The following is a 111524-nucleotide window of genomic DNA, read 5'->3' as shown; positions in this document are numbered from 1 at the left end:
TTCTTTGGCGCTGGCCCAGACAGTACAAGCACAAGAATTTGCAAAGGGAAAAGTTTTTCTAGATGTAAACAGAAATGGAAAACTAGATAAGAATGAGAAGGGGATACCATCTGTTTCGGTTAGTAACGGTCGCGAAGTTGTTGCCACAGATAAAGAAGGTAACTATAAATTACCAGTTGGAAATGATAATATCATTTTTGTTGTCAAACCTTCAGGATATGCAGTACCCGTAGATGAGAATAACCATCCAAAATTCTATTATATACACAAAGTCAATGGTAGCCCAGCATCAAAATATCCTGGTGTTACAGCAACGGGTAAAATCCCCGCCAGCGTGAACTTTGCTTTATATCAACAGGAAGAGCAAGCCAATTTTTCCGCTTTTGTCTTTGGTGACCCACAAGCATATACCGAGGAAGAACTGGGATTTTTAAGGATGGCATCATCAACGAGATTGCGGACAAATCTGTCGCTAAATTCGGAATCAGTCTCGGAGATTTGGTCGGTGATGATTTGTCTCTTCAGCCAAAATACAAGTCGGTCATTTCTACGATGGGACTACCTTGGTATAATGTCATGGGAAATCACGACATGAACTATGATGCCAAAACCGACAGCCTTTCGGATGAGTCTTTTGAGCGAACTTTTGGTCCCAACAATTATTCCTTTAATTATGGGAATGCACACTTCATTGTGTTGGACAATATTATCTATCCCAATCCACGTACCGGAAAAGGATATCTCGGTGGTTTTCGGAAAGATCAATTGGATTTTGTTGAGAATGACTTAAAGCAGGTAGCTAAAGACAAATTGATTATCCTTTCGTTCCATATCCCATTATATCATGAAAACTCGAATGTGTTTCGCAATGAAGACAGACAGCGTCTTTTTGATATTTTAGCCCCTTTTGAGCATACACTTTCGCTTTCGGCACATACACATTTTCAACGTCAATATTTTTATGGACAGAAAGATGGTTGGAAACAGGAGCATGCGCACCACGAATATAATGTCGGAACCACATCAGGAGATTGGTATTCAGGCGAGTTGAATGACAAGGGAATTCCGGTTTCTACCATGCGGGATGGTACACCAAAGGGTTATGCCGTTTTGAAAATTGAAGGTAATCAATATAGTTTCGATTATAAAGTGGTAGGTAAGCCGGCAAGCTATCAGATCGATATTTATGGTGCTTCCGTAGTACCCGAAAAGTATACGAAAAGATATCCGATTTATGCAAACTTCTTCATTGGTAGAGAAGGGGATAAAGTGGCTTATCGAATTAACCAAGGAGATTGGAAAGAGATGGAATATGTGAATGAGAATGATCCGGCTTTCTTAAAGTCCCTAGCGAAATACGATACCGCCGAAAAGCTGATGACAACTCGCCGCCCATCTAATCCGGAAAAATCCAGCCATCTGTGGGTAACGAATTTGCCGAAACTTAAAACAGGGAAATATCAGATCGAAATTAGGGCAATAGATATGTTCAACAGAGAACATTTCGCGACGAAAAGTATTGTGGTGGAATAATTGAGTATTTACTATTCCAGGAAAGGTAATCTTCGGATTGCCTTTTCTTTTGGAAACACCACAGTATCCCTATTGCGATAGGGGTAAGAAATTAATCGAAAACAATTCCAACAGGTTTGGCACACAATCTTATAGGGTTGGTTCAGTTGACGAACCAAAATTTATTTTAAGCGTATTGAAGTCTGATTTATTGGTAAAAGATGCGTATTAAATGATTTAAATAACTATTTGTCGAATTGTTTTAAGTTTAAAGTTAGCTTAAGATGGACTTAACATAGCAGTCCTATATTTGTGTAGAGTAATTTTTGATTCATAAAGAGTTAGGGTTAATGTGTAGATCTGTTGTGAAACACGTCTAAAAATTTAGTTTGTTTTTAAAGTGAAAAGGTAATCTCCCGGATTACCTTTCACTGTTTTTATGGATAGCGCTTGTTACTGGCACTAATTCAATACACTGATTTTTTGTGTTCTTATAAATTGTCTAAAATCATCCGAAGCGGGATTTTCAAATATTTCGAGGTCAAAATATTTTGTGGCGGCAAACAGATGGTCAAAAACATCAGATACAATACCTTCATAATATTCCCAGCGTATATCATTGACAAAGAAGTAAAGTTCGATCGGTACCCCATGTTCGGTCGATGCCAACTGCCGGACCATTAAGGGCATGGCTTTATGGATATGGGGATTTTGACGGAGGTAGGTAAGTGCATAGGCGCGAAACATACCCAAATTGGTCATTTTCCTGCCATTAATTGGATTGGAAGGGTCAATCTGATGAATGCTGTTAAATTCATCTATTGTTCTTGCACGGTCTTCGATATAGGGACGGAGTATCTGTATATTCTTTAATCCTTCGATCTCTTCATTAGCTAAAAAACGGATCGTGGAAATTTTAATATTTATAGCTCTTTTTAGGCGCCTTCCTCCAGATTGCTGCATGCCCCTATAATTCTTAAAGGAATCCGATAATAAGGTATGTGTTGGGATTGTTGTGATGGTCTTATCGAAGTTCTGCACTTTAACATTGTTGAGATTGATTTCCTTTACGGTCCCGTCGGCTCCGTATTTAGGCATTTCTATCCAGTCACCTACACGTATTGAATCATTGGCCGAGACCTGTATACTGGCGACAAAGCCTAAGATGGTGTCTTTGAAGACCAACATCAGGATCGCTGAGGCTGCGCCCAGTGATAAAAGAAATGACCAGGAGAACTACCTGTCAAGATCGAAAAACAGATGGTACCACCGATAAAGAGCATGATGATCTGGCAGACTTGTAAATAGCTTTCTAATGGTTTGTCCGCAAAGGATTTTTTTGTTCGTAATATATCCCGAATACTTTTTAACAAGGAGTGTACAATCAGTAAACTGACAACCGTAGTGGCAATCGCCAGCAATTTGTTGATGTTTTCTTTCCAATTCGGGAAACCCATGAAAATAACGGGTATGATATACTGTGCGACCAATATGGGGACAAAATGGGCAACCAGTTTTAACGTTTTATTCCGAATCAATAAGTCATCAAATCGGTTGGTGCTTCTTCGGATGGCTTTGATAGTTAATAATAAGAGTGTTTTTTGCTGAAATAATCAACAATGATCAAAAATAAGACAACCAACAACAATAAAATAATTGAGTTGATAAAATGATTGGTTTGGTTATCCAAACCAAGATTTTTAATCCATTGAAAAGTCCAGTTATAAATTTGGGATTGAGAATCCTTCAACAATTCTGTTGTTGTGTTTTGCATCCTGCAAATATACAAAAAGCCGCATTTGCGGCTTTTTGTTATTTTTAATTTTGCGATTCACGCTCATGTTTATGTCTAAAGAATACTGCGAAGAGAATTGCTATAATTAGCGTGTAGATGGCAAAGGCAAGCCAGATGTTATGCCAGTCTCTGAGCATCAAATTCTTACTTAATATCCCATCAGATAATAAGGAGATTTTTTCCCCTTCAAAAATGTAGAAAATGTACATCGTTGATATTCGTGTCCAGGTATTGGGCAAGATCTTGTCCACTCTGAAAGCTTTTGGTAAAATAATGATCGATAATCCACCCTGAAGCGTAACTGCCAAACACTGCACCAAAACCATTAGTCATCATCATAAATAAGCCCTGGGCAGAACTACGTATGCTTGAAGTCGTAGATGTCTCTACAAATAGGGAACCCGAGATATTGAAAAAGTCAAATGCCATTCCGTAGACGATACAAGAAAGTACAATCATCCATAAGCCTCCTGCCGGATCCCCGAACGAGAATAAGCCGAAGCGCAAGACCCAAGCAAACATAGAGATCAACATGACTTTCTTAATACCAAATCTTTTAAAAAGAATGGTATGGCCAAAATGAACAATGTTTCGGAGAATTGCGAGATGGACATAATGATTGTCGAACGTTTTACTACTATTGACTCAGCATATTTAGGGAAAAATTTAAATTCGTCCAAAAATACATCTCCATAGGCATTGGTTAATTGTAAAGCCGCACCTAAGAACATGGAGAAAACGAAGAACAATGCCATCTTATAGCTTTTAAATAATTTAAAAGCTTCTAGCCCCAGCAATTGCGTCCAAGAGGCATTTTCCTGCTGGAGTCTTTTAGGTGGGCATTTGGGTAAAGTCAGTGCATATAGACTTAAAGAGAGGGCGGCTGTTCCGGCAATATAAAATTGGTAGCCCGTCGCTTTATTGCCTGTAAGATTTGTAATCCACATGGCAACGATAAATCCGAGAGTCCCGAAAACACGGATCGGAGGGAATGCTTTGACCAGATCGTAGTTGTTTTCATTCAACGCCGTATAAGCGATTGAGTTGGATAGGGCCAATGTAGGCATGTAGAAACACATGGCCGCGAGCATCACATAAAAAAGGTGTTAGGATCATTTACCTGCGGTAAATAGAAAAGAACGGCAGCATAACATAAATGCAGTATGAAATATAGTTTTTCAGCATTTATCCAGCGGTCTGCAATGATCCCCATTAATGTTGGCATAAATAGCGAAGCTATTCCCATTGTCGCGAAGATAGCGCCGAATTGTGTGCCATCCCATTGCTTTGTGCCAAACCAATAGTTAGCTATTGTAATCAACCATGCTCCCCAGACAAAAAAACTGAAAGAAGCTCATAATGGTCAATCTTAATTTAATAGACATAAAACGATATTATTTAGAGTTTTTGTTTCGCTTTAGAGAGAGGAGTTATTTTCTTTTGGAAATTTCATCCCTAATCAACGCTGCTTGCTCGTAATTCTCTTCCGTTAATGCTTGGTTGAGTGCTTGCTCCAATTGTTCGTCTGTCAACGAAGAAAAAGGGTTGTTAGGGGATTTGGAAGGAGTCTTTTCTTCGACCTCAACCATATTGGGATCTTGTACTTTGTTGGCTTTGTCCAAATTTTCCAAAAATGCGAATTCATGTCCCTCAATAATGATTCCCGCAGATGACATGATAAATTCATAGGCGTAAATTGGGGCTTCAAATCGAACGGCCAGCGCAACGGCATCGGAGGTTCGTGCATCAATTTCAACCATCTTGTTGCCGTCAGAACAAATAATCTTCGCATAAAAATACCCTCAATCAAGTTATAGATAAGTACCTCAACGAGTTTAATACCAAAAGATTCCGCGAAAGATTGAAATAGGTCATGCGTAAGGGGCGGCTTGGAATCATTTTTTCTATCCGAATAGCAATAGCTTGGGCTTCATGGCTACCAATAATGATGGGCAATCTTCTGTTGCCCTCCACTTCTCCCAATACCAGGGCATAAGCCCCAGACTGTGTTTGACTATAGGATAAACCAACTATATCTAATCTGATTTTCTTCATTTTAATTCCAAAGCGGTGTACAAACTTAGATAAATTTGCTTTTATATGCAATTATAATTACGTTCTGTGTGAAACAAATTTATCGATTTCTCCTTAGTAATTAAGACCTTTTCGAATGTGGAGAGTGCAAATATTGAAAGGCAAAACGAAAACTCCCCATTCACTTTTTTATGAATGGGGAGGAAAATATGGTATAAAAAGCTTAACTACCTTTGTAAGCTTTTAATGCTTGTGTCAATTTGGGTACAATATCAAATGCATCACCAATAATACCATAATCAGCAACTTTGAAGAATGGCGCTTCGGGATCCTTGTTGATGACAACAATAGTTTTCGATGAGCTGACCCCAGCCAAGTGTTGGATAGCACCTGAGATACCAATTGCGATGTAGAGATTAGGACTCACAACAATGCCCGTTTGGCCAACGTGTTCAGAATGGGGCGCCATCCTGCATCAGAAACAGGTTTTGAACATGCTGTGGCGGCACCAAGGACATCTGCTAACTCTTCGATCATTCCCCAGTTTTCAGGACCCTTTAGTCCACGGCCTGCGGAGACAACGATTTCTGCCTCAGGTAATGAGACTTTATCTGTCGCACGTACAATCTCCTTGACGATTGTAGAGAAGTCTGCTTGGGCAATATTTGCCGTAAATGATTCAACTACAGCAGTGCCTCCGGTTTCCTTGGTCTCGTAAGCATTGGGACTAAGGGCAATGACCTTGGTTGCTGCGGTCAATTCTACTGTGGCAAATGCTTTATTCGAGAATGCGGTCTTTTTAATAGTTAATTTTTCGCCTTCGATAGTTGGTAAGGAAAGCGCGCCATCCGCAAGAGCAGCATGGAGTTTTGCAGCAATCCGGGGAGCAAGTCCTTTACCTGAGAATGAATTGGAAAGTACAAGCAGATTAGCTCCTATGCTTTTGACAGCCTCAGCGATAATGCTTGCATAAGCCTGATTGACGAAAGAGGAGAGTTGCTCATTATTGACGCTGAGTACTTTGGAAGCACCATAGTTGCCCAGTGCAGCAAGTTCATCCTGCGCAACATTACCAATGGAAATGGCAACAAGATCAGTGTTTGTATTATCAGCGATGGCTTTCGCATAAGAAACTACTTCAAAAGCGGACTTCTTGAATTTGCCATCGGTATTTTCTACATATACTAGTATTGACATAGTTTTTTCGGAATTTAATGATTAAATAACTTTGGCCTCATCATGTAATAGAGCAACCAATTTCTCAACTTCTGCAGCATCAACGAGTTTTACAGTGCCGCGTGGAGCTGGAGTCTCATAATTAACAATGTGGGAAAGTGTATCAACTGCGGATGGTTCCAGCACATCCAATGGTTTGGTACGTGCACTCATAATACCACGCATATTGGGTATTTTAGGCTCGGCTACTCCTTCCGCTGTGCCAATAACAATGGGAAGTTTAGACGTTACGACTTCTTTTCCACCTTCTATTTCACGTTCAATACTGACGGAATCAGCAGCGATATCAACCTTTTTGGCGATTGATACCGATGGTATATTCAGCAATTCGGCAACTATTGCACCGACCTGAGCACCATTATAATCGATGGATTCCCGTCCGGTTAAAATCAGATCAAAAGCATTGTCCTTTGCGTAATTTGCGATTTGATTAGCCACAAACCAGGCATCTCTGGGAATAGCATTAATACGTACTGCATTGTCTGCGCCTATAGCCAATGCTTTGCGAATGGTCGCATCGGTGGATGCATCTCCAACATTGATGACAGTCACTGTTCCTTTTCCTCCTTCAGCCAATTCAACTGCCTTCGAAAGGGCAATCTCATCATAAGGGTTTATAATAAACTGCACCCCAGCTGTATTAAAGGCAGTGTTGTCATTTGTAAAAGTGATCTTCGATGTAGTGTCAGGGACATTACTTATACAAACTAATATTTTCATATACGATTGGTTTTACCCAAACTTACCATATTTTCTATCAAATAAAAAGCCCCGACCCGCTTAAAATTTTGTCTCAGGGTTCACTTGCGCTGTTGTGTTATTTTTAATTTGTATTGCTTATGTCTTGTTATTTTTGCTGTATTTTGAATTTTTTGGCTTTTTTGTTTGTATTTGTTAAATTTTGACAGTTTCAGTATTCTTTTTTTTTAATGAAGATCATGCGTCAGTATAATGTCATTTTATATGCTAGCATAGTATTTTTGCTTCGACGAATTGCTCAGCCTATTGCATTTAATGTTCAAGTGCTTGGAGCAAATTAGCATGTAACATTGTTATTTGTTTGATGAAGTTGAAAAGTTAGCAGTTTTTATGATGGCCTTCATCGGGGTACTATTATGAGAGTATGAAGCAACTATGATTTAGATTTTATTGCTGGGATATAGCGGAAATTCGGAATACTAAATAGAATACATTTCACTCTCTCATTATGAGAGAAGCACGTCGAATGGGTTGGTTTACGGCACAGCAGCTAGGAGGGAATTAAAACAATTGTTTACAGATAAACGCAATTTTAGTTAAATTTGAAATAAAAAGATATGTCAACACGATTGGATCAACTCAACGAATTTTTGAAAGAGAGCCCCGAAGATCCTTTTTTAAAATATGCCATTGCAGCAGAGTATCTGAAGCTGAATGACGAGCAGGAAGCTTTGGCCAGATTTGAAAAGCTGATAGAAAACCATCCTGACTATGTGGGAACATATTATCATCTGGGAAAATTATATGAAAAACTGGACAAGCACGAGCCTGCAATTACAACCTATAAAAATGGAATTGAAATAGCACGCAAAAGCCGTAATTTCCATGCATTGGGAGAGTTACAGGAGCTTTGTCATTTTTAGTAGAGGATGACGATGATGATTTTTAATCCATTCTAAATTTTTGGTATCTAATTTGTTATGAATTTTAAGGGAGTAACTATTAGATGCTGATTTTTTTGAATTTGGAATGAGATGAAAAGGTTTATTTGGACAGTGGGATTGTTGGTAATGATTGTATTGGGGGATGTGATAATCCCAAACAGAGTGTGGCTGCCTATAAAGATAATTTGCAAGAATTAAAGGGAAGAGACAGAGCGGAAATCGTGATTGGAGAATATAAAGGGGTGATGCCCTGTGCCGACTGCGATGGCATTGAAACATTGATATCATTACACAAAGACAACTCCTATAAATATTCGTCCAAATATCTGAACAAAAGTGATGATGTTTTTGTGCGTGAAGGAAAATGGAAATTGGATGGAAACATTATTACACTGGACGGCGTTGATTACAAATTCAAATTAGGTAACCATTTCTTAAGCCAGTTGGATCTATCGGGTAATGATATTACAGGAGATATCTCCAAATACTATGTGCTGACGAAAACTGAAATTTATTGAACGATATAATACCTACATAGAAAAAAACCGAAGAGAATTCTCTTCGGTTTTTTTGTTTAGTAGTCCTTATTGCTATTTATTTTTGGTACAAAGTTCTTTTAAGGTTGACACGACAAAATCCACTTCTTCTTTTGTGTTGTTTTTGCAAAGGAGAATCTGACCGATGGACGGTCTGAATTTGTTTTAATAGCTCCCAATACGTGAGACCCAATATCTGTTCCTGAACTACAGGCGCTTCCTCCGGAACAGGATATGCCCGAAATGTCCAGATTGAATAGCAACATGTCAGCAAGGTCACTACAAGGGAAGGATACGTTTAGTACCGTATATAGTGATTTACTGGGCTCGATAACACCATTGAAATCAATATCTGGAATCGCTTTTTGCAGCTCTTCAATCATATACGATTTAAGTGCTTGGATATAAGCTTGATGTTCTTCCATATGCTCATAGGCAAGCTCTAAAGCTTTGGCTAGTCCCGCTATCCCATAAACATTCTCAGTTCCGCCACGCATATTCCGCTCCTGAGCTCCACCATAAATCAAAGGTTTAATTTTATTATTTGCATTGATATAGAGAAAACCTACACCTTTTGGTCCGTGAAACTTGTGCGCTGCACCTGTAATGAAATCGATTTTAAGATGACCTAAATCATGCGGATAATGGCCCATGGTCTGCACGGTATCCGAGTGAAATATCGCGTTGTATTGTTGGCATAATTCCGATATACGTTGGATATCATTCAGATTGCCAATTTCATTATTGGCGTGCATAATGGAAACAAAGGTACGGGGATTGCTACTTAAAAGCTCTTCCAGTTGATTCAGGTCCAGATTTCCCTTGTTGTCCACATGAAGTAGATCAAGATGAACTTTTCCCTGTTTTTCAAGCTCCTCCAACGTATGTAGAACGGCATGGTGCTCTATCGGTGAGGTAATTGCATGTGTGATGCCAAAGTCCGTGATCGAACGTACGATAGCCATATTATCGGCTTCGGTTCCACCCGAGGTAAAGAAAATTTCTGCCGGAGATACATGGAGTAGGTTGGCGATTGTTTTCCGGGCTTTTCTACTATTGTTTTTACTTGTCTTCCGTGACTATGGATAGAAGATGGATTTCCAAAATTGTTATCCATGACATCTACCATTACTTTTATAACTTCAGGATCTAAGGCTGTAGTCGCAGCATTGTCGAAATATACTTGCATGATGCAAAATTACAAATATCAAAAGTAAATCAAATGCATTAAATGACTTATTTTCATCATAATTTAGTCGTTTTTTTCCATTGGAGGGCTGAATGGGGATGGAGAGCTTTTCGATTGAAATCAGAAGACCTAAAAAGTAAAAGTGGATCCGTTGTGAATAGGATCTTTGCTATGGAATTGTTGGGGAATATGAGGGAATAGGGGCAAACTTGTTGTATCGAGGTTGAAGTGTACCCCAAAGGTTTTTGATTTAACTTTTGGGGTTCACCAACTATGCCAAAACAGACATTTGAGTAAAGGAACTAGCTGTTATAGTAAACGAGGATCGCGTTTGCGTACAATTATTATAAGAAATCCACCCAGAGCGATTGCTAGACCAAGATATGCAGCGATGTCACCTACTTTGGTGTATGTTGTAATCTCTTCGCTCAGATTGATCTCCTGATTCAATGCTGCTGGCTCCCACCATTTTGTCTGTTGTACGATATCACCACGTTGATTGATAAAACCAGAAATTCCGGTATTCGCCGATCGGGCAACCCAGCGTCGATTTTCGATGGCCCTTAATTTTGCATATTGCAGATGTTGGTCTTTTCCAGAAGTATTACCCCACCAGCCATCATTGGTGATAATCGCAATAAACTGTGCTCCTTTTTTAACATATTTCGCCACATAATCCCCCAGATTGATTCATAACAGATGACAGGAGCAGCGCCAATACCACTTTGTGCATAGAAAACCGAAGGTTCTGCTTGTTTTCCATAACCACCTGTCGTACCACCAAAAGCTTTAAACAAGGGTTTTAAAAAATTCATCGCAGCACCAAAGGGCATCTGTTCTACGCCAGGAACCAATTTAGATTTATGGTAAAATTGCAGCTTGGATGAGTAATCGATCAATGTTGCTGCATTAAAATTATCCTGGTAGATATTCGGGGCAATTTCACGTGCAGTTGCTGTCTTTGCATAATTGTATAATTGATAACTCTCTATACCCGATAAGACATTGCCATTTTTGTATTGATCCAAAATTTTAGAATCCGTTGATAGGAATACGTTTCTCGCAGGTTTTCTTCATCAAAATCACCATTTTGGGAAAGGGCAGTTTCAGGCCAGATAAAAATTCCGTATTGGGTTTGGCTACTGAACTCGACAGTGAAAACAAGGTGTTTAACTGCTCCTCGGGGCTGATCTGAAACTTGATGTAAGGGTTCACATTGGGCTGCACCACTACCACCTGGGCTGGGTTTTGGTGTTCCTCGTAATTGAAATAGCGAACCAATGAATAGACGGTTGGAACACATAAGACCAGCACTAGACAAAGAATGGGAACTATCCGATTTTTGAGTTGGTAGATACCTTTTCGATTGAGATAGAGCACAAAAACCAAGATATTGACCAACCAGATCCATATTGATCCACCGTATACACCAGTGATGTCGTACCATTGAATCAATTGATGAAAATTAGCAAAGCCGTTTCCTAAGGTCATCCATGGAAATGCAAGATCCCAGGTAGCATGAAGAAATTCATAACTGATCCAAAATCCCATTAATCCAAAAAGAGATAACAACAGCGAAGTCTTACGTCTTAATCGATAGTATAAGTTGAATGCAATGGCCATTAATGCCGCGCCCAGACAGAAAGGGATCAAACTGATCAAAATCGCGGCAAAAGGAGGCATAACTGCAGAGATGGAATTGTATACCCAATAAATGGATGCGGTGTTCCAGATGACTGCTGTCAGACCTGCCGTTAGAAAGATCTTTTTACCTTTCTTTTTAATTGTATCATTACGGATGATATTTTCCAGCGCAATCAATAAGGGTAAAAAGCCGATAAAAAGCAATACGCTGGAATAGGGGATGGGGGCCAAGCCAACCACAATAAAAAGGCACTTAAAAGTGCCAATAAATAGTTGTTCTTCACAATATCCACTTATTTTTATAAACTGGATAAAACTTCTCTTTTCTTTTGTTCGTATTCATCTTGTGTGATGAGTTGCTTGTCAAAGAGTGTTTTTAGTTTTTTTAGCTTTAAGGTAATTTCATCCTCCTCTTCTTCGACAACCGGAGTCACAGGGGCGGAAACAGGTGGCGCTGGTGGAACTACTGGTGCCGAGAAAACAGGTTGTGCTACTGGCGCAGGAGGTGTAACGACCGGTGCTGCTGTCGAAACTGGTGCCGGAGTCGGCTGATTGTCTTCAACCTTCTCAACGATAACCTCCCGAGGGCTGCTCGGGGTGATTACGATCTTCTCCTTTTCAGCGGCTAGCTCTGCTTTTTATAATTTTCAAGAGCAGCTTTAATATATTGGTAGAGTTTTCTGGCTTGAACTTTTGGAATGTAGTCAATACTTAAGTTTTCTCCAGTAAAAGGAATGACAGTGACCTTTGAACCAAAGATCTCTTCTTTGAAGGCAATATCTTTAATATCCTGCCATCCAAAAATCTCAAAATCAGTCGCTAAGCCCAATTTGGTGAATTCACACATAAAAATGCGCTTATTACTAATGGTGATACTGTCAGGTAAAATTGTCACCGCAGGCTTTTTCTGTACTGCGATATAATCTATTTTTTCTCCTGGAGTAAGCATGTCCTGGACTTTAGTAATCAATTTTTCAATGATTTTTATATCCTGTCCATCTTGTGCAAATTGTTCCATGTTCATGTCAAATACGTTTTATTAATCAAAGATTGTCAAAATTTATTCCAATCCACCTACACAAAATACAAATTCTCCTTTAATTGGATTGTTTTCAAAGTGTAATTTTAAATCAGTTAATGTTCCGCGAACATTTTCCTCATATAACTTGCTCAATTCTCTAGAAATTGAAGCTTGTCGCTCGGCACCGAAGACAGTAATAAACTCTTCGATTGTCTTGAGTATGCGGTGAGGTGATTCGTAGAAAATCATTGTTCTCTTTTCTTCAGCTAAAGCCTTGAGACGAGTTTGGCGTCCTTTTTAACAGGTAGAAATCCTTCAAAACAGAAACGGTCATTTGGTAAACCTGAGTTTACAAGGGCCGGTACAAAAGCGGTGGCGCCGGGTAGACATTGCACTTCCAATCCTTCTTTAAGAGCAGCCCGCACCAATAAAAAACCGGGATCAGAGATCGCTGGTGTCCCCGCATCTGAAATAAGGGCGATATTTTGTCCTTCTTTCAGAAACTTTATGATTTCGGAAACTGCTTTGTGCTCATTATGCTGATGATGTGCAAATACCTTTTATCGATGCCAAAATGCTTTAAAAGGGGAGCACTTGTTCTTGTATCCTCTGCTAAGATGATGTCTACTTCTTTCAGAATATTGACTGCACGAAAGGTCATGTCTTCCAGATTGCCAATAGGTGTTGGAACTAAATATAACATGGTCAAAGTTAAGTTTTTTTACTATATAATATGTGCTAAAACATTCTGTCTATTTTGGAGTTATTTTCTATATAAATGCAATAATAAATTATGCAATACATCGAAAAATACAGGCACATCTAGGTGCGGAATCAGATTATCTATTAGGGTTTGACAAACCAGCAGTTTCCAAAACGATGCTCCATCTTCCCGAATCTACTTTTATTGATCAGGTATATGGTGCGAGCGACCGCACACCGCAGGTATTGCGTAGCTTGGGACAACTTTTCGGAACGGGGCGGCTTGCCGATACCGGGTATCTGTCCATATTGCCGGTAGATCAGGGGATTGAACATAGTGCAGGTGCTTCTTTTGCTCCCAATCCCCAATATTTTGATCCGGAGAATATCGTGAAATTAGCACTGGAAGGAAACTGTAATGCCGTAGCCTCTACTTTTGGCGTTTTAGGGCAGTATCGCGAAAATATGCACACAAGATTCCTTTCCTAGTCAAGATCAATCACAACGAACTGTTAACCTATCCCAATCGTGCTGATCAAATTCTGTATGGAACGATACGCGAAGCCTGGAACATGGGCGCGGTAGCAGTTGGAGCGACTATTTATTTCGGTTCAGAAGAGTCCGATCGTCAGATTATCGAAGTAGCAAAAGCATTTGAAGAAGCACATTCACTTGGTATGGCTACGGTATTATGGTGTTATTTGCGGAATTCAGCATTTAAAACAGGAGACAAAGATTATCATTTAGCTGCGGATCTAACAGGACAGGCCAACCATCTCGGTGTAACCATAAAAGCAGATATTATTAAACAAAAACTTCCAGAATTGAACGGTGGTTTTAAGGCACTGAATATGGGTAAAAGTAGCTATGGTAAATTGGATGAACGGATGTATACCCAGTTATCATCGGACCATCCCATTGATCTTTGTCGCTACCAGGTACTCAATTGTTTCGCCGGTAGGGCAGGACTGATCAATTCAGGCGGAGCATCGGGACAAAACGATATACAGGAAGCTGTAAAAACTGCTGTAATCAATAAAAGAGCTGGCGGGACTGGCTTGATATCTGGTCGGAAAGCTTTTCAAAAACCGATGAATGAAGGGGTCGAATTGCTACATGCAATCCAAGATGTCTATTTATGTAAAGAAGTTACGGTAGCTTAGATGATCGTTTAAATCTGATTTAATATCAGGGTGTTGACAAAATATTCTTGTTGCCAATTCATTTTGCAGTAGTAAAATATAGCTTGAAACGTTCTTCGGAAAACAGTTTTTTCTGGAGGACGTTTTTATATTAATCGGATCGGAATGAAAATAGGTAAAGAACATCTCCTTCACTATTACTGAACGTACCACTACCTGATGATAAAACTGTGTTAACTCTGATCCTAATGAACTCATCCAAGGATGGCGCAAGCTATCATTAATACGCAGTATCTTCTGAGCATAACCAAGCCTTTCCATTCAATCAACCCGTGTATAATTCACAAAGTTGGCAAAGGAACCTATGCTAGTGAAAGGAGCATGAATGCGCTACAAACAGGTGTTATTGAATAAATTTGCTTGTATATGAAGGCAAATTTATCTAAGTTTGTTCACTATTTTTTAAATAATACATTTATATTATGTTGCAATTGAATTATATCCGTGAAAACAGGGATACGGTTATCGAAAGATTGGCTGTCAAGCATTTCAAGGAAATTGGATTGGTCGACGAAATCATCAGTTTAGATGAAGACCGCCGTAAGATCCAAGCGGAATCGGACGCCCTTTCGGGAGAAGCTAATGCGGCAGCAAAACAGATTGAGATCTGATGCGCCAAGGAAAAAAAGAAGAAGCTGAAGCCGTTAAATCACAATCGTCCGGATATAAAGAGCAAGTAAAGCAACTGTTGGATAAATTGGGAGCGGTTGAAATCGAGTTGAATGATAAGATTGTACAATTGCCTAATTTACCGCATCACTCTGTTCCAGTTGGTGTAAGCGCTGATGATAATGAAGTCGTATTAACAAATGGAGAGATTCCCGCATTATCAGAAGACGCGTTGCCACATTGGGAATTATTAAACAAATATGATATTGTGGATCTGGAGCTCGGCGTAAAAGTTGCGGGAGCCGGATTTCCAATTTATAAAGGCAAGGGGCAAAATTGCAACGTGCATTGATCAATTTCTTTTTGGATCAGGCGGCTGAGCAAGGATATGAAGAGGTACAGGTGCCGATCTTGGTGAATGAAGATTCAGCCTTTGCTACAGGGCAATTGCCAGATAAGGAAGGTCAGATGTATTATGTCAACAATGATAATCTATACTTGATCCCTACGGCAGAGGTTCCCGTAACCAATATTTACAGAGATGTGATTGTGAAGGAAGCGCAATTCCCGATTAAGCATTGTGCCTATACACCATGTTTCCGTCGCGAAGCGGGTCATATGGTGCTCATGTACGCGGTTTGAACCGTCTTCACCAGTTTGATAAAGTTGAAGCTGTACAGATTGTCCATCCGGAAAAATCGTATGAAGTGTTGGAGGAAATGAGCCTGTATGTACAAGGTCTGCTTAAAAATTGGAACTACCTTATCGCGTATTACGTTTATGTGGTGGCGATATGAGTTTTACCGCTGCATTGACTTATGATATGGAGGTATATAGTTCTGCCCAAAAACGCTGGTTGGAGGTTTCTTCCGTATCTAATTTTGAAACCTATCAGGCAAATCGTTTGAAAGTACGTTTCAAAAATTCTGAAGGAAAAATGCAATTAGCTCATACTTTAAATGGTTCAGCGTTAGCCTTACCACGTATTGTTGCGGCTATTTTAGAGAATAATCAAACAGATAAAGGTATTCGGATACCAGCTGTTTTGGTACCTTATACCAAATTCGAATATATTGATTAAGCGAACGAATTAAATAACAAATTTCTTAATCGGGATTTGTGATAGAAAGAGACTCTACCTGAACAGGTAAAGTCTCTTTTTTTTTGAAATAACTCGATTTATGTAAACTTTAGAATCGTTATAAATTACTCTTTTTTTTGTGACTAAAAATAAAGAAATACAAATGTTAACGTTTTCTTATGACATTGTTAATGTTTTGTTAAATATGTGTGATTCCGTATAAAATTCTGTTTTGAATTTGTTTGTTGAGTTTTTATTCTAAAATGAATCTCCCGTTTGAATTTGTAAGATACTGCTGTCTTTATTGCAGTATTTTTTGTTTTTGCTGGTGAATGTTAAAAAACTTGTAAAAGCAACTTTGGCTTTCTATATTTGGAACCGCTAATAAAAATCGCACTAACTATTATTTACTGTAAATGCTGAAAGGAGCAAATTTTACAGCTGAGTATTTTCAACAGATTGACTCTACATCTACCTAGGGTTGACTTTTTCAATAATATTTTCAACTGTTACCAACTGAATGGCGATATGCTGTTTTGCGTATTGCTATTTATTGTCTAAACAATGTCTGTTTAGACAGTTATGTTAACGGATATAATTTATATCAATATAAAGGACTAGAAAAATAATAAAATTAACTAACTAAAACATGAAACAAACATTACTAAGTTTTCTTGTTGGTGGAATGATCCTGACTTCGGTCGCATTCGCACAAGAAAAAAAAGATTAGTGGTCGTGTTACATCTGCTGATGGTAAGGGGTTACCAGGGGTAACAGTAGTAGTACAAGGAACTAATCAAGCGACACAAACAGATGCTAGTGGTAATTATTCATTAAATGTACCCGCAGGTAAAGTTGTCGTATTTCGTTCAGTTGGTTTTGACGATAAAACCATTATTGTTAATAACAATAGCACTGTATTCAATGTTTCTATGGAGAATCATGACAACGCTTTAGAAGAGGTTGTTGTGACTGCAATGGGACAATCGCGCCAAAAGCGTGCATTGAGTTATGCGACACAAGAAGTCAAAGGCGATAAATTGACTGAAGCTGCAAATAGCAACTTGGCTACAGCATTACAAGGTAAAGTGTCAGGGGTTCAGGTAACACCTTCTTCAGGTATGCCGGGAGCATCTGCGAATATTACGATTCGTGGAGCACGTTCATTTACAGGAAATAACTCACCGCTATACATTGTCGACGGATTGCCCATTTCTTCGACTTCAGATCAGTCTACAGGTAACTCTGTTTCTGGTGCAGATTATTCATCCAGAGGGCTGGACATCGATCCGAACGATATCGAAAGCATCAATATCCTAAAAGGACAGGCAGCATCGGCATTATACGGTATGCGAGCTTCTAATGGTGTAATTATTATTACCACAAAGAGCGGTAAAGGAAAACAAGGTAAGCCACAAATATCATACAGTTCCAATGTTTCCTTCGATAAAGTCTCCGTTCTTCCAGACTTTCAGACAAAATATGCGCAAGGAACAGGTGGAAAGTATTCACCGCTGTCTTCTATGTCCTGGGGACCTGCTATCGATCAATTGGCCAATGATGCGACTTATGGTGGAAATACCGATAATGAGTATACGAAACAATATGGAAAGCACCAAGGGCAGTATTATGTTCCACAACGTGCCAATGCAGGGTTAGATCCTTGGGCAACTCCGCAAGCATATAACAATGCGAAGGATTTCTTTAATGTTGGAAATACCTTTAATAACTCTTTTAATATTGTACAAGGATTTGAAAAAGGAAGTTACGCGTTGTCTTTAGGTTCGACCAATGCCAATGGTATTGTCCCTTCGACAGGAATGGACCGTTATACGGCTAAATTATCGGGTGAGGCGAAATTGTCTGATAAATGGACGACTGGTTTCACGGGTAACTATGTGAACTCCCATATCTCAAAACAAACAGGTGCAAATAATGGAATTGTTGCCACTGTTTATGGTGCTCCAGCTTCATATGATCTAAAAGGTATACCATCCTATTATTTGAATGCGCCTACAAGCCAAAATACTTACCGTGGTACCGCTGGATTTGATGGTGCTTATTGGGCAGTTGAGAACAACAAATTTACAGAGGATACACAACGTTTCTTTGGTAATGGCTTTGGACAATATGCGACTAACTTAGGCGAGAACCAAAATTAACGCTAAAGTATCAAGCAGGTGTTGACTCATATACAACAAACTACACTGATCTTTGGGGTTATGGTCATGCGAATGGTTTTGGTGAAGTCGAAAATTTCAACGTCTCTGTAACAGAGTGGAACTCCTTAGGAACAGCTGCTTACAATTGGAAGATTAATGATGATTTGGTCTTTGATGCCATGGTGGGTAACGAGATTGTAAACCGTGTCCGTAGAAGAGATTACGCTTATGGAATGAATTTTAACTTTCCTGGATGGAATCATATCAATAATGCTTCAAGTGTAACAGGTGAGCAAACTTTGCGTCACACACGTACTTTTGGTACTTTTGGTAGTTTAGCATTGGCGTACAAAAGCATGTTGTTTTTAAATGCCACTGGCCGTAATGACATCGTTTCTTCCATGCCTAGAAACAACCGTTCATTCTTCTACCCTTCTGTTTCGGCAGGTTTTGTCTTTACAGAATTGGAGAGTGTTAAAAATTCGGTATTGACCATGGGTAAATTGAGAGCTTCATACGCTGAAGTTGGTCAAGCAGGAGATTATTATGAGAGCTACTATGACAAACCAACATATGGTGGCGGTTTTCTCTAGTGGTACACCAATTATTTATCCAATCAACAGTGACGGTATAACTTCTTATACCCCATACTCCATTGTTTATGACCCGAATCTAAAACCGCAAAACACGCAAGCGATTGAAGTTGGTACTGATTTAACATTCTGGAATGGTTTAATTAATTTGAATTACACTTTCTCACGTCAGAACGTAAAAGACCAAATATTTGAAGTGCCATTAGCAGCTTCTACTGGTTACTCTAGCTTAGTTACAAATGGTGGTAGAATTCATACCAATGCACATGAGGTTACTTTAGCGGTTGCACCATATCGTAAGGGAGATTTTAAATGGGATTTTGCATTCAACTTTACCAAAATAGATAACTATGTCGATGAATTGGCAGAAGGTGTAAACAGTATCTTCATGGGAGGTTTTGTTACTCCGCAAGTTCGTGCAGGTATTGGATCTAAATTCCCAGTAATTTACGGGGTGTCTTATTTGAGAAATGACGCCGGACAGATTGTCGTTGATAAAAATGGCCTTCCTCAAGCGGGTGAAGAAAAAGTAATCGGTAGCGTTTCTCCAGATTTCAACCTAGGTTTCAATACCAACTTTGAATATAAAAAGTAAGACTTTCAGCGGTACTGGATTGGAAACAGGGTGGACAAATGTATCACGGTACTTCAAACACGTTAGATGTTTATGGTGTTACACAGAAAACAGTTGATTTTCGTGATGGAAATGGATTCTTATTTGAGCAACCTGCTGTAAAAGAAGTAGCTCCAGGTCAATATGAAACTAACGATATCCTGATTGATCCTTCAAAAGCATACGATTATTTCAATACTTTGAGCAATATTTCCGAAGCTGGTATTCGTGGAACTTCATTCGTGAAGTTACGTGAAATTGCTGTAGGGTATCCGGTATATCAAAATTCAAAAATCAAGGTTGATTTAAATGCCTTCGCACGTAACATCATTCTTTGGTCCGAATTAAAGGGTTTTGATCCTGAGGTTTCACAAGGAAATACAAATATGTCAGGTGCATTTGAGCGTTTCTCTCTACCGGGTACATCGAGTTATGGATTAGGTGTTAATGTTAAATTCTAAGATTAAGACAATGAAATTAAAATTAAATATAGTAGGATTATTGGCTATGGGCGTCTTGGCCGCTCCAGTAATTTTTACTTCTTGTTCAGAGGATGCGATGGACAAGATCAACGAAAATGTAAACAAACCTACAGATGTACAGGCTAAATTTTTGTTGACTGATGTCATCACAAGAACTGCTTTTTATAATGTCGGTGGGGACTTCAATACTTATCTTTCTACTTATGTGGAGCATGAGGTAGGGGTATTCAATCAGACATGGAATGCCGAGCATCGTACAAATGAACCATCGGCAGCATCAACGTTTAACAATACTTGGGGAATATGTATTTTGCCCTTCGTGATGCCCGTATTGTCATTGAGAAATGTTCAGAAGGTGGTCCACAAGCTGGCAACTATACTACATTGGGTATGGGGCAGGTTATGGCGGCTTACAACTTAGCTTTGTTGACCGATATGTTTGGTGACGTGCCATATTCTGAAGGGTTTAAACCTTTGGAAATTAAGAATCCCAAATTAGATAAACAGCAGGAATTATATAAACAAGTCATCGCTTATTTGGACGCGGCTATTGCTAATCTTCCTAAAGGAGATACGCATGCGTCGGGTGCTGCCGGGGACAAGATATACTATATAATGGTAACAGTGCTAAATGGCTGAAATTTGCATATGGGCTTAAAGCTCGTTACGGAATGCGTCTTTTGAATGTTTCTTCAAATAAGTCGGCTGTATTAACTGAGGTTATCGCGAATGTTGATAAGTCGTTCGCAAATGCTTCGGATGAAGCGAAATTTACGCAGTATAGCAAGACAAACTTAAATCCATTATTTGATTTTCAGTGGTCAAGAGATGGTTTAGCTGCAAGTAAAAGCCTAGCAGATAAGATGGTTGTACGTAAGGATCCACGTTTAGTGAGAGATTTCTTTACGCCGCAGAATTCAAAAACGGGTGTTTGGACACAAGTAAATGATATCGCGTCAAATGCAGCATCCTATAAGCTATTGGCTCCAAATGGAGAAAGCGAGCAAGTACAGTATCAGTACTTAACATCAACATTTGTGTTTTCTCAAACTGCTCCTACTCAGTTTTTGAGTTATCACGAGTTGTTATTTTTGAAAGCGGAGGCTATGCAACGTTTAGGACAGGGAGTGAATACGGTAGAAGCTGTGTTGAAGGATGCGGTAATAGCATCTATAGCTAATTCTGAAGTTTCTGTTAATGCAGCACTGGTTGCACCAACAGTAGCGGCAAACGGTACAATGGTTGAAACGTCGGATAAAATTACGAGTGCAGCTGCTTCGGATTATTTCAATAATAACGTAAAACCATTATTTCAAGCCAATGCATTGAAAGAGATTGCAAACCAAAAATATTTAGCCTTCTTTGGTGCTTCTGGCGAGTCAACTGAGATGTACAACGACATCCGCCGTTGGAAAGCAAATGGTGAAAACCTTATTGAATTGAAAAATCCTGGTAAATTCCCATTACGTTTACCATATGGTAACGATGATACAACAACGAATCCAAATGTTCAGGCAGCATACGGTAATGGACAATATGTCTACACTGAAAATGTTTGGTGGGCAGGCGGTACACGCTAGTCTATCAGTCTAAGGTTATAAATTGGAAAGCGGTCTCGAAAGAGACCGCTTTTTTTTGCTATCAACCTCAAAACTGAATCCTCGATTACTGGCACGTTAGGATTGTCTTGTTCGTAAACGTATGTCAACAGATCTATTAAATTTCAGAAAGACTCTTTTTATTACTGTAGCTTTATGTTTAATTAATATAAGTTATGTTTTATTATTGTTTCGTTTATTTTAAGAAATTAATGAATTTAAAATATTTTTTTATAGCAAAAAAAGCTTTGAAATACCTTTAGATACCTTTTATAACATAAATGATATTTTAAATACTCTCTAAGACGAAATTTTATTTATTGTTATGTTGTTGTAAATAAGTTGTTTTCTTGTTATAGAGTTGCGGTTTTAAAATTGTGTGTAATTGAAATCTGAAAATTTTGATTTAGCAAATGGTTTAGAGAATTGAAATTGTTTAATTTAATACTAGCGACATGTCTGCATTAGTTGTGAAGGAAGATTATTAACCTTAAGGTTCCCGTTATTGTTTTTTTGTAAATTAATCTCTTGTTAATCAATTGTTTGTGTGTTTTGATGTTACTAAATGATCTCATGGTTTTATGCATGCATTGTAAAAGATAAAAAAGTTATAAATTTGCTCTTAACATTTTTTAACAGGAGAAAATTTTGTTAAAAATACATTACTAACTAAATGACTTTTTAAGCGATAAATAGCCTGTGCTATTTGGCTTGCTAAGACTATAAACAAATTTTTATAAACACAAATTATATGAAACAGACATTACTCAGCTTTTTTGTGGGTAGTATGATCTTGACTTCTGTCGCATTTGCACAAGAAAAAAAGTCAGTGGTCGTGTTACGGGTGCCGATGGTAAGCCATTGGTCGGAGTAACTATTGCCGTACAAGGATCAAATGTGGCAACCTCCACAGATGCTAACGGAAACTATACTTTGACGGTACCAACCGGTAAAGTAATTGTTTTTCGCTCTGTAGGTTTTGCTGATAAAACTTTGATCGTAAAAGAAGGTCAGACATCCTTTAATATGGTACTGGACAACAAGGATAATGCTTTAGAAGAGGTCGTTGTGACGGCATTAGGAATTTCTAAAAGCTCTAGAGGTATAGGTTACTCTACATCTAAAGTAAGTGGAGATGATTTGGTAAAATCTGGTGAAGCAAACATTATCCAAGGTTTAGCAGCGAAGGCATCAGGTGTTCAAATCACTTCATCAGCGGGTACACCAGGAGCTTCTTCAAAAATTGTGTTGCGTGGTGCTGCCTCTTTTTCAGGAGATAACCAGCCACTTATCGTTGTTGATGGTGTTCCAATTGATAATGGTTTGAACAACACAAAGGCTGGCGACGATCCTTACAACCAGAGTCTTTCTGGTGTGCAGGTTGCTAATAGAGCGTTGGATATTAATCCTGATGATATTGAAACAGTGACTATTCTCAAAGGCCCAGCTGCGGCGGCTTTATATGGTCAGGCAGCAGGTAATGGGGCTGTTATTTACACCACAAAAAAGGTAAACTAGGTTCAGGTCTTGGCATTACTTTCTCTTCGAGTTATGAAATGCAGAAGGTAAATAAATTGCCCGAGTTTCAAAAAAAAATATGGTCAGGGAACGGATGGAGTATATACTAACGAGACGGCGGATAGCTGGGGTGAAAATTTAATAGCGGCAGGAAAGCCAATCTATAACAATGTGGATGAGTTTTTAAGAATGGAAACGTTTTTAATAATAACTTATCGATCACTTCCGGTGGGGAAAAAACCACTATGCGTTTTTCGGTGGGCTCCACAAATAATACCGGTATAATTCCGAACACAAGTTATAATCGCTATACTTCACGACTCAACGCAGAATCAAAATTGAATGACCGAATTACTGTAGGTGGAAATTTCAGTTTTACAAATGCAAATACGCGAGCGGCTCAAAATGGTAGCAATATTGCCGGCGTCATGCTTGCGCTCTTGCGCTCCCCGTGGATTTTAATCTGAAAGATTATCAAAATGAATTAGGTATACAAAAATATTTCGAAAGTTATGATAATCCCTATTGGTCAACCGAGCGTAATCCCTATAAAGAAGAAAATAATCGTTTTTTAGGCAACGTCTATGCAGATGTTAAATTAAATGATGTGTTCTCTGTTTCTTGGAAAACTGGACTTGATACCTACGCAACGAATGGGAATCAGATTTACGCCGTAGGGTCAAGTGGTGATGATGATTCAGCTGGATGGGGTGAAATCAAGCGGACAAATGTCAACTACCGTAATATTTATACCGATCTTTTATTGAAATTTAATAAGAAGATTTCGGACGATTTTTCCGTTTCTGGTTTATTAGGGGAAATTTTAATTATGTTCAAAGCATTGCTAATTTTGCGAGGGGAAAAAATCTAAGTATTCCAGATTATTATAATTTAAATAATGCAAAAATGCTCTACGCGAGTAATTCAGAAGAGTACAGAAATAGCAAAGCAATTTTCTTAGACGCAACATTTGATTATCGGAGTATTTTATTTTTGACATTGACTGGTCGTAACGAGTGGTCAACTACCTTTGGCCGAAATGCAAAAGGATTCTTCTATCCGAAAGCTGATATCTCTTACGTTTTCTCAGATTTGTTTAAAGAATCGGAAATTGTAAATTTTGGTAAAATTCGTTTGGCTTATTCAAATGTGGGCATATCACCAAAGCCTTATTCAAATAGAACGTATTTCACATCACCATTGATTGCAGACGGTATGACAAATGGTTATTCCTTTCCATACCAAGGACAGTTAGGTTTTGCTATTTCAAATGAATATGTCTCTGAAAACCTTAAACCAGAAAGAAACGTTGGTTATGAAGCAGGTTTGGAAATGAAATTTTTGAATAATCGTCTGGGCTTTGATTTTACCTACTATCAACAACGTGCATCTAATCTTTTGATTTCAATGCCTGTAGATCCAACCAGTGGATTCGCTTATTACTATAACAATTTCGGTAAAATGAAAAATAGCGGTATTGAATTGACGTTAAATGGTCACATTGTGAAGTCGGACAATTTTAACTGGAATGCTACTTTAAATTGGTCCAAAAATACCAACGAGGTAACGGAACTAGCGCCTGGCGTGGATAAATTATCTATTGGTGACGCTTTTTCAGCTCCGCAATCTTTTGCGATCGTAGGACAGCCATTTGGTGTAATCTATGCACAAAAATTTCAGCGGAATGCACAGGGACAGGTATTGATTGATCCAAATAGCGGTTTACCGATGTATGAATCTGATTTGGGTAGTGTAGGAAGTACCATACCGAAATGGTTAATGAATATCAATAATGAATTTTCCTATAAAAACTGGTCCTTCTCATTCTTATGGGATTTTAGAAAGGGCGGCAAACTATGGGGCGCTACGAATGCAGTATTGATCAATCGAGGAAAAGCGGCTATTACTGAAGATCGTGAACGTAAGTATGTCATTGATGGTGTCTACGGAGGTGGGGCTAATGAAGGACAAAAAAATACAACCGAATTGACAGCATTTAACTACTTTAAAAACTATTTAGAAATTCCTCATCGGAAGTGTCCATTCAGGATGGTACTTGGGCAAGGTTACGTTCTATTGATTTGAATTACCGTTTTACTAAAGTTTCTAAAGCGATCCAGTATATTCAAGTAGGCGTTAATCTTCGGAACCCGATCTTGATCACAAAATATAAAGGGATTGACCCAGAAACTAGTTTGACCGGATCGGATCAAAATTTCGCCGGATATGACTTCTTTAATAATCCTGGCACAAAATCTTATTCCCTTAATTTTAGAGTTGGTTTTTAATTAAACATTATTCATAACATGAAAAATAAAGTAAAATTACTATATGCCTTATGTTTTACAGCTATTGTCGGATGTAAAACAGGCGATGATCTATATATAAGTCCCAATAATCCACTTGATGGGAACTTGCCGTCCATGTTGACCGCTGCTGAGGTGAATACTTTTCAAAATGTGGAAGGGGACTTGTCCCGTATGAGCAGTATTTTGGTACAACACTCAGTAGGTCTAAATGCACAGTATTCAGATGTCCAAAATTACCGCATTACCCAAGGTGATTTTGATAATGTGTGGATCGGATTATACACGAATACGATGTATAATTTGAAACTAATGATCGATAAGGCGAAGATCACCGAAACCAAAAGCCCGTACTATGAGGGGATAGCGAAAGTTATGATGGCGCTTAATATCAGTTTAGCGACTGACCTATGGGGCGATGTGCCCTATTCTGAGGCTTTTCAATGGACAACTGGTAACAAAACACCTAAATTGGATTCCCAACAAGATGTTTACACAAGTATAGATAAACTTCTAGCTGATGCAATTACAGATTTATCTGTTGCCGAAGATGAAAACTATTACCTGCCAGCAGAAGATGACTTGATTTTCAAAGGAGATGTTGAAAAATGGATGAAGGCAGCTTACACGTTAAGAGCACGTTTTCTGAATCGGACGTCGAGTAAACAGGCAGGTACTGAGGCTAAAGTGCTTGACTATTTAAAGAAAGGAATTTCTTCTAATGATGAAAATATGATCGCACCACACGATGAAAATTCCCAAAATCAATGGGGGCTTTTCAGGCTGCGAGAAGAGGTTATTTGGGGCGAGCAATATATTTGTTGATAGATTGTCTGCAAAAATGATCCACGGTTAGCGTACTTTCTACGTCCTAATTCTAAGAAACAATTTATTGGAGGATATTACGAAGGAGTCTATTGTTCCTGATATCTCAGTGGTTGGTCCGTTTTTCGCAGCGGATCAGAATTTTCCAATTATTACCTATTATGAAGCAAAATTTATAGAAGCTGAAGTGAAACAAAGACAAGGCGGTAATGCGGCGGCAGAATTAAATGAGGCTATTAAGGCAAATGTAGCGTATGTGACAAATGGAAAAGAATCTGCTAGCAATGTTGCAAATTATGCTACAGCGACTAAAACAGATATTTTAATGGAGAAATGGGTTGCACTCTATAATCAAGGAATTGAACCTTATAATGATTATAGGAGAACTGGAATTCCTGCATTAAAACCAAGACCGCAAAGCGTGGGTGCGACCTTGCCCGTTATTCCAAAGCGGTATCCATTCCCGCAAACAACAACTTTATATAATCCAAATGCGAAGAACATTCCGATGGATGTCGCTGTTTGGTGGGAATGTAAAGAGATAGAACTTATTAAATAAGCTTGATTCAAAAGGCTATACTTGTTAAAACATGTATAGCCTTTTTTTGGTTATTATAATGATATGGTATTTTATTTTATTTCGATAAATAAAATATTTTTCTTTACAATCTTTGAAAAAAAAGTTATAAAATAATAATCTGATTATAAGCTATTTGTTATTTTTTCTTTACCATATTGTTATTGGGAAATTATGCATGCATTGCAAATGTTAAAAAAGTTATATTTTTGTATTTAACATTTTTAACAGACTCACCGTCTATATAAAGATGTATTGCTAACTAACAGACTTATTAAATTATTGAAAAGATAGAATACTAACCGAATTATCTCTAGAAAAATAAACATACTTATTTAAATAAACGTAAACATATGAAACACAAATTACTCAGTTTTTTCGTGGGTAGTATGATCCTGACTTCAGTAGCGTTCGCGCAAGAGAAGAAAGTAAGTGGTCGTGTAACTGGTGCAGATGGTAAGCCATTAGCTGGTGTTACCATCGTTGTACAGGGATCAACTACAGCTACCCAAACAGATGCGAATGGTAATTATTCATTATCTGTACCTACAGGTAAGGTAATCGTATTCCGTTCAGTTGGATTTGCCGACAAAACTATAATCGTTAAAGAAGGACAGTCTGCCTTTAATGTTACATTAAGCAATTCTGAAAATGCACTTGAAGAGGTAATTGTAACAGCGCAGGGTATCACACGTACGAATAAATCGTTGGGATACTCGACACAACAAGTTGGAGGTGAGGCGTTAGCCCAAAAGTCAGAAACAAATGTATTAAATGCTTTACAGGGTAAAGTTGCAGGTGTAAACATTTCAAGTTCTTCGGGTCAACCGGGGTCATCTACGAATATTAACATTCGTGGTATTACGTCTTTCGGTGGTAATAACCAGCCATTGATTGTTGTGGATGGAATTATATTCAGTAATGATACAGATAATAGCCAAAATAGTTTATTTGGTTCACAACCGTCGAACCGTTTAAATGATATACCACCTGATAATATTGAAACTATCAATATTTTGAAAGGACCTGCAGCATCTGCGCTTTATGGATCGAGAGCATCGGCTGGGGTTATCATGATTACGACAAAAAGTGGAAAGGGGTTAGGTGGAAAACCGAAGTAACCTTTAGTTCTTCAGCAAACTGGCAACGTGTAGGTTTTCTACCCGAGCTGCAGACCTCCTACGGTCAAGGATCTCAAAATATTTATAACAACCAAAGTACACTTTCTTGGGGGCCGAAATTTGGCTCTGTGCCTACAGTGATTCAAGGCGGTACAGGAAAAGAGGTTCCTTATCAAGCTTATCCTAATAATATTAAGGACTTCTTTAATACGGGATCGTTTTATCAAAACTCTTTAAATCTTGCGGGTGGAGATGAGATTAATAATTTTAATGCAGGAGTATCAAGTACGATCCAAAAAGGGGTTGTTCCGGAAAGTAAGTATAATAGACATACTGTAAACGTTGGCGGGAATTCCAAGCTGAAAAATGGAGTTAAACTTGGTGGAACGATTACCTATAGCAAAACTAATCAAAGAGGAGCAACTATGGGAAATGGAGGAAGTGCATTTGGACAACTTTCACGTATACCGATTAGTTATGATTTGATAGGAACACCAATTTTGAATGAAGCTGGACAAAGACAGTATTTTGTTCCTACTCAAAATTCTCCTTTATGGAGTGTTCAGAACGAATTCTTTACTTCAGATGTTGATCGTGTATATGGTAATTTAAGTATTGGTTACGACATTGCAGACTGGCTAAACGTAAGCTATCGGGTAACTGGGGATACTTATTTCGATTCAAGAAAGCAAGTTTTACGTATCGGTGCGGCGCGCGCACCTAAAGGTGGTATTGATGAAGATAACAGATTCAGATCTGAGCTTAATGGTGACTTAATGATTCGTGCAAACAAATCTGATATCTTTACGGAAGGTTTGAGTGCAAATCTTTTATTGGGCCAAAATATAAATCAGCGGGATTACAAGGAATCGGGAATTGTTTCCAGTGATCTTGTCATACCAGGATATGATAATGTGAACAACGCATCTGTTTTTACAGGATCTTACGCTAATAGAGAACGTAGAAGATTATTGGGTTATTATGCTCAATTGGGATTAAATTACAAAGATTATTTATTCTTGGAATTAACTGGTCGGGCAGATAAATCATCTACTTTACCGAAAGAAAATAACACTTATTTCTACCCTTCGGCTTCTTTAAGCTTCGTTCCAACACAAGTATGGGAATCAATGAAATCCGATGTGCTCTCATTTATGAAAATTAGAGCAAATATAGCTAAGGTGGGCCGGGATGCAGATCCTTATTTACTTAGGTCAGTATATACCGCTGGAGAATATGGAAACAATACAGCGAGTATTACTTTTCCGATATCAGTGGGCGGATCAAGCATCACAGGGTTCAAAATTAGCTCGCGAATTGGAAATCCTAATTTAAAGCCTGAGTTTGTTAAATCTTATGAACTTGGAGGACAATTTGGCTTCTTCAATAATAGAATCGATTTAGACTTTACTTACTTTAGTACTAAAAGTTCGAGCCAAATATTTAATGTAGCGGTGGCAAATTCATCAGGCTATGACACACAGACTTCAAATATCGGCGAGATGACTAATAAAGGTATAGAGGTGATGTTAAATGGCTATCCAATTAAAAATAATAATTTTAGTTGGAACGTTAATTTGAACTTCACAAGAATACGCAATAAAGTAGTTGCTATTTTTGGAGAAAAGCCAGTTGGTGGAGATGTACTAACAAGTACTGTAATTCCAGGAGTGAATTATTTCGGAGGTATCACCCCATCTATTGCTGAAGGATATCCATATGGAGTTATTGTTGGGAGTAAAAATGCTAGAAATGAGAATGGCGATTTGTTAATAAATCCTGCAACTGGTTTGTTTGCTAACCCAATTCCTAACCAAGTAATAGCTAATCCACAAAAAGATTACACTTTAGGAATTTCAAATACATTCAGATATAAGGGTATTTCTTTAAGTGCTTTGTTTGATATTAATAAAGGTGGACAAATTTTCTCAATGGGTCAAGTTGACTTGAGAAATGCGGGCGCCATTCTTGAGACTGGAATTGATCGGGACAAACCACGCATATTGCCTGGTGTAATTGCAAATGCAGATGGTACTTATAGACCTAATGATATCCAGATTTCAGCCCAAAGTTATTGGCAAGGATTAGGTGGAATTGCTTCTGAAGCGGCTGTTTTTGATGCAACATCTTATAGACTACGCGAGGTGGCAATCAATTATAGCCTTCCGCAAAATGTTCTCAAAAATTCTCCATTTGGACAGGTCTCTATTGGGGTTAGTGGAAGAAATCTGTGGATGTTTGCCCCAGGATTTCCTACTGATCCAGAAGTCAACACACAAGGTGCTGGAAACGTTCAAGGCTTGGATTTAAATGGTATTCCAACTACGAAAAATTTTGGTTTTAATATCCGCGCAACATTTTAATACAACACACAATGAAATCTATAAAACATAATATATATAAAATGTCTATTTTGGCCATTGGTTTATCCTTGGTCGGATGTAAGGATTTTTGGATGTCAATGATACCCCAAATAATCCATTGGAGGTGCCGGCATCAACATTATTGCCAACTGGGTTAGCAGGAACTGCATTTGCAAATTCAAACGAATTAAACCGATTCGCTTCTACGATCATGAGTGTTACAACGGGAGCCGCTGGCAGTCCACAGGATTATGATCGGTACATTATTGACGGTGATGACTTTGGAAATCAGTGGCGCTTTGAATTGTACGGAGGAGCATTAGTAAATTATAAAAAATTAATAGAAACTGCTGAAGCTAACAATGGACCCGCTTATGCAGGAATAGGTAAAATCATGTCGGCACTTAGTTTTGCTATGGCTACTGACGTTTGGGGAGACATCCCTTATTCTGAAGCGTTAACAGGAGATATTGGTGTGACGAGACCCAAACTGGATTCTCAAAAAGATATTTACCTTGGAAATGGTTCTAATATACAAAGCTTGTTTGATTTGACAAAAGCGGGCTTAGCGGATTTAGAAAAGGAGAGTCCAACAAAACCTGGAACTGATGATATTGTTTTTAAAGGAGATATTAATAAATGGAAAAGAGCGGGAAACTCTCTTTTATTAAAATTGGCAATGCAAATTAGCTTGGTTGAACCGAATCGTGCTAAGTCAGAGATCGAGGCCGTGTTAACAAAAAATCAATATATTAATAGTAATGATCAAAATCTTGCGATAAATTTTGGTGGACAAACAGGTAGTCAGGCCCCGATTTGGACATTATCCTATAACTCATTGTTTCAAAATGAATTGTTGATAAGTACGAGGTTCGTAAATTTGTTAAAAGGTACGAATGATCCTAGGCTACCGATATTTGTTACCCGCCCTAAAGGTGATTATGTCACAGCGGATAACGGGTTTGGAGGAACCTTTCCTCCCTTTGACGATCGTTCAAAATATAACGATTATGCAACTGGTGCTGAGGGGAGGGACCGACTCGTTTAGTTACATATGCTCAAACTTGTTTCAATATAGCAGAAGCAATCATTCGATTCGGAGTTGCCGGAAATGCCCAAACTTTTTATGAAGCAGGTATTAAAGCTTCAATGAATGATGCAAAGGTAACGTCGAGCGACATAAATAAATTTTTTGCTGATAATGCTACAACAGTTACGTTAAGCGGTAGTAATGAGAAAAAGATAGAACAAATTATTACACAAAAATATATTGCTCAATTTGCAAATGGTTTGGAACAATGGAATGATTGGAGAAGAACTGGATACCCAGTGTTAGCTCCACACCAAAATGCAGGCGGATAGACGGAACTAGACCAGTTAGAGCAGTCTATCTTAGTTCTGAAGTTCAACGTAATCCAAATTTTCCACAGGGCACAGCAATACCGCAATCGAATGTCAAAGTTTGGTGGGATGTTAATTAAATAAAAAGAAGATGAAAAAAATTTAATATACTTTATAGTAGCTGTAATGACATTCATGGTGTCATGCAACAAAGATTATACGGAATTCTATTCGGACAATCGACCTGAAATTCCAGTTACATATGAGGGGCCTTGACAGAAGGATTTAATCCTTACATTAAAGTCCCGTTGGCAACGAATACGTTCACATTGACTCTGACAATACCAGAGAGTTCTAGTAGAAAAATCAAGGAAATTTCGAAAGTATTAGCTGGAGGTACTTCAATTAATGCTGGTGGGGTTAGGGCGGGTACCTATATTACTAATCCCATTGCAGGAGCTGGTAATAAGGTTGTATTTAATACGTCTGTCTCGGAATTTAGGAGCAAGAGCGCGGCAAATGAAAAAATCATTAAAGATTTTGAAAATTCTACAACACTAAAAACACAAGAAATAGCATTTATGTTTTTAGTGACTCTTGATAACGGACAGGAAATTATTCCTGTGCAAGCGAGAGTATGGCTAACAAAATAAAATTTTGAAAGACTTTGCTAACAATGAAGGAACGTCTCATAAGTAATTATGAGACGTTTTTTCTGTCTTGAACTTTAAGATTTTAGATACTGGTACGAAATCTTCAGAAATTCCACGATATGGTACCGATAAATTAGCTAATTCATCATAGTTGTAGTTTATTACCAAATCATTAATTTTATGTATATAAATTAATAGTCTAACAATTTATTAACATTAACTTAATGTTGAGAATCTATTTTTACGGCGTTGAAAGAAGAGCGCTTATACGATTTAATGAAACCCTATAATGCGCTTAAAATTCATTCATTATATTAGAGATTATTTTATTCAAATGAAACTATTGAGCTTTATTCGAGCTAAACAACGAATTGAATAAAGCTGATAGCTCCATCACAGCTGAAAACAAACCAAGTGCAACAAGCTCATTTATATGGATGAGACTGGTCACTTGTAAATAAATTAAATAGATGAAAAAGGCACTTTTACTCGCAACTCTGATCGGTCCAGCAGTAGCCATGGCGCAAAATAATAATGCACCTTCAAGTTATGATCCACATGATATCAAAATCACAGGATACCTTCAGACGCAGTTTCAAAAGGCTCAATCGCCGGGAATAACCTCTTTCTCCGGTGGTGATTTTTCTAAGAATTCAGACAATCGTTTCATGATCCGACGTGGACGCCTCAAGATTGACCGTGTGGATACTTACTCAAGTATTGTATTCCAGCTCGATGCGACACAAGATGGTGTACAGTTAATGGACGCTTTTATTCAATTACGCCACCCTAGTCAGAAAGGCTTGAGTCTGACAGCAGGTCTCTTCAACAGACCATTCGGATATTCTATTGTTTATTCTTCTGGCTACCGTGATTTCCCCGAACGGGCGCGTGTTTTCCAGACGCTAATGCCGCGTGAACGTGACCTTGGGGGATGGTCAGTTACCACCCTGGAGCCAAAATGAAATTCCTGAACTTGGACTTGGCTCTGGTAAACGGAAGCGGCCACTCCGCCAAAGACTACGATTCTAAAAAGGATCTGATCGGTAACCTAGGATTTAAATTCGATAGCCTTGCAGATAAAAGATTGCAGCTCGGATTTGGTGGCTCTTTCTATAAAGGTTCTGTCCGCAACGACACCAAAACATACTACACTGCGATTGCTAATGGCTATACTGCGCATACCAGTGATGACAATGAAGGAAAAGCCATTGGTCGAAACTACTATGGTGCAAACTTTCAGATCGAACTGGATAATAGCTTTGGAAAATCTAGCTTCAAGACGGAATATGTAGCCGGTGATCAGCCTGGTGTCGCTGGAGGTGCGGATATTAAAGGTCCGTATGCGAGCAGAAGTTTTACGACACAGCCTGCTACAGATTTATACCAACGGAAATTTAACGGTTATTATCTTTGGTTTACACAAGAAATCGCAAAAACAGGTGTTACAGCTTTATTGGCTTACGATGTCTATGACCCTAATACAAAGGCAAGTGGCATGACCATAGGAATGCCTGATAATTTTACGGCGGATGGTGATGTCAAATTTAGCACATTGGGCTATGGTGTCGCTTATCAGATCAGTAATAGATTAAAACTTACGGTATATAATGAGCATGTGACCAATGAAAAAACGAGCTTGAAGAATTTTTCTGATGATCTGAAAGACAATGTTTTTACAACGCGATTGTTATACCGTTGGTAAAATGTACCAGGTCATTTTATTGAATGTTTAAAAATTAAAGCAAACTCTCCGACTTAGGCAGGATATTTGATCATGTGGTGAAATAAATGACTTGGGTTCTGAAAAGAGAAATTGCATGAGAATAACATTCCTATTTTTATTGTTCTTGTCTTTTGCTTCCTGTACAGGGAAAAAGACATTGGACAATTCGACAGCCGGACAGAGATGCTGGCTCATATCCGTAAGCTTTCCCCTCAGGATCGGGCGAATTTTTTTAAACAGCAGGTACAATTGATTGATACTGCCTAGCGAAGGTAAAAGAGCAAACCATTTATTTTAGCTTTTCAATGGGATTATCTTCAGGTGATCCCAAGGAAATTAATTGGGATACGGTAAACTGGAATCGGATGGATATCCAAAATAAGGCCTTTATTATTCCTAATCCTGATACACTGAAAGCTGCATTTGAAAGCTATGCCACTACACTCAAAGCGGTACAAAGTTTTGGTATTCCACATTCATCATTTGAGCTAGATGCTACCGATGATAAAATATCGGAAACAGGGCAGCTCTCAACCTCATTTAAACAGCTCTTTCAAGGAAATAACCGCCTTGATTCATCCGAAGTCGGCCTTTTGCCGGTTAGTCAGGCGCTCGTGGAAATAAAATATCAACTTCCACATGAGTTGGACTCATTGGTAATCGCTCCAAATGCCAAAACGGTGAAATATATGGGCTACGATTTAACGATCGATACCATTAGTCCACAGGGTATAGAACTCGATCTACCGCTGGATTTATATTACAATTATCTTGGTCACCGAGGAGAAACTCCAAATGATAAATTGGTGGAATCGAATTCTTATTCGGCGATGCCACTTTATGGACTACATCCAGAAATTCAGAAACAGGCGAAGTCGGCTGGACAGTTGTTTCAAAATTCCAAACCGCAGCGGTAGAGGATGCCATGCTTGACCGCTTCGAACCTCAGTTTACTGAAGCGATGTTTCAAGGTTTGAAAAAGTTGAATTACTATCAGTCAGCTATTGAGAAAGACCTTAAGGTATTGTTGGGCGATAACAAGAATGCAGATGTATTTGACGTTATCAAAAAGCTTAGAGCATATATTGAATCCAATGAGGAGTACCTAGGGCCTGTTGAACAGCGACTCTCCATCTCATTCCCTTATCCTGTAAAGCAATTTTTATTGTATTTTGGAAAATCAAATGAAACAATTAAAGCAGAACGCCAAATTCCTGTTTCACGTACTGCCTCCTATGGATATATGACCTATTTAGATCAGGAAGCAAAGAAATATGGTATTGTGGATTCCATGGGTAATGTAATTATTGAACCTCGTTTTAAAGAATTGACACGTAGCAGTCAAGATTACTTCTTTGATTCAAGTGATAGCATTGATTATTTCTTAAATGTGAAAGATAAAAAGCTGGAGCCTGTCAAAGCTGGTTACCGATTTGAGCGGAAGCTTAATGCGGATTTATCCGTATTTAAAAATAAAAAGGAAAATCTGGGTGTGCTTCGCAATGGACAAGAAGAAATAGTGCCTTTTAAATATACAGCTATAGAAAAACAGGGCAAGTTATTTGTTGCAAACTATACACTAAGGGGACGCGAGACTTTTGATCTCTATACATTAAAAGGAGATCTTATTGAAACCCCTTTATTAAGTACCGTTGATATGCTTGCTGATAGTAGCTTTATGGTACGTAGCAAGTTGCATAAATTCGGAGTTTTAAATACCAGCGGAAAACTGGTCATTCCTTTGGAATATGATAAAATTGAGGGATTAAAAACTGCGAATTGGGTGTACGTCACTAAAGGTCGGGAGACTTTTTGCTAGATTATCAGAATAAACGGGTTGATCTTCCCGCAAACCTGAGATATATAGATATCAGTCGGAGTGCCGAAGGGATGATTCCTTTCTCTGATTATGATGGCTACGGTTTTATTGATCTGAACGGAAAGATTGTTATTCAGCCTCAATATAGTAATATTACCGAATTCTACAGGGGTCATGCATTGGTTCGCACTGCAAAGGAGGAGTTGTTCCTGATAGATAAAAACAACAGGATCTTCAAAAAAATTGTATTACCTCCTTCTCCGGATGGTTCTCAACGCTTGATGTTGCCTTTTCAAAGGATGGCACAGGATATTTCACCATGGGAGAGATTGTTCTTGACAAGGACGGAAATGTTGTTCATGTTTCTATTGATGACCTCTACTAATAAGACAGGTAGAAACTTAAAAAATCAAAACGGATGAAAAGTAAAAAGATAGGGACTATAGGCATTGCAATCTTATCGCTTAGCATATTTGCCTGTAAACAGTCTGTCAAGCCATACGCAGAAGCCCCATTGCAATTGAAAGGGGTTGATATGAATGTGGATCTCGCAAAATTTCTAAGTAATGAGGATCTTTTCCGGGGTAAAGTCGATATGGTGAATCTCGATGTGGAAGAAAATGAAATCGTACTTGAGCGAAAAAATCTTCCTGATAGCACAGTCTATTATGTTCAATATAATGTCAATTCGAATAAGAATGACATCAATCTGGCGGATTATGGTAGTTTTAAATTTAAAACACTTGAACTCCTCACAGATCTAGCAGAAAAGGAGGTTTTTGCCTGGATGGCTGAACAGGAGGATGTATCTGCGGATGATGTGAATAAACTAGTGGATCAGATTACATTGGATAATCCCGAGGCGACAATGAATTCGAGGGAATTGGAAGGTGTTTCCTCGGGATTGCGCTTGATCTGGCATACCAAGGATAAAGTATTTCAACTTGTAATCCCTGAGATAGAATCTTTGCGTTTTGATCGGAGTAATGAGGAGTATAGTCCTTCTTATGATGACGATGGTAATCCTATCGAACCGAAAGAGACGTTTAGCAAGGAGCAGATCATTACTTTGTTTAAAGACAAATTAAAGGATTCAGCAAAAAATAAAATAACATTCTTTATTGCCAAACCTCAATTTGATAAGTGGTTCCGTGACAACTCACCAAGTTCGCGAGGAACGATGACCCGATATGATTAGTATCCTCACGTGATATTTTTTCGGATACGGCTTAAAGAAGAAGCTGTAATACCCAAATAGGAGGCCAGCATTGTTAAGGGAACACGATTTGCCAGTCCGGGATAGAGCTTTAGAAATAGCAGATAGCGTTCCCTGGCATCAAGATTCATCATGGTATTTGCTGTTTTTAATTTGCTTTCAATCACAAACCCATACAGCTTGGCCATCAATAAGGGCCAGATTTTGATCTCTTTTTCTAACAACAGGAAATTATGGATATCAAGACTCCATAACTGCGCATCAGTTACAGATTCGATATAGTCATTGGACGGGGTACGATCCAGAAAACTTTGGAAATCCCCGATAAAGCGGCCTTCGTAAATAAAGTAACGTGTAAAATCATCACCTTTATGATTATAATAAAGGGAGCGAAATACACCGCTTTCTACGAAGGCGATGCTGTTGTTAACCTTTCCACAGGTGACAAAATAGCTGGCTTTTAGAATGCTCTTCTTCTCGAATGCCTGCCTGATTAGACTTTCCTCCCGCTGATCAAGCTGACCAAATTTTCGGATAAACGCTAAAAGCTGTTCCATATTGCTTATATTAATTACCTAAGATAATCAATTCTTCTCGTTGCGGTCCTGTAGACAGATATTTGATGGGTATATTTAACTCTTCTTCCAAAAAGGAGATAAATAGCTTCAGTTCTTTTGGGATTTGTGCCCGCTGATCGATTTTACCCAAAGGGCAATTCCATCCGTCTAAAAATTTCCAGATTGGCTTTGGGGCATTGTCTACGCATGTCGGAGCAGCTAAGGTTCTTGTTTCACCATCTGTCTCATATGCTGTACAAATTGGAACCTCGGACATTCCATTTAGAATATCCGCTTTTGTCAGTACCAGATCGGTCACACCGTTTAACATGACAGCATATTTTAATGCAGGTAGGTCAAGCCAGCCCACCCTTCGCGGCCGTTTGGTATTGGATCCAAATTCACCACCTTTTTCACGCAGCTCATCGGCAAGGGAGCCCGTGATCTCCGTTGGAAATATGCCGTTTCCAACGCGTGTACAATAGGCTTTGGTAACACCATAAATCTTATCGATAAGCTTAGGCGATACGCCTAAACCTACACATGCGGCGGATGCGATGGTGTTTGAAGAGGTCACATAGGGGTAGGTACCATGATCAATGTCCAATAATGTCGCCTGAGCTCCTTCTGCCAGTACTTTTTATTGTTCTTAATTGCTTCATTGATGATTATTTCTGTATCCTTAATTTGTAACTTTTTTAAAAAACTGCATGCCTTCAGAAAATTATCATATAATTCTTGTACCGGCGGCATATCCTGCCCCAAAGCCTGTAATTCGGCATACTGTTTATTTAAAATTTGGAAAACATAGGTTTCGAAATCTTTGGAAAAGATATCCCCGCACGTACATTCTGCCGAAGTATTTTATTGGAATAGGTGGGTGCAATACCATTTTTAGTCGTTCCGATAGTGCGATATTGCGACGACTCTTCGAGGTACATATCCCAATATTTGTAAGTAGGCAATACAAGATGGGCTTTCTCTGAAATTAGGATTCGATTGATTATTTCTGTGTCAGAAATAATGGATTGAAGCTGTTCCACTTCTGTTTGGAGAGCCAGAGGATCGATCACTACACCGGTACCAATAATATTTTTGATCCGGGGATAAAAGATTCCTGAAGGCAGTAATTTGAGGGTGATCCGTTTGCCTTCGTGATAAATACTATGTCCGGCGTTTGCCCCGCCATTGAACCGGGCAATAATGTCATAATCACTGCCGATCAGATCAATGATTTTTCCCTTTCCTTCATCTCCCCACTGGAGCCCAATTAAAATATCCATTTTGCTGTTGTTTTGAATTTACGGATCAAAGCTAGGGGATAACAGGGAGGGGACAATTGCCATTTGACAAAAAAGCACAAGCGATGGTGTTTATTCCCTGAAAAATTTATCAAAGAGAAATCAGGTTGGTTTTTAACCTTGTTTTCGTCCGAGTTGCTTGATTTTAAACAACCATTTATTCCGCGTTTTTGTATCCGAAGTCTTTATAATTCCGATGTAAGTGACTTTTACTGGTGATACACCACAAAATAGTAGGGTAGATCTTTTGAGTTGATTTACACTCGGTCTACCAAAGACCAAAGCATAATACCAACCGGGCTGGTCCAGAGTTGTTATTATCCTTGCCGATTTTCCTTTGAGTAATTTGTCCCAAAAAGAGAATTTTCACGGTACTGGAAAGCAAAGCCAGGTAGAAAGAGTCTATCGATAAAACCTTTCATCATAGCAGGGAGACCGCCCCACCAAACGGGATGTACCCAAACTAAATGTTCGGCCCATAGGATATCTTCCCAGGCTTGTAGGAGATCTGGTTCGAGTTCTGTTCGCTTCTGGTATCCAAACTGGAGATTGGGATTAAAATTCAAATCTGCAATATTAATCGATCGAACCTCCGCTCCAGATTCTTCGGCACCATCTTGATATGTTGCAGCAATGCCAAAATTGAAGGATTCCCTATTGGGGTGACCATTGATGATAAGTATTTTCTTCTTCATGTTATTCTTCTGATAACACAAAAGTAGAGGTACTGGTACTTGAATTATAGGACAAATGTCTAAAAAGTAATTTCACTGCGGATTCGACTTAAATGCCGTTGTGTGATGCCTAGGTAGGACGCTAAATACTGCAACGGTATTTGTTGTACAAATTCGGGCTGATCTCGAGCAAGACCGTATAGCGTTGCAAAGCAGTTTCTTTCTGCAATTGAAAGATACGTTTTTCAAGTTCTAGGTATTGCTGTTCAGCAATCATTTTAAGATATTTTGTCCATACTAGACTTTCGGCGGCAAGTTTGTCAATAGCACTTTTTTGATGACCCAGAGTTCGGCGGGGCTGAGGGCCTGCATGGTTTCAACACTTGGTCCTCCTGTAATAAAAGATGAGTAGGCAGCGATCAAACTATTGGGAAATCTGAAACAATAGGTAACGTCTTCGGCACTTGAGGTTGTATAGTACGAACGAAAGATTCCGGATGCGATGAAGGCAACCTCGTTACAGGGTTGATTCTCCTTGACAAAATAGTCATTTTTGCTCAGCCTTCTGAATTCAAAAAGCTGAACAATCTCGGTAATTTCTTCCGGGTTAAAAAGACCTAAAGATTGAAAGTAAGCTGCTAGCATAGGGATCAAACTTAGATAAATTGCTTTAGCAATACAAAATAAATCTGCTAGGATCCACCTCCCTTTCTCATTGTGTGATTATTTTTTTGATCAATACGATTTGTCCCAGATGATAATAACTATGCTCAATCACCCCTCCATATTCCTCAGATAGGAACCATATTTCTCATCAAAAAAGGCTGGCTAAAAATTTCTGTATCAAATTGCTCGATTTTATCTGCAAAGCGCTCAGCATTTCTGATAAAATCATGCCGGAGTTCATCCCAATCTGTCTTACTGGTTATTTCAGGTAAATCAAAACTGTATTTATCATTAATTTCCAACTTTCCAGTTTCAAATGCGGCAAGCAATCCCTTTAAGTAATAATTGATGTGATAGGTGAGTGCAGCAATGGTATTTAAATTGTTGATCTTGAGGATAGCCTGTTCCCAACTGATATCTGCTAGTTGTTCTTGGTAGTTGGTATTTGCAATCCAATGACCATTTAATAAAACTTCTCTAAGTCTGCTTGCAATAAATAGCTGCTTTTCCATTTCCCGTTAAGATTTTCTATTGATAATTATTCCTTTGTTTTTGATAAAAAATTGGATTTTTTAAGGAATGTCAGTATCGTAAGGTTTATATCATTTTTATAATTCTAATTTACATACAATTTTCTTATTCTCCATCTTGGGTTAATCTCTTGTTAATAAGACTTTTGTTTTTTGTGCAAAGTCATTGTTACCAATAGATCATGTTTGCACTAACCGGAAAAATAGACCGATTTTAAAGCATAGACAGCGATGTCGAGCTGGTTATTCACACGGAAATATAGTTGCCAAACAAACTAAATAAACCTCGGGTTTTTATTGATAATTAGGCATCTACCATGCGTAAAAATCGCCATAGAAATCGGGAATATCACTGTGATAAATAGCCGCTGCGACTTCCTCAATCGGATAATCTACTTTAACTATTTTGGCTTCTATGTTTTCTTCTGTCAGCGTAACTAAGGCATAAGAAGCCTTTCTGTCTTTCTCTTTGCTTCGGCCGACAGACCCACAATTGATAAACAGGACTTCTTCAGTCCGTTGGACATAGGAGTGATGGGTATGACCCATGACCAGGATATCAATGGCTCTTTCGCGCAATTGAACGGACAGGTCTGCTTTGGGTGTTGATTCATGAATGTATTCATCATTACTATGAAGACTGGCATGCACAAGCAGGATCTTTCTAAGATGATTACCGACTTTGAACGTTAATTCAATATTGTAAGGTAATGTTGCCAGCCATTTTTTGGACAGCTGTTATATCGTTTTTGCTGAGATTGATGGCGATGTCACGGTTTACTGTTTCGATTGCATCGTGGTGTGGTAAGGGAATAATACGTTCATCAAGGCAATCCGCTGATCGTGATTTCCGAGTAAACAGGTGATATTTCTTTCCTGTATTCGGGCAATAACCTCATTTCCCCATGGGGCAAAATCGACCAGATCACCTAAACAGTAAATCTGTGTTACCCCGCTCTTTTTATATCCGCTAGTACTTCATCCAATGCTACAATATTGGCATGTATATCACTTATTATTGCAAGTTGTATCTTCATCTATCCTACAAACTTAGCCATTCGAAGCGCAACTTAACAGTATGGTTATTGTTTTTAAAAAGAAAATGAAATTGGTATTATATTCATTAAGATGAATCGTGAGTAATAGAAGCGAAAATCATATACAATATTTTAATAAGTATATATTTTACAACAGTAAGATATATACTTATTCTCTATCAAGTTGATTAAAGATTCATACCACCAGATACTTCAATGCGTTGTCCATTGATCCATCGGGCATCCTCAGTACACAAGAAGGCCACAACTCCACCAATGTCGTCAGGTACACCAGCACGACCTAGGGCTGTTACACTCGCGATATGAGCATTGGTTTCTTTGTTGTCACGAACATGTCCACCGCCAAAATCTGTTTCAATAGCTCCTGGTGCGACTACGTTCGCTGCAATACTCCGAGGGCCTAGTTCCTTGGCCAGGTATCTTGTCAAGACTTCGATGGCACCTTTCATCGAGCCATAAGCAGAAGAACCAGGAACCGCGAAGCGGGCAAGACCCGAAGAAATATTAATGATACGCCCACCATCATTTATAAAAGGAAGTGCTTTCTGGGTTAGAAAAAGACACCTTTATAATGGATATTGTAAACAGCGTCAAATTGCTCCTCCGTCGTATCCATAAAAGGAGCATACAATGCCGTGCCCGCATTATTAATTAGAAAATCAAAGTTTGATTGACCTGTTTGATTTTTTAGATGTTCGGTTATTTGTGTTATAAAATGATCGAAGGATTTTGTATCTCCGGCGTTGAATTGAAATGCCACTGCATGTTGTCCCAAAGCCTTAATCGTAGAGACGACATGATCTGCTTCTTCTTTATTGCTATTGTAAGTCAGTATGACATCAATTCCTTTTTAGCAAGATTAATTGTCATGTTTTTTCCCAAACCTCGGCTTCCGCCAGTTACTAAAGCGATTTTATTTTTAGCCATTTTTATTTTGTTTTAAAATTTAATAAGACAAATTTCGCATGAAAAGTATCTGCTGAGTTTGTGAAAAGCAAATCAATATTTGCGAAATTCAAATTATAATCGTTGAGAACGATAATTGTTTGGTGAAAGCTTGGTCTGCTTTTTAAAGAAATTAGAAAAATGCGCTATTTCCTCAAAACCGAGTGAATAGGCAATCTCTGAGATATTCCAGTCCGTTTGCCTGAGGAGGATTTTTGCTTCTTGTATAATTCTTGCGCTGATTACATGTGTTGTTGTCTTACCCGTATTGTCCTTGAGAATTTTATTGAGGTGGTTTACATGAACGGCGAGACGTTCGGCAAAATCATTGGCAGTTCGTAATTGCAACCGTTGCATCGGTGATTCTATTGGAAACTGCCTTTCCAATAATTCGATGAAAAGAGAGGTAATTCTGGTTGATGCATTGTGCATGGGGTTACTGATACTTTTCGGTTGTAGCTTTTGTCCATAATGAATGATTTCAAGAACATAATTCCGTAAAAGATCATATTTAAACCTATAATCAGAAGATAATTCCTTGTTCATCTTTTCGAAAATTCGCTCAATTTCGATGCGCTGTTCGGTTGTAATCTGGAAAATAGGAAGTCCACCAGGTTGAAAGATAGGTAGATCATCCAGTACGACACCACTTTTATTTCGTGCTAGAAATTCATCAGTAAAAACACAAAAATAGCCTTGTTGATGTTCGTCTTTGGGTATCCAATGGTAAGGAACTTTCGGTGTTGCAAATACCAATGCAGATCCCTCAATTTCGATTACTTTATCAGCATATTCGGCTGTATTCTTTCCTGTGATTAAACTGATTTTGTAATAAGTTCGCTTATTGTAAGGCATGATGGGCTTCTCTTTCAGCTTTGCAGCGAGCTCCTCAAAGCTAAATACATTGAAGTGTCCGATCTCACGCGCTATTTCCTCGGGTATTGAAGCATTGATCTCATTGTAGAACTGTTCGATTGTAGTTGTTTTCATATCAATTACATTTGCAATAATCAAATTTACCTTTTTATTCTTTGGTTGGAGATTAGTCTAATCTAGCCATTTAAAGATTGACTTCTATTTTCATTTTAATGTCAATAGTCCAATTATATTTTGCACAATATAATTTTTCAATCTACATTTGTGTTGTTGAAACAAAAACAAATTAAAATATGAAAACGTTATATACCATAGGCGCGACAGCCACAGGCGGACGAAACGGTCAGGTAAAAGTGAAAATGCTGTATTGGATCTGGCGGTTCGTATGCCGAGGGGTCTTGGAGGTGCGAACGATGATTATGCAAACCCAGAAATGCTTTTCGCTGCTGGCTATGCTGCCTGCTTTGATAGTGCTTTGAATTTGGTGATTAGACAAGAGCGGATAAAAACAGGTGAGACCAAGGTTACCGCTCAGGTAAGTATTGGACAATTGGAGAACGGTGGTTTTGGTTTAGCGGCGGAATTGCATGCCAATATTCCTGCAGTCAGTTTGGAGGTGGCACAGCAACTAATTGAAAAAGCACATCAGGTGTGTCCATATTCAAATGCTACCAGAGGTAATATAGAGGTGAAGTTAACAGTATCAAACAACGAATAATAGATGAATCATATTGCCACAGTGCTCACGATGCTTGTACTCATTGAACATGTCTATATTGTATGGATGGAAATGTTTGCTTGGGAAACTGCTGGAAGGCGTAGTTTCGGTAAAGCGCTAGCTGCCGAGTTATTTAAACCGACAAAAGGGCTTGCTGCTAATCAGGGCCTATATAATGGCTTTTTGGTTGCCGGTTTGGCTTGGTCATTTTTTATCAATGATCCGATCTGGAGTGACAATGTTCGCCTATTCTTCCTAGGTTGTGTTCTTGTTGCTGGTATTTTCGGAGGTATCACTGCAAGTAAAAAGATTTTCTTTGTACAGGGAATTCCGGCATTACTAGCAATATTATTCGTTCTTTTTCAAAATAAACAAACAATTAAATGTCCTTAATAACAGACTTACAATGGAGACACGCTGTGAAAGCGTATGATCCGACAAGAAAGGTTACACAAGAAAATATAGACAAGATCTTGGAGGCAGCTCGGTTTGCACCAACTTCTTCGGGTTTGCAACCTTTTAAAGTATTGGTCGTTGAAAATCAAGCTTTCAAAGATGAGTTAGCAAAAGGAGCCTTAAATCCGGAATGCATGCGAGAATGTTCTCATGTGTTGGTTTTTGCGGCTTGGGATAAATACACCGAAGAGCGCATTGATAAAGTATATGATTTCACTACAGATGAGCGAGATTTACCTCGTGGGCGCTTTGGATCGTATACAGATAAATTGAAGTCCATTTATCTAAATGAGGCTGCGGAACGTAATTTTGTACATACAGCACGACAAACTTATATTGCTTTAGGTTTAGCTCTGGCACAAGCGGCAGAACTCAGGGTTGATTCCACGCCGGCGGAAGGCTTTGATAATAAAGTAGTGGATGAAGTATTGCAATTGGAAAAACTTGGATTGAAAAGTGTATCATTAATGTATGTAGGTGTCGCAGATGCTTCTCGTGACTGGATCTCTACAATGAAAAAGTCAGAATGCCGAAAGAAGAATTTGTTGTTGAGTATAAATAGAAACATCATATACTTCAAACTTTAAGAAAACAATATCTTTGCAAGATGGATGATTTATTGAAACTGGACAAACAGTTATGTTTCTCCGTATATGTTCTGCATCGCGAGATTATGCAGCATTATCGTGCTATTCTAGCAGAAGTAGATTTGACTTATCCACAATACATCACAATGATGGCTTTATGGGAAAATAACGAACAAACCGTAAACCAATTGGGGGAGAAGTTATTTTTGGATAATGGTACCCTTACACCACTATTGAAACGATTGGAAGGCAAGGAGCTACTTACCCGTACGCGAAGTAAAACGGATGAACGAGTCGTAAAGATTCGTCTCACAGATCTAGGCTTGCAATTGAAAGAAAAAGCAGCCTGTATTCCGATGCAGATTTTTGAAGCTTTAAAACTGGATTATTCAGATATGCAACAGCTTAAAGCTTTGGCAGATAAAGTTGTCGCTAACGCGGGAAATGGCTAACATTTTAATGATAGATTTATTTTATCACATTTTTGTTGTTTTTAAGCAGAATAGATTATTTTTAGCTCATTCTAGGAATATTTAAATTTCATACGAAGAATGCGTTTAATTGCTATTGCCGTTTATTGTGTTTTGTTGGTTCTCTCGTTTGCAAGCTGTGAGGAAAAGAGGCGGGATGCAGAGTTATTAAAGTATGTTGCTTATAGTAATCGCGATAGTGCTCAACTTGAACTTGATCTCTTTGAAAGCCGTTTTCATGGAAAGTTACGTTTTTATAGACCCGGTGGTGAAATTGACTCGGGAGAGGTTCGGGGAATATCAAAAATGATACCCTGAGCGGTGATTATTACTATACGCCATTCGGCTGGGGACAGAAAAAAGGAGACCCTTTATTTTACTTAAGAAAGGGTCTCAATATATTTTAGGAACTGGTACCGAACAAGAATATATGGGAATTCCTCATTATATACCATCTACAATCAATTTCCAACAGGCTAAATTTATTTTTTCAGGAAGGTAGCTCGTTAAGATGTCCGGTTAAAAGTAAAGACTTACATGATACTTTTCAACTTAATATATTGTAGGAGCATAATTGTCTTGCCATCCTTGATCTCACCGCTTTCGATCATTGCTAAAGCATCATCGATATTAATTTCTAGGATTTCAATATTTTCCTCCTCTTCCTGCAATCCTCCTCCATCACTAACCTTCATATTGTTCGTATACTCCGCGATAAAGAAATGTAGAATTTCGGTAACCGAGCCTGGAGACATATACGCTTCAAATATTTTTTTGCTTCCTTGATCTGATAGCCAGTTTCTTCTTCTGTTTCTCTACGGATACAATCCTGTGGCGAATCTTGATCTAACAAACCTGCACAAGCCTCTATTAACATTCCAGATTCATTCCCATTTATATAAGTTGGAATTCTAAACTGTCTTGTCAATATAACGGTTCGAGATGCTATGTTATAAAGTAGTATTACAGCACCATTTCCACGATCATAAGCTTCTCGACTTTGTTGTTGTACAGTTCCGTCCGGCTTTGTATATTGATAGGTGATTTTTTTAAGGTATACCAATTATCAGATAGAATCTCAGTTTTTACAATTTCAATATCTTTGATTGCCATTTTTAGCGTATTAAGGTCAAGCTATAAAAGTAAGTATTACAGCCCATATTATTTTATTTTAACCCATCTTCCAAGACCTTCTTGTTTAACTTAAATTCCCTATAACCAAACGTGCCTGATTTATAGCCTATAACAGCACCAAATTCGATGTCATTTGTTGAAGAAGATTTAGCAAACACAGCTGAACGATATACATTCGATGAAGCTAAAGGTGTTTCAAATACACGGAAATGTATTCCATCCTTTGAATAGGCGAGATAATTCAAGTCCGAGGAGTACCTATCTACATTTCCTATAGCGAGACATAGAAAATAATAACCGTCAATATAGGCAGCTTGCAGATGCCAGGTCGAATAACTTTTATTTAATTCAAGCCAAGGTTTATTGATGAATTTGACTTGTTTGCTATTTCGATAGGCTGTAAAGTCCAGACCATTGGATGACACGCGCAGAAGGATGTTTGTCATGATAGGAGATTGATAGGTCGGCTTAAAATCTACTTCGTAGCTAAACATCCCAGTTTCATTTCTGATAAAAGAAGGCGATATGATATGATTGTCCTGAATAGAAGCTGGTTCATTGCTCGTGTATACAATTTCAAGTGGAGTCAATGGATTCCATCGGTTGAAGTTTGTCTTACAATAACACGCTCGGCTTCCTGATTTAGTTTTCTCGTATTATTATCGCTCTTTGCACCCCATTGTCTTAAAATTTTATTGGAAAAGAAACATCCTCTATAATATAATTCAAACTCTTTTCCATTAAAGTTCCAATCGACATCAGACCAGTAGCCTTGGTTGGGTATGCCACTCGGAGGAATATAAGAATCTTCTATAGCAGGACGACGTTGTATGGGATTGGATAAGCCTGTGGGTGTGATCCATTCTTTGCCATCATTTGATACTACAATAGTGGGATTTTCGTATAATGATGCAGCTCGATCAGAACCTAATATACCAAAATAAGGTGTAAAGACCATCCAATATTTGTATCCGTTGAAGCCTTTTGGGAAATACTCAACATCAGGATGACAATAACTTGCATTTTTACCGGATATGTCCTGGATCAATTCAGGCCGTGACGATCCAGGCTCATTCGCATTTGCTATCGTATTAATTTTTATGGAAGCCAAATCAACTGTAAATCCTGCTGGAATAGGTATTTTGCTTCTATCAATTGGTTCGGGATCTACTGGAGTGATGCGAGATGGAATGTCTTTTTTACATCCAATAAGCAACAATAAACCTAATAAGAAATAGGTGGATCTCTTGAAAAACATTGTCGAACAATAAAAATATGAAAATGTAGATACGGTAATTTTTTGGTATTACTTTCCTGTTAATTTTAATTTAGCCAAGACAAAATTGATGTATTTTTTTATTTCGCAAAATATATTTTTTAGCGGTAATAATTAAATTTATTGGTTGTTGATCTTGTTTTTAATTTTATATATTAATTTATTTTTAAATATTTTCCTCTTGTTCGCTTTTTGTGTTACTGTCTATAGAGAAGATTTAATGATGCATTTGGTTGTTTTGACCGAGTTCCTTCGTCTGACATTCTGCTAAGTTTGCTGGATAAGGAAACTCTGGTATGGAGTAGTCATTTTGTTTCGATGGAAATAGGGTGAGAATGTATTCAGTAAGGTTTTGTAATAGCTATTTGATTATGCTAACCAAATAGAGTCTGAAGAGAAAAAATAAACTTAATATTGCGATAAAACTGTTCAGATTATTTTTATGGAACTTGTTGATGAGCAGTCTGCCAAATGCAAAGTAGAGCAAAAGTACTGTTAGGCCACCAAGTATAGCGGGATTTGTATAGATATTCGTTATTCCATATTGATAAGAGAAGAGTAATAAAGCAATAATACATTGTAAAAGAGCATAACAGATATTGCCTGTTGGTGAATAACCAAAAAGTCCTAAAAATCGTATTTTGGCGATCCCAAAAATGAAGTGCGGTATCGCATTCGCTATCAATACAGCGATAAAAAAATCTATATAAAACATTGTTTTATTCTTTTTCATTATTCATAAAAAATGTCAATGACGGTATTTGAAAGGCAAAACATTCTTCCTCTTTTACAATTTCATATAATGTATGACTTTTGAAAAAGTCAATTTTTAAAGGTTTGATCTCCTTTATATCAAAAGCGAGTGAAATGTTGGCAATATGTGACGAATTCAGATCCTGAGATGTTAATGCGCGGTTTTGAACAATAATTTTTTCAAGAAGCTCGCTGGGATGAGTTGATATATGCTGAAAATCGTTGGGAATTTTCCATTCTTCAACTGAATGGCAAATGACTTCCAGATCTGGCGCATTGCTGGTGCCGGGATCTATTTTTGTATGAATGTGATCATCAATATATTGATGGCTAAATGATAGGGGATGATGTGTAAACATCATATTGCTAAATAGGCGACTGCCTAAACAGTAGAGGAAACTGCTCATGCTATTGGAGACAAATAAGACCGTTGGTTCTTTAAATAGCTTGGTATCTGTTGCAATATAAAACCTCCAATTGCTTTGTAGTGGAGAACTATAAAATGACCTCAATCCATCTGGTTTAGCTGGTCCAAAATGACCATGACGATAGGTCAAAATAGAAAATAATACCTTCCCTTGAATAGCATTCACCTCTAGCCCTTGGGGAATCATGTCTCGAATTTTTTCGATAGGTATCATCCAGTTCAAATAAACGATGTTGGTGATTTCGCTCTTTAATTTTACATCTGAAAATGGGGGCGGAAATATATTTTTATTCTCTTAAGGAGGACCCATTTAAAAGGCTTTCAATACAGGGAGAAAGTATATTTCTTTTTGATGAGCGAAACTCTTTTTTGTCAATGACATGGAATAGTAGGCTATTTATTGGAAGGAAGCTGGTACCGTTTACTGATCTCTTTCAATATTTTTTTGTAATATTTTGTTTTGTCAGATTCATCAATAACGACAATTTCCACATCGTTGGCTTTAAGTAATTGCATTTTATCAGCAGCGATTTGATGCCATTTTTTTGTGGTATAGTAAAACAGCTGATTTTGAATGAAGTCACTTTTTCTATAAAACTTATTTCGGGCACGATAGGTCAATAACCACCAGAGATCTATTTCCACAAAATCCAGCGATAGTCCCAAAATATGAATATCTTGGGTAAAGAACAGGTCTATCCATGATTGCAGCTGTAAGTCTTTTTCTGTTTCAATCTCTTTATTAAAGCCGCTTTAGATACCGTATCCGAGGTATAATTAGTGCCATTTACAACATAATCTCTCATTTTCTGAAGCTGCCCACAATAATGTTCGTACCCCAGGTTGATGGAGCTGGGACTGTCACAATCACCATGGATATGCCAAAATGTTTTGTCCGAAGTTTCATGTCGGCGAAAAACACTGTATGTTGTTTCTCGGATCAGGCTTGTATTCTTCTTTGAAGTGGATCCTTCCAAACTAAATTCATAATTTGTTGTGATGATGTTTTTAGTGGGGAGGGCCCGGATCAACTGGTGTATTTCATTTTGATTTATCTGAGAGACACTCTCCGAGATATATGTTTTAAGTTCTTTCTCATTAAGATGCTGTATCTTAATTGCATTTAGAAAAATCTCTTCATACAACATCGGAAAAGGTTTTTGCCCATTTTCCAATGCCGTTACATGATATTTTGTTTTAATGTTAGACAGCAAATCGCTCCAACTGATTCCAGGGGAAATGTTATTGATATCATTGCCAACTAACAAGCTGAATTTATCCATTTTAATATTAATACTTATTGAAGATTCCCGCTGTGACCGGTAAATCAAATGATTCTGTACACATTATAATTTATACCTGTTGAGTACGAATCTGAATCTATCGGCTGGTCTCTAATTTAATAAAAAGAATGGATGAAACGGGGCGCAGATTACTTTGCACCTTCATCTGTCCTAGACCTTCTTTTGACCAATATTCTTGTCGGAAATAGTGTTTTTTTATTTTTATGACCATAAAAATCAGTTTCTTATGGGGAATTTGATCTCGAAAATTGTACCCTGATTCAACTTGCTTTCGACAGAGATTTTTGCATTGAGTCGGTCTGCAATTCTTTTCACAATTGATAGGCCGACTCCTGATCCATCAAATTGCATTGCATTAGGTAAACGATGGAATATTTCGAAAATCCGTTCAGTTTCTTCCGCTGACATTCCGATGCCATTATCCCATATTTTATACAAAACATAATCTTCTTCTATTTGGCTGTTTATACCTATTAAGGGTGCCGTTTTATTACTGCTATACTTGATCGCATTGCCCAAAAGATTTAGAAACAGTTGATAGACTAAGGTCTTTTCTCCATCAATTGGAAGGATTCGCCCTTTCTCGAATCGTAAGTTTTGGACATTAAATCTTACACTGCAATCATCAATGATATTTTCAATGAACCGCTCCGGATAGACAGTTTCGTATTCGAACTCATAGCTTTTGCTACGGGCGAAATCGACTGTTTTATCTAGCATGTTATTCATTAATAGGATAGCGTCCATCATGTTTCTACCTGCTTTTCCAAGAAATTCCTGAGTTAAACCGGGTCTGTCCCGGATCATCTGGGCTGTCATCTGTAGTGCGGCCAACGGGTTTTTTAGATCATGACTCAATGTGTAACTGAATGTTTCCAGAACATTATTTGTTTCAATCAATTTTTCGTTGAGCGCTTGGATTTCAATGATCTTCTTTAAGCAGGCTTCCTGAATGGTAATACTTAAGCTTTTTAAGAAATTAATTTCGCGTTCTTTCCATTTTGGGGCTGTGCCTTCGACTATTTTCTTCCAGGCATTGAAGGATGTGCGGGGAGAAGGGAAATTTATAGTCTTTGTTGGATCATAAATAAGCTGCTTTTCAGGTCGTCCTGCCCAGGTTTCCTCTACCTTTACTTCCTTTCGGAAGAAATAGATTTTGAAGTCTAATTTATTTTCCAAATCTATTCCAGCAATACCAGGAAATGGAAATGTAGTCTCGTTTTCATCTTGATGTCCTTTGAAATCGGATTGCCAAAACAATTGATCAGAAATTGTTCTACTGAAATGACTATCCAGATTTAATAACATATCTTTTTTGGCGCATGGCCAACAATATGCCATTTGTCGAGATATTTAAATGCGATACCATCTGTTCGAAGGATGTCCATTAAGCTAGTGGTCAGTGCACTAATTACTTTGTAAAGATCTTTCTTTGTAAATAGATTTTGTCTGATTTCAAATGCGATACTCTTTGTTTTAAGTTTGAAGTTATTCTCTTCAATATGTTTATTGGCCAAAAACTATTTACAGCATATTGCACAATGAAAATGGAAAGATGTCTTTGTGCTAGATCAATGTATTTGGGTAGTCTATTCTGACAAGCAACCAATCCCCATAGTTTTCCGTTGATGATGATGGAGAAACTACCACTTGCTTTTACTTGGGCATTTCGAAGATATTGCAGGTGTATGGGAGACATTGCGCGTATCGCTGTCATAGAGATCTAATTTCTCAGGTTCAAAGCCCCAAATCGGGACTGGGACAGCATCTACATCGGGTGTTACCCTGGCAAATATTTTAGTATAGAGTTGGCGCGCTTGTTGGGAATATCAAACTCAGGATAACGATAGCCTAGTAATGGTTCCAAGTCGCCAACAACATGTTCAGCAATGACTTGGCCATCTCCACTCGCTGAAAATTTATAGATCATAACACGATCATAGTCCGTCACCGTAAAAATATTCTCAGCCAGAGCCTTCCAGATATCCTCACTGTCATTGATATGTTTGGCATAAAAGAATGTGTTTTTAAATTGATGCGATTGCGAACGATGTTGTTCGATCTCAATATATATCTTATTGTCAAAGGGATAGATACTTAGGTAATATGGGATTTGTTCCAGATAGATATCCGCAACATAACGGTGTTTGAAACTATCAGCATGATCGTGTAATATCTGATCAAGATCAATTGCATGTTGAATAGCTAAACAGTCGATAAACTTGGTCAAGCTTTGTCCCAAAAATACACTTTGCCTAGGTAAACCTGTTTCTGTCCAGTTTTCACTCCAGCCTATACAATTTTGGGTGGCATCAAATAGGATGAGACAACCAAAATGCTGTATTTGACCACAAAGATGTATGGGCTCTTGGTCACAATTAGAAAAATGATTATTGTCCATAAAATGCCTTTTGATATATTCTTCTAAAGTACAAAAATAAATAATTAAGGCATAGCTATTGCTGTCGGATATGTATTAACTGCATTTCGAAAATTATTTTTTGAATTTATTTACGCAAATAGAAATATCACTATGATAAAATATTGGTTATTTAGCTGTCTGCTTTTTGTTGCGATAGCTGTTGAAGCCCAGCGGCTTAATCCTGGATTTAACCTGTCCGAATATCAGGAAATGTTGCGAGTCAATGCACATATCTACGAACAGGATGGGAGCGATCCATCTGATATCCCAGCACCCGAGTATTCGAAATTGTCTTATAGAAGCCCAACCATGGGACTCAATAATTTGTATGAGTTATGGCAGCGGGATGAAAACACAGCTATTTTTTGTACGCGGGGATCAGTAGATGATAATCTAAGCTGGCTGGCAAATCTCTATGCCGCAATGGTTCCAGCTATAGGTAAATTGGAAATAGATACTAATTTTGTATTTGATTATAAATTGTCTAATGATCCCAATGCGGCTGTTCATGTCGGATACCTAATTAGTACAGCCTTTCTTTCTAGGGATATGTTGCCCAAAATAGATTCACTTTATCAACAGGGTACAAAGGATATTCTGATTGTCGGACATAGTCAGGGTGGAGGAATCAGTTATCTGTTAACGGCTTATTTCTATCAATTGCAAGATGCTGGCCGCTTGCCGAAAGACATTCGGTTCAAGACCTACTGCACGGCTGCGCCTAAACCTGGTAACCTTTATTTCGCCTATGAATATGAAAATAGAAGTTATGGTTGGGCTTACCAAATTGTTAATCCCAAAGATTGGGTTCCACAGATGCCATTTACTGTACAGCAGCTTCAAGATCTTCCAAGTAGAAATCCCGTAACACCAATAGCCTCCACGATCAAGAAGCAGGGGATAAAGAAAAGAATCGCTTTTCGGATGTTGAAAAATCCATCACAGAAAGCTGTAGTGAATTATCAAAAGATCTTGGGTAAACAGGTTTCAAAAATGGTTAAGAAATATTTGCCGAATTTTAAAGAACCGACCTATTTTCCTAGCAATGATTATGTCCGTACAGGGACACATGTTATTTTAGCTCCTGATGCGGAGTACTTCAGGGTGTTTGATGAACAAAAAAGCGATGAAATGATGCTGCACCATTCCTTGAAGCCTTATTATAGACTGGCTTTAGCGGTAAAACCTACATTTCTGTAAGTAATAAGACAGGCTGTGCATTATATCGAGCTGCCATCACAGCCGTGTTTTGTGATGTTGAGTAAAACAAATAATGACTCGTTTTAGTGCTGATGAATGTATTTGCGCTGACAATAAAAAGGCTAGGTGAACCGATTTCCTAGCCTTCACGATATAACTCATCCTATGCTATAACGATCAAATAACAATGGAATAACGGAAAAGTTTTTTTGTGGCCAACGGGAGTCTTTTTATACTAGAATCTTTCAGCCCAGCATAAGTTATTGGCTAGTTCTATACTAGAAAATTCAATATGGATAACTCTTCTACGTTTGTTGTTGCTTGTGCGTTTGGAACTATGGAGTAATAGTGGTTTCATAATCATAATTCCGCCTTCCGGGACAGGACAGTTTTTTCCTGTTCCATGGTCCAATCGATGGTTTCGGGACGGTATATTCCTTTGTTGTGTGATCCTGGAATAATATTTAGTGCACCATTCTCCGCATCCGTGTCGTCAAGATGAATTCTTATCGTAACTATATTTTCCAAAATTTCCAGCGGTGGCTGTACTGCATATTGATTATGTTTGACCGTCCAGTTCGAAAAACCTTCAGAATCAGTTTTTTCGAGCACAGATATCGTTAAGTCTTGGTGGTATGATACATACCAATTTGATGTTGCGGGTTTATCGAAATAGATGCTCTTTACAATAAAATGGTCTGCTCCCAGTAATTTAGAAATAACATCTTTAAGGTTATCATTGAAAATTATAGTATATATGGCAGGTATTTCTTTAATTACCTGGCGGATCGCAAAAAGATCAGAGGAACGCCTGAATGTATCTCTTGAATGATCTTGGTTTTCAATCATGGTTACCAATTGCTCAACTTCATTTCTGCTAAAGACATTCTCGATGACAGTGAAACCGTCTTCTTTTATCTCGTTTTTTTAATTGTTATTTTTTCGGATGTAAGCATCGCTGTTATTTACTATTGGACATGGTGTTATTCTAAAACTTATGCGCTATGGTCCCTATTTAGTAGATTCAACCTTGAAATTGACAAAACGTAAGTATTGTACAGGCACGTAGTCAGTGAGCCAGACACCATTTTCGGATAAGAAAAAATCAAATCTATCTTTAAACATAGCTAATGCATTTATTTCGAATAAAATAGGTTTTCCATGTCGTTGTCCGACTGATTTTGCAGTTTCGATGTCCTTACTTAGGTGCACATGCAGTCTATTCTGTTTTTTTATTCCCTGCTCAATGATTGAATTTGCATATTGCATCGCTGTGCCATGGTATAGGACATCAGGTGGAACCTCTGGACGCAATCCGAGTTCAATAGGAATAGAATGCCCCTGATTTGCTCTGATTCTCTTAAAACTATCATCGAAAGCGAATCTCTTTTTCGGATTCGTGTCAACAATATGCTTAAGCATATCCAATGTCAATTCGTGATTATGATCATTAACTTTTTGAATCAACAGGTCTGTATCGGCCCAACCATTCTCATCAAGTTCGATCCCAATACGCTCCGGTACATGCCGAAGTATTAGGCTTAAAAATTTGCTAGTTGCTACTTCTTTTTATTCATAAATCATTTTCAATAGCCAATCAAGTCGAAGTAAATTTACTTTTTTATTTTTTGATCGCCTTCTTTTTTGTTAGGAATTGACCGACAATAAAAATATTCGTTTTGAGCTGATATTCGGTAGTTGTTCCATACCGCTTACATACCGTTGATATTCTAATTTTCAATCTTGATTCCCACCTAAATTTGTATAGAAATAGCAAATAAAGTAAAATGCTGGCCGCCTTTATCGGAATAAAATTGGACTCCAGATAAGAAAAAGGAGGCGATTAACATCAAAGTAAATTATAATAATAAAAGAAGACATGAATATTAAAGAACATCAATTGGTAGGTGTGTCCTATAAGGATACACCTAATAAAAGCGGTAATATCAAGCCTATTTATATCATCATGCATTATGATGGAGCATCCAATGCTACCAGTGCGATTTATTGGATGTCAGATCCAAAAGTAAAGTTTCTGCGCACGTGCATATCAGTCGCGATGGTGTTGTAACACAACTGGCGCGATTCAATGTCAAATGTTGGCATGCAGGACTGAGTTCGTGGGCTGGCTTGAAAGATCTGAACAGATACAGTATTGGGATTGAGTTGCAAAATAAGGGGACAGAATCTTATACCGAAAAGCAGATCAATGCAGCGATAGAAGTCTGTCAGGCAATTATCGCCAATTATCCCATTCGGGAAATTTTGGGGCATAGTGATATTGCCCCTGGAAGAAAGGAGGATCCGGGAGCACAATTCCCTTGGATGAAGTTTAAGCCACTAATAAAAAATAACTACTATGGAACTACTTGAAATTTTGGAAAAGCTGATTATTCCTATCGTTACTGCTATCGGAGGTTACTTTGTCGGTCGTCCCAAGCAGCAGGCGGAAGTGGAAGCTACAAATGTGGAGAATGCCGGGAAAGTGATCGATAAGTGGGAAGGTTATGCAAACCGGCTGGAAAAAGATATAGAACATTTAAGAGCCATTATAGAAGATCTCAACGAAGGGCTGAAACTCGCGAATGAGGATCGCATAGCCTGCTCGAAGATATTGGCCGAGTTGCAGGTGAAATATGATGACCTGATGAAGCTTTATAATGAATTGCAGATTGAACTAAAAAGAGTGAAAAATGAAAAATATACTTCGATTGACCGTAATGCTACTGCTCGTTAGTAGCTGCGGTTTATTTAAAAAGATTACTAAAACAAAGGAGTCGCGGACAGTGGAGGCGAACGAAAAAATGGCCGAACTGTCAAGCGTGGATTCTAGTAGAAGGCACTTGGAGATTGAGCAATCATATAATCGACTCTTGACACGGAGCGAGGCTCTGATGCAGATCGAAGGTGAGGCGATTGAGATTAGTCCGAATGGAGTTGTGCGAATAGGTAAGGGACGGGTAAATAAACGCCGAACGCATTATTCTGATAGCACTAATGGTTTTGAGAAATATCTTTCTGATCAGCGTCGGGAGATTGCCCACAATGTTCAGTACAAAGAAGATAAAATACGGATAGATGGAAGGACTTCAAAACGGACGGTACAGCCGGCTGGAACAAATATATTCTATTTTTTGATAGGCTTACTTGTCGTGATATGCCTTTTGGTCTGGTGGTTGCGTCGGAGAGCGTAATAATTGGATAAAGATTATTATACCGATCATTGAAAACTTGCTGCTCGTTTGTTTTATGATCGGTATAAATTCTTGGGAAACCAATCTTATTTATCATTGAAACGTTTGTTAATGAAATAATAATTTGTCGCTTGCTTGATATCTTTCTTAAAGTCGTTATACATGTCAAATTGGTTACATGCGCAGATGATGGACTTTTGTAAGGTATCACTATTTATCTTTAAATATGGACCCAGTTCCTTGTATATCGTGCTTTTTACTTTAGTCTTTAGGTTATCCAGTTTTCTGGCTGAAAAATACGCAAGACAACGGCGATTGCTTTGTAACGATGCTGGATATCTTTATAGTTGATGTACTCACCCATAATCTGTTGCGAGGATACCCATAAATTCACAATAACAATCGATGACCTGACTGATCTTGGAAAGATCGGGCTCGTATATTTTGTCAATTGATCTCAAAATTTCGGGATGGTTCTCTTTTAAGAAACTCATAATGAAAGAATAATATAAAGTGTTCATACGCTGGGAATAGGTCTTATCTTTTCGTTGACTTGTAATTGTTGTTAAACTTTTTGATTGCATTAGCACGGTCATCAATTCCATACTCTGTGTTTCTTTTGAAATAATGCCAAATTTCCTGATATGCTGATGCTTCAATCCTATTGAGCTGTTTAGCTGCGAATTTGTTGTGATGATGCGTTCCATTTTTATGTTCATTTAAAGTGTATATTTTTTGTTCTGTTTTACTGCCCCTAATCATTCAAAGTCATTGACGGTTCTTTTCTTTCTATTGGATTTGCCGATAGTAAGCATTAAGTATCCATAATGTTTGTTAAACAAAGTTAAACAAATTTGTTAATCATTCAAGAGTTTAAATGTTAATTTTGTTGAATTTTTAGTCTTAATTGAAAATAGTTAAACTTATTTGTTTAATTGTAATGCATTGATAATGAGTTTATAGTGTTTTTGTTTGTTTTATTTATTTGTTTAGGTTTAATATCTTGTGTAACTTAGTGTCAGATTGTTATGAATTAGTGTAACATTTGTTAAATACCCTATAAAAACATGGAAACTTATCCAGATAATAATTTTGAGATTTTACGCTTGGAGATGGGGATTACCAATCGGGAATTTGCGGGCTTATTGGGGGTGCGTGAACAGGTGTATTCGCGTATCAAGAAAGGTGAATATCCGATCGGTCTCACGATGAAAACCCGTATTCAAAATGCTTTTCCTCAAGTTCAATACGATTGGCTGCTTTATGGAAAAGGAGAACGAAATCAGTCCGGTGCAATCATTCAGTCTGATACTGTTTCCATGATCAATGTAGGAAACGGAAAATCTATCGGATATTTTTCCAGTGATGTCAAATTTATTGACGAGAATAAGAACAATATATTCTTTGAGGTGTCTCCCGGACGCTATTTGATGCAGACCAAGCTCGTAACCGAGAAGGCAAAAGCGGGTTATCTTTCGGGATTTTCGGATGCTGAATACATGGATGATTTACCCGCACATTTTATTACCGTAAATGAATTTCACAAAGGAGCTTACCGTTCCTTTGAAGTGAGTGGTGATAGTATGACAGACGGGACTGATGCCAGTGTCCTTGACGGCGATATTGTTACCGGACGTTTGATTAAACGAGAATTGTGGCAGTCAAAATTTCATACCCATAAATATAGATATTGGGTCGTCGTACATCGATATGAAGGAGTGATTATTAAGGAAATTGCTCATCACGATGTCGCTAATGGAATCCTTACATTACGTTCCTCAATACGGACAAAGCTACTTATCCAGACTTTGAAGTTAGCTTGGATGATGTGGACCAGATCTTTAATGTTGTTGATATCAGCCGCTCATTATAAAGATGTTCAGTACATTTTTGTCTTCCACTGGACATCTTTGAAGTGATCAACCATAATCAAACCTTGTTTCGCAAATAAAACCCGCTTTTATTTGCGAAACAAGATTCCTGTTGCTCCTGCATATAGCTACTTGTATGCCCAATTGTATCACCGCTTTCTCGTCCTAAGACTGTTTTAAATAATAAAGAGATTCTTAATATCCGGAAAATATAAACCCTATGGCTCACAAGTTGTTAGTTTTTGACTAAAAAATATAGTAAATAAAACTAATTTAATTAGTTTTATTTACTATATTTGAATATGAATTGGAAGCAGATGAACATGTTTAATGTATGGTGTCTTAGCGTCGAACAGTATATATAATATACGCTATGACAAACAACCCTATATAAAGGACATTGGTTGCTCAATATTCTTGCATGTTCATTGCTTTCAATTTCTATAAATCTAAGTGGTTAAATACGGCGTGTGCAGCGCATACGAGCAATAGAAACTTTAGAGAGATGAATATCCCATTGACGAATGATATCCTTCAGGACTTAAAATGTAAAGGCTATAATATACTTAAGTCTGAGAATACTGTGGAGGATACGAATCAGTATTTTGTTCCGATAAAAGTGAATGATTTGTGGAGATTTCTGGAAGAGTTTAACAAAGAGTCTGCAACAATAGTGGTCGAAGATATCCTCGATGTTTCTGAGGAACCTTGGAAGGTAAATTTATTAGGGTATTTTAGAACTTAATCTAATTTCAAGTATAGATCCCGGATCGTATCGTGGAGATAGACTGTTCATAGGGGCCGCCATTTACTAATCCATCATATGTTTATTTTTAAGGCCAGGTTTTCAACCTGGCTTTTTGTGTTTAAAAGAAGCGTTCCAAGTCCCAAAAGCAAACCCTTTCGGATTTGGAAAATGATTATCGGGGATGCCAACGAAATTAGATAAACTAGGGCTGTTTGACCTTCTTGGCTCTCTTGTTGTAAAGAGATTCCCCGGGCAATAATCTCTGTAAACTCTAGTATGACACCCTCAAATGGACTAATGCAATTTTATCCTACCAGCAATTACACTTATTAATAGTCTGATATGAGATGTTGTGCTACTTAGTTTTGTCGCTTTTGGTTTGTAACAGAGGAATAAATTTCTCATAACCTTCCGCTTTCATTTGATCTTTTGGGATAAAGCGTAGTGAAGCACTGTTGATACAATAACGTAGTCCCCCTTGTTCAGTCGGCCCATCATTAAAAACATGGCCTAAATGAGCGTCACCTGTTTTGCTTCTCACTTCAGTTCTATTCATCCCAAAAGACCTATCGCTTTTTCGGCAATCAGCCGATCATTGATCGGTTTAGAAAAGCTTGGCCATCCGCAATCGGATTCAAACTTATCGGTAGAAATAAATAGCGGCTCGCCGGTGGTAACGTCAACATAAATGCCTTCCCGAAATTCATTCCAATAAGCATTGTCAAAAGCCTTTTCAGTAGCATTGTTTTGAGTAACATCATATTGTAATGCAGTCAGCTCCTTTTTCAGTGTTTTTTTGTCCACTTTATTGTACTTAGCCGGTTTCGGATTTGCCTGTCGCGCTTTCTCAAATAGGTCAGCAGGAATATGGCAGTAACCCTGAGGATTTTCTCTAAATAATTTTGATGATAATTTTCAGCAGTATAGAAATTCCGTAGGGGACCAATTTCTACAACAAGCTTTGAGCTATAGCTCTTTGCAAGCTGACCAATCTCATCCCGGATCGCTTTTTCATCCTCTTTCTTTGTAAAGTAAATTCCTGTCCGATATTGAGTACCAATATCATTACCCTGTTTATCCATGCTTGTCGGGTCAATTGTTTTAAAGTATAAGTCGATCAACAATTTCAAATCAACTAGCGTAGGATCATAATCGACTTTTACGGCTTCTACAAACCCAGTATTGCCCGTTGATACCTGTTCATAGCTCGGTTTGGCAAGATTCCCATTCGCATACCCAACTTCTGTAGCTGTTACCCCTCTTATTTGTTTGAAGTAATGTTCTGTCCCCAAAAGCAGCCTCCCGCAAAGTAGATTTCGCTAGTTTTACTGTTATGAGCTGAGTTCTTTTCTGGAGCTGATGCTTTCTCTTCTCCTTGTGAAAAGCCTATTTTGACTATTATCAAGCCTATAAAGGCGAGTATAGTGATGGTCCATATAATTTTCATGATCTTTTATTTTTTAGCTGATTGCAGTAAACTGATTCCAAAGCCAAGAAATAGTATATCCTTAAGGATAAAGAAATCTGTCACAGGAACTCCGTCTACATGTTTGAACATATTTGGTGTTGTAAAGAGATAACTTAAAGTCATCGTAAAAATAATACATACCCCAATTCCGGCGTATCGTCTCAATTGCTTAAATTTTAAACTCAGTAAGATAAGTATGGCAACAGCTATTTCAACAATACCAACAATATTGGACACCATTTGTTCACTCCATAGTTTGTATAGCCAGGAAGAGAGTGGATGATTCGCTATCAATGGCTTTATGGCCATCGCCTCCGTTGGGGTAAATTTGAAAATCCCAAGCCACAGAAGAATGAAGACTATGCCGAATGTGGAAATGTAGAAACCCCATTGCGATGATGGTGGGGAATTTTTGTTTGCGTTATGAGATGCATTTTTCTAAAATTTTAATTTGTACTTACTGTTTCCCTTTTAGTAGCATGCACTTCAAAATCCTGACAAAAAAATCCTTTTATTTTAACTTGTCTTTTAATTTGTCTTTAAAGAGCTCTAGTTCATTTTTACTGAATTTTTCAGGAGCATCTTGTGTGAATATCTTTTTCATCATACTTTCCATTGCATGTACTTTGCGGTTATAGGCACGGCACCACTTACAGATCATAAGATGTAGCCTTAAGCGTATTTTTTGGAAAAATGGAATATCACCAGCATTTTGCTGTTCGATAAGCAGTGTTGCTTGTTTGCAGGGCATCACCAATATATGAATAAGTTGTTTTATCATTGCTTACGAAATCATGAGATATTAAACCAGTTAAATTCCAGGCACTCCCGAAGTTGCATACGACTTCGTTGGAGGATTTTCCATAGATTAGTTGTCGTAAGGCCAGTTTCCTGACATACGCTAGCCGCTTTTTTTCTTCTAAATAATAGAGCTTTACCGGGATAAGCCATTTTAGGGGCAATTTGTCCATACACTCAGCCATTACGCTATTAAAATCGCTGTTGTCAAGGAGGTTGTCGTCTTTTTCATTCCAGTCTTGTAGAATATCATCATGCTTCCATGATCCCTCACTATCAAAATAATGATCTAGTGGAATATTGCCTGTATGTCGGTACTTTTTACGGTAAAACTCAGCGACTTTATTCTTAAGAATAGCCATTAGCCAAGTCTTTACATTGCTCCACCCCTGGAAAGAATGGTATGATTCGAATGCAGACATAAATACATTTTGGACTATATCTTCCGCGTCTTGTCGGTCAGACAGCAAAAAAGAGCGCTATTGAGAAGTGTATCACTATAGATATCAATCCATTGTTGTAGATGTTCTGATCGCTTGTCCATATAGTCAATTATAATCCTATAAAATTAGAAATAGTTTTTTGATACTTCTTATCTAATCAAAATTGATTACGGCGATCACAGAATTAGCTCTCTAAAAATTGGATCATAATCACTAAAAGAACAATAAGAAGAAAGCAAATGACAGTAATTGAAAGGATATACGTTTTTTTATTCCTTTTTATGAAAAAACTGTTCGCTTTCCAAATAAAAAATATATAAGCAAGTAAGGGATAAGCTATACTAAAAATCTTTGCCCAATACGAACTGATAGTGAAGAGAAGGAAGAGGGAAATCAACAAATATGAAACCGCTAGTGATAGATGAAATTTTCTAAAATATGGGACAAAAGCCTTTATGTCAAATTGTTGCTTTTCTGTTGACGAAAGGGTGTTATATCCAGAAAGTGACGAGTCTGCATTCTCTTCAGTGACTAGAAAAGAAACTGTTGCCAAAATTACGCTTAATACTAAAACTAAAGTAATCATCTGTTAAAAATTGTTTTTGTGATCCTATTTTGTCTATTTTCTATTGAAACCTTACTTCGTTCCTTTAGTTCCATTTTCTGTAATTCTTGGGGATTAAAGGAACCCCTTTTGGGAAATAAAACCCGTTAAAATCAAAGTAGAAAAAAGTTCCAGTTTCCGCATGTCTTATCTGTAGGAGCGCTTTTAAATTTTGGGTTGTACTGATGTACCTGTAATCGAAGTGGCCATTTCCTAAGATGGAAGCATTTCCTTGCTGCGTATTGACAAGGACCAATTGTGTCTGATCATCTATTGCCGGAATTAAGCTAAATTCGTCGTTCAGTACAATTGTTTTATTTTGAGCGGTGATTATCTGGTTTTCAAGGTTTGGTGGAGGAATCATACTACCCCGTAGTTCAATTTCATGATTGAATAGTTTTTTGATTGCTACATTTTGGTAAATTGTATTGCCTAATTTTTTAAAATGTATATCATAGACTTCAACCATTTGGTTAGATTCTGGAATATTATATTTCTGGCCGAAAGCACGTTGGATCGCATTTTTGCTACCCAAGACAAATCCAACCAAAGTTATGGGGGCATCTTCATTTATTTGATATACCAGATCAAAACTTTCAAAATTCGGTAAGGAATTTATACGGGCAAAGTTTTTATCGGCACTCAAAACATCGTAGGTTTCGTCTGTTTTTAGCGCCCAGATATATTGCTTGCCATCCAAGCTTTCATTGTCCCACGCGTCATGATTTGGTTCAATGCTTTGGTATCGGGTTGTTAACTGTATAAGAGGACTTCCGGGCTTTAAGAGAGCTGAGTTTCCACCCACTTCAAAGTGATAATAACTGTCTTTGTTGATTTTCAAGCGGCCACATGCACTATCAAAATGCCCAGAAAACTGTTCCTGTCCCGAATAGGCATCAACTACAGCATCTTCCTTTTCATTTTTCGAGATAATATAACTACAAAAGTCTCCAATGACATAATATCTGTTCGGGCCATCCATTAGAGCGTCCGGATACACAGGTTCTGCTGTGGATACATCCATTAAACCCAATTTACCTTCAAATTTGAACGGAATAAGTTGGGGTCGTTCTTGAGCAAATACAAATAGTTGTATGGAAAAGAGAACACAAGTGAAAATAAATTTCATGATAAATTTACATTTAACAATGGCATCGATCACGATTGATTCGAACATTTAAACTTGAATTTACAAAAATAAATTTATTCAAGTGTTAAAGTTCTGTTGTGTACTTGTGCACTCTTCCGTTTTTTATATCTAAAAAAAACAGCTATTGGAGAAGATTACTTTTATTTTTCAAAAAGCCATTTTATGCCTACAACTAACATAATGATAACGGCAATAACATATTTTATTTTAATTGCGTGTTGTTTTCTATAAGCGATGTAAATCCCCAGAGCCATGATAAGGGCAAATCCAATAATTATCCATCCAAAGGAGAAGCTGTTTCCAAGCTGAATATTGATCATATTTTTAGTTTTTATTAACGAGTTTGATCGGGTTTATAGCATGATTTTTTAATCTTTTTCGAAGGTCACGTCAGTTATTTTATAGTTGAAATTGTTTTTGTCCCTTTCACCTTCAGGTTTTCTAATTCACTGTAGTGTACAGTACCCGTCATTTTAAATGTGGTATGCGTATCGAGATTGATTTTCTCTCCGTTTTTATCAATGACATGGAAGTTTTTTAATGTATAGTTTTTTTGGTCTGCTGGGAGTTCAAATAGAACACTGTTTTTTCTGTTCCAACAGGTAACATAACACTGAATGCTGTAAATTTCTCGAACTGATTGCATGGGGTTTTACAACAAAATTCATTGACATGGTCTTCGATTTGCCCGATGAAAAGGTAAAGGATGGAGCATCAAATTCACCGGTTAACTCGATGGTCTTATTCTGATTGTCATAGTTGGATTCCATGGCTTTAATCGTATCTACTGATGTTCCATTACATGAATATAAGGACATTAAGCCTATGGAGGACAATAGCAGGGCGGGGATTATGTTTTGTGTTTTCATTGGATTTTTTTATTAGTTTACGTTCAAGATGATTTCATCTGGATTTTTATAAAAGTACAATAGAAACTGTTACGCTTTATAGCAGGATTTAAATCCGTTGACAATGAATTTAAATCCGTATGCTCTGCTGCTTTTTTCGTCTTTTACATGATTGATCATCCGCTATATCAGTACTTCTATTGGGGTAGACAATATGCGAACTTATGTGTAAAAATAGTCAGCTCAGGAAGCTGGCATGAAAAGAGGGTTGCCCGATGGGGAAGCCTTTTAAAGGAATTACAAAGAAGTCCAGAACGGCGTGAAAGAAAATGTGCCGCTTTGGTCGTTATTAATCTTTTGATTTGAAAAATATAAGACTGACAATTAAAAAAACTAAGGTTAGAAAAGAGAATACAGTTCGTAGGTTATTCCAGAACACCCACGGTTCCTCAATAAGAAGGCGCATTCGTTGTAAAGCATCAGACGTCGCGCCTGCGATATCGAGCGTATCCAATTGATTGTTTAGCGGAACATTCTTTGCGGCTGTAATAATAAATACACCGATGATATAACTGGCGCATGCAGCAGCAATCCAATAGAACTTCGGAGAAGATAAATCGAAATACATCACCGATGAAGCAATTAACAATAATGGTGCTCCTAGAAAACAGATATAAAATACTGGATTTAAAATTTCTCTATTGATATTTTGCATTGCCATCAAATAACCCCTGTCATCCAGTTTGTGAAGCCCAAGACTGACGGAAAACGTGTAGGCAAAAAGAGCCCGGATATTAATGCCGATGTTGTCACAGCAGCAGCTAAAGTGATTTCTTGTAGTTTCATTGATGGTGATTTAAATATATTATATTTAATTTCTTAGGGTAAAATTCGTTATTAGCATGAATCCAAAATAGAATAAAAGCGACAATTTTATCGTTTGCCAAATGTATGGGGAGTTACTCCTGTGAAAGCTTTGAAAACTCGAATAAAATGTGACTGGTCAGAGAATCCATTCGTATAAACAATTTCGCTTATCTCCCTAAAATCATTCGTTGTTAATTGAGTGAGTGAAGATTGAAATTGGACTATTTTCGCGAATTGTTTTGCGGATATTCCAGTCTCTCTGAGAAATCTTCTTTCAAGTGTTCGGATGTGCAATTTTTTTTTTTGGCGATCTCTTTGATAGGCACAGTGCCCTTTTTATCTATAATGAATTGAATTACACCCTTTATTGAAAAATCTAGCTTGTTTCTTTTCTGCTCAAAATAACTTATAAGAAACTTGGATATTATGATGACCTTTTCTTGAATAGTTGGAGAGGACAGGATTTCTGTAATAAGTTTATTGAGTTTTGTTTCCGGTCTATTATTTAAATCATAGCAGTTGTCATTGATATCTTCGGGATTTATTTCCCAAAAAGCACGTAATACAAAAGGGTAAAATTGAAAAATAATGATTTTAAAGGGGCCGTTAAGGTCAATGGTAATGGGTTCGATTGTTTGGCCATATAAGAAGATTATGGGCATTTTTTTACCATGAGGTTGAATGGTTAAACCCGCTTCGGTTTGATGGAACAATAGCCCAGGGTATCCATCCGCAAAAAATGGAATGATCGTCTCCACATTGCTCTTGTTTTCGAATACCATAATATTCTTGACAAACAACGCAATGGATTGATCTGGAATAATGTTTTGCGTATCCATCAGTTGTATTTATTTTTATTATGAAACTCTTTATAGATCTAAATATAGATAAATCTTCACTAAATATATTATGGTTATTTTTAATCCTGACCTAGATAACATTACAAAAGGTTTAATGTTTTTACTAGTTCCCTTGCTGCTGCGCTTCCGGCGCGGTTAGCTCCGATTGTGGAGGCGGAAGGGCCATAGCCGACCAGATGAATGCGAGGTTCCTTCGCGACCCTTGTGGCCAGTCTCCCATCCATTAAGATACCCCATTTTCTTCTTTGGGCAGTACCATATCTAAATGTTTCAATGCGCTTTTGAAGCCCGTATTCCAAAGGATAATATCTGCTTTTTCTTCTCTTCCATCTTCCCATTTTACACCAGTTTCAGTGATCTCACTAAACATGGGAAGTCGTGTGAGTGCCCCTCGTTTTTCCATCGCCCGGATTTCAGCTGAATAAGGCAGTCCCGTCACCGATACGACTGATAGCGGTGGTAAACCCTGCCGCACACGCTCCTCCACCATAGCAACAGCATTGTGACCCGCCATATCATCAAAAGGGCCTTCACGAAATAGTGGGGACGTCGTGTGACCCATGTTGTTGTAGTCACTTCCGAAATCTGATCCAACAATTGGATGGCAGATATTCCGCCACCGACTATAATAACATGCTTGTTTCTGAAATAGTCCGCTGTTTTGAAATCTTTTGTATGAAGTTGCTCTCCTTGAAATAGTGTTGCTCCCGGGTAGAAAGGAATATAAGGATTCTCCCAGGTACCCGTGGCGTTAATAATGCCCGCTGCAGAAAACAGCGTTTCAGTAGTATCTATATGAAAGCGTTGCCCCTGTAAGGAGACGCTATCAACTTTGAGTGGACGATAGACCTGTAATCCATACCTTTTTTTCGTAGAGATCGAAATAATGCGGAACAGCTACATTTGCCTGCACCTCGGTCTCATTATTTGTCAATGTTTCTTCAAATGACATACCCGGTAGGTCATGGATTTTGTTAACTGTACTTAGTGTAAGTGATGACCAGCGAAATTGCCATGCACCACCGGGAGCAGGGGCTTCATCCAAAATAATGAAGTCCCGATTAATCTCCAATCCCAATTTCTTTAAATGATAAGCAGAAGAAAGCCCGGCTTGTCCCGCACCGATTACCGCAATTTTGGTTTTGTAACGAATATTGTTTATCATCAATCAGGATATCTAGCGCCAGCCTAACTCAGGTGCAACATGTTCCAAAATAGCCGAAAGTACATGAATATTGTAATCTACACCCAAGGTATTTGGAATTGTCAGGAGAAGAGTATCAGCTTCCTGGATAGCTTCGTCCTGAGCCAGTTCCTTGACGAGCTGATCAGGCTCGGCTGCATAACTACGGCCAAAAATAGCGCGTTTGTCCGCTTCAATGAAACCTATCTTGTCGGCCCGATCTGCTTCCTGTCCAAAATAATACCGATCTAAATCATCAACCAATGCAAAAATTGATCGACTGACTGAAACTCTGGGTTCGCCAGGATGTCCAGCTTCTTTCCAGGTTTGTTTATATAGACGTATCTGTTCCGCCTGTTGTATATGGAAAGGTTTTCCATTTTCGTCATACTTTAATGTCGAACTCTGTAAGTGCATCCTATTTTGAGCCGCCCATACCGCTGTGGCATTCGATGCTGCACCCCACCAGATGCGGTCACGCAACCCTTCAGCATGTGGTTCTAGCCTAAGTAAGCCCGGAGGGTTCGGAAACATCGGATAGGGATTTGGTTCAGCAAAACCTTTTCCTTTGAGTTTTTCCAGAAATTCTAAAGCCTTCCTACGGCCCATATCAGCGTCGCTCTCGCCTTCAGCGAGCTCATAACCAAAATAACGCCATCCGTCTATTACCTGTTCGGGTGAACCTCTACTGATACCCAATTGTAATCGGCCTTCTGAAATTAAATCGGCTGCCCCAGCATCTTCCACCATATAAAGTGGATTTTCATAGCGCATATCAATTACTCCTGTACCTATTTCAATCGTATTGGTCTTCGCCCCAATGGCGGACAATAAAGGAAAGGAGAGGCTAACTGATTGGCAAAATGATGTACACGGAAATAAGCTCCGTCTATGCCTATTTCTTCTGCTGCAACAGCCAGATCTATTGACTGAAGTAATGTGTCACTTGCTGTTTGGGTACTGTAAGCAGGGTGTTTGGACCAATGTCCAAAAGATAAAAATCCTATTTTCTTCATTCGTCGGGACGAGATTTGATGTTTATCAAATTTAATAAATCTATACTGATCTAGGACTGTTGGTTTGTCCTATGGATGTCAATAAAATAGCAATTGAAATCGTCTTCACCAATTGCCATTTGGCAATTGGTGAGGAGTATAAAAGCACTAACTTTGTATATTGATTGTACTATAATATATTCATGATGACATCCGAAAAATTGTTGAAACAGATTGATTTTATCAAGGAGATTGATAAGGTGAAATACATCCAGCGAAGGACTAAGCTTTTTAATAGTGATCGTTGTGAGAATGATGCCGAACACAGCTGGCATTTGGCGCTGATGGCTATTGTTTTAGCTGAGCATGCTGACGAGCCTGTAGATCTCTTGAAAGTTATTAAGATGGTATTGATACATGACATTGTTGAAATTGATGCTGGAGATACCTTTATCTATGATAACGAAAAAGCACATAGTAATACGGAGGAAGAGCTTTTAGCCGCCAAACGAATATTTGGAATGTTACCGGAGCAGCAAGCGGAAGAACTCATTTCGATCTGGGAGGAGTTTGAAGCTGGGGAGACTCGCGAAGCGCAGTTCGCCAAAGCAATGGACCGATTGGAACCACTGTTGCAGAATAGTTCTAATAATGGGGTACCTGGAATGAACCTGATGTAAACTATAATAAGGTATACGCAAAAAGAGCGTCATCAAAGATGGTTCACCTGTATTATGGGAATATGCCGAAAGTTTAATTGACGATGGCGTGAAAAGGGGATTTTGAAGAAAGCTAATTCCTAGCGGCCGTTTATCCTTTTTCTCCTATTCAAACGAATATTAAATCAACGCTGGCGAATTGTAAATGTGAGATTATGGTAAGGTGTATTTTATATACATTTATTTTGCAATCAGGTATGAATTATATAAAATCAAGAACAAGTACATGAAGACGACACATCTTGGTAAATTTGAGCATGACCGTACAATTATTGATAAGTATGTGAAAAGTTCTGCTTTTGGAAAGAACAAGCTTGTCTATGCGCCTTTGATTATAGGCATAGGCTTACTCTGTTTCCTCGCATTTGCTATTTTTGAAGGACTGGTCGAAACTATTGGTATAGGTATCATTAGTATCCTGTCGGTTATTGTGGTTGTCTGCTTTATTTTGGTAGCAGTTATTAATCGCTCTGCACATAAAAAAACTTTATGAAGAGACTAAGACGGCGCCTGTATGTATCGCAAAGAAAGTCTACGGAAATGATGTGCAAAATATCTACTACTGTATCTATAGTACGGGAGAGACGAGACACGACAGCTCCTTTATCAATAAAATCGCTGAAAAAATTTTTGCTATTCCAACGAATACCAATGACAAGATAGATAAGGAAATTCTGGATCTTTTCAAGATCGATTTTGCCAAACCTGGAGAATTTGCAAAAAAACTTCCATTGGCATTTACAGACGGGGTAGCGGTTTGGAGACGACAATTTGCATTAGGCAATCTGCCAAAAGATGCCCAACAGACGATCGAAGATAATGACAGGCAGTTTTGTGTGGTAGCGATCGTTCCTGAAAATCCACGTATACTTACAGAACAGTTTTCTTAAGAAGCCATTTAAATCAATATACTAACTGAGCCACATTTTGTCGAATGTGGCTTTTTTGTTTTTGGACGATTTTTATGCGTCCTTATCAGTTGATGACGTCCAATATTTAGGATTGGAGAGTATAAAACTAACAATATCGCCTATGACTTTCATAACCAGGGTATATCCTGAAAGCATCATAAACATTGGAATATAAAGTTTGAAAAAGGGGACTGCTACTAATGCTCTCGGACTGGCATTCGAATAAGTCAAACGTGCTTTGTTATTTTTATAATAAAAGATAGCATTCGATACTGCCCATATTGCTGGATAAAAATCTGAAGCCTGAAATACAAAAGTGTTGTTGTGTGTGACCCTGTTGATAACAAGAACAATTGCTGTTAAAAATACCGTAAAAAAGCAAAGCAAAATAAAGAAGATTGTCGTATAAACCCAATTACCAGTTTCGTCCTTTTCAATATAGGTTCCAAATGATTTTCTGTTTTTATCCGATTTTTTACGCGTGCGGTTCAACCTTATTTTTTTATCGTGTATTTAATCGGCGTATTCTTGAGTAGTATATAATGTGCTACTGCATATGCAAATGTTTGAATCGACTGGGCGAGAATGATATTATAATTATATATCGCATCATCACCGTATAAATAAATAATCAATAGATTAAGCAATAAGACACTCCAGAATAAGGGATCTCTCAGAAGGTTTTCCGGAACTAATTTTTTATTGGCCACAATTAATTTTAATTTTGAACCTGACTTTCAAACTATCTCATCCCAATAAGATGTTAAGGTCATCTGCTTCACCCTTCACAATATACTCATCTAATTCTATTCCGAACAAATGTAATCAAATATAAAAATGCTTGATGTGTATTAGAAGGAAAAAAGAGATTGTTTACCGACCGAAATCTGCTTTTTACCGAAAATATATGGGATAAGAGCTCCTTATTTGGGAAATTGGACCATCATAATTTAATCGCTATAGGTATGGTACATTTCTTTAATGCATTGATCATTTTGTTGTTTTTTATGGTTTTAACTTTGTTTTCGAATATCGAGACAAAAAAACATAATGAAGAGTTCTCTGATGCTCTACAAGTCTATCATACGGATTCAGTAGGTACATCTGACAAGAGGAACTGACCGATTTACAACGCTTATCAATCGATAAGCAGTAGATGTGATTTAAAGAGTTGGGCGATAAGGTATTTTATGCTTAACGCATAGAAGAAAAAGCCAAATGAAGGCATGATTCGCTGATGAGAGTATACTAGCGTTCTATAAAATTAAGTGAGATCCGATACTATGAAAAGAGTTGAAATATTTAAAACGAATGTCAATAAATATAGAGAAGCACAACAAATCGTTGTGACGCTTCTACAGCTGTTCTCCTCCTATAAAGTTAACTTTGATCTTGACGATGAGGAACGGATTTTAAGGATTGAATCTTCACAATCGGATATTGAGATAGGTGGGATTGTCAAACAGATGCTCGATTGGGGCTACCAATGTGAACGTATAGAATAGCGATGGACGTCCACTATAGTGGAATTAGCTAGAAATGAAATGGGGCGCGGTACAGAATAATAAAAATGTTTTTTAAATTAATTATTAGACTTACTTTCGATTCCAGTATCTCTCCTCCAGACAAAGTTTCTATACCGAAATGAAAATGTCTATGATGGAGGTTCTTTAATAAGATCATGTTCGAAATGAAATATCGTAAAAATATCATTCTTTTTATAGCCATAATTTATAGCTGTATCTCTTTTGCACAAACCAAAGGTAATGTGCTTTCTAACTGTCAATCAGAGGTACTGCATTCTAATATTTTAAACGAAAAGCGGACGATCAATATCTTTCTTCCTAATAATTATCAGGCCAACGATACGGTAACTTACCCTGTTATCTATGTCTTGGATGGCGGTATGGAAGAAGACTTTTTCATATTGCGGGAATTGTTCGTTTTGATACCCAACCTTGGATTGCGAGATTCCCCAATAGCATTGTTGTCGGAATCGAGGGAAATATCCGAAAACGTGATTTTACTTTCGCTGTTCCAAACGTTGATTTCCTAGAGAAAGAAGGTTTTCAAAAAGCAGTTTTCCTACCTATGGCGGATCCGAAAAATACATGGCTTTTCTAAAAGATGAATTACTGCCCCATATCAGTAAAAATTATAGGGTAAACAAGGAACGGACAGTTATTGGAGAGTCGCTAGCTGGGCTTTTCTCAGCTGAAATACTACTTAAACAACCTGATCTCTTTGATAATTATATTATTGTCAGTCCGAGTCTGTGGTGGGGACAGCAGGAGCTATTGAAAAATACCGAAAAGCTACTGGAGGCTAATTTGAGAAAAAAAGTGCGTGTATATCTGGGAGTACCCAATAGGGATGAAGATATTAGAATGTACCAGGATGCTGAAGCGTTTTATAAAGTTATAGGTAACAATAAGAAGATGGATGTTATTTTTGATTATATGCCTGAAGAATTACATTCAACAGTTATCCATCAAGCTGTGTATAACGCATTCAAGAGATTATATCCAAAAACAGCCTATTCTAAGTAGTTTACTTATATGATTTTTCGAGTTCTTTGACCAAGCTTTTAGGCATGCTATCTAACATTCCATTCGTCTCTCAGTATTGACATGATTAATTTGTCATGGAATTTATTGTCTCTATAACATGCTTGACGCATTCTTCCTTCAATTTTGAAACCAGCATTCTTATATGCCTTGATGGCAGCATAATTTGGTTCCGATACAGTAAGCATAATACGATTGAGATTTAATTCTTCAAATCCAGCGTCAACAATCAGTTTGGTTACCTGCGTGCCAAATCCCTTTCCCCATTGATTGCGATCCCCTATAAAGATAAAATACTCGCCAAGTTTGTTTGTGATAGAGATGTTGCAAATCCCAGCATAACCAATAGGAATATCTGAATTGGAAAGGAAAATCCCTCTATTGTAATTTTTTGAATCATTGATGACTGATATATACCATTCATCGATATTTTCCTTTGTATTTAACGATTGAAATAACGAAAGTGAATATTTAATTGCCTCTGGATCATTGAGCCATGTATAAAATGGTGTGACATTTTGGATTGATAGAGGTTTTAGAAATATCGATATGTCCATTTATTTGAGCGCCTTTTCTTATTTTAAATAATTGAATTGGGAATTTGTTTTATTGCTTTTCTTGCCATTTGTGGGGCGTAACTTTAGTTAGGTTCCAAAGGTTTAACGCTTCATACTCCATCTCTAGTTCTAAACCTAAAATAAGCAGTTCGATTTTTTCAATTGAAATTGCTGTCCACTTGCTTAAAAATAATAAAATATTTTATCTTATTTAGTTTAAGGAATTGAACAAACTTAACTTGATGAGCTGTTTTGCCTCCTGTTATTTTTCTGTAGGTTCCACATATACATGATAATTAAGGTCAATAACATGGAAAAAATAAAATAACGCCAAGCTAATCCATTCTGTGTGGTTACTTTGCCACTAATGGCCACAATAAAGTTGGACAGTGATGTCACAATGTAAACCATTCCACCCATGAGACCGCCTGCGGTGCCTGCATGCTTTGGGAAAAATAACATGCTGTTGGTAAAAAAGCTCGTAAATAAAACGCCTGAAATTATATGAATAAAAAATGCAAAGCCGACCATGATATATAGGTTTTGCTGGAACATACTCACCACGATTAAAGCGACAATAAGTGAAGCCTGGAATAGAGCAGGAACGATGACCCGTGGGACGAAATCAAGATGCATCCGCTTTTTTGTAATAAACCCGCCAATCATCCACGAAAAGCCTAGTATCAATGTACAGTAACCAATTGTGACGGATGAAAAATGAAATGTATTTTCAATAATAAATGGCCCCGTCATATTGAATAGCATCACAATGGAGTAACTAAAACCAAGCACCAGGATACCTAGTATAAAAAGCTTATTTTGAAGCATCATTTTATATAGGTTGAGATTGTCCCTTAGGTTAATCTTTTTCTTTTCGGCAATACTTTCCCCACTGTACAACACTTCAAATAATAATAAGGCGGCAGCGTAGAAAGCAAGGAAATAAAAATTAGCCTGCCAATCGAATAGTTTTTCAAGATAACCTCCTAAAAAAGGCGCTAGTATTGGGCCACATGACCAGACGATGGTAAAATAGCTTAGGTAATTTTTTAACCGATCACCTGCATATAGATCGACAAAAAGTGCACGTGTAGCCACCACCAAAATGGATATGGCTACGCCTTGAACCACTCTTAATAAGCAAATAAGTAACACACTGTGTGTATGTGTTATCAATAAGCTGCTTAGTATCAGAAACGTTAATGCCAGAAGCTTCGGGCGATATCGGCCTATACTGTCAAGAATATTGCCTATAAATAACTGGGAAATGCCATAGCTCAATAGGTAACTGGTCAATGTTAATTGAATATCTCGTTCGTGAACAAGTAGACTTTTGGCCATTGCCGGAAACGAAGGAAGATAGATATCTGTTACAAATCCTGAAAGGGGCATGGATACAAATGCCATGAATGTTACTAACCTGATGCGTTGCGAAGATGCTTCTTTTAACATTTTTACTCTTTTTTGTTAAACAAAACTAGAGACTTTTTGGCTAATACCGATGCTATCTGACAAAGTAAAAATTACGAAAATCAAATATCATTTGTTTTTCTGTCTAAACTTGAGCGGAGATGTCTCTGCATTTTTCTTAAAGAAGTTGTTGAAATGAGCTGGTTCATCAAACCCAAGGGTATAACCGATCTCAGCGACATTCCAATCTGTATAGATCAATAGATTTTTGGCCTCCTCATAGATTTTTTGTTTGATAATCTGCGTAGTGGTCTGATTGGTGACCGATTTGACAGAGGCATTGAGATGATTGACATGCACATTGAGCTTTGCCGCAAAATCGGCTGCGGTATGTAATGCAAGCGGGTAAGCGGAGAATCCAATGGAAATTGTTTGTGCAGTAATTCATCAAACAAACGATACATCCGGACGCTGCCCGATTGATCTTGCAACTCTACATCTTCCATTCTCCACTCTAAGGCTAGATGAAGGATTGCTGCCAAATTGCTTTTGATGGCACTACAGCGAAGAGGGTAACTGGAGTTATTCAACCGGAACATATTATCGAAAAATGTTGTAATCAAATGCAGCTGTTCTACATCTAAAAAGATAATGGGCTTACTCCATTCTTTGAATAGGGAGGTCTTTTTAAATGGTTCAAATGTCTGGCTTCCGGAAAAGAATTCTTGATTAAAAAGGCAAAAGTATCCTTCTTGTTTGTTCGTGTCACATACCCATGTATAGGGAATATTTAATGCGGGTAAAAATAGGGCAGGCCGATCGATATATAATTCATGTTGACCGTATTTGAACCATCCTTTCCCTAAAATGAGACTGATTTTATAAAAATCGCGTCTGTTGTAGGGTGTTTTAAAATCACAATATTTGCGTGGCGAAATATTGAAATGTGATTTTCCGAGTTCAACATCTAGTATATCTCCACTATTTGTATGGAGATGGCTCAATCGTTTATAGTAATCCTGTAAAGTTTCCAGTGTTTCGCTCATGATTATGCAAAGTTACAAAAATCAAATGTAATCCTAGCTCTTTACAATAGAGCAATCTAGTATAAAATTAGGATCAGACTGTTACGCCGTTCATATTTTTGTCTTAACCAAGATCTGAGCCAGATTTTGTATTAAATTTTACTTTCAAAATAGTATGTACCGGAACCAATTTCTTTGGTTAAGTCAGGCAAGATTACTTTGGCTTTGCTGTTTGCCGGTATGCTGACCTCAAGTTTCAATAGTCCATTTTCAAGTTTCCATGCTGATTTTACCGTGCCATAAACGGTTTCTACTTCCGCAGACGCACTTGTTATTTTTCCATTGGGTTTGGGAGCAATGACAACAGCTTTATAACCCGGATTGTCAGCGACCGAATTGATTCCGGCAATCGTTCTGTACATCCAGTCCCCAATTGCCCCATATGCATAGTGGTTATAGGAGTTCATATCTGGGGTTTGAAAAGATCCATCAGGTTTAATTCCGTCCCACCGTTCCCATATTGTTGTTGCGCCCATTTTTACGGGATAAAGCCAAGAAGGATAGCTTTCCTGCATTAAAAGGTCGTAAGCGACATCATTGTGACCAAACCTGGTCAACACATGACATAAATATGGTGTACCCAAGAATCCGGTTGTGAGGTGATTTCCATAGTCCCGGATATTGGCTACAAGACGATCCGCGCAGGCTGCTCTGAGTTGTTCAGGTAGCATATCAAATTGTAGTGCGAGTACATAGGCTGTTTGTGTTCCTGAAACCAACCTACCCGTTGGGGTCATGTATTCCCTTACAAAAGCGGATTTAATGTTTGTTAGGAGGGTACTGTATTTAGCTACGTCTTCCTGTTTACCCAATACATTTGCTGCATTGATCAATAGTTGGGTCGAATGTGCATAAAAAGTCTGTGCAATCAAATACTTGTCCGTTACCGCAGCTCTTCCATCGTTATCATCATTAGGACGATAAAAAGCCAATCTCCAAAGTGGAAACCTGAATTCCACAGGTTGTTTTTGGCGGTAGATGAGATATAATCTACCCATTTTCGCATACTCTCATATTGATTTTCCAAGAACTGTCGATCGCCATACGCCACATACATATCCCATGGGATAATGGTCGCTACATCTGCCCAGCCGGCAGATGCGCCATCATTTGCTCCCAGTACATTGGGGATTACGTGGGGATTGCACCATTAGGGAGTTGGTCCGCTTTTACATCCTTTAGCCATTTGGTGAAAAATCCTGACACATCCATATTATAGGCCGCTGTATTGGCAAAAGCTTGCGCATCACCAGTCCATCCTAGGCGCTCATCGCGTTGTGGACAATCTGTTGGCACATCCAAAAATTTCCTTTTTGTCCCCATTGAATGTTGTGCTGTAACTGGTTTAATAATGCATTTGAGGTTACGAATTTGCCTGTGGTCTCCATTGCTGAGTATAAGGCAACAGCTGTAACGTTTTCCGGTGTCAATTCACCAGGGTAGCCTTCGATCTTCACATACCTGAAACCCTGAAATGTAAAATGAGGTTCAAAGATCTGTGCTGTGTTTTCCTTTAAAATATAGATATCCTGTGCCTTTGCAGACCTAAGGTTTGTTGTATAAAAATTGCCTTCTTTTGTAAGCACTTCAGCATGGCTCAAGGTGATCTTGGTTCCGGCTGCACCTTTCGCTTTGAGCATGACCCAACCTACTAGATTTTGTCCAAAATCTACAACTGTTTCACCTGCTGGTGTTTTGAAAACCTTAAGGGCTTTAAACTGTTCATGTTTCTTAACTGGTGGACCGGCCATCGCAACAAGTTTTTCCGGCCCTTTCTCCATGATGCCAACGTTATTCCATTTATTGTCCTCTTTAAAGCCGATATTATCCCAGCCGGCTATTTCCATCCTGGCATCATAAATTTCGCCGTCATAAATATCAGATGCCATGATCGGTCCATAAGCATATTTCCAGCTTTCATCGGAATTGATTGTTTCTGTTGTACCATCCGTATATTCCACGAGGAGTTGCAGAAGCAATCCACGCGTATCGCCATAAAAATTATGTTGATTTCCGAAGCCTATCCGTCCTTTATACCAGCCGTTTCCGAGGCTGACACCGAATACGTTGGTACCATGTTTTAGTACAGCGGTCACATCATATACTTGGTACTGTAAATGATTTTTATAACTGGTCCACCCCGAGCAAAATAAGTATCGCTGATGCGCTGGCCATTGATACGAGCTTCGTATAGTCCTTTTGCTGTGACATAGACCATTGCAGACTTTAGTTTTTTATTTATGGAAAATTCTTTTCTAAAAATGGGGCTTCGTGCTGAGGTGTCTGTTTCTGCTACCTTGATCCATTTCGCGCTCCAGTCCATAGCGCCGATACCCATCTGAAAGAAATGGGTATCAGACCAGGCGGAGGTATTGCCATGATTGTCTTTTACCCTAACTTGCCAAAAATATCTTCTTTTTGAATGCAGTGCTGCTCCATTATATTTAATCAGTACAGATTGATCTCCGGAGACAGTAGCTTCCCAGACGAGATCTTTTCCAAGGTTTATCGAAGCTTTATTTGTACCTACTCTGATTTCATAAGACGATTGTAAAGTGTTTTTTATAGGGGAAATAATTTTCCAGCTAAATCGGGGATTAGCCGTCTCGATTGCCATAGGATTTTTAAGGTGTTCTACCTTGAGGTCGATTACGCTTAATTTTTGAGCATAGGTCATAAGTGAGAGGATGCACAGAAATCCTACTATTACAAATTTTTGAAGCAGAGTCTTTATAAATGGTTTCATATTTGACGATCGGTTTGGCCGGAAATCCGGAATGATACGCTATTATCCGTAATAAACTTGATAGATGCATCATGGGCTATCCTGCTCGCTTGGTCAGTAAATGGTGGTATATCAGTTGAAAAGAAATAGGTATCCTAAAGGAAAATACAATTTTCAGCTTGATATGGAACTTCAAATAAGGGAAGGTTCGTCGTCGGTGAAATCGGAGAACTGAGCCTTGACTCTACTTTTGTTTTAAAACATGCTGGTGCAAAAATGGGCAATAATTATTGGCCCATTTTGAATGTTTATCAGGACAGTTGTTTTTGGTTTTTTATTCTGCTCAATAGTAATGATAGCGAGCTTATCTAACGCTTGAAGATAGCTAGAACCCCTATTTTGACTATATTTTTTTCTTAGTTGTGGCTATATCTTTGCTACTTTATTGTGTTTTTTTAATCTTCGATTTACTTATTTGATAGAATTTTTTATCATATTTTAGCCTTGTCTATTATCCTAGAATCTAGTTGGTCAATAAATTTTGCACAAGGATCGATTCTTTAGCTATCATGGTGCTATGAATCTGTAATAAAAAGGAGCTTATGAAAATGAAAAGAGGAACATTTATATCAGTGGGAATTTTTGCTATGATCATCTCTATCTGCTCGCAGGGCTGTGTTGGCAATGGTGGTTCGCGAGAGGGAAAGACCCAAATAACATCACTTCTGGTTCTTTTCAGTTTGATTCGCTTGTTCATTATTCAACAATGATTGATCTTAATCAAATTGGAGAGTTGCAAGACAAGAAGATCCAATCCGAGCAGGATGTTTTTTTGTTGTCTGTATTAGGTGATAATCAAGTTGACACTGCTTTCCTAAAGAGACTGGAGGATGTCGACTATACCAAAACGCTGATTAATGGAAAGCATTATGGCGTTATAGATTCATTATTTTTTTCGCAAAGCTAGACAAGAGGATATAGATAGTTCATGTATACATGAATTTAGAGATATCCTTGTTTTTTATAAGAATAAAAATGTATTGGACTTGCCAAAATTTGCTTTGATTGCAAAGCAATGGTTCCATGGGACCGAGGTGTCCAGTTCAAAGGTTTTGGTGATTGGTCAGATTATGATAAATTACATCCAATATTACGAGAAAAATAAGATCTACGACTTCATCTATCAAGGTTTGGACATTAGTACATTTTCCAGGTCAGCTAGATCTGCAATGCCTTTTTTATGATAATATCTTTTCCGAACCTAGGTTGATAATAAGAAAAAACGACAGCCTTATTTTCTTTAATTTTTAGTGTCCCCTCCTGAAAGTATTCACCCTTAATTTTTACCCAAACCTCTAGAATGGTTTGATGGCAAAAACGTACATCTTCTAAGAGTTCTTGATGTGATTTAGGATTTATCTTGATATAAAATCGAGCATCATTGATGTTGAGTTCTTCCGTAAAATCAGTCTGTAATTTGAGGAATGGATGACTCATTGACAATGGTTTTCCGAGTAAGCTCTGTTCAGCTTTTTCCCACCAGAAGCCTTTAGCGATAACCTCTACAAATTCGTCATGAAAGAAAAAGTAATAATGTGTATAGTCGGTCAACATTTCTTCCACTGAATTGCCCCATTCATACGATTGGCCATAGTGTTTTTTTTTTCATATTGATATCTTTCCATCAGCCATCTTGAGTTTTCAACCCGGTACACCCAGGTGCCTACCTCAAAATCTTCCCAATTTTCTCTGGGATCGTGATAAGGTGGAATTTCCCCACGGCAGATTCTGATTCCATCCATTTTTTGTATGGTGATTCTACCAAACTGTTCATCCTCCGTTTCAAAGCAGATGGAGGTTCCATTTTCATCGTATAGGACGGTGGGACTCAGTACTAGATCTGCAACGATGGGAACTTTAATTACTTGTATAAAGGGAATATGCTCTGTCATATATGTTTTGTTCTCAGATTTCTGAAAAGCGTTTTAAATTTCACCTCCCTATTTCCTTCATTCACCGAGTTTTTATACCCGTTGACCTAAAGACCATAGGCGGAGGAGCTATCGTACTATAATTTTGAATCAACAAATAAGAACAATAAACCACCGAGAGTATAAAGCTTCATCACTAATAATGGATGAATTATTTAGATGAAAAGCTAATATAATAAAATAAGAATATTATGAAAACATTCGTAAAAACATTCGTGGCAGCAGCGTTGATCGCAATAAGTACTTTCGCTATGGCCGCAGATAAACCATCTTCAACTTCAGAGAAAGCTGTAGTTAATCTATTCACTGCAGATATCGCCCTTAGTCATTATGTTGCGGTTATCACCGAGGAGAGTCGGCCGGAGTAGATCAATTATTTGCTGCAGATTTCTGCCAAAAATCCAATCAGGAAACGCAGCGACAAATAACCGTAGGGAAGTCATCAAATTTTTGAAAAAAAAAAGGGGAGAAGCTCAACTGCAAGGTAAATACCCAGATCATCGAAGAATCGTCAGATTATATGGTCGCAAAGGTAACAATGCAATTTGCTGATTTCACCAAGACAGATCTTGTGACTTTGGTCAATGAGAATGGAAACTGGAAAGTGTCCAGTTCGGTAAATGCATATAAATAGGACAAAGAATCAATAACTAATGGTGAGTCAAGTTAGCTCATAGCCTGACTATTAGTGAATCATAAGTTTATAAGTTTAGTTTAGTAGCCACGTCGTGAGATGTGGCTTTTTTGTGTTCAGCTACTCCTAATCGCAGACACGGACTTTATAAAGTTTCAGGGTCGGTATATATACCTTCTGATTTGGGTTGGTCGCATAGATATTATATGTCCACCAACTTTCTTCTGCTTTTGTGTATACCAGACGGTTTGTTTTTGCATTCCAGTTTATGGATTTTATATGATGAGCATCAGCTAAGGGTGAGAATGGATCGAATTTTCGTTCTTTTATAGAAAAAATAACTACGCCATCTGTAAACGAAACCAGTAGACGATTGTCATCTATCCGAGAGAGATCATGCCCGCCTTGTCCGGGAATTTTTATTGTATTGACGAGCGTTAAGCTTTTTTAGCATCAGTTAATTTATACGTTCGCAGATCGTCATAGCCAAGCACAAATAATTGCTGTAATCTGTTGTTCCAGACTACACCATGCCCCGAATAAAGTGTGTCCTTGTAGATCGGTTTCTCCGGTTGGTCTAATTGATAAAGCTCCAGAGAGTTACCTTTTGGATGAGTTGAGTTTGCCACAGCTACAAGTTTTCCGGGCAATATGTCCGCTGAATGGGCCATGGGTGTCTTCGCGTAAAACTCAATTTTTTTATCGGCGATATTCAATAAGCAGGTTGCACCAGTCGATGATGTAATCAGGATTTTTTTATTTGAAAACACGGGCTTGCATTCATCTATTGACTTGAAATAGTTGCTATATTCCTTCGGTATTTGATTGGCGCTTTCTCCGAATTGCCATTTCCAGACAATGGCTGAGCTATCGGAACCAATTGCGGGATTGATAATAAGCACTTTGTCATCTCCACAGGCAACCCAATACCCCTTTTGGATCTGCGTCAATTGTTGGCCATTGCCTAGAAAAGGTATTGCTAAGATGATCCACAGTACCAATGTGTCAATTATTCTACCAGGTTTCATTCCTTGTTCGGTTTTAATTTCGTATTTAAAGTTAATTAGATAAGTTGTTTGAAAACGAATATGATAACAAAAATAATTAGCTTTACTTATGATCATTGATGTCTTACAAATGAAAGAGATTTATTTTTCGTGCCTCAAACCATATATTGAGGATATCGTCCTGTTGGAATCCTGCTGGAATGAGGTAATCGTATCATATTCCGATCAACGAAGGGCATATCATACCTTGGTACATTTGCAGCATTTTAGCAATCAATTAGATCTTTGCAAAAATAAATTGTCAGATTATTCCACAGCCTATCTAGCTATGATTTATCATGACATCGTCTACTTTATGATGGATGGTACTAATGAAGAAAAGAGTGCACTTGTGGCTGTGAATCACCTAAATAGACTACAATATCCATCCGATTTGATCAGCGTATGTAGCGAGATGATCTTAGCAACAAAGACACATGCGGGCAATAGTTCGTCTGATATCAATTACTTTATAGATGCCGATATGTCAATACTAGGGGCTGACAGTGGATCTTATGCTCAATATGCCGTCGGCATCCGCAAAGAATATGGAGATTCTATTTATTTTGACCAAGGTAGAAAACAAGTTCTGCAGAGTTTTCTGAATATGGAAAGGATCTTTAAAACAGATTTGTTTTTCGATAGGTATGAAAAACAAGCCCGTTTAAATATTCAACAGGAGATTGACAACTTAGGTTGAATTTCCTGTTTCTGCCTTATCCTCCTATTTCCGCCTTTCATTGAGTTTTCTTCATCCGTTTGCCTAAGGTGAGCAGGTTAGAGAGGTATTCTTTTTAGTAACTATCGTGAGCAAAATGAAAGTAGCTTTTGTCCATTGGCAGGTTTGTTTTGTTAGATTTTAATCTTAAATTGCTTTTAGAATAGAATTACTAATCAAGTGGTCTTTGCAGATTAGCAAATGACACCATCAATAATCTAAACATATTTATCAGCAATGGATAATCACAATCATCCCAATTTAATATTAATACACCGTTTTTTTGAAGCTTATGCAAATAACAATGTCGATGACCTAGCGGATGTCTTCCATAGTGATGTTAAATGGCATATTCCTGGCGCACATCCGTTGAGCGGAACTAAAGTGGGCGTATCCGGAATTCTCGACTATCTAACTAAATTGGGAAAGTATAATTTTCAAGCCGAAGGAATAGTAATGGGTGTTAGTGATGATCATGTTATAGACTGTCATCGTAATTGGAGTAATGACGAAGATGGTGAAAGCCTAAATAATATGTCATGTTTACTTTGGAAAATCGAGGAAAATAAGATCAAAGAAGTCTTTAATTTTCCACAAGATCAGCATGTCGTGGATGCTTACTTTAATAGCAAATTCAACGGAAAATAACAGTACGCAACTTTACAATATAAAAAATCAGTTATATGACTTAAATCATATAACTGATTTTTTAGCAGTATAAGCTTCGGCTTTTCAATAATGAATTTATCTATGTAAGAGCAAATTGTTCAATCCAGTTTTTAGTGCTCATTGCCTTTGTAAATCCACATAGGTTCAGTTTCTCCAGCTCTTTCAAAACCATTCTTTTTGTAGAAATTTACAGCTTTTCCGTCTGCTGTAAGCATCTGCATATGGAAATGGCCATAAATATCCTGCATTTTTTCAAGAATAAGCTGGCCTACTCCTTGTCCCTGATAGTCAGGAAGGACTAATAGATGTGGGTAATAAACAACGAGGTGTCCATCTGAAATTGCATTTCCTAGGCCTATCAATCTATCTTCTTTCCATGCGGAGATTAATGTATGTGAATTGATCAGTGCCCGATATAGTTCGTGCGGTTTGTCAGCCGCACTCCATCCATTGGCCCTGTATAAGGTTAAAATATCATCAATATTGATGTTTCGGGTATCTGAAATTGTTATGTTCATTCGTTAAACTCAGTCTTTGTATTTATATTTTGGCATTCCATGTCACTTTTACAGCTGATAAATGGGGAGTTCGAGGCGTTGATCAGTGGTTGGAATGAATCCATTTTTTATATAAAATCCAAGTGGTGAGTGGTAAAAAGTTCCGTCTGTTTTTATTCCAAGATCATGATCGATGACCCATCCATTAAGCCGTTGTTCATTTTCTTTTAATTTATTCATTAATTCAGTTCCCAGACCTTTTCCATGTACGATTCTAGATAGTATAATCACAAACCAGCGCTCATTTCCGCGATCAAATTTGGTCGCCCAGCCAATAAGATAATTGTCGCTTCTGATAAGTATATGGTCTGGATACAATAGACTTTTTGTATACGCTTCGAAATCTGCTGTGGAAGTATAGGATAAATTAGCCGGATACTCTTGATTCCACAAATTCATGATAGCTATTATATCTTCTTTGCTTAGTATCGTCGAATCCAGAACTGTTAATGCTTTATCCATATATAGACAATTTATCAACAATATTTTGATTTTTGAAATATTGGTTCGAAAAGTTTGTCCTGTCGCCGGTTTACCTCCCCATTTCCGCCATTCGCCGAGTTTTCCTGTCCATTAGTCTAAAGCCCGTAGGTGAGGGGCGTATTGTGTTGTAGTTTTGAATCAACAAATAAGAACAACAGAACTAACACAATAGAATAAAGACATTATGAAAACACTAGTAAAAACATTCGCAGCAGTCGCTTTAATTGCATTATCTACTTTCGCTATGGCAACGGAAAAAATAGTCGGAAAAACAGAGAAAGCATCAGTTAATCTTTCCACAGCAGGCTTAGCCCTTGACCATTATGTTGCGGTGAAAACAAAGGGCGAATCAGCAGGAATTGAACAATTGTTTACGGAGGATTTCAGCCAAAATGTTCAATCTTCACAGGCAGCAACCAATAGCCGTAATGCTGTGGTCGATTTTTTCAAAAACAAAAAGGAGAAAAGTTGAATTGTAACGTGAGCGCCCGGATCATCGAAAATCAGCAGACTATATGATCGCAAAAGTAACCATGAAATTTGAAAATTTTACCATGACGGATCTTGTTACTTTGGTTCGCGAAGGCGACAGCTGGAAAGTATCCAAATCTATTAACTCGTATAAATAAGCAGGTCGTTTAAAATAAATATATATGTTGGAGAGCCACATCGCGAGATGTGGCTTTTTAGTCGACCTATATGCTCCATACGATATCCATTTTCTTGCTTAACATATTTATATAAGTTTATATTCCTACACAATTATCCAAATTAAAAAATGAAGATTTTAATGGTATTGCTTGTCTTGCTTTCGTTTCAGAAATCAGTTGCTCAATCCTATGAACAATTGATGGATCTGGCTGGTACACAAATTAAATTGGAAAAATACAAAGACGCTCTTCTGACTTTTCAAAAAGCCTTTAAAAAGCAAGATGATAAAGGAAAATATGATTATGCAAATGCGCTGCTGATTGCACTTCGCTGTGGTAAAACCGACTTGGCTATTGAATGGTTAAATGAAGGGGTTAAATTAGGCTTGGGCGATAACGAACAAGAGCTGTCCTATTTTAAAAATGATTCCCTATTTAAATCAATAATACATGACCTCACATACAAAAAAATCTTAGCGAAGATGGAAGCCCAGATTCAGCAAAAATATAAGCTAGACAAAATTTGGCAAGATGAAATTCTATCGAATGCGATCTCAGGTAAACAAGCTTCCTATCAAAATGCACGACAAGGTTTTGCGTTGTATCATATTAATCAAGGTGAACTTGAAATTCCATATCTTGTATTTGTTCCCAGGGGTTATCAGTGCGATACGCCAACAAGGACGCTTTTTTTCCTACATGGAGGGGTGAGTGCGCAAGAAGCATCGTTCACAGTAGACCCTCAGACACGGTTTGAACCTATATTTACAATTGCTGATAGCACCAATTCGATTGTTATATATCCCTTTCAAAAGGGAAATCCTGGATGGAAGAATTACGACAATTGCTCTGCAATTATTGCGACGATATTGGCTGAGGTTAAGCTCCGTTATTATATTAACACAAATACAATGTATTTGGGGGATTATCAATGGGGAAATGTCAGTTATCGGTTTGCTCAGGAACAAAATACCCCGTTTCGAGCATTTTATACCATTTCAGCACGGCCGAAGATTGGTGATTTTGAATCCGAAAACGGAATTCCAGAACTCACACATCCTATCTACTCACTACATGCCAAAGACGATAGTCTTTATACCTATGACGACCTCATGAAAGTGTACCAACAAGTAGAGAAACAGACTAAAAATTGGGTGTTAAAATCCGTGGAAAGTGGAGGACATGGGTTTTTATATTTACCAACAGGTGAAAAATCTACTTTGGAATTTTTCAGAATGATGTTCAATAAAGAAGAGGAATAATTCATCTTCTCGCTAGAGCCAAATTTTTTACGATAATTAGATTTCTCTTTATGAACTTTCTAATGTACAGGTAAGTAACCGCACTCAATTAAATCATATTGATTTCGTATTAATTTGGCTTTTTATTGAATGCTAATTTAGCAAACAGTATTTTTAATTTGCTATTAATGTTCCGCGTTGACTCAAAATTTTTTGGTTATCTTTTTCTACATCAAGGGTAATATCAGACGCATTTTTTTCGGCAATAATATTCCGATATATTTTGTAAGTATAGTTTCTGTTTGTGAATGTAATGACGTGATTCCTCCGCTTCCGCCAAACTCCAATTCGCCATTATTAATTATAATATCAGGTTGCGCGTTTTCTTTGTTGCCAATCTTCCAAGAAGCATATCTGTACTTTCCGTTAGCAAGTTCATCTATTCTAATCAGATATTTTTCAGTTCTTATTGTATATACCGGATTTTTAAATTGTTTTAAAGAACTGTGTACGTAATCTTTTGTTGTTGGATCAGTGTTTGTTTTAATTTTTTTCAAAAGGGCTCTGATAGTTTATGGCGGTTATTTTCCCTTCATCACTATCTATCCATACAGCGCCGTTATCGAGCATGATTCCCCGCCACCCAACTTCCGACCATTGTTCAGTTTTTGAACCTGCAATCAGATTGAGGAGCCTCTGATCAAAAATCTCGTGAGACCGTTGCTTAAATTCTTTTGGATTTTTAATAGCTGGAATCGGGTTTTCTCGCTTCAAAGGGTAATTTATAATGGCTGAAATAGCGTCGAAGTTCTTTTGTTTGAAGAGTGAGATTATATTATTGATCTTGGCTTTTTTGAAGCGTTAATTTCGATATCCTGTGCCTGGCCAAAGCCATAAGTCAGTAACATTACAATTAAAAAGCTAAATTTCATCTGTTGTTTTATTATGCTTTATGTATCACCTTTGAAATTACTAAATTATATTATTCATGATCAATTGAGTTTTCTTTCTGTATTTTATTTATTCCATAAATAATAATGTCTGAATTATCCTCATCAATTTTACCCACTACCAATTTAAAGCCGACTCGCTCCAAGAGTTTTTTGGACGCTATATTTTCGCGATGCGTATATGCTTCAATATATTCAAATCCTGCTTCATTGAAAGCATAATCTAGTATTGCCTTTACGGCTTCACTCATTAATCCTTTCCCTTGAAATTGAGGAAGCAACTCGTAGCCTATCTCCGCATAATTTGTACTTCGGTCGATATTCCATAAGGTTATCGTTCCAATAAATTCACTGGGAGCTATGGTATTGATCGTGAAGTAAAAATTATTTTTTCTGACTAGCTCTATAAACTGCCTGATCTCTTCGAGATTTTTATTGACATCCCGCTCAATATATTTGGCAACTTGTGGATTGGTCCTAAGATAATACATGTTTTGGAGGTCGGACAGTTCGACAGGTTTCAATACTAGTTTGTCTGTTGAAATTTTAGTTCCCATAGCAAATCTGTTTATAATGAAATGACTCAATTTATGAATAAAAATTGTCATTTTATTAGTCAGTGGAGCATCTATTTTCCGCGTTCGATTTCAGCTTTGGTCAACAGCTGTAAGTACACTAAAAAGACTGCTTTTCCCATATTGTCAAAAAATTATAAGAGAAAAAGAATACTAGATTTCTGAAGTTGTTAAGCCATATTTCTCTTTGAATGATGAATAAAAATGACTTAGGTTTTCAAAACCAAGATCCAGATAGAAGGTTGTTGGTTTTTGCCGTTTGTGTTTGATCAAATAATACGCTTCTTCCAGACGTTTATTCTTGAGCCACAATTTGGGACTACAATTAAAGATCTGAGCAAAGTCACGCTTGAAAGAAGATATACTGCGTCCCGTAAGTTTAGCGAATGATTCTATCGGAACATTAAACATATAGTTGTTGTTCATAAATTCTTCCAAATCGATTTTATAGGTTTTAATGAAATCGAACAAAATATATTTTAAATCAGGGTTACTATCAAGCAAGAGCTCGATAGCCTCCTGACTTTTATATCGGCAAGTCTAGGTGTTGCCTGTTTCGTTTTATTTATATAAGGAGCAAGCGAAATAAAATAACTGGTGAGGAACTCATTGGGCTCAAAAAATAATTTCTGCTTTCCTCGATATTGTGTATCTATCACAATTTTATTTTCAAAAGCGTAACGCTGCAAAGTTTCTTTGTCCAATGTTATCGCAATGAAATTATATTTTCCAGATTTTGAAGGATATTTTATGGTACGGATAAGCTGATTTTTTTGACCAGAACGACCATGTTTTCATGGATAACTGTAAATCCCTGATCATGAAAAGCATGTGTTTCACCGCAGAGCTGAAATCCTAAAAAATGATCCGGATAAAATTCCTCGGATCCCCTATGTTTTTCAAATGCACAGGAATACACCAGCCTATCAAATATGATCTCGTGGGTTGCAGTCATGATACAAATATCATTAAATTAAAGGATTATCTGACTACCCGCGCTTGCAATTTCTTTATCCTGCTCAGGAGTACCTCCGGAGCAGCCAATTGCTCCAATAATGTTGTCTTTCGCATCTTTAATGACTATTCCTCCAGGTATTGTCAATAAACCATCATTGGAGTTGATCATGCCATAGGAATGGATATCAGCGCCAGCGATAATACTACCCATAGTGTCACTGTCTACACCAAACATGACCGCAGTTTTTGCTTTTTTATTGCGAAGTCTATGACACCAAAGACACTGTCAAGTCTTGCTAAAGCCATTAAATGTCCGCCATTGTCTACTACTGCTATGCAGACAGAAATACCTATTTCGTTCGCTTTCACAATAGAAGCATTCAATAGTTGGGTTGCTTGATTATAATTTATATTCATCATATTGGTCCATTATTTTATGAAAAGAGCACAGCAAGGTAGCTGTGCCCATAGGATATTGTTTATTTAACTAACTTTTTGCAGTCCAGGCTTCGACCTGCAGCTGTTTTACAAAATCTTCGGTTTCCTTAGGATAAACATTTCTAAAATTAGAATTTTCGTCCAGCGCTACATCTACAATGCAATCTGCCATGCCTTGTGGATCCAATTGATTATTCAACGATTCAGCGATGCCATCAAATACAGCATGCGGTGTGAAATTGACTTCAGAATCATACCAGCGGAATATACTATCCACACCACGGTCATTGAATCCTGTACCATATACACCGGGATTACATGTGGCGATCTTAATGTTAAAGTCTGCTAGTTCAGTTTTTAATCCTTCTGCAATCGCTTCCATCGCGTGTTTTGAAGCGCAATAAGCCGCCACATAGGGCACTGTCCAAAGGCCACCCATTGAAGTTGTGAACACAATCTTGCCCGGCTTTTTCTGGGCAATAAATTTTTTGATAAATCCTTGTGCGAGCTCAAGACCTCCAAATACATTGACATCAAACATAGCACGGATTAAGTCCATTGGCTGTTCAGCAATTGGTCCACCTTCCATGATGCCAGCATTGCTGATCAGGATATCAATATCATATTTCTTGTGAATATAAGCTAGATCCCGAGGGTCGGTCACGTCTAATTTGTCAACAATAAGCTTGATTCCTTTTTCGGTGGCCTCACGTATTAAGTCGCTTACCTGTGGATAAACCTGTGCGGTTGCAATTACTTTGTAACCTTTGCTTGCCAGATCAAATGCAGCAATTTTTCCAAAACCGCTTGCGGCTCCTGTTATTAATATTGTTTTACTCATTTTTTTAATCTAAATGGTTTAGGCTAAATTACCTGAGTTTGCATGTTGAAAGTGTTTCTGTATGGTTCAATTTTATATTGTTAAATGGTTCAATCTTCTAATGCGAAAACGTATAGCTGTGAAGACGCGGCTAAATTCGGAGCGATCCTGAGATCCGGCTTTTTCTGTTTTTCGAGGGAGCAGGTAAGAGATTCTTTTCCAAATAATACTTATTTCATAGTTATATTATTCGTATTTGAAACAGACTTTATTCGCTTTTATCCGAACGAGGTCCGAGTAAAGGTCTTATGAAATCGCTAGATTATAGGAGCCAATTCATGCTTTGTTTCCTCGTTATTTTAAGACAAAGGACAATTTGCAAATTCCACGGGAGGCAATTGCTGCGGCCTGCTCATTTTTTAATTTTCTTCTGAAATAAGCAAAACCGTTTTAGTTTTTTTATATTTGTTTTATTCAATCTTATGGATGTATCCGATAGCTAAGCTATCGATGTGTTGGAGTTTCAATTTTTCAGAATGCCAGCGCTCGTTTATTATCCGATTTTATGGTGATAATAAATGTATTGAATGAACCTAAGATGGATAGAGGATAACCAAATACGATAAAGCTATAGCATTTTTACTTTTCAACGAAGGGGATAGTTCTTGCTATTTTGTCATCACTATGAGAGAAAGGTCCAAGATTTGGTGACCCATTTTTATATTTTCACCAGAGTGACAATGTATAAACCGAGATATGATCATATTGAAGAGAAGGAAAACCTGTTGGCCCTGCGTTCGGGCTGCCAAACAGCTTTTCGTCAAATTTATACCCTCTACAGTGGCCGAATCTATCTCAACATTCGTAAAATGGTCAAGTCCGAACAGGATGCTGCCGAGCTCTTACAGGAAGTTTTTATAAAAGTATGGGATAAGCGGGAGCTAATTGATCCCGAACAGTCTTTTCGATCCTATCTGTTTCAGATTGCTAAATACACCGTATATAACTTTATCCGTAAAAATACTCTGGAGAAACAGGTTCAAGCCTACCTTAGTCAACATAATACGCAATTGTACAGCCATGTAGAAGAACAATTAGACGAAAAACAGGACGAACAATGGCTCTCCCAGACGATTGAACAGCTTCCACCTCAACGCAGACTGATCTATAAGCTTTGTAAGATCGAAGGTAAAAGCTACGCAGAAGTAAGTACCTTATTAAGAATCTCGACTTCCACAATCAATGACCATATTGTAAAGGCTACCAAATATATCAAAGAAAGACACGGTGTTTTGGATAAATCCACGCTGCTAATAGCCTCTTTTATACTTCTTCAACATCATTGATCCCTATTATTTTCTTTAGGCTGAAAAAATATAAAATAAAATTGCAACGGGAGCAGATGATCGTTGCTTTTGAAGTGTATTAGCTAAAAAGAAGATAACCAATTGTGGAAAAAAAATACTTCAATATACGTTAAGGCAGTATATATATGGAGAACTCAGTGAGGAAAATTCTCGCGCTTTTCTGACTTATATAAAATCGGGGAAGACCGAATACTGCTGCAGGAACTGATCCAGGAAGTCTTGGATGATCCTGTAGATCAGGTCTTGCTTCAGGATCCCGAACTTCTGCTGGTACTGGATAACACCTGGGAGCAATTGCATCTTCAGATAAATAAACCAAAAACGAGATCATTGTGGTCCTGAAACGTATTGCCGCTGTTGCTGCTACTGTCATTGGAATATCGTTTGCTGGTTGGTGGTTTTTTGATGGTGCTCGTAATCCCGCAAATCAACAGTCTGCACAAGAGTTGATATCGCCAGGAAAACAATCCGCGACCTTAACCCTGGCCAATGGCGATCAGATTCGCCTACAGGAGACCATGAATGGACAGATTGCAGATGAAATGGGCATCAAGATTTCTAAAAGTAATGATGGACAATTGATCTACGAAGTAGGGAAAAATGCGGGTGCTGGGTCAGGCAATCACATATTATCAACAACCAAAGGAGAAACCTATCGGATTAAGTTACCAGATGGTACACAGGTATGGCTCAATGCTGCTTCAGCCCTTAAGTATCCAATGCAGTTTGCCCACAAAGGGAAAAGGGAAGTGGAATTGGTAGGAGAAGCCTATTTTGAGGTAGCAAAGGATCCGAAACATCCCTTTATTGTCAATACATCCGGTCAACAGATCAAAGTACTGGGTACTCATTTTAATGTAAATAGCTACACTGATGAACCTGCATCGCGGACTACACTTTTGGAAGGGAGTGTCGAAGTATCCTCCAGCAACCAAAAACTGAAGTTACTTCCTGGACAACAATCTAGCCTTAACGCCAACGGAACGCTTAAATTACAGCAAGTAGATACAGCTCCAATAATTGCGTGGACCAATCACGAATTTATGTTTGATGAGGATGATATCGAAAGTGTAATGCGAAAAATAGCACGCTGGTATAATGTGGATGTAATCTATCAGGGAAAAAAACAACAGAGAAGTTCGGCGGAGGGATATCCCGCTTTGATAACGTAAAGCAAGTCTTAAATCTGCTTGAAAATACGGGGGCAGTCCATTTCAGGATTGAAGGGAAAACCCTATATGTTCTTCCGTAATTGTTTAATAAATAATTGATTATAAATACCTAAAAAAGCAACTGATGAATAGAAATATACAAAACGAATAGTCACCACGGTGGGCTATAAGAAAGCAACCAAGATCCCGAAGGACTCGGTTGCTGTTTGGGACAATTAAATTTTAACTATCCAATCTGCATTATATTTCTGTTTTGGACGACTCGAATATACTGCAAATCAAACCTTGCAAATGTATCAAAATTATATCAGAAAAAGGTGATAGCATATTTGCTATTCCGTAAACTATGGCTTATTATGCGATTGACGACCATAATTATCTTGGTTACTTTTATGCAGGTTAGCGCTTCGACTTTTGCACAAAAGGTAACATTGGAATACTCCAATATGAGCCTTAAAAGAATATTTAAGGACCTCAAGTCACAGACAGGGTACAATTTTCTCTATACAGAACGGCAAATGTCGGCGGCTAAACCTGTCAATATAAAAGTAAAAGACCGCATGTTGTCAGATGTGCTGGTTCAGCTTTTTGCAGATCAGCCGCTATCGTATCAGATGAACAGCAAGACAATCGTCATTCGGGACAAGCCCCGGTCTACAAGCATAAGCCCATCGGTACAGCATGCGACGGTGCCAGTTCAGGCAATGATCAAGGGACGGGTGACCAATGAGCGTGGTGAACCGCTTGCCAACGTTTCCGTTCGCGTAAAGGAAATGAATCAGCTGGAACTTCCACTGCCGCTGATGGTAGTTTTACGATCAGTAATCTTTCTCCAAAATCCACGTTGATATTTTCCTCTGTCGGGTACGATCAGCAGCTTGTGGAGTTGGCCGCTATGCGTACAGAGGAATTGGGACAGTTACATGTGCTGATGAAAAGTAGCAATAGCCAGCTGGAAGAAGTTATCGTTATCGGATATGGTACCACGACACGGCAGCGCGTTGTCGGTGCCGTCGATCAGATCGGTGCAAAGACCTTTCAGGACCGACCGGTCGGCAACGTTACACAGGCCCTTCAGGGCGCTTCCCCAAGTTTGACCATTCAACAGAAAAGTATGGATCCAAACGATAATTCAATGAACATCAATATCCGGGAATATCTACGGTAAATAGTAATGCCCCACTAGTAGTGATTGACGGAATTATTACCGAAGGTGGAACACTGAACAAGATCAATCCGGACGATATCGAAACAGTATCTGTACTCAAAGATGCAGGTTCCACAGCTATTTATGGCTCACGGTCAGCAAATGGTGTCATCTTGGTAACCACAAAAAGGGGACGCCAAAATCAGAAGCCCTCGGTTACAATTGGCACGCAATGGGGTGTGCAACAACCCAAAATCTTATTTTCCCCAGTCGCTGGCTATGAAAATGCGACCTTACGCAATCTTGCGCTCACCAACTCAGGAATGGATCCACAGTTTTCACCAGAAGCGATTGCTGATCTGTATGCACATCAGGATATCGAAAAATGGAATTTGCCGGAAATCATGAAAAATTCGTTTCAACAAAAATATAATATCAACGTCACGGGTGGTGGTGAAAAAGTTCTTATTTATTTTCAGGAGGCTTTTATAACCAACCCAGCAATTTTGTTGGACAGGATTTTGGGATAAAACGCTATAATCTACGGACTAATCTCAGTACTGAGATCGGCCGTTTTAAACTGACCTCAATTTTAGCGTATACACGTAACAACAATATGAGCAATACAGCCGGAAGTGCTATCATCAATGCTTCTCGCCTCCCTTCTTATTATTATTATCGAATGCGGGCAGATAATGGAAAATATCTGGTCAATAACGCACTCACAGATCAAAATCCGCTGGCTGAACTTAATGAAGGTGGTTATATTAAAAATGACAATGATTATTTTAACATCAATCTGAATCTCGAGGCAAAGCTGTTCGACGGTCTGAAGCTGCGCGGTATTTTTGGCGCAGATATCTACGCAGACCATCGTTTTATCAGACGGATCCAAGTACCCTTGTATTCCGACCCTGAGGCATTGCTGCCACAGGTGTTCGTAAATTCAGATCGTAATACAGAAGATTTTAATGAAAAAGCTTCTTTGCTGAATTTTCAGTTATTGCTGGATTATGATAAGACCTTCGGGAGTCATCATGTTTCAGGTTTGATTGGTGCATCCAATGAGTCCTATACGCGTAGACAGAATGAACTTAAAATGAAGTTTACCGATCCAGTGCTGGGAACACCGACTACCGGAACAGTTATCGATCCCGCCAGTGCCCGTGTCACACCAAATGGAACTTTACAGAATAGTATCAACTCAATCTTCGGTCGTGCCGGGTATGACTTTGAAAGTAAGTATTTTGCCGAATTCAGCTTTCGCTACGATGGATCTTCCAAGTTTTCAAAAGCAAATCGCTGGGGATTCTTTCCTTCAGGATCACTTGGATGGCGAGCATCGGAAGAGCTTTTTATGAATTGGTATAAGGAGCATGTCGGTAGCCTCAAGGTTCGGTCCACCTATGGTGTACTGGGAAATCAGGCCGTGGATGATTATTCATATTATTTTACTTATGAATCCTATCCAAACAGCTATGGATTTAATAATAAGCCAGTAGCTGCCGCGGGATTTAATTATGCCAGTTTGGATTTGCGCTGGGAGAAAACCTATAATTTCAATGTTGGCCTTGATGCAACTTTCTTTCAGGATAAGCTGACAGCAAGCTTTGATTATTTTAAGAAGCGAACAGTAGATATTCTGATGTCACCACAGATCCCATCCGTGTTTGGGACCTCATTAAAAAACCAGAATTTGGGCGAAATGAACAATGAAGGCTGGGAGATCAACCTGACCTATCACACTAAAACAGGCGAGTTTCAGCATCAGATCAATGCCAATATAGGTGACAGTCACAATAAGATTGTCTCCATGCCAGGAGATGACCGGATTTCAACAGTAGATAATATTACCAAATTGACACGTGTCGGTCTGCCGTACAATTCCTATTATGGCTACAAAATGGCTGGACTCTTCCAGAATATTTCGGATATCGAGACCTCGGCCCTGCCAAGTGGTATCACTGCCGCGGACTTGCGCCCAGGAGATGTCAAATATGTGGATCGCAATAATGATGGAATGATCGATGCACGGGATAGATTTGTCCTGGGTAATGGTTTCCCACGATTTACATTCGGCCTGACCTATAACCTCAGTTATAAGGATTTTGATTTTAGCATGTTCTGGCAAGGTGTTGGTAAACGGGATATGATGATCCGCGGTGAACTGATTGAGCCCTTTCACCAGAATTATTCGTACGCTATTTATCAACATCAACTTGATTACTGGACGCCGACAAATATTGATGGGCAGTGGCCTCGACTTACAGCCAATGGATCTACAGCCTCAACAAACAACTTTGGGAAAGATTCTGATCTCTATCTTTTCAATGGGAAGTATGCACGTCTGAAAAATCTCCAAATAGGATATACACTACCAAAGAATGTCACATCCAAATTGGGGCTACAACGGGTACGCTTTTTTGTTAATGCCCAAAACTTACTCACATTGAGCAAAAACTCCTGGATAGACCCCGAATCTTCCGAATTTGACTCCAATATGGGAGGTTCAGCCAATAGTGCCCGCAATTATCCAACGTTGAAATATTATGGCGGCGGATTAAATATTCAATTCTAACCATTTATGTGATGAAACTATATAAATTACTTATAGGAGGCTTGAGTTTAATGGCTGTTGTTCATTTCACTTCCTGCAATAAGTTGGATACCTTGCCAACAGATAGATTTACGGATGAGAACTTTTGGGATTACCCAGAAAACGCAGAAAAAGTGGTCAATATGGCTTATAATCAACTCTTCTCAGCCGACCGATTATGGAATGATGAAGCGCTAAGTGATAATATTTTTGAAGGGCGGTCAAATACCGACCAGCGCGCTATCCGCAATGGAACTGCTGACCCTACCTTGGGACGTTTTGCTTCGGAATGGTCCGATCTCTATGGCGGCATCAAGACCTGCCACGTCTATCTTGAAAATATAGATCGTGTCCCCGGAATGGATGCTGTGCTCAAAAACGCCGGATTGCGGAGGTACGATTTATCCGTGCATTCCTCTATTTTAGACTGGTCAATTTTTACGGCGATGTTCCTTTCTTTACCAAAGACATCTCCCTAGAGGAATCTAAAATCGTTCCAAGGACGGCCAAGGCAACCGTCATGGCATTTATCCATCAGGAATTGGATGAATGCATGGCTGATCTGCCCAGCAAAGATGTGTTGCCTGCCGATGATAAAGGTCGAATTACAAAAGGTGCGGCTTCAGCTTTTCAGGCACGGGCTTTTCTCTATGAGAGCAACTGGAACAAAGTATTGCAGTATTGTGAGAACTTGATCAAGAAACAAGGGGAATTTGGGACATATGCGCTTTTCGATAGCTATCCGGAATTGTTTACTGCAGCAAAAGAATACAATTCGGAGGTTATTCTCGATTACGGCTATGTACCACAGTTGAAAACCTGGAATAAACTCTATGATGCGGCTCCGATTTCTGCTCAGGCGCGACTGAACGGCTATGCCCCTTTGCAGAGCCTTGTTGACAACTATATCACCCTTGATGGAAATACCATAAGCGCGGATCCTAACTACAATAGTGATAATCCTTACATAAATCGAGACCCACGGATGGCGGCAACTATTGTTTTTCATGGCGGCCAATGGACTGACTTTGATGGGACAGTCCGTAAAATTTTTATCAAGCCAGGCTCCGGAGGAACAGATAAAGAGCGCTTGGACGAATATCAGGGAGCGAGCGCCAATGCTTCTGCAACTGGCTATTATGTGAAGAAATATTACGATGTGACAGCAACGGTAAAATACGATGCCGGGCTCAATATTATTATGTTCAGATATGCTGATATCTTACTGATGTATGCCGAAGCGAAAGAGGCGCTAGGGCAACTCGATGCCGCAATTTGGGATATGACAATCAAACCTATCCGCAAAAGAGCTGGCTTTGTGGCGGGCAAAGCGCTGGACTTTCCTATGACCGGTGATCTGAAAACGATCGTACGAAATGAACGAAGAAGCGAACTCGCTTTGGAGGGACTACGTTACTATGATATTGTACGTTGGAAAGCAGGTAAAACCTTTCTGGATGGACAGGTAACTGGTGCAAAATATGGTGGTAACAATAGCTATATCAAATTGGATATTAGACGATTTGACGAGAGCAGAGATTATCTATGGTCAGTTCCAAGGACACAGATTGACCTGAATAAAAACCTATTGCCCAATAATCAAGGCTATTCAAACTAAAATTTAATCGAAACAAACCGTTGCAAACGATAGCGTGGACAACGTCCGTTTTGAACTACAAAATTAAAGATAAAGACATGAAATGGTATTTTAAAGTTATAGCAATGCTCGCATTGGTTGCGAACATCGTTTCCTGCAAAAAGACGATATGAAATACTCGGATGCGGATGTATCCGCTGTGGAGAATTTATATGCACCGACAGATGGTAAGGCCGTTAAATTATTGAGTTCGAGTTCTGCGGCTCTGTATTTTGAATGGGAATCTGCACTGGTCGCCGATGGGGAGCGGCCCAATATGAAGTTGTTTTTGATAAGCTAAATGGCGATTTCAGCAAGCCGCTATATACCGTTACTTCCGACAATAATGGGAATTCAAATGGCGCAAATATCAGTCACAAAATATTGAATCAGGTGGCTGCCAAAGCTGGGATAGAACCCGGCGCAAGTGGTGACATCAGTTGGTCCGTGTATTCCATACGAGGCATGAAACGCGTGCTGAGTAAAGTGAAAAAAATCTGAACATCAAAACGCTGGAAGGGTTTGCAGATATTCCGACGAATTGTTTATCACCGGTGAAGGTGCTGAGAACGGTACAACCATTGCTCAAGCCATACCGTTTAAGCTTGTTGGTAATGGTGAATATGAGATTTTTACAAAATTGGAAGCCGGTAAAAATATATCTTTACAGATCGTAAATCGGCAGATGGTCGTGTATTCTATTCCGAAGATCAAACCAAGATAAAAGAAGCAGAGACCGGCAGCAATACCGTTGCCAAGACTGCGGTGTATCGAATTCGAATAGATTTCAACGTTTCGACGATTACCTATTCTGAAATCAAAAGCATGGGCGTTTATTTCTCACCTTCAGGTGCGGTGGTACTGGATCTCCCTATCAAGGCAAGGGTATCTGGTCGGCAACAGGTGTCATCAACTTTAAACAGGAAAGCTGGGGCGCGACCAACGCTATAAGTTCCAGATGGAAACGGTCAAGGCAGGAAAGGCAGAGACTGTGCAATTGGGAACCCAGACAGGGACCGATAGCCCACCAAACAGTTCTTCAGCCCCATCGTATTACTTTGTCCGTATATTACCTAATCTTTCGCAATGGGATGACAAATGGAAATTTGTGGATGCAGTAGATGGGCGTCCGACCAAAATCTCCATGATCTTACAAGGGGACAAAGATTATACACATGCAGTAGTTCCAAATTAAAAAGAGGAAATGATGAAGAAAATAGTGATAATCTCATCCATGCTGTTTTTACTGTTTGGGTGCACAAAAGTCGAGGATACATATCTATACGACGATACGATTCGGGAATCTTGGACAGAGGTCGCTACGCAGGTGTCCGACAAAATGATCTCTGGTTTCTGGAATGAAGCTGGATATTTTAACAACGCCATCAACCAATCGGATCAGGGCTTTCAATACTGGCCCAATGCCCACGCGATGGACGTGGTTATTGATGCCTATCAACGGACGAAGGACGCTAAATACAGCGCCTATTTCAGTAAGTGGTTTGAGGGTGTCAAGGTTAAAAATGGCAACACTTACTATAATGTATTCTATGATGATATGGAGTGGAATGCCTTGACTATGCTGCGACTATACGAGACGACTAAGGAGCAAAAATATCTCGATGCGGTACTACTGTTATGGACTGATATTTTGAAAGCCTGGAATGAACAATATGCTGGCGGTGGATTGGCCTGGCGCAAGGATATGTTATACAGCAAGAATGCCTGTTCTAATGGACCTGCTAGCATTCTTGCGGCTAGACTTTATAATCTAACAAAAATGAAAACTACCTGACCTGGGCCAAAAAAATCTATGAATGGCAGAAGGCAACCTTATATAATCCATCTTCGGGTGCTGTGTACGATAATATCAATGGAGAGACAGATGCGGTTGATGTAACCACGTTGACCTATAATCAGGGAACTTTTCTTGGTACGGCTGTGGAGCTTTTTAAGATTACCAAAGATCAGATCTATCTGGTCGATGCGCAAAAAATTAGCTATTACACCATTACCCGCTGTATAGATGTGGGGAATAATATTTTGCGCGATGAAGGTAATGGTGACGGTGCGCTGTTTAAGGGTATATTCATCCGGTATTTTGTTGAATATTTGAACCTGGAGGGAATCGATGCAGATTATCGCGCAAAGTTTGAGAAGTTTTTGGTTAACAACGGTAAAATTGCCTGGACCAAAGGAACCAGCTTACCAACGCTATTATTTGGCTCTTCCTGGTCTCAGCCGCCGATTGGTAATAGCGAAATTTCAGCCTACGCCAGTGCTGCCATGCTGTTTGAAGGGCTGGCACGCTATCAGATAAGGTCAAAATAACAGATTGGATACCTCGGAGCCATTAGATGAACATTAGTTCCTGATGGCTTCATTAAACTAATAGATGCAAATGAAACAAATAAACCAGATAACGACGACATTACTTCTGACAGGATTATGCTATTTGACGACGCAGGCGCAAGTTAAAAAGATCAATTCTCCGAACGTGCGCAAAAGACCCTAGATGTGGTCTATAACAAATATGGGGGCGCTGAAAATAAATTATTGATCGAAAAATATCCTTTTGATGAAAATTTTAAAGCAGATTATCTGAATAATAACGAACAAGCAGGGCAGCAGAAAAAATACGCCTATCTCTGGCCTTTCTCGGGCAGTTTCTCTGCCGTAAATGCATTGATGGAACTGTCAAAGGATAAAGCTAAGCATCAGAAAGTATTGGATCAAAAGGTACTGGTAGGACTCCGTGAATACAGAGATGAACAGCGTGTACCTGTAGGTTATGCCTCTTATATCAATTCCGCACCGGCATCAGACCGTTTTTACGATGACAATATATGGTTGGGTATTGATTTTACCGATAGCTATATCCAGACCAAAGAAGCTGATTACCTCAAAAATGCAAAAGAAATATGGGCTTTTGTGAAGAGTGGTGAAGATAACAAGCTTGGCGGTGGTATTTATTGGTGTGAGCAAAAAAGGAATCTAAAAATGCCTGTTCGAATGCTCCAGCAGCTGTGTTTGCCCTAAAACTGTTTGAAGCAACCAAGGAGAAGAATTATCTAAATGAAGGTCGACGGCTATATGAATGGACAAAAGCAGGTTTGCGAGATCCAGATGACAAGCTGTATTGGGATAATATACATCTAAATGGTAAGGTAGATAAAGCCAAATATTCCTATAATTCGGGCCAGATGTTGCAGGCTGCGGCCTTGCTTTATAAACTGACGAAGGAAAAAAAGTATCTGATGGATGCACAGCAGCTGGCTGAAGCTTGTTTAAGCTATTTTTTTCAGACCAGAGATGGAATTGATTTTCCGATCCTAAAAACAGTAATGTCTGGTTCCATGCTGTGATGATGCGGGGATATATCAGTTTGTTCGAACAGGATGGGAATAGAAAATACATGGACATTTTTGCGAAAAATCTTGATCTGGCATGGGATAAAATGCGCGATCAAGATGGGCTGTTTGATGCTGATTGGACATTGGAGAAACCTAAAAAATCCAAGTGGTTGTTGGATCAATGTGCTTTTGTGGAGATGTACGGCCGCTTAGCAAAATTCGGGTATTAGTAGTTTCTAAACAAAACAAATCATTAGGGCTGATCACAGATTGATCATAAGCTTATTTTGGGCCACATCGTGAGATGTGGCTTTTTTGTGCGTGTTAAGATTAGTTGTTATGGTTTTTATGAAAATGAAAGAATGTTATTTTATGGCTTTGATTATTAAGGTGATAGATTTTGTTTCAAGAGAATAGGAAAATATATGAATCTTAAGGGGCGGTTCAACGATATCCATTAAATTAATCAATTATGAATTCAGAGGTTTTAAAATTGAAAAGACAAGTTAGGTTATTGATAGGAGCATGCTTAGTCCTTTTTCTAGAAGTGATAATAACTGTATTTATTGTGTTAAACACTTATTGTCGTTGGCAGGGACTATATTACATGTTTTGAATTCTTTGGCAAGTTCTTTCTCTTCAGTTTTTTCATTGATTATTACTTGGTATAAAAATCATAAGTGGCTTAAATGGTTCTTGTTCTCATAAAACATTTTTATCGTCTCACTTGCAGCTTTTGGTTACCAGATAATAAAGCTATTCTGGAATAAGTACATTACTATTTTTAGGATAAATGTTATTTTCGTATAAATGAAAGCAATATGAGTATAGCATTGGTACTAAGTAGTGGTCGGGCTGAAGAGTGGAAGTTCGAAATCAATAAACATTTACCCGAAATAAACGTTGAGATCTATCCTGAGATCGAAAATAATGATGAGGTCGAGTTTGCACTTTGTTGGAAGCCCGAGGCAGATTATTATACTCATTTTCCCAATCTAAAAGTTATCCAGTCTGGAGGAGCTGGGATAGATCATTTATTTCCTGAATCTATACCTTCACATATCCAGACCTGTAGGATTGTAGACCCCATGTTAAAAAGTGATATGTTTGAGCACGTTTTGACATGTTTGATGCATTCGATGAAGAATTTTTCGGCTTATGCCATAGAAAAATTGAAACAACATTGGCAGCCCCTGGTATATAAATCTATTGGTCAAACCTGTGTAACGATTTTAGGATTGGGTGAAATCGGCGGTTATGTAGCTGAAAGGTTAGCCCAGTTAGGTTTCAAGGTAAACGGGTGGTCGAATTCAGCTAAAAATCTAAAAGGGTAAACTCTTTCACGGGGATTGCGGGACTTGGCCTGGCTGTTGAGAAAACAGATTTTATTGTGAATGTTTTGCCATTGACTGATGCGACAAGAGGAATTTTAAACCATGATCTTTTCAGTTTATGTCCCAAGGGAACAGTTCTACTTAACGTCGGTAGAGGCGAACATCTTGTTGATGCAGATTTATTAGAAGCAATCGCTGAGAAGCAAATTGCTAACGCTTACCTCGATGTATTTCATCAGGAACCATTAGCCCAAGATCATCCGTTCTGGAATTGCAGTTCTGTTTTTATAACTCCACATGTTGCAAGTAGGACAAATATTAGTTCTTCGGTCTTACAGGTAGTGGATAATTATAGAAGAATGACTGAAGGACGACCTTTACTCAACGAAGTTTCTTTGGAAAAAGGTTATTAAAAGTTTGCGCTATGCTCGGAGCACTCACCGCTCCATTTTCGCTATTCACCGAGTTTTCCGTCATGTTGGTCTAGAGGCCGTATGCTAAGGACCTATTGTGTTGTAGTTTTGATTCAGAATCTACAAGGAAATGATGCAACAAAATCAATATCCTTGCGACAATTAGAAAAGAAACTAAAAAACTAACAATATAAAATAAAGACATTATGAACTCATTAGTAAAAACATTCGCAGCAGCAGCCCTGATCGCAGTATCGACATTCGCTATGGCAGCTGAAGGACCAGGTTCAAAATCAGAAAAAGTAGCCGTTAACCTTTCAACAGCGGACTTCGCCCTAGAACACTATGTTGCGGTCACTACCGAAGGTCAATCAGCTGGAGTAGGGCAATTGTTTGCCGAGGACTTCAGCCAAAATGTTCAATCTTCTTCCAAAGGGATAACACATAGCCGTGAAGAAGTGGTTAACTACTTTAAAAAACAGGAGGGAAAGAAACTCGATTGTAAGGTAAGTACACAGATCCTTGAAGAATCAGCGGATTTTATGGTAGCCAAGGTTACTTTAGCTTTTGAAGAATTCACGAAGACTGATCTTGTGACTTTGGTACGTGAGGGTAACAGCTGGAAAGTGTCCAAATCTGTCAATTCTTATAGATAAGAAGCCATCTAGAATAAATATATAAGTTGTAAGCCATATCAGCAGATGTGGCTTTTTTTACGTCAAAAGGGCCTGATGTTAATCAGACCCTTTCTCTTAACGTTTACTTGTACAGCAATTTTTATGTTTCCTATCGTTTCCTCTTTTTGTTTCCTCATCCAACGTTTTTAGCGTATTGGATTTTCACTGTACTACGCCAATTTTTATGTTGGACCTTTCTTTCGAAAGGTAGCTAATAGCCTTTTTCTATTATAAGAACAGTTGTCGTTTAAAAATCGTTTTGGAAATAAATATTTTTTTTGAATTGATATATTTTTAAATTGAAATCGATGTAATTTTATTGCAGCATACAATCTGAATTTTATGCCAAGGGCCGTTTAAGTTTTATAATATCAAAAACAATAAACACTGTTGTTTAAATTTAGCTTAATTAGGAATATTAAGGTGCAATCATCTTTTTTTTTTCAAAACAGTGTTTCGCGGGAAACATAACAAATAGTTGGGGCAATTGGACTACTGTTCGTCTGTGCAACAATGTAAAGGATTATTAAATTTTATGGTAAATAGAAATGTTATCAAAAAGCTTTCGGACATTGAGCTTGAAAAGTATATAAAACCGGATAGTAGATCAGTAGCTGATGCGGTTCAATATGCTTATGAGATTTTAAAAGAAAGGGGACGGAATTTTACTCCAGATGAATCGGAGGAGATTGAAGCGCTGGTGAATAAGAAGAGAGAGGCGGAGTTTGCAGAGGAGAATTCTTGGGACGAAGGAGCTACAACCGATGAAAATGCCATCGAACTATATAAAAATAGTGCAATATTATTTTTTAGTCTATTTTTTGGAGTTATTTTCGGGGCTATACTTCAAACGCTAAATTTTGTAAAAATAAAAGACATCAAGGGTGCAGTCGCCTCTTTGTTATTTGCAATAGGTTTCACGGTGTTACAGATTTTTATTATTGATTATATCGGCGGAAACTATATGGATATTAGTGACAGTAGCTTTTATATCAGGTTGTTTCTTTCGGGAGTTGGTGCAGTCGGCTTAGCTCTTATTCGCCAGCTAATGTTTCCAAAAGATCTCCAATATAGAGCTAGGTCTACCGTAGCAGCGGCTGTGATATCAGTTTTAATATTGGTGGCTATTTTTATAATTTACACGACAGGCTAACCTATTCGTGTAGCATGATTGAGTCTAGCGATGTCTATAAATATAGGAGAGATGAGGGTATCTATATAACTAAAATGAAAAAAATACAACACTATGGATTATGATAAAGTATCCTTTGATACTAGTTTTTGTTTATACATTTTTGGATCTTATTTTTGGGGAAATTGAGCTTTCTGAAGTTCCTCTGTATTTACTAAATCGTATAATAAACCTTTTTGTGTTTATTTTTATTTTCTATATCTTAATTTATATAGTTAGCATAGTTGGCAGATTATTCAGACTTTAATAGCCATCACTGACCATAGCAATTAACCTATCCTTAAATCTCTCCATATATGGATTTTTAATCTAGAAGTGGCTAAAGTAAAAGAGTTTTCCTATACCTCAACAAACAACTGACGAAGCCTGTTCAGCTCCACTCCGAAATCTCTATTTTCAAATATCCCAGTTTTTCCAAGGAATACCACCAGCATTCACTATAGTTAATCTCTTGTTAGACTCTTGATGCGCTGTACGTATGCGGACAATATGTTTATAAACTGTTCGTATGCGTACATCTCTTTTTTAGAAGAAGATCTAAAAAGGCCATTGAAGCGCTTAGGAGATACAAATGGACTTATTGTGGCGACTGGTATAGTATTTGGCATGCGGTTGATAAAACGGATTCTATATGCTTTATGCACTCATTAGTATGGAAAAGACATTATGAAAAGATTAGTCAAAACATTAACAGCAGCAGCCTTATTTGCTGTATCCACATGCACAATGGCAGCTGAAGGACCAGGCTCCAAATCAGACAAAGTAAGCATCAACCTTTCTACGGCAGACTTCGCCTTAGAGCACTATGTTGCGGTAACGACAAAGGAGAATCGGTAGGTTTGGAGCAGTTGTTTGCCGAAGATTTTAGTCAAAAGATCCAGGCGGCCAATGTATCGACCTACGGACGTAGTACAGTGATCAAATCGTTGAAAAACAAAAGGAGAAATCCTGAACTGCAAAGTGAATATCAAGATCGTCGAAAAATCGACAGATTATATGATTGCAAAAATTGTATTAAAATTTGACAACTTTAGCATGACGGATCTAGTGACGTTGGTTTACGAGAATGAGAATTGGAAGGTGTCCAAGTCAATTCATTCCTATCAATAAGAGCCATCTCAATAAATATATAAATGTTGTAGAGCCACATCGAAAGATGCGGCTTTATTACTTTCATCTATATTAGAATGCGCTATTTTCCTGATATTATTTTGTTTGGTAGCTATTATATTTAAATTAGTCCTTTATTAGCATAGAAATGGCATTATGTCACAATACAATATCAAATGGCTAAAAGAAAGGTTTGAAAATGGAGATATGTTCAAATTTATCTTCTTCTGGGGCCATTCTAATAATCAACATCAAGGTGTTGGTAAATTTATTTTTAGTCAATGGTATGAAAGCGCGTTTACGGTTGATAATATAACCTATAAGACCGCCGAACATTGGATGATGGCTCACAAAGCACTGCTGTTTGGCGATAAAAAGAATTTTGAGAAAATTATCAATTGTCATAAACCAGGCGAGGCTAAAGATTTGGGAAGGCAGGTTATTGGTTATGACGATCAGATTTGGAATGAAAGAAAGTTTGAAATTGTCAAGCTCGGAAATATACATAAGTTTAATCAGCATCCTGAGTTAGCCGCTTACATGTTGAATACTGAAAGTAGAATATTAGTTGAAGCAAGTCCTGTTGATGACATTTGGGGCATTGGGATGTCACAAGATGATAGTGATATTGAAAATATCTATTGTTGGCGTGGGCAAAATCTGTTGGGTTTTGCACTGATGGAAGTACGAGATTTGCTTAATCAATTCGGACATTTCGAACCGCTTGAAAATGCCCTGCTAACACCTTGGTCTAAATTCCCAGATAAAGACGCTATGGATATGTTTTGGAAAATGGGAGCGGGAGAAGAATATATCGTCGAATTCTCTAATTATTATGATAATTTGAATGAGCGAGAAAAGACAATTTTTCAATTGACCAACCCTCAACCTTATCAATGGCTAGGTTTTTATTCTTGATGAGGAATTATCTGTTTTTTTGCCAGGTCCCGAGATATGGTTTTAATTTTTGTGTATCATTGTGAGTTAATCTTCCCATTCGTTTCTGTCAGGATACATCTTCAGATATTTGAATTCCTCAAAATCCTGGAATAATATAATATTGGATAACAAGCTGGTTTTATCTAGACCTGATTGTTTGAATGCTATTAAAGCAAATCGTTGATCGATTGTCTTACTCTGTATTTCAAATAATACCTCAGATGCGGTAACATTTATAGACAAAGCTGATACCATTGCTTCTTTTAAAATAGGGTTGGAGGAATGACTCGAAAATAATTGCGTATAAATCCTGATGAATGGACTTCTTTATGCAGCTTATCTTCAAAAGCCAATTTTTGGGCAATAGTAAGTGGCTCCCAAGGGGATTCCACAAAGATTTTCGACGGATTTTCGATAATAAAATCTTCGATTATTCTTGTATCAACTCCCGCCAAATCGATTCTTTTAGCGAGCTCTGGTAGTTCCTCGCTGTCTTCAATCGTGATACCACCTACGGGAAATAAAAACATTCCATTTTCAAGTTGAACATTAAATCTTAGGGACATCCATTCTTTTATATTCTTACCATTTGTATTTAAAAATTCTTGGGCATGTTTCTGAATTTGGTTGAAATAAGTTTGATTTGGGTTAAAGCTTCCATATAGACCTCCCATACTGAAATCCCCGACTTCCAGTTCCGCAGTGCCTATAATTTTATCATGTGAATAGATAATGGCTGTTTTCCTCATCAATCACTAATGTACTTAAAGATTTAAGGAAGAAACATAACTGTTTTCTTGCCTTATGATAAGTGCTTAAAGGTTATAAATCTATAATTTTATTCTATTCAAAAATAGTTTTGTAGAAAAAATCACGATCCTAAATTACAATTAAAATTAAGCTTATTATGAGAAAAATCAGCCTTTTAAACTGGGTATCGATTGATGGTTTTATCGCAGGTATTCATGGAGAAACAGATTGGTTTCCTGGGATAGCGAAATCGAGGATTTTTATGAACAGCGGCAGAATAAAGCGGATACGATTATTTATGGTAGGGAGACCTATGAAGTAATGTTTCAATATTGGTCCGATGAGACTTTGACTGCATCGGATCGGCCATCGTTTGTTCATTTCATGAACAATACACCAAAGATTGTTTTTTCAAAATCACTTGCCAAGGCTGATTGGAACAATACAAAAATTGTTAAGGAGGTCAATAAACATGATATTGAGGAATTGAAGCGTGGTCTGGGTGGTGATATTCTTATTTACGGAAGCGGTACTATTGTCTCTCAACTCGCAAAGTTAGATTTAATAGATGAATATGCATTAATGGTATATCCTGTTGTTCTTGGCTCAGGAAGGCCGTTGTTCCCAATATATCAGATCGGATCAAACTCGATTTAATCAGTACTAAACGCTATTCATGTGGTAGTAATTTGCATATTTACCGACCTTATAATTGATATAAAATTACCTATGCTACGAATTAATACTTATGTGACATTTTTACACTATGGCAAGATCAGAATAATTTGTCGGACTTGCTCTTGTTAATCATTCTTTTTGAAAACGTATTGATTGAATTTAGTGCATAATAAGCGATTCCATTGCCAGGATATTCTTTTAGAATTTCTTCATAGGTTGATTTTGCTTTTTCTGCTTCCATTGTCTGTACATAGCAAAATGCAATATTGCAAAGTGCAATTTCCCGATAGTGCATTTTTGAAGCACTTAAAAATGTTATAGTACGATATTTATCTACCCAAGCATACTTTGTAAAAAAATCAGCACTTTGCTTAAAGTATTCTAGGGCCACTTTGAAGTCCTTTCGTTTTATAGCTTTCATCCCTTTGTTGTGGCTTGTCGGAATTGTCTGATTTAATAGGACAGCTAAGGCCCAAAAGAAAGCTATACCCATAATAATCCCATGTATTTGAAAGAAAAATACAGAAATAGCGATAAAACCAGCCAATACCAATGAGATGATTAAGACAGCTGGCCAAGAGACTTGTCGAACAATAGGAACATTTGCGCTCATTCAAGTAAAATATATTTTTGGTTTATATTTTTAAATGTACCAAAATTCTATAAAAGTATTGTACAGGTTAGTGGTTAATTTATGGGGTACTATATAGTGAGATATGGTTTTTTACGTCAAAAGGGCCTGATGTTAAATCAGACCCTTTCTCTTAGCGTTTACTTGTACAGTAATTTTTATGTTTCCTATCGTTTCCTCTTTTTTGTTTCGTCATCCAATGTTTTTTTAGACGATTGGATTTTCACTGTACAACGCCAATTTTTATGTTGGTCCTTTCTTTCGAAAGGTAACTAATAGCCGCTTTGTATGATAAGAACAACAGTCGATTTGAAATAGTTTTAAAAATAAATATTTCGATGTTTTAAATTGACCTGTTTGAAACTAGCTTATGCGTGCTAGAGATTACGATCGAAATTTCTAATCCAAATATCTCCGCGCCATTTTTTCTATTAGCGATTTGATATCATCATAACGGGCGAGGTTCAGGAGCCAATCTTCAGGTATACTTTCCAGTCCATAATACAAACCAGCTAATCCCCGCAATGGCAGCTCCAGTGTCTGTATCTTCACCAAGGTTTATTATAGATAATACTGTATCCCTGTAGTTGTCTTTTTCCATAAAAACCATAGGCTTGATTCTAAACTATCTATCACATAACCACTGGACCTTAATTCATTATGTGATTTAGACCGAATGTCATGTAAAATCGTACTATTAAAATAAATGATTTCTGAGTCAGGGAAATTGCTGTCTACCCAGAATTTTGAAACTTGATTTCGCATTTCAGTATAAGCCTGCTCTTTGGCCAAGCCTAGCAAAATGAGTTCAGCTAATTTGAGATAGATAAAACATGCCATGGCAGCGCGTATGTGCTTGTGCGTTAAGGCCGAGACTTCCCAAATTTTCTCAAATTGTTCTGCTGGTGTAAGTCCTTTGATTTCAAATAAAAGCGGCAGTATTCTCATTAATGAACCGTTACCATTGTCTTGTTCTCTTGCCTGATATCTTAGTGCAGTTAGCTCCCCGATTTGCCCGGATTCGATAATATGTTTGAGCTCACTGATTGATTTAGCTGTGGTGATACCAATATCAAAGACATCTCCTCGTGCTGTCCACAATTTACCTTCCTTCCATGCTATAAATTTTTCGGATACATCTAATATATTGTACCCATTCAAAAGCGAGTCCGCGAGACACAAGGTTAATGAGGTATCATCAGACCAAGTACCCATAGGTTGATTATGACTGCCAAAACCGATCATTTCAGTAGCTGGATTTTTAAGCATGTCTTCTTTCGACCTGAATTCAAATGGAACACCCAAAGCATCACCAACTGCAATACC

Annotated in this window: 143 protein-coding genes and 21 pseudogenes (2 of these 164 cut by a window edge); 82 read left to right on the top strand and 82 right to left on the bottom strand. The window is 38.1% G+C overall.

What is annotated here, in order from left to right:
• Both KUH03_RS10085 and KUH03_RS10080 read left to right on the top strand, forming a co-directional pair.
• Positions 1-595, top strand: partial view of a metallophosphoesterase N-terminal domain-containing protein gene (locus KUH03_RS10085; RefSeq protein WP_257093031.1) — the 3' portion only. 26 nt of this gene lie to the left of the window's left edge; only the last 595 of its 621 coding nucleotides appear in the window; its start codon lies off the left edge, out of view; the stop codon is at positions 593-595.
• Complete coding sequence (locus KUH03_RS10080) at positions 499-1533, top strand: calcineurin-like phosphoesterase C-terminal domain-containing protein (protein WP_257093029.1); 1035 nt, start codon at positions 499-501, stop codon at positions 1531-1533. The genes KUH03_RS10085 and KUH03_RS10080 overlap by 97 nt, the downstream gene beginning before the upstream one ends.
• Positions 1534-1974: 441 nt before the next feature.
• On the opposite strand, the gene KUH03_RS10075 is transcribed toward KUH03_RS10080, so the two are convergent.
• The 7 genes and pseudogenes from KUH03_RS10075 to KUH03_RS10045 form a co-directional block, all read right to left on the bottom strand.
• Entirely contained in the window at positions 1975-2700 is a 726-nt protein-coding gene (locus KUH03_RS10075) for a mechanosensitive ion channel family protein (RefSeq protein ID WP_257093027.1), read from the bottom strand.
• A complete protein-coding gene (locus KUH03_RS10070) occupies positions 2700-3050 on the bottom strand; it encodes a hypothetical protein (RefSeq protein WP_257093025.1) in 351 nt (116 codons plus the stop codon). The genes KUH03_RS10075 and KUH03_RS10070 overlap by 1 nt, the downstream gene beginning before the upstream one ends.
• Positions 3051-3493: 443 nt before the next feature.
• Positions 3494-4628: pseudogene (locus tag KUH03_RS10065) on the bottom strand (MFS transporter).
• Positions 4629-4737: 109 nt separating this feature from the next.
• Positions 4738-4896, bottom strand: coding sequence for a UvrB/UvrC motif-containing protein (locus KUH03_RS10060; RefSeq protein ID WP_257096864.1), 159 nt, complete (start codon positions 4894-4896; stop codon positions 4738-4740).
• 123 nt (positions 4897-5019) lie between these two features.
• Positions 5020-5362, bottom strand: a pseudogene (locus KUH03_RS10055) (bifunctional nuclease family protein); the annotation flags it as partial.
• A gap of 202 nt (positions 5363-5564) precedes the next feature.
• Positions 5565-6538 (bottom strand): annotated as a pseudogene (locus tag KUH03_RS10050) (electron transfer flavoprotein subunit alpha/FixB family protein).
• A 21-nt stretch (positions 6539-6559) separates the two neighbouring features.
• Entirely contained in the window at positions 6560-7297 is a 738-nt protein-coding gene (locus KUH03_RS10045; protein ID WP_257093023.1) for an electron transfer flavoprotein subunit beta/FixA family protein, read from the bottom strand.
• Positions 7298-7893: 596 nt separating this feature from the next.
• On the opposite strand from KUH03_RS10045, the gene KUH03_RS10040 reads away from it, so the two are divergent.
• Positions 7894-8199, top strand: coding sequence for a lipopolysaccharide assembly protein LapB (locus KUH03_RS10040; protein WP_257093021.1), 306 nt, complete (start codon positions 7894-7896; stop codon positions 8197-8199).
• Positions 8200-8384: 185 nt separating this feature from the next.
• A complete protein-coding gene (locus KUH03_RS10035) occupies positions 8385-8738 on the top strand; it encodes a copper resistance protein NlpE (protein ID WP_257093018.1) in 354 nt (117 codons plus the stop codon).
• Positions 8739-8836: 98 nt separating this feature from the next.
• Here the strand turns inward: KUH03_RS10035 and KUH03_RS10030 are convergent.
• From KUH03_RS10030 to KUH03_RS10020, 5 genes and pseudogenes are all read right to left on the bottom strand, one after another.
• Positions 8837-9885 (bottom strand): annotated as a pseudogene (locus tag KUH03_RS10030) (cysteine desulfurase family protein).
• Positions 9886-10254: 369 nt separating this feature from the next.
• On the bottom strand, positions 10255-10617 hold the full coding sequence (locus tag KUH03_RS45615) for a nitrilase-related carbon-nitrogen hydrolase (RefSeq protein WP_306429522.1): 363 nt from the start codon (positions 10615-10617) through the stop codon (positions 10255-10257).
• Entirely contained in the window at positions 10509-10973 is a 465-nt protein-coding gene (locus KUH03_RS45610; RefSeq protein ID WP_306429521.1) for a hypothetical protein, read from the bottom strand. The genes KUH03_RS45615 and KUH03_RS45610 overlap by 109 nt, the downstream gene beginning before the upstream one ends.
• 4 nt (positions 10974-10977) lie before the next feature.
• On the bottom strand, positions 10978-11829 hold the full coding sequence (locus tag KUH03_RS45605; protein ID WP_306429520.1) for a hypothetical protein: 852 nt from the start codon (positions 11827-11829) through the stop codon (positions 10978-10980).
• A gap of 59 nt (positions 11830-11888) precedes the next feature.
• Positions 11889-11990 carry an SHOCT domain-containing protein gene (locus tag KUH03_RS10020; protein WP_257096862.1) on the bottom strand — a complete coding sequence of 34 codons (102 nt, stop codon included), beginning with the start codon at positions 11988-11990 and terminating at the stop codon, positions 11889-11891.
• Between KUH03_RS10020 and KUH03_RS10015 the strand changes: the two genes are divergently transcribed.
• Positions 11941-12141 (top strand): hypothetical protein, encoded by a 201-nt coding sequence (locus KUH03_RS10015; protein ID WP_257098115.1) that lies wholly within the window; start codon positions 11941-11943, stop codon positions 12139-12141. The genes KUH03_RS10020 and KUH03_RS10015 overlap by 50 nt on opposite strands.
• Positions 12142-12214: 73 nt before the next feature.
• Here the strand turns inward: KUH03_RS10015 and KUH03_RS10010 are convergent, their stop codons facing one another.
• Together KUH03_RS10010 and rsmI are read right to left on the bottom strand one after the other, a co-directional pair.
• A complete protein-coding gene (locus KUH03_RS10010) occupies positions 12215-12607 on the bottom strand; it encodes a PH domain-containing protein (protein ID WP_257093016.1) in 393 nt (130 codons plus the stop codon).
• Positions 12608-12649: 42 nt separating this feature from the next.
• Positions 12650-13313 (bottom strand): annotated as a pseudogene (gene rsmI, locus KUH03_RS10005) (16S rRNA (cytidine(1402)-2'-O)-methyltransferase).
• 176 nt (positions 13314-13489) lie between these two features.
• On the opposite strand from rsmI, the pseudogene KUH03_RS09995 reads away from it, so the two are divergent.
• The 28 genes and pseudogenes from KUH03_RS09995 to KUH03_RS09860 all read left to right on the top strand — a co-directional run bounded on the left by KUH03_RS09995 (position 13490) and on the right by KUH03_RS09860 (position 37099).
• Positions 13490-14475: pseudogene (locus KUH03_RS09995) on the top strand (class I fructose-bisphosphate aldolase).
• Between the two features lie 461 nt (positions 14476-14936).
• A pseudogene (gene serS / locus KUH03_RS09990) lies at positions 14937-16204 on the top strand (serine--tRNA ligase).
• Positions 16205-16929: 725 nt separating this feature from the next.
• Positions 16930-17115 (top strand): annotated as a pseudogene (locus tag KUH03_RS09985) (carboxypeptidase-like regulatory domain-containing protein); the annotation flags it as partial.
• Between the two features lie 21 nt (positions 17116-17136).
• A complete protein-coding gene (locus KUH03_RS09980) occupies positions 17137-18366 on the top strand; it encodes a TonB-dependent receptor plug domain-containing protein (RefSeq protein WP_257093013.1) in 1230 nt (409 codons plus the stop codon).
• Positions 18367-18530: 164 nt separating this feature from the next.
• Positions 18531-18959 (top strand): TonB-dependent receptor, encoded by a 429-nt coding sequence (locus KUH03_RS09975; RefSeq protein WP_257093011.1) that lies wholly within the window; start codon positions 18531-18533, stop codon positions 18957-18959.
• The gene (locus KUH03_RS09970) at positions 18913-19554 is read left to right on the top strand and encodes a TonB-dependent receptor (RefSeq protein ID WP_257093009.1); all 642 of its coding nucleotides are present in this window, start codon (positions 18913-18915) and stop codon (positions 19552-19554) included. The genes KUH03_RS09975 and KUH03_RS09970 overlap by 47 nt, the downstream gene beginning before the upstream one ends.
• Before the next feature lie 38 nt (positions 19555-19592).
• On the top strand, positions 19593-20033 hold the full coding sequence (locus KUH03_RS09965) for a hypothetical protein (RefSeq protein WP_257093007.1): 441 nt from the start codon (positions 19593-19595) through the stop codon (positions 20031-20033).
• Between the two features lie 10 nt (positions 20034-20043).
• Positions 20044-20475, top strand: coding sequence for a hypothetical protein (locus KUH03_RS09960; RefSeq protein ID WP_257098113.1), 432 nt, complete (start codon positions 20044-20046; stop codon positions 20473-20475).
• Positions 20358-20693: a SusD/RagB family nutrient-binding outer membrane lipoprotein gene (locus KUH03_RS09955; RefSeq protein ID WP_257093005.1), complete on the top strand. Its 336-nt coding sequence runs from the start codon at positions 20358-20360 to the stop codon at positions 20691-20693. Before KUH03_RS09960 ends, KUH03_RS09955 begins: the two co-directional genes overlap by 118 nt.
• A gap of 32 nt (positions 20694-20725) precedes the next feature.
• Positions 20726-21634: a SusD/RagB family nutrient-binding outer membrane lipoprotein gene (locus KUH03_RS09950; RefSeq protein ID WP_373564678.1), complete on the top strand. Its 909-nt coding sequence runs from the start codon at positions 20726-20728 to the stop codon at positions 21632-21634.
• A 769-nt stretch (positions 21635-22403) separates the two neighbouring features.
• Positions 22404-22526, top strand: a complete 123-nt coding sequence (locus KUH03_RS09945; RefSeq protein ID WP_257093003.1) for a hypothetical protein — start codon at positions 22404-22406, stop codon at positions 22524-22526.
• Positions 22514-23170: a TonB-dependent receptor plug domain-containing protein gene (locus tag KUH03_RS09940; RefSeq protein ID WP_257093001.1), complete on the top strand. Its 657-nt coding sequence runs from the start codon at positions 22514-22516 to the stop codon at positions 23168-23170. The genes KUH03_RS09945 and KUH03_RS09940 overlap by 13 nt, the downstream gene beginning before the upstream one ends.
• Positions 23171-23415: 245 nt before the next feature.
• The gene (locus KUH03_RS09935) at positions 23416-23637 is read left to right on the top strand and encodes a hypothetical protein (protein WP_257092999.1); all 222 of its coding nucleotides are present in this window, start codon (positions 23416-23418) and stop codon (positions 23635-23637) included.
• Entirely contained in the window at positions 23622-24041 is a 420-nt protein-coding gene (locus tag KUH03_RS09930; protein WP_257092997.1) for a hypothetical protein, read from the top strand. The genes KUH03_RS09935 and KUH03_RS09930 overlap by 16 nt, the downstream gene beginning before the upstream one ends.
• A gap of 35 nt (positions 24042-24076) precedes the next feature.
• The gene (locus KUH03_RS09925; protein ID WP_373564677.1) at positions 24077-25255 is read left to right on the top strand and encodes a TonB-dependent receptor domain-containing protein; all 1179 of its coding nucleotides are present in this window, start codon (positions 24077-24079) and stop codon (positions 25253-25255) included.
• Positions 25256-25476: 221 nt separating this feature from the next.
• The gene (locus KUH03_RS09920; protein ID WP_257092995.1) at positions 25477-26301 is read left to right on the top strand and encodes a SusD/RagB family nutrient-binding outer membrane lipoprotein; all 825 of its coding nucleotides are present in this window, start codon (positions 25477-25479) and stop codon (positions 26299-26301) included.
• Between the two features lie 67 nt (positions 26302-26368).
• Positions 26369-26860 (top strand): SusD/RagB family nutrient-binding outer membrane lipoprotein, encoded by a 492-nt coding sequence (locus KUH03_RS09915; RefSeq protein WP_257092993.1) that lies wholly within the window; start codon positions 26369-26371, stop codon positions 26858-26860.
• A 371-nt stretch (positions 26861-27231) separates the two neighbouring features.
• Positions 27232-27999, top strand: a complete 768-nt coding sequence (locus KUH03_RS09910) for a TonB-dependent receptor plug domain-containing protein (RefSeq protein WP_257092991.1) — start codon at positions 27232-27234, stop codon at positions 27997-27999.
• 128 nt (positions 28000-28127) lie between these two features.
• Complete coding sequence (locus KUH03_RS09905; protein ID WP_257092989.1) at positions 28128-30362, top strand: TonB-dependent receptor domain-containing protein; 2235 nt, start codon at positions 28128-28130, stop codon at positions 30360-30362.
• A gap of 88 nt (positions 30363-30450) precedes the next feature.
• Positions 30451-31410: a SusD/RagB family nutrient-binding outer membrane lipoprotein gene (locus KUH03_RS09900; protein WP_257092988.1), complete on the top strand. Its 960-nt coding sequence runs from the start codon at positions 30451-30453 to the stop codon at positions 31408-31410.
• A gap of 26 nt (positions 31411-31436) precedes the next feature.
• A complete protein-coding gene (locus tag KUH03_RS09895; protein ID WP_306429717.1) occupies positions 31437-31724 on the top strand; it encodes a SusD/RagB family nutrient-binding outer membrane lipoprotein in 288 nt (95 codons plus the stop codon).
• A gap of 251 nt (positions 31725-31975) precedes the next feature.
• A complete protein-coding gene (locus KUH03_RS09890) occupies positions 31976-32356 on the top strand; it encodes a hypothetical protein (RefSeq protein WP_257092987.1) in 381 nt (126 codons plus the stop codon).
• Between the two features lie 470 nt (positions 32357-32826).
• Positions 32827-33321, top strand: a complete 495-nt coding sequence (locus KUH03_RS09885; RefSeq protein ID WP_257092986.1) for a hypothetical protein — start codon at positions 32827-32829, stop codon at positions 33319-33321.
• Complete coding sequence (locus KUH03_RS09880; RefSeq protein ID WP_257092977.1) at positions 33318-34061, top strand: hypothetical protein; 744 nt, start codon at positions 33318-33320, stop codon at positions 34059-34061. The genes KUH03_RS09885 and KUH03_RS09880 overlap by 4 nt, the downstream gene beginning before the upstream one ends.
• A gap of 326 nt (positions 34062-34387) precedes the next feature.
• Entirely contained in the window at positions 34388-34999 is a 612-nt protein-coding gene (locus KUH03_RS09875) for a hypothetical protein (RefSeq protein ID WP_257092975.1), read from the top strand.
• An 8-nt stretch (positions 35000-35007) separates the two neighbouring features.
• Complete coding sequence (locus KUH03_RS09870; protein ID WP_257092973.1) at positions 35008-35901, top strand: WG repeat-containing protein; 894 nt, start codon at positions 35008-35010, stop codon at positions 35899-35901.
• Entirely contained in the window at positions 35895-36323 is a 429-nt protein-coding gene (locus KUH03_RS09865; protein WP_257092971.1) for a WG repeat-containing protein, read from the top strand. Before KUH03_RS09870 ends, KUH03_RS09865 begins: the two co-directional genes overlap by 7 nt.
• The gene (locus KUH03_RS09860; RefSeq protein WP_257092969.1) at positions 36320-37099 is read left to right on the top strand and encodes a hypothetical protein; all 780 of its coding nucleotides are present in this window, start codon (positions 36320-36322) and stop codon (positions 37097-37099) included. The genes KUH03_RS09865 and KUH03_RS09860 overlap by 4 nt, the downstream gene beginning before the upstream one ends.
• A 5-nt stretch (positions 37100-37104) precedes the next feature.
• Here KUH03_RS09860 and KUH03_RS09855 read toward each other — a convergent pair whose 3' ends face one another.
• The 11 genes and pseudogenes from KUH03_RS09855 to KUH03_RS09805 form a co-directional block, all read right to left on the bottom strand.
• The gene (locus tag KUH03_RS09855) at positions 37105-37674 is read right to left on the bottom strand and encodes a Crp/Fnr family transcriptional regulator (protein WP_257092967.1); all 570 of its coding nucleotides are present in this window, start codon (positions 37672-37674) and stop codon (positions 37105-37107) included.
• A gap of 10 nt (positions 37675-37684) precedes the next feature.
• Positions 37685-38308, bottom strand: coding sequence for an adenylosuccinate synthetase (locus KUH03_RS09850; protein ID WP_257096838.1), 624 nt, complete (start codon positions 38306-38308; stop codon positions 37685-37687).
• A 157-nt stretch (positions 38309-38465) separates the two neighbouring features.
• Positions 38466-38957, bottom strand: a complete 492-nt coding sequence (locus tag KUH03_RS09845) for an adenylosuccinate synthetase (RefSeq protein WP_257092965.1) — start codon at positions 38955-38957, stop codon at positions 38466-38468.
• A 335-nt stretch (positions 38958-39292) separates the two neighbouring features.
• Positions 39293-39670: an NAD(P)H-dependent oxidoreductase gene (locus KUH03_RS09835; RefSeq protein WP_257092963.1), complete on the bottom strand. Its 378-nt coding sequence runs from the start codon at positions 39668-39670 to the stop codon at positions 39293-39295.
• 121 nt (positions 39671-39791) lie between these two features.
• Positions 39792-39926: a hypothetical protein gene (locus tag KUH03_RS09830; protein ID WP_257092961.1), complete on the bottom strand. Its 135-nt coding sequence runs from the start codon at positions 39924-39926 to the stop codon at positions 39792-39794.
• A gap of 20 nt (positions 39927-39946) precedes the next feature.
• A complete protein-coding gene (locus KUH03_RS09825) occupies positions 39947-40294 on the bottom strand; it encodes a Crp/Fnr family transcriptional regulator (protein ID WP_257092959.1) in 348 nt (115 codons plus the stop codon).
• A gap of 146 nt (positions 40295-40440) precedes the next feature.
• Positions 40441-40827 carry a DUF1572 domain-containing protein gene (locus KUH03_RS09820; protein WP_257092957.1) on the bottom strand — a complete coding sequence of 129 codons (387 nt, stop codon included), beginning with the start codon at positions 40825-40827 and terminating at the stop codon, positions 40441-40443.
• Between the two features lie 330 nt (positions 40828-41157).
• Complete coding sequence (locus KUH03_RS09815) at positions 41158-41496, bottom strand: metallophosphoesterase (RefSeq protein WP_257092955.1); 339 nt, start codon at positions 41494-41496, stop codon at positions 41158-41160.
• Between the two features lie 126 nt (positions 41497-41622).
• A complete protein-coding gene (locus KUH03_RS48430) occupies positions 41623-41769 on the bottom strand; it encodes a hypothetical protein (RefSeq protein WP_373564801.1) in 147 nt (48 codons plus the stop codon).
• 301 nt (positions 41770-42070) lie between these two features.
• Positions 42071-42830, bottom strand: a pseudogene (locus KUH03_RS09810) (SDR family NAD(P)-dependent oxidoreductase).
• A gap of 93 nt (positions 42831-42923) precedes the next feature.
• Positions 42924-43838: an AraC family transcriptional regulator gene (locus KUH03_RS09805; RefSeq protein WP_257092953.1), complete on the bottom strand. Its 915-nt coding sequence runs from the start codon at positions 43836-43838 to the stop codon at positions 42924-42926.
• Positions 43839-44091: 253 nt separating this feature from the next.
• On the opposite strand from KUH03_RS09805, the gene KUH03_RS09800 reads away from it, so the two are divergent.
• From KUH03_RS09800 to KUH03_RS09780, 5 genes are all read left to right on the top strand, one after another.
• On the top strand, positions 44092-44442 hold the full coding sequence (locus KUH03_RS09800; RefSeq protein WP_257092951.1) for an organic hydroperoxide resistance protein: 351 nt from the start codon (positions 44092-44094) through the stop codon (positions 44440-44442).
• 3 nt (positions 44443-44445) lie between these two features.
• Entirely contained in the window at positions 44446-44835 is a 390-nt protein-coding gene (locus KUH03_RS09795; protein WP_257092949.1) for a DUF1304 domain-containing protein, read from the top strand.
• Positions 44826-45485 (top strand): nitroreductase family protein, encoded by a 660-nt coding sequence (locus KUH03_RS09790; RefSeq protein WP_257092947.1) that lies wholly within the window; start codon positions 44826-44828, stop codon positions 45483-45485. Before KUH03_RS09795 ends, KUH03_RS09790 begins: the two co-directional genes overlap by 10 nt.
• Positions 45486-45505: 20 nt before the next feature.
• Positions 45506-45937, top strand: a complete 432-nt coding sequence (locus tag KUH03_RS09785; RefSeq protein ID WP_257092945.1) for a MarR family winged helix-turn-helix transcriptional regulator — start codon at positions 45506-45508, stop codon at positions 45935-45937.
• Between the two features lie 132 nt (positions 45938-46069).
• Complete coding sequence (locus KUH03_RS09780) at positions 46070-46273, top strand: hypothetical protein (RefSeq protein WP_257092943.1); 204 nt, start codon at positions 46070-46072, stop codon at positions 46271-46273.
• 215 nt (positions 46274-46488) lie between these two features.
• On the opposite strand, the gene KUH03_RS48425 is transcribed toward KUH03_RS09780, so the two are convergent.
• From KUH03_RS48425 to KUH03_RS09730, 11 genes are all read right to left on the bottom strand, one after another.
• A complete protein-coding gene (locus KUH03_RS48425) occupies positions 46489-46650 on the bottom strand; it encodes a hypothetical protein (protein ID WP_257092941.1) in 162 nt (53 codons plus the stop codon).
• Positions 46647-47018, bottom strand: coding sequence for an NUDIX domain-containing protein (locus tag KUH03_RS48420; protein ID WP_257092940.1), 372 nt, complete (start codon positions 47016-47018; stop codon positions 46647-46649). Before KUH03_RS48420 ends, KUH03_RS48425 begins: the two co-directional genes overlap by 4 nt.
• A 103-nt stretch (positions 47019-47121) precedes the next feature.
• Positions 47122-47679: a hypothetical protein gene (locus KUH03_RS09765; protein ID WP_257092939.1), complete on the bottom strand. Its 558-nt coding sequence runs from the start codon at positions 47677-47679 to the stop codon at positions 47122-47124.
• Positions 47676-48347, bottom strand: a complete 672-nt coding sequence (locus tag KUH03_RS09760) for a hypothetical protein (protein ID WP_257092938.1) — start codon at positions 48345-48347, stop codon at positions 47676-47678. Before KUH03_RS09760 ends, KUH03_RS09765 begins: the two co-directional genes overlap by 4 nt.
• A 737-nt stretch (positions 48348-49084) precedes the next feature.
• Entirely contained in the window at positions 49085-49777 is a 693-nt protein-coding gene (locus KUH03_RS09755) for a DUF2071 domain-containing protein (protein WP_257096834.1), read from the bottom strand.
• 161 nt (positions 49778-49938) lie between these two features.
• Entirely contained in the window at positions 49939-50211 is a 273-nt protein-coding gene (locus KUH03_RS09750; protein ID WP_257092937.1) for a hypothetical protein, read from the bottom strand.
• Positions 50212-50240: 29 nt separating this feature from the next.
• The gene (locus KUH03_RS09745) at positions 50241-50828 is read right to left on the bottom strand and encodes an SIR2 family protein (RefSeq protein ID WP_257092935.1); all 588 of its coding nucleotides are present in this window, start codon (positions 50826-50828) and stop codon (positions 50241-50243) included.
• Between the two features lie 237 nt (positions 50829-51065).
• On the bottom strand, positions 51066-52157 hold the full coding sequence (locus tag KUH03_RS09740) for an ATP-binding protein (RefSeq protein WP_257092933.1): 1092 nt from the start codon (positions 52155-52157) through the stop codon (positions 51066-51068).
• Positions 52148-52366, bottom strand: a complete 219-nt coding sequence (locus KUH03_RS09735; protein ID WP_257092931.1) for a hypothetical protein — start codon at positions 52364-52366, stop codon at positions 52148-52150. Before KUH03_RS09735 ends, KUH03_RS09740 begins: the two co-directional genes overlap by 10 nt.
• Positions 52261-52548: a GAF domain-containing protein gene (locus KUH03_RS48415; protein WP_373564800.1), complete on the bottom strand. Its 288-nt coding sequence runs from the start codon at positions 52546-52548 to the stop codon at positions 52261-52263. Before KUH03_RS48415 ends, KUH03_RS09735 begins: the two co-directional genes overlap by 106 nt.
• Positions 52549-52629: 81 nt before the next feature.
• A complete protein-coding gene (locus KUH03_RS09730; RefSeq protein WP_257092929.1) occupies positions 52630-53250 on the bottom strand; it encodes a hypothetical protein in 621 nt (206 codons plus the stop codon).
• A gap of 132 nt (positions 53251-53382) precedes the next feature.
• On the opposite strand from KUH03_RS09730, the gene KUH03_RS09725 reads away from it, so the two are divergent.
• Positions 53383-54471, top strand: a complete 1089-nt coding sequence (locus tag KUH03_RS09725; RefSeq protein WP_257092927.1) for a lipase family protein — start codon at positions 53383-53385, stop codon at positions 54469-54471.
• Positions 54472-54831: 360 nt separating this feature from the next.
• Here KUH03_RS09725 and KUH03_RS09720 read toward each other — a convergent pair whose 3' ends face one another.
• Together KUH03_RS09720 and KUH03_RS09715 are read right to left on the bottom strand one after the other, a co-directional pair.
• The gene (locus tag KUH03_RS09720) at positions 54832-55329 is read right to left on the bottom strand and encodes a phytanoyl-CoA dioxygenase family protein (RefSeq protein ID WP_257092925.1); all 498 of its coding nucleotides are present in this window, start codon (positions 55327-55329) and stop codon (positions 54832-54834) included.
• A 153-nt stretch (positions 55330-55482) separates the two neighbouring features.
• Positions 55483-56025 (bottom strand): annotated as a pseudogene (locus KUH03_RS09715) (RNA 2'-phosphotransferase); the annotation flags it as partial.
• Positions 56026-56478: 453 nt separating this feature from the next.
• Between KUH03_RS09715 and KUH03_RS09710 the strand changes: the two are divergent.
• The 3 genes from KUH03_RS09710 to KUH03_RS09700 are packed head-to-tail and all read left to right on the top strand — an operon-like array spanning position 56479 to position 57665.
• Entirely contained in the window at positions 56479-56844 is a 366-nt protein-coding gene (locus tag KUH03_RS09710; RefSeq protein ID WP_257092923.1) for an N-acetylmuramoyl-L-alanine amidase, read from the top strand.
• A complete protein-coding gene (locus tag KUH03_RS09705; protein WP_257092921.1) occupies positions 56831-57208 on the top strand; it encodes a hypothetical protein in 378 nt (125 codons plus the stop codon). The genes KUH03_RS09710 and KUH03_RS09705 overlap by 14 nt, the downstream gene beginning before the upstream one ends.
• Complete coding sequence (locus tag KUH03_RS09700; RefSeq protein ID WP_257092919.1) at positions 57165-57665, top strand: hypothetical protein; 501 nt, start codon at positions 57165-57167, stop codon at positions 57663-57665. The genes KUH03_RS09705 and KUH03_RS09700 overlap by 44 nt, the downstream gene beginning before the upstream one ends.
• Before the next feature lie 356 nt (positions 57666-58021).
• Here KUH03_RS09700 and KUH03_RS09695 read toward each other — a convergent pair whose 3' ends face one another.
• Positions 58022-58384, bottom strand: coding sequence for a hypothetical protein (locus KUH03_RS09695; RefSeq protein WP_257092917.1), 363 nt, complete (start codon positions 58382-58384; stop codon positions 58022-58024).
• Positions 58385-58732: 348 nt separating this feature from the next.
• On the opposite strand from KUH03_RS09695, the gene KUH03_RS09690 reads away from it, so the two are divergent.
• A complete protein-coding gene (locus KUH03_RS09690; RefSeq protein ID WP_257092915.1) occupies positions 58733-59584 on the top strand; it encodes a helix-turn-helix transcriptional regulator in 852 nt (283 codons plus the stop codon).
• Positions 59585-60041: 457 nt separating this feature from the next.
• Complete coding sequence (locus KUH03_RS09685; protein WP_257092913.1) at positions 60042-60281, top strand: hypothetical protein; 240 nt, start codon at positions 60042-60044, stop codon at positions 60279-60281.
• Positions 60282-60639: 358 nt separating this feature from the next.
• Here KUH03_RS09685 and msrB read toward each other — a convergent pair.
• The 18 genes and pseudogenes from msrB to KUH03_RS09605 all read right to left on the bottom strand — a co-directional run bounded on the left by msrB (position 60640) and on the right by KUH03_RS09605 (position 69521).
• Positions 60640-61088: pseudogene (msrB, locus tag KUH03_RS09680) on the bottom strand (peptide-methionine (R)-S-oxide reductase MsrB).
• The gene (gene msrA / locus KUH03_RS09675) at positions 61070-61576 is read right to left on the bottom strand and encodes a peptide-methionine (S)-S-oxide reductase MsrA (protein ID WP_257092911.1); all 507 of its coding nucleotides are present in this window, start codon (positions 61574-61576) and stop codon (positions 61070-61072) included. The pseudogene msrB and the gene msrA overlap by 19 nt, the downstream one beginning before the upstream one ends.
• Before the next feature lie 161 nt (positions 61577-61737).
• Positions 61738-62100, bottom strand: a complete 363-nt coding sequence (locus KUH03_RS09670; protein WP_257096832.1) for a YkgB family protein — start codon at positions 62098-62100, stop codon at positions 61738-61740.
• Between the two features lie 163 nt (positions 62101-62263).
• Complete coding sequence (locus tag KUH03_RS09665; RefSeq protein ID WP_257092910.1) at positions 62264-62413, bottom strand: hypothetical protein; 150 nt, start codon at positions 62411-62413, stop codon at positions 62264-62266.
• A 40-nt stretch (positions 62414-62453) separates the two neighbouring features.
• Complete coding sequence (locus tag KUH03_RS09660) at positions 62454-63020, bottom strand: RNA polymerase sigma factor (protein WP_257092908.1); 567 nt, start codon at positions 63018-63020, stop codon at positions 62454-62456.
• Between the two features lie 157 nt (positions 63021-63177).
• Positions 63178-63579 (bottom strand): DUF3784 domain-containing protein, encoded by a 402-nt coding sequence (locus tag KUH03_RS48410; protein ID WP_373564674.1) that lies wholly within the window; start codon positions 63577-63579, stop codon positions 63178-63180.
• A gap of 64 nt (positions 63580-63643) precedes the next feature.
• Positions 63644-64726 (bottom strand): hypothetical protein, encoded by a 1083-nt coding sequence (locus tag KUH03_RS09655; RefSeq protein ID WP_257092906.1) that lies wholly within the window; start codon positions 64724-64726, stop codon positions 63644-63646.
• A 161-nt stretch (positions 64727-64887) separates the two neighbouring features.
• Entirely contained in the window at positions 64888-65067 is a 180-nt protein-coding gene (locus tag KUH03_RS09650) for a hypothetical protein (RefSeq protein WP_120259682.1), read from the bottom strand.
• A gap of 249 nt (positions 65068-65316) precedes the next feature.
• A complete protein-coding gene (locus tag KUH03_RS09645; RefSeq protein WP_257092904.1) occupies positions 65317-65616 on the bottom strand; it encodes a hypothetical protein in 300 nt (99 codons plus the stop codon).
• A 328-nt stretch (positions 65617-65944) separates the two neighbouring features.
• Complete coding sequence (locus KUH03_RS09640; protein WP_257092903.1) at positions 65945-66316, bottom strand: DUF1772 domain-containing protein; 372 nt, start codon at positions 66314-66316, stop codon at positions 65945-65947.
• A complete protein-coding gene (locus tag KUH03_RS09635) occupies positions 66316-66441 on the bottom strand; it encodes a hypothetical protein (RefSeq protein ID WP_257092901.1) in 126 nt (41 codons plus the stop codon). The genes KUH03_RS09640 and KUH03_RS09635 overlap by 1 nt, the downstream gene beginning before the upstream one ends.
• A gap of 87 nt (positions 66442-66528) precedes the next feature.
• Positions 66529-66756: a helix-turn-helix domain-containing protein gene (locus tag KUH03_RS48405; protein ID WP_373564673.1), complete on the bottom strand. Its 228-nt coding sequence runs from the start codon at positions 66754-66756 to the stop codon at positions 66529-66531.
• Positions 66684-67301, bottom strand: coding sequence for a DUF6597 domain-containing transcriptional factor (locus KUH03_RS09630; protein ID WP_257092899.1), 618 nt, complete (start codon positions 67299-67301; stop codon positions 66684-66686). The genes KUH03_RS48405 and KUH03_RS09630 overlap by 73 nt, the downstream gene beginning before the upstream one ends.
• Positions 67302-67402: 101 nt before the next feature.
• The gene (locus tag KUH03_RS09625; RefSeq protein WP_257092897.1) at positions 67403-67546 is read right to left on the bottom strand and encodes a hypothetical protein; all 144 of its coding nucleotides are present in this window, start codon (positions 67544-67546) and stop codon (positions 67403-67405) included.
• Positions 67546-67884, bottom strand: coding sequence for a hypothetical protein (locus KUH03_RS09620; RefSeq protein WP_257092895.1), 339 nt, complete (start codon positions 67882-67884; stop codon positions 67546-67548). Before KUH03_RS09620 ends, KUH03_RS09625 begins: the two co-directional genes overlap by 1 nt.
• 47 nt (positions 67885-67931) lie before the next feature.
• Positions 67932-68201: pseudogene (locus KUH03_RS09615) on the bottom strand (NAD(P)-binding domain-containing protein); the annotation flags it as partial.
• Entirely contained in the window at positions 68149-68487 is a 339-nt protein-coding gene (locus KUH03_RS09610) for an NAD(P)-binding protein (RefSeq protein WP_257092894.1), read from the bottom strand. The pseudogene KUH03_RS09615 and the gene KUH03_RS09610, both read right to left, overlap by 53 nt.
• 12 nt (positions 68488-68499) lie before the next feature.
• Positions 68500-69521: pseudogene (locus KUH03_RS09605) on the bottom strand (LLM class flavin-dependent oxidoreductase).
• Positions 69522-69703: 182 nt separating this feature from the next.
• Here KUH03_RS09605 and KUH03_RS09595 point away from each other — a divergent pair.
• From KUH03_RS09595 to KUH03_RS09585, 3 genes are all read left to right on the top strand, one after another.
• On the top strand, positions 69704-70180 hold the full coding sequence (locus KUH03_RS09595) for an HD family hydrolase (RefSeq protein ID WP_257092889.1): 477 nt from the start codon (positions 69704-69706) through the stop codon (positions 70178-70180).
• Between the two features lie 265 nt (positions 70181-70445).
• Positions 70446-70712, top strand: a complete 267-nt coding sequence (locus KUH03_RS09590; RefSeq protein WP_257092887.1) for a hypothetical protein — start codon at positions 70446-70448, stop codon at positions 70710-70712.
• 52 nt (positions 70713-70764) lie between these two features.
• A complete protein-coding gene (locus KUH03_RS09585; protein ID WP_257092885.1) occupies positions 70765-71109 on the top strand; it encodes a hypothetical protein in 345 nt (114 codons plus the stop codon).
• 72 nt (positions 71110-71181) lie between these two features.
• Here the strand turns inward: KUH03_RS09585 and KUH03_RS09580 are convergent, their stop codons facing one another.
• A complete protein-coding gene (locus tag KUH03_RS09580) occupies positions 71182-71622 on the bottom strand; it encodes a hypothetical protein (RefSeq protein ID WP_257092884.1) in 441 nt (146 codons plus the stop codon).
• A 791-nt stretch (positions 71623-72413) separates the two neighbouring features.
• Between KUH03_RS09580 and KUH03_RS09575 the strand changes: the two genes are divergently transcribed.
• The 3 genes and pseudogenes from KUH03_RS09575 to KUH03_RS09565 form a co-directional block, all read left to right on the top strand.
• Positions 72414-72635 carry a methyltransferase type 11 gene (locus tag KUH03_RS09575; protein ID WP_223580387.1) on the top strand — a complete coding sequence of 74 codons (222 nt, stop codon included), beginning with the start codon at positions 72414-72416 and terminating at the stop codon, positions 72633-72635.
• A 185-nt stretch (positions 72636-72820) separates the two neighbouring features.
• Complete coding sequence (locus KUH03_RS09570) at positions 72821-73186, top strand: alpha/beta hydrolase-fold protein (protein WP_257092875.1); 366 nt, start codon at positions 72821-72823, stop codon at positions 73184-73186.
• Positions 73187-73223: 37 nt separating this feature from the next.
• Positions 73224-73679 (top strand): annotated as a pseudogene (locus KUH03_RS09565) (alpha/beta hydrolase); the annotation flags it as partial.
• 47 nt (positions 73680-73726) lie between these two features.
• Here KUH03_RS09565 and KUH03_RS09560 read toward each other — a convergent pair.
• The 7 genes and pseudogenes from KUH03_RS09560 to KUH03_RS09530 all read right to left on the bottom strand — a co-directional run.
• A complete protein-coding gene (locus KUH03_RS09560; RefSeq protein WP_257092873.1) occupies positions 73727-74254 on the bottom strand; it encodes a GNAT family N-acetyltransferase in 528 nt (175 codons plus the stop codon).
• A gap of 234 nt (positions 74255-74488) precedes the next feature.
• Positions 74489-75706 (bottom strand): MFS transporter, encoded by a 1218-nt coding sequence (locus KUH03_RS09555; RefSeq protein WP_257092871.1) that lies wholly within the window; start codon positions 75704-75706, stop codon positions 74489-74491.
• 87 nt (positions 75707-75793) lie between these two features.
• Positions 75794-76087 carry an AraC family transcriptional regulator gene (locus KUH03_RS09550; protein ID WP_257096830.1) on the bottom strand — a complete coding sequence of 98 codons (294 nt, stop codon included), beginning with the start codon at positions 76085-76087 and terminating at the stop codon, positions 75794-75796.
• 754 nt (positions 76088-76841) lie between these two features.
• On the bottom strand, positions 76842-77747 hold the full coding sequence (locus KUH03_RS09545) for an alpha-L-rhamnosidase C-terminal domain-containing protein (protein WP_257092869.1): 906 nt from the start codon (positions 77745-77747) through the stop codon (positions 76842-76844).
• Positions 77633-78072 (bottom strand): annotated as a pseudogene (locus tag KUH03_RS09540) (hypothetical protein). Before KUH03_RS09540 ends, KUH03_RS09545 begins: the two are co-directional and overlap by 115 nt.
• Positions 78009-78389: a family 78 glycoside hydrolase catalytic domain gene (locus KUH03_RS09535; protein WP_257096828.1), complete on the bottom strand. Its 381-nt coding sequence runs from the start codon at positions 78387-78389 to the stop codon at positions 78009-78011. Before KUH03_RS09535 ends, KUH03_RS09540 begins: the two are co-directional and overlap by 64 nt.
• A 141-nt stretch (positions 78390-78530) precedes the next feature.
• Positions 78531-78967, bottom strand: a pseudogene (locus KUH03_RS09530) (alpha-L-rhamnosidase N-terminal domain-containing protein); the annotation flags it as partial.
• 1273 nt (positions 78968-80240) lie between these two features.
• On the opposite strand from KUH03_RS09530, the gene KUH03_RS09525 reads away from it, so the two are divergent.
• A complete protein-coding gene (locus KUH03_RS09525; protein ID WP_257092867.1) occupies positions 80241-80441 on the top strand; it encodes a hypothetical protein in 201 nt (66 codons plus the stop codon).
• Between the two features lie 251 nt (positions 80442-80692).
• On the opposite strand, the gene KUH03_RS09520 is transcribed toward KUH03_RS09525, so the two are convergent.
• Positions 80693-81097: a hypothetical protein gene (locus tag KUH03_RS09520; RefSeq protein WP_257092865.1), complete on the bottom strand. Its 405-nt coding sequence runs from the start codon at positions 81095-81097 to the stop codon at positions 80693-80695.
• Entirely contained in the window at positions 81082-81426 is a 345-nt protein-coding gene (locus KUH03_RS09515) for a hypothetical protein (RefSeq protein ID WP_257092863.1), read from the bottom strand. The genes KUH03_RS09520 and KUH03_RS09515 overlap by 16 nt, the downstream gene beginning before the upstream one ends.
• A gap of 230 nt (positions 81427-81656) precedes the next feature.
• Between KUH03_RS09515 and KUH03_RS09510 the strand changes: the two genes are divergently transcribed.
• The gene (locus KUH03_RS09510) at positions 81657-81833 is read left to right on the top strand and encodes a hypothetical protein (protein WP_257092861.1); all 177 of its coding nucleotides are present in this window, start codon (positions 81657-81659) and stop codon (positions 81831-81833) included.
• Between the two features lie 703 nt (positions 81834-82536).
• On the opposite strand, the gene KUH03_RS09500 is transcribed toward KUH03_RS09510, so the two are convergent.
• Positions 82537-83127 (bottom strand): DUF6528 family protein, encoded by a 591-nt coding sequence (locus tag KUH03_RS09500; RefSeq protein WP_257092859.1) that lies wholly within the window; start codon positions 83125-83127, stop codon positions 82537-82539.
• Between the two features lie 109 nt (positions 83128-83236).
• Between KUH03_RS09500 and KUH03_RS09495 the strand changes: the two genes are divergently transcribed.
• Together KUH03_RS09495 and KUH03_RS09490 are read left to right on the top strand one after the other, a co-directional pair.
• On the top strand, positions 83237-83845 hold the full coding sequence (locus KUH03_RS09495; protein WP_257092857.1) for a hypothetical protein: 609 nt from the start codon (positions 83237-83239) through the stop codon (positions 83843-83845).
• A gap of 255 nt (positions 83846-84100) precedes the next feature.
• Positions 84101-84511, top strand: a complete 411-nt coding sequence (locus KUH03_RS09490; RefSeq protein WP_257092854.1) for a nuclear transport factor 2 family protein — start codon at positions 84101-84103, stop codon at positions 84509-84511.
• 131 nt (positions 84512-84642) lie between these two features.
• On the opposite strand, the gene KUH03_RS09485 is transcribed toward KUH03_RS09490, so the two are convergent.
• Together KUH03_RS09485 and KUH03_RS09480 are read right to left on the bottom strand one after the other, a co-directional pair.
• Positions 84643-85050: a GNAT family N-acetyltransferase gene (locus KUH03_RS09485; protein ID WP_257092852.1), complete on the bottom strand. Its 408-nt coding sequence runs from the start codon at positions 85048-85050 to the stop codon at positions 84643-84645.
• A 48-nt stretch (positions 85051-85098) separates the two neighbouring features.
• On the bottom strand, positions 85099-85551 hold the full coding sequence (locus tag KUH03_RS09480) for a GNAT family N-acetyltransferase (protein WP_257092850.1): 453 nt from the start codon (positions 85549-85551) through the stop codon (positions 85099-85101).
• A 205-nt stretch (positions 85552-85756) separates the two neighbouring features.
• Between KUH03_RS09480 and KUH03_RS09475 the strand changes: the two genes are divergently transcribed.
• The 3 genes from KUH03_RS09475 (at position 85757) to KUH03_RS09465 (ending at position 87484) form a co-directional block, all read left to right on the top strand.
• A complete protein-coding gene (locus KUH03_RS09475; RefSeq protein WP_257092848.1) occupies positions 85757-86044 on the top strand; it encodes a hypothetical protein in 288 nt (95 codons plus the stop codon).
• Between the two features lie 43 nt (positions 86045-86087).
• The gene (locus KUH03_RS09470) at positions 86088-86201 is read left to right on the top strand and encodes a nuclear transport factor 2 family protein (protein WP_257092846.1); all 114 of its coding nucleotides are present in this window, start codon (positions 86088-86090) and stop codon (positions 86199-86201) included.
• A 149-nt stretch (positions 86202-86350) separates the two neighbouring features.
• Positions 86351-87484, top strand: coding sequence for a hypothetical protein (locus KUH03_RS09465; RefSeq protein ID WP_257092844.1), 1134 nt, complete (start codon positions 86351-86353; stop codon positions 87482-87484).
• 206 nt (positions 87485-87690) lie between these two features.
• Here KUH03_RS09465 and KUH03_RS09460 read toward each other — a convergent pair whose 3' ends face one another.
• From KUH03_RS09460 to KUH03_RS09425, 8 genes and pseudogenes are all read right to left on the bottom strand, one after another.
• Positions 87691-88020, bottom strand: a complete 330-nt coding sequence (locus tag KUH03_RS09460; RefSeq protein WP_257092843.1) for a hypothetical protein — start codon at positions 88018-88020, stop codon at positions 87691-87693.
• Positions 88007-88237 (bottom strand): hypothetical protein, encoded by a 231-nt coding sequence (locus tag KUH03_RS09455; RefSeq protein WP_257092841.1) that lies wholly within the window; start codon positions 88235-88237, stop codon positions 88007-88009. The genes KUH03_RS09460 and KUH03_RS09455 overlap by 14 nt, the downstream gene beginning before the upstream one ends.
• Before the next feature lie 208 nt (positions 88238-88445).
• Entirely contained in the window at positions 88446-88970 is a 525-nt protein-coding gene (locus tag KUH03_RS09450) for a GNAT family N-acetyltransferase (RefSeq protein ID WP_257092840.1), read from the bottom strand.
• 171 nt (positions 88971-89141) lie between these two features.
• Entirely contained in the window at positions 89142-89426 is a 285-nt protein-coding gene (locus KUH03_RS09445) for an AraC family transcriptional regulator (RefSeq protein WP_257092838.1), read from the bottom strand.
• Positions 89427-89467: 41 nt separating this feature from the next.
• Positions 89468-89692, bottom strand: a complete 225-nt coding sequence (locus tag KUH03_RS09440; protein WP_257092836.1) for a hypothetical protein — start codon at positions 89690-89692, stop codon at positions 89468-89470.
• Between the two features lie 44 nt (positions 89693-89736).
• Positions 89737-89943: a hypothetical protein gene (locus tag KUH03_RS09435; RefSeq protein ID WP_257092834.1), complete on the bottom strand. Its 207-nt coding sequence runs from the start codon at positions 89941-89943 to the stop codon at positions 89737-89739.
• Positions 89944-89961: 18 nt separating this feature from the next.
• A pseudogene (locus KUH03_RS09430) lies at positions 89962-90362 on the bottom strand (heme-binding protein).
• A gap of 70 nt (positions 90363-90432) precedes the next feature.
• The gene (locus tag KUH03_RS09425) at positions 90433-91224 is read right to left on the bottom strand and encodes an SDR family oxidoreductase (RefSeq protein WP_257092832.1); all 792 of its coding nucleotides are present in this window, start codon (positions 91222-91224) and stop codon (positions 90433-90435) included.
• A gap of 719 nt (positions 91225-91943) precedes the next feature.
• Here KUH03_RS09425 and KUH03_RS09420 point away from each other — a divergent pair.
• From KUH03_RS09420 to KUH03_RS09305, 24 genes and pseudogenes are all read left to right on the top strand, one after another.
• Positions 91944-92549: an RNA polymerase sigma factor gene (locus KUH03_RS09420; protein ID WP_257092830.1), complete on the top strand. Its 606-nt coding sequence runs from the start codon at positions 91944-91946 to the stop codon at positions 92547-92549.
• A 240-nt stretch (positions 92550-92789) separates the two neighbouring features.
• A complete protein-coding gene (locus tag KUH03_RS09415; protein ID WP_257092828.1) occupies positions 92790-92912 on the top strand; it encodes a hypothetical protein in 123 nt (40 codons plus the stop codon).
• A gap of 176 nt (positions 92913-93088) precedes the next feature.
• A pseudogene (locus tag KUH03_RS09410) lies at positions 93089-93822 on the top strand (FecR family protein).
• 237 nt (positions 93823-94059) lie between these two features.
• Positions 94060-94590 carry an STN domain-containing protein gene (locus tag KUH03_RS09405; protein WP_257092817.1) on the top strand — a complete coding sequence of 177 codons (531 nt, stop codon included), beginning with the start codon at positions 94060-94062 and terminating at the stop codon, positions 94588-94590.
• Positions 94560-94910: a carboxypeptidase-like regulatory domain-containing protein gene (locus tag KUH03_RS09400; protein ID WP_257096825.1), complete on the top strand. Its 351-nt coding sequence runs from the start codon at positions 94560-94562 to the stop codon at positions 94908-94910. Before KUH03_RS09405 ends, KUH03_RS09400 begins: the two co-directional genes overlap by 31 nt.
• Positions 94911-94930: 20 nt before the next feature.
• Positions 94931-95419 carry a TonB-dependent receptor plug domain-containing protein gene (locus KUH03_RS09395; protein ID WP_257092814.1) on the top strand — a complete coding sequence of 163 codons (489 nt, stop codon included), beginning with the start codon at positions 94931-94933 and terminating at the stop codon, positions 95417-95419.
• Positions 95407-97467: pseudogene (locus KUH03_RS09390) on the top strand (SusC/RagA family TonB-linked outer membrane protein); the annotation flags it as partial. The gene KUH03_RS09395 and the pseudogene KUH03_RS09390, both read left to right, overlap by 13 nt.
• An 11-nt stretch (positions 97468-97478) precedes the next feature.
• Positions 97479-97964 (top strand): hypothetical protein, encoded by a 486-nt coding sequence (locus tag KUH03_RS09385; RefSeq protein WP_257092813.1) that lies wholly within the window; start codon positions 97479-97481, stop codon positions 97962-97964.
• The gene (locus KUH03_RS09380) at positions 97871-99103 is read left to right on the top strand and encodes a RagB/SusD family nutrient uptake outer membrane protein (protein ID WP_306429715.1); all 1233 of its coding nucleotides are present in this window, start codon (positions 97871-97873) and stop codon (positions 99101-99103) included. Before KUH03_RS09385 ends, KUH03_RS09380 begins: the two co-directional genes overlap by 94 nt.
• Positions 99104-99251: 148 nt before the next feature.
• Positions 99252-99422, top strand: a complete 171-nt coding sequence (locus KUH03_RS09375; protein ID WP_257092811.1) for a hypothetical protein — start codon at positions 99252-99254, stop codon at positions 99420-99422.
• A complete protein-coding gene (locus KUH03_RS48400) occupies positions 99359-99622 on the top strand; it encodes a SusE domain-containing protein (RefSeq protein ID WP_373564671.1) in 264 nt (87 codons plus the stop codon). Before KUH03_RS09375 ends, KUH03_RS48400 begins: the two co-directional genes overlap by 64 nt.
• Before the next feature lie 40 nt (positions 99623-99662).
• On the top strand, positions 99663-99845 hold the full coding sequence (locus KUH03_RS09370; RefSeq protein ID WP_257092809.1) for a hypothetical protein: 183 nt from the start codon (positions 99663-99665) through the stop codon (positions 99843-99845).
• A 41-nt stretch (positions 99846-99886) separates the two neighbouring features.
• The gene (locus KUH03_RS09365) at positions 99887-100072 is read left to right on the top strand and encodes a hypothetical protein (protein WP_257092807.1); all 186 of its coding nucleotides are present in this window, start codon (positions 99887-99889) and stop codon (positions 100070-100072) included.
• Between the two features lie 7 nt (positions 100073-100079).
• Entirely contained in the window at positions 100080-100316 is a 237-nt protein-coding gene (locus KUH03_RS09360) for a hypothetical protein (protein WP_257092805.1), read from the top strand.
• A 9-nt stretch (positions 100317-100325) separates the two neighbouring features.
• Positions 100326-101452, top strand: a pseudogene (locus tag KUH03_RS48395) (glycoside hydrolase family 76 protein).
• Between the two features lie 186 nt (positions 101453-101638).
• Positions 101639-102486: pseudogene (locus KUH03_RS09345) on the top strand (glycoside hydrolase family 76 protein).
• Positions 102486-102704: a hypothetical protein gene (locus KUH03_RS09340; RefSeq protein WP_257092801.1), complete on the top strand. Its 219-nt coding sequence runs from the start codon at positions 102486-102488 to the stop codon at positions 102702-102704. Before KUH03_RS09345 ends, KUH03_RS09340 begins: the two are co-directional and overlap by 1 nt.
• A gap of 591 nt (positions 102705-103295) precedes the next feature.
• Positions 103296-103808, top strand: a complete 513-nt coding sequence (locus tag KUH03_RS09335; protein ID WP_257092799.1) for an NAD(P)-dependent oxidoreductase — start codon at positions 103296-103298, stop codon at positions 103806-103808.
• Between the two features lie 14 nt (positions 103809-103822).
• Complete coding sequence (locus KUH03_RS09330) at positions 103823-104221, top strand: NAD(P)-dependent oxidoreductase (protein ID WP_306429713.1); 399 nt, start codon at positions 103823-103825, stop codon at positions 104219-104221.
• Positions 104222-104427: 206 nt separating this feature from the next.
• Positions 104428-104877 carry a nuclear transport factor 2 family protein gene (locus tag KUH03_RS09325; protein WP_257092797.1) on the top strand — a complete coding sequence of 150 codons (450 nt, stop codon included), beginning with the start codon at positions 104428-104430 and terminating at the stop codon, positions 104875-104877.
• Between the two features lie 556 nt (positions 104878-105433).
• A complete protein-coding gene (locus KUH03_RS09320; protein ID WP_257092795.1) occupies positions 105434-106051 on the top strand; it encodes a hypothetical protein in 618 nt (205 codons plus the stop codon).
• 705 nt (positions 106052-106756) lie between these two features.
• Positions 106757-106927 carry a hypothetical protein gene (locus tag KUH03_RS09315; protein ID WP_257092793.1) on the top strand — a complete coding sequence of 57 codons (171 nt, stop codon included), beginning with the start codon at positions 106757-106759 and terminating at the stop codon, positions 106925-106927.
• Positions 106928-106929: 2 nt separating this feature from the next.
• Positions 106930-107115, top strand: coding sequence for a hypothetical protein (locus KUH03_RS09310; protein ID WP_257092791.1), 186 nt, complete (start codon positions 106930-106932; stop codon positions 107113-107115).
• Positions 107116-107356: 241 nt separating this feature from the next.
• Positions 107357-108118 carry an NADAR family protein gene (locus tag KUH03_RS09305; RefSeq protein WP_257092789.1) on the top strand — a complete coding sequence of 254 codons (762 nt, stop codon included), beginning with the start codon at positions 107357-107359 and terminating at the stop codon, positions 108116-108118.
• Between the two features lie 284 nt (positions 108119-108402).
• Here KUH03_RS09305 and KUH03_RS09300 read toward each other — a convergent pair whose 3' ends face one another.
• Positions 108403-108888 carry a hypothetical protein gene (locus KUH03_RS09300; protein WP_257092787.1) on the bottom strand — a complete coding sequence of 162 codons (486 nt, stop codon included), beginning with the start codon at positions 108886-108888 and terminating at the stop codon, positions 108403-108405.
• A gap of 229 nt (positions 108889-109117) precedes the next feature.
• Between KUH03_RS09300 and KUH03_RS09295 the strand changes: the two genes are divergently transcribed.
• Positions 109118-109546, top strand: a complete 429-nt coding sequence (locus KUH03_RS09295; protein ID WP_257092785.1) for a dihydrofolate reductase family protein — start codon at positions 109118-109120, stop codon at positions 109544-109546.
• 118 nt (positions 109547-109664) lie between these two features.
• Here the strand turns inward: KUH03_RS09295 and KUH03_RS09290 are convergent, their stop codons facing one another.
• From KUH03_RS09290 to KUH03_RS09280, 3 genes are all read right to left on the bottom strand, one after another.
• Positions 109665-110180 carry a tol-pal system YbgF family protein gene (locus tag KUH03_RS09290; protein WP_257092783.1) on the bottom strand — a complete coding sequence of 172 codons (516 nt, stop codon included), beginning with the start codon at positions 110178-110180 and terminating at the stop codon, positions 109665-109667.
• 417 nt (positions 110181-110597) lie between these two features.
• On the bottom strand, positions 110598-110750 hold the full coding sequence (locus tag KUH03_RS09285) for a hypothetical protein (protein WP_257092781.1): 153 nt from the start codon (positions 110748-110750) through the stop codon (positions 110598-110600).
• Between the two features lie 9 nt (positions 110751-110759).
• On the bottom strand, positions 110760-111524 hold the 3' portion of the coding sequence (locus tag KUH03_RS09280) for an ADP-ribosylglycohydrolase family protein (protein ID WP_257092779.1). It continues 108 nt past the right edge of the window; 765 of the gene's 873 nt are visible here — the last part of the coding sequence; its start codon lies off the right edge, out of view; it ends in the stop codon at positions 110760-110762.

Origin of the sequence: Sphingobacterium sp. E70, assembly GCF_019285695.1 — a bacterium.
GTDB classification, from domain to species: domain Bacteria; phylum Bacteroidota; class Bacteroidia; order Sphingobacteriales; family Sphingobacteriaceae; genus Sphingobacterium; species Sphingobacterium detergens.
This window is presented reverse-complemented; position numbering and strand designations above follow the sequence as displayed.

What these genes read in the sequence shown, in the direction of transcription:
- KUH03_RS10075 (WP_257093027.1), bottom strand. Translation starts at nt 2,700, where the DNA reads ATGTTGGTCTTCAAAGACACCATCTTAGGCTTTGTCGCCAGTATACAG.
- KUH03_RS10060 (WP_257096864.1), bottom strand. Translation starts at nt 4,896, where the DNA reads ATGGTTGAGGTCGAAGAAAAGACTCCTTCCAAATCCCCTAACAACCCT.
- KUH03_RS10045 (WP_257093023.1), bottom strand. Translation starts at nt 7,297, where the DNA reads ATGAAAATATTAGTTTGTATAAGTAATGTCCCTGACACTACATCGAAG.
- KUH03_RS10040 (WP_257093021.1), top strand. Translation starts at nt 7,894, where the DNA reads ATGTCAACACGATTGGATCAACTCAACGAATTTTTGAAAGAGAGCCCC.
- KUH03_RS10015 (WP_257098115.1), top strand. Translation starts at nt 11,941, where the DNA reads ATGAGTTGCTTGTCAAAGAGTGTTTTTAGTTTTTTTAGCTTTAAGGTA.
- KUH03_RS10010 (WP_257093016.1), bottom strand. Translation starts at nt 12,607, where the DNA reads ATGGAACAATTTGCACAAGATGGACAGGATATAAAAATCATTGAAAAA.
- KUH03_RS09980 (WP_257093013.1), top strand. Translation starts at nt 17,137, where the DNA reads ATGGAGAATCATGACAACGCTTTAGAAGAGGTTGTTGTGACTGCAATG.
- KUH03_RS09970 (WP_257093009.1), top strand. Translation starts at nt 18,913, where the DNA reads ATGAGAGCTACTATGACAAACCAACATATGGTGGCGGTTTTCTCTAGT.
- KUH03_RS09965 (WP_257093007.1), top strand. Translation starts at nt 19,593, where the DNA reads ATGTATCACGGTACTTCAAACACGTTAGATGTTTATGGTGTTACACAG.
- KUH03_RS09960 (WP_257098113.1), top strand. Translation starts at nt 20,044, where the DNA reads ATGAAATTAAAATTAAATATAGTAGGATTATTGGCTATGGGCGTCTTG.
- KUH03_RS09955 (WP_257093005.1), top strand. Translation starts at nt 20,358, where the DNA reads ATGTATTTTGCCCTTCGTGATGCCCGTATTGTCATTGAGAAATGTTCA.
- KUH03_RS09950 (WP_373564678.1), top strand. Translation starts at nt 20,726, where the DNA reads ATGCGTCTTTTGAATGTTTCTTCAAATAAGTCGGCTGTATTAACTGAG.
- KUH03_RS09945 (WP_257093003.1), top strand. Translation starts at nt 22,404, where the DNA reads ATGAAACAGACATTACTCAGCTTTTTTGTGGGTAGTATGATCTTGACT.
- KUH03_RS09935 (WP_257092999.1), top strand. Translation starts at nt 23,416, where the DNA reads ATGCGTTTTTCGGTGGGCTCCACAAATAATACCGGTATAATTCCGAAC.
- KUH03_RS09925 (WP_373564677.1), top strand. Translation starts at nt 24,077, where the DNA reads ATGCTCTACGCGAGTAATTCAGAAGAGTACAGAAATAGCAAAGCAATT.
- KUH03_RS09920 (WP_257092995.1), top strand. Translation starts at nt 25,477, where the DNA reads ATGAAAAATAAAGTAAAATTACTATATGCCTTATGTTTTACAGCTATT.
- KUH03_RS09910 (WP_257092991.1), top strand. Translation starts at nt 27,232, where the DNA reads ATGAAACACAAATTACTCAGTTTTTTCGTGGGTAGTATGATCCTGACT.
- KUH03_RS09885 (WP_257092986.1), top strand. Translation starts at nt 32,827, where the DNA reads ATGAAAAAGGCACTTTTACTCGCAACTCTGATCGGTCCAGCAGTAGCC.
- KUH03_RS09880 (WP_257092977.1), top strand. Translation starts at nt 33,318, where the DNA reads ATGAAATTCCTGAACTTGGACTTGGCTCTGGTAAACGGAAGCGGCCAC.
- KUH03_RS09875 (WP_257092975.1), top strand. Translation starts at nt 34,388, where the DNA reads ATGGGATTATCTTCAGGTGATCCCAAGGAAATTAATTGGGATACGGTA.
- KUH03_RS09870 (WP_257092973.1), top strand. Translation starts at nt 35,008, where the DNA reads ATGCTTGACCGCTTCGAACCTCAGTTTACTGAAGCGATGTTTCAAGGT.
- KUH03_RS09860 (WP_257092969.1), top strand. Translation starts at nt 36,320, where the DNA reads ATGAAAAGTAAAAAGATAGGGACTATAGGCATTGCAATCTTATCGCTT.
- KUH03_RS09855 (WP_257092967.1), bottom strand. Translation starts at nt 37,674, where the DNA reads ATGGAACAGCTTTTAGCGTTTATCCGAAAATTTGGTCAGCTTGATCAG.
- KUH03_RS09845 (WP_257092965.1), bottom strand. Translation starts at nt 38,957, where the DNA reads ATGGATATTTTAATTGGGCTCCAGTGGGGAGATGAAGGAAAGGGAAAA.
- KUH03_RS09835 (WP_257092963.1), bottom strand. Translation starts at nt 39,670, where the DNA reads ATGAAGAAGAAAATACTTATCATCAATGGTCACCCCAATAGGGAATCC.
- KUH03_RS09830 (WP_257092961.1), bottom strand. Translation starts at nt 39,926, where the DNA reads ATGATTGCTGAACAGCAATACCTAGAACTTGAAAAACGTATCTTTCAA.
- KUH03_RS09825 (WP_257092959.1), bottom strand. Translation starts at nt 40,294, where the DNA reads ATGCTAGCAGCTTACTTTCAATCTTTAGGTCTTTTTAACCCGGAAGAA.
- KUH03_RS09820 (WP_257092957.1), bottom strand. Translation starts at nt 40,827, where the DNA reads ATGGAAAAGCAGCTATTTATTGCAAGCAGACTTAGAGAAGTTTTATTA.
- KUH03_RS09805 (WP_257092953.1), bottom strand. Translation starts at nt 43,838, where the DNA reads ATGAAAACAACTACAATCGAACAGTTCTACAATGAGATCAATGCTTCA.
- KUH03_RS09795 (WP_257092949.1), top strand. Translation starts at nt 44,446, where the DNA reads ATGAATCATATTGCCACAGTGCTCACGATGCTTGTACTCATTGAACAT.
- KUH03_RS09790 (WP_257092947.1), top strand. Translation starts at nt 44,826, where the DNA reads ATGTCCTTAATAACAGACTTACAATGGAGACACGCTGTGAAAGCGTAT.
- KUH03_RS09785 (WP_257092945.1), top strand. Translation starts at nt 45,506, where the DNA reads ATGGATGATTTATTGAAACTGGACAAACAGTTATGTTTCTCCGTATAT.
- KUH03_RS48425 (WP_257092941.1), bottom strand. Translation starts at nt 46,650, where the DNA reads ATGAAGGTTAGTGATGGAGGAGGATTGCAGGAAGAGGAGGAAAATATT.
- KUH03_RS09760 (WP_257092938.1), bottom strand. Translation starts at nt 48,347, where the DNA reads ATGTTTTTCAAGAGATCCACCTATTTCTTATTAGGTTTATTGTTGCTT.
- KUH03_RS09745 (WP_257092935.1), bottom strand. Translation starts at nt 50,828, where the DNA reads ATGGATAAATTCAGCTTGTTAGTTGGCAATGATATCAATAACATTTCC.
- KUH03_RS09740 (WP_257092933.1), bottom strand. Translation starts at nt 52,157, where the DNA reads ATGTTATTAAATCTGGATAGTCATTTCAGTAGAACAATTTCTGATCAA.
- KUH03_RS48415 (WP_373564800.1), bottom strand. Translation starts at nt 52,548, where the DNA reads ATGTCTCCCATACACCTGCAATATCTTCGAAATGCCCAAGTAAAAGCA.
- KUH03_RS09730 (WP_257092929.1), bottom strand. Translation starts at nt 53,250, where the DNA reads ATGGACAATAATCATTTTTCTAATTGTGACCAAGAGCCCATACATCTT.
- KUH03_RS09725 (WP_257092927.1), top strand. Translation starts at nt 53,383, where the DNA reads ATGATAAAATATTGGTTATTTAGCTGTCTGCTTTTTGTTGCGATAGCT.
- KUH03_RS09705 (WP_257092921.1), top strand. Translation starts at nt 56,831, where the DNA reads ATGGAACTACTTGAAATTTTGGAAAAGCTGATTATTCCTATCGTTACT.
- KUH03_RS09700 (WP_257092919.1), top strand. Translation starts at nt 57,165, where the DNA reads ATGAAAAATATACTTCGATTGACCGTAATGCTACTGCTCGTTAGTAGC.
- KUH03_RS09695 (WP_257092917.1), bottom strand. Translation starts at nt 58,384, where the DNA reads ATGAACATAAAAATGGAACGCATCATCACAACAAATTCGCAGCTAAAC.
- KUH03_RS09690 (WP_257092915.1), top strand. Translation starts at nt 58,733, where the DNA reads ATGGAAACTTATCCAGATAATAATTTTGAGATTTTACGCTTGGAGATG.
- KUH03_RS09685 (WP_257092913.1), top strand. Translation starts at nt 60,042, where the DNA reads ATGAATATCCCATTGACGAATGATATCCTTCAGGACTTAAAATGTAAA.
- KUH03_RS09665 (WP_257092910.1), bottom strand. Translation starts at nt 62,413, where the DNA reads ATGATCTGTAAGTGGTGCCGTGCCTATAACCGCAAAGTACATGCAATG.
- KUH03_RS48410 (WP_373564674.1), bottom strand. Translation starts at nt 63,579, where the DNA reads ATGATTACTTTAGTTTTAGTATTAAGCGTAATTTTGGCAACAGTTTCT.
- KUH03_RS09655 (WP_257092906.1), bottom strand. Translation starts at nt 64,726, where the DNA reads ATGAAATTTATTTTCACTTGTGTTCTCTTTTCCATACAACTATTTGTA.
- KUH03_RS09650 (WP_120259682.1), bottom strand. Translation starts at nt 65,067, where the DNA reads ATGATCAATATTCAGCTTGGAAACAGCTTCTCCTTTGGATGGATAATT.
- KUH03_RS09645 (WP_257092904.1), bottom strand. Translation starts at nt 65,616, where the DNA reads ATGAAAACACAAAACATAATCCCCGCCCTGCTATTGTCCTCCATAGGC.
- KUH03_RS09640 (WP_257092903.1), bottom strand. Translation starts at nt 66,316, where the DNA reads ATGGCAATGCAAAATATCAATAGAGAAATTTTAAATCCAGTATTTTAT.
- KUH03_RS09635 (WP_257092901.1), bottom strand. Translation starts at nt 66,441, where the DNA reads ATGAAACTACAAGAAATCACTTTAGCTGCTGCTGTGACAACATCGGCA.
- KUH03_RS09630 (WP_257092899.1), bottom strand. Translation starts at nt 67,301, where the DNA reads ATGGATACGCAAAACATTATTCCAGATCAATCCATTGCGTTGTTTGTC.
- KUH03_RS09625 (WP_257092897.1), bottom strand. Translation starts at nt 67,546, where the DNA reads ATGGATGGGAGACTGGCCACAAGGGTCGCGAAGGAACCTCGCATTCAT.
- KUH03_RS09620 (WP_257092895.1), bottom strand. Translation starts at nt 67,884, where the DNA reads ATGGGTCACACGACGTCCCCACTATTTCGTGAAGGCCCTTTTGATGAT.
- KUH03_RS09610 (WP_257092894.1), bottom strand. Translation starts at nt 68,487, where the DNA reads ATGATAAACAATATTCGTTACAAAACCAAAATTGCGGTAATCGGTGCG.
- KUH03_RS09595 (WP_257092889.1), top strand. Translation starts at nt 69,704, where the DNA reads ATGATGACATCCGAAAAATTGTTGAAACAGATTGATTTTATCAAGGAG.
- KUH03_RS09590 (WP_257092887.1), top strand. Translation starts at nt 70,446, where the DNA reads ATGAAGACGACACATCTTGGTAAATTTGAGCATGACCGTACAATTATT.
- KUH03_RS09575 (WP_223580387.1), top strand. Translation starts at nt 72,414, where the DNA reads ATGAAAAGAGTTGAAATATTTAAAACGAATGTCAATAAATATAGAGAA.
- KUH03_RS09570 (WP_257092875.1), top strand. Translation starts at nt 72,821, where the DNA reads ATGAAATATCGTAAAAATATCATTCTTTTTATAGCCATAATTTATAGC.
- KUH03_RS09560 (WP_257092873.1), bottom strand. Translation starts at nt 74,254, where the DNA reads ATGGACATATCGATATTTCTAAAACCTCTATCAATCCAAAATGTCACA.
- KUH03_RS09555 (WP_257092871.1), bottom strand. Translation starts at nt 75,706, where the DNA reads ATGTTAAAAGAAGCATCTTCGCAACGCATCAGGTTAGTAACATTCATG.
- KUH03_RS09545 (WP_257092869.1), bottom strand. Translation starts at nt 77,747, where the DNA reads ATGGGTAGATTATATCTCATCTACCGCCAAAAACAACCTGTGGAATTC.
- KUH03_RS09535 (WP_257096828.1), bottom strand. Translation starts at nt 78,389, where the DNA reads ATGCTCAAAGCGAAAGGTGCAGCCGGAACCAAGATCACCTTGAGCCAT.
- KUH03_RS09525 (WP_257092867.1), top strand. Translation starts at nt 80,241, where the DNA reads ATGATTGATCTTAATCAAATTGGAGAGTTGCAAGACAAGAAGATCCAA.
- KUH03_RS09515 (WP_257092863.1), bottom strand. Translation starts at nt 81,426, where the DNA reads ATGACAGAGCATATTCCCTTTATACAAGTAATTAAAGTTCCCATCGTT.
- KUH03_RS09510 (WP_257092861.1), top strand. Translation starts at nt 81,657, where the DNA reads ATGAAAACATTCGTAAAAACATTCGTGGCAGCAGCGTTGATCGCAATA.
- KUH03_RS09500 (WP_257092859.1), bottom strand. Translation starts at nt 83,127, where the DNA reads ATGAAACCTGGTAGAATAATTGACACATTGGTACTGTGGATCATCTTA.
- KUH03_RS09495 (WP_257092857.1), top strand. Translation starts at nt 83,237, where the DNA reads ATGAAAGAGATTTATTTTTCGTGCCTCAAACCATATATTGAGGATATC.
- KUH03_RS09490 (WP_257092854.1), top strand. Translation starts at nt 84,101, where the DNA reads ATGGATAATCACAATCATCCCAATTTAATATTAATACACCGTTTTTTT.
- KUH03_RS09485 (WP_257092852.1), bottom strand. Translation starts at nt 85,050, where the DNA reads ATGAACATAACAATTTCAGATACCCGAAACATCAATATTGATGATATT.
- KUH03_RS09480 (WP_257092850.1), bottom strand. Translation starts at nt 85,551, where the DNA reads ATGGATAAAGCATTAACAGTTCTGGATTCGACGATACTAAGCAAAGAA.
- KUH03_RS09475 (WP_257092848.1), top strand. Translation starts at nt 85,757, where the DNA reads ATGAAAACACTAGTAAAAACATTCGCAGCAGTCGCTTTAATTGCATTA.
- KUH03_RS09470 (WP_257092846.1), top strand. Translation starts at nt 86,088, where the DNA reads ATGATCGCAAAAGTAACCATGAAATTTGAAAATTTTACCATGACGGAT.
- KUH03_RS09465 (WP_257092844.1), top strand. Translation starts at nt 86,351, where the DNA reads ATGAAGATTTTAATGGTATTGCTTGTCTTGCTTTCGTTTCAGAAATCA.
- KUH03_RS09450 (WP_257092840.1), bottom strand. Translation starts at nt 88,970, where the DNA reads ATGGGAACTAAAATTTCAACAGACAAACTAGTATTGAAACCTGTCGAA.
- KUH03_RS09435 (WP_257092834.1), bottom strand. Translation starts at nt 89,943, where the DNA reads ATGACTGCAACCCACGAGATCATATTTGATAGGCTGGTGTATTCCTGT.
- KUH03_RS09425 (WP_257092832.1), bottom strand. Translation starts at nt 91,224, where the DNA reads ATGAGTAAAACAATATTAATAACAGGAGCCGCAAGCGGTTTTGGAAAA.
- KUH03_RS09420 (WP_257092830.1), top strand. Translation starts at nt 91,944, where the DNA reads ATGTATAAACCGAGATATGATCATATTGAAGAGAAGGAAAACCTGTTG.
- KUH03_RS09385 (WP_257092813.1), top strand. Translation starts at nt 97,479, where the DNA reads ATGAAACTATATAAATTACTTATAGGAGGCTTGAGTTTAATGGCTGTT.
- KUH03_RS09375 (WP_257092811.1), top strand. Translation starts at nt 99,252, where the DNA reads ATGAAATACTCGGATGCGGATGTATCCGCTGTGGAGAATTTATATGCA.
- KUH03_RS48400 (WP_373564671.1), top strand. Translation starts at nt 99,359, where the DNA reads ATGGGAATCTGCACTGGTCGCCGATGGGGAGCGGCCCAATATGAAGTT.
- KUH03_RS09360 (WP_257092805.1), top strand. Translation starts at nt 100,080, where the DNA reads ATGGAAACGGTCAAGGCAGGAAAGGCAGAGACTGTGCAATTGGGAACC.
- KUH03_RS09340 (WP_257092801.1), top strand. Translation starts at nt 102,486, where the DNA reads ATGATGCGGGGATATATCAGTTTGTTCGAACAGGATGGGAATAGAAAA.
- KUH03_RS09335 (WP_257092799.1), top strand. Translation starts at nt 103,296, where the DNA reads ATGAGTATAGCATTGGTACTAAGTAGTGGTCGGGCTGAAGAGTGGAAG.
- KUH03_RS09325 (WP_257092797.1), top strand. Translation starts at nt 104,428, where the DNA reads ATGAACTCATTAGTAAAAACATTCGCAGCAGCAGCCCTGATCGCAGTA.
- KUH03_RS09320 (WP_257092795.1), top strand. Translation starts at nt 105,434, where the DNA reads ATGGTAAATAGAAATGTTATCAAAAAGCTTTCGGACATTGAGCTTGAA.
- KUH03_RS09315 (WP_257092793.1), top strand. Translation starts at nt 106,757, where the DNA reads ATGAAAAGATTAGTCAAAACATTAACAGCAGCAGCCTTATTTGCTGTA.
- KUH03_RS09305 (WP_257092789.1), top strand. Translation starts at nt 107,357, where the DNA reads ATGTCACAATACAATATCAAATGGCTAAAAGAAAGGTTTGAAAATGGA.
- KUH03_RS09300 (WP_257092787.1), bottom strand. Translation starts at nt 108,888, where the DNA reads ATGAGGAAAACAGCCATTATCTATTCACATGATAAAATTATAGGCACT.
- KUH03_RS09290 (WP_257092783.1), bottom strand. Translation starts at nt 110,180, where the DNA reads ATGAGCGCAAATGTTCCTATTGTTCGACAAGTCTCTTGGCCAGCTGTC.